The following is a 115,343-nucleotide window of genomic DNA, read 5'->3' on the forward strand; positions in this document are numbered from 1 at the left end:
TATGGATGCAGAACCTTCGTTATTTGCTGATTGAGCTGCTCTAACTCGGCCGATAAATCGGTTTCCAATATTACCGGTGCCGGTTTTTTATGCTCTTCCCCCAGTTGTTCCACCATCATGGTGAGCGCTGTCATTGCCAGGTAATCCTGTTTGTCGCTACCTGCATGCTGCATCTGGAGGTCTTTTATTTTTTCAGCTATTAATCTGGCTGCTTTTCTCACAATTTCTTCTTCCTCAGGCTTTACCTTAAGCCTGTAGGGCCTGTCGCAAATCGTAACATGAATATTTAACAATTTGCTTTCTTCAGTATCCATTGGTTTTTATGGTATTCAGTTTGTCCAATTGGGACTAAAGTTAAGTAAAGATTACGAAAAAGCTAATTGAGGTAAGATTACTTTTGACTCAGTCGTTGAGCATTGCAATGCAATTGTCCACTTCTTTAATCAGTTCGTTGATGCGCTTTTTAACTTCAGCCTTGTCCTCCGGCTGATTGTCGCCACTACCCGCAGCTACTATGGTTTGGGCTGTTTTAACTATTTCAAACTGCTTTTCCAGCTCTTCAATTTTTTTGTTTTTATCGGCCAAACCCCTGCGTTGGGCATCCACCTGCTGTTTCAGGATGTCGTTTTCGCTTATAACAGCCTGATGGCTCCTCAGCAAACGGTCCAAATTGGAGCGCAAAACCTGCAGTTGTTCTTGTGTAGCGTTCATTGTTAGGCTAAAAGTAAGTATTTTTTTATTTCCTGATTACAGCACCAAGCTCTGTTTCACATCGTTGCATCAGTTTTTTCATAACACCGTCCACATCTGCATCAGTTAAAGTGCGCTCATCAGTGCTGAAGGTCAAACCAATGGCATAACTTTTTTTACCGGCCAGTTTTTCGCCTTCATAAACATCAAACAAAATAACATCCTTCAAATAAGGTTTGCCTTCTTTTTTTGCAATTGCTTCTATACGGTTATAAGTAATCTGTTTGTCAATCACCAAAGCAAGGTCGCGACGAACCTCCGGAAATTTTGAAATTTCTTTAAAGGTTGTTTTGCGGGCAGACATATTTTCCAACAAAATTTTCCAGTCTATCTCTGCAAAAAATACCGGCTGCTTAATATCAAATACCGATAAAATATTTTTGCGAATACTACCGCAAATGCCAACAACCAGATTACCCGATTTAATTAAATTCCCTGATTCAAAAATGGGTGCTAAATAATGTGTATTACTATCATCCAACAACTGCCATTCTGTTTTGCTCGACATTTTATTCAGCAAACGGTCAACTGATTCTTTAATATCATAAAAATCTGTTTTCCGGTTTGCTATTCGCCAACTTTCAGCATATTTATTACCGGTGATAAATAAACCAATTTTTTCCGATTCAGAATAATTATCTGCATTTTTAGCATACACTCTTCCAAATTCAAATAATTTTAAATCAGTTTGTTTGTGATTGCTGTTGTATCCAATTACTTCTAAACCGGTAAATGCCATACTAATGCGCATGCTGTCCAGTTCGGCATTTAATGAATTCAATAAATTCACCTGCTTTTCTGCCATCTCCGGTAAAAATTGTTGTGCATACTTTGAACGTGAAATAGCATTCGTAAATATTTCATAAAAACCATTACTCACTAAATAATTAATGGTTTCCAGTTTTACTTTTTCGTTGTCGGGTTTCGGACTTACCAAATACGGCGTGCGAATTGTTGATGGCACCGTAATATTATTAAAACCATGCATCCGCAAAATTTCTTCTATAATATCAATTTCACGTAATACATCATTTTTATAAGCAGGTACTTTTAATTGTAACGTATCATTGGTTTCCGATACTATCTCAATATGTAAGGCGGTTAATATGTTTTTAATTGTTGCAACCGGTAATTGTAAGGTACTTATTTTTTCTAACCTGCTCAATCGCAGTGTAATGTCAGTTAATATTGTTTTGTTTGGGTAGATATCAATAATGTCGCCAACAATTTCCCCGCCGCATAATGTTTCAATTAATGTCATAGCATGTTGCAGCGCAGTTGTAGTAATTTCAATATCAGTACCTTTTGCAAAACGGGCAGAAGCATCAGTTTTTAATCCGTGTGCCGATTCAGTTCTTCTGATATACGAAGGATTAAAATAAGCGCTTTCTAAAAAAATATGTGTTGTTGTTTCGGTTACTCCGGAATTTAATCCGCCATAAACACCTGCAATACACAAACCTCCTTTATTATCACAAATCATTAAATCTGTGGATAATAATTTGCGTTCTTTTCCATCGAGTGTAACAAATGGTGTATTATTTTCCAATGTTTTTACCACAATGTTGTTGCCTGAAATTTTATCCGCATCAAATGCATGTAATGGTTGTCCGTAATAATGCAAAATATAATTCGTGATATCCACTACATTATTTATTGGACGCATGCCGATTGCCATTAATTTATGCTGCAGCCATGCAGGTGAGGTGCCTACTTTTACATTTTTTATTTGAATACCTGAATATCGCGGACAAGCATTGGTATCTTCAACTGAAACTTTTATTTCAGGTGCTGCGGAATTAATGGTAATATTTTTTTTGTGGGCAGATGTTAATTCCGGGTTGCTGATATTTCTTGATATTAAAGCAGCACGTAATTCTCTGGCAGTACCTAAATGTGAATTTGCATCTGCATGATTGGCAGTTAATCCTATTTCGATAATGGTATCTGTATAAATATCAAACAGCGATTTTACCGGAATACCAACTGCTGTATTTTCAGGTAACAATAATAAACCGTCATGGCCTTCACCTAAACCAATTTCATCTTCGGCACATAACATACCATTACTTTCAACACCTCGAATTTTTGCTTTTTTAATGGTGAACGGTTCACCTTTTACAGGATGAACTGTTGTGCCCGCAGTAGCAACAATTACTTTTTGTCCGGCTGCAACATTCGGAGCTCCACAAACAATATTTAGCAACTCTCCACTGCCAATATTTACTTGTGTAACTTTTAATTTATCTGCATCAGGATGTTTTTCGCATGAAATTACTTCACCAACTATTAAGCCTTCCATACCACCCTCAACATTTGAATAGGGATAAACCCCCTCAACCTCCAACCCGATATCGGTTAATAAAATTGCAGCTTCATCTGCCGTCATATTCAACGGTAGTAACTCATTCAGCCAGTTCCATGAAATTTTCATAAGACAAAAATAGACCAATTTAATCAATAGCCCCAAAAAATGGAGGCATAACTAATTCTGAATTCAAACTTAGTATGCTAATAAAAAAATCAAACCTGATATAATATGAAACCTGGTATAGTCCCCTCAAGCCCACTTCTTCGCAAAATAGGGTATTTCCTCGTGGGAAACACTGTCTTTTTGTTGCCAATAAGCCATGGTTACTACTTTACCATCTTTCGTTTTTAGCAATCGGCCAAAAACAGCATTAATTGCATTAAAAGTTGAATCGGTAACACCCACAGTCCATGAAGTTGGCGGAGGCGCTACTTCACCCTCTGCTAAAGCAGGCGCTCCTTTTGCAGGTGGAGTTGGAACCACCACAACAGTAAATCCATTATGGGTTAACAGCGCTTTAAGAAAATCAACACGTTGCTGAGCGACATTTTTTTCTACAATTGCACATTTAATGCCATCCAGATCGTCGAAAGTATGATTTTGATTAATAGCCATTTATTGTAATTTATAAATGAATGAGGGAATAAATATATTCATAACAACCGCCAATTAAACCGGTCAATAAAACGCCAACAATACAAATAATAAATGCCAGCCCTGCCTGAAAACCGGTGCTTAATTTTTGAATCGGATTTTCATTGCTATCCATAAACATGGCTTTTACTACTTTTAAATAATAATACAATGAAATAATCATATTTAAAGCTGCAATTACAATTAGTGGTGTATTGTTTTGTCCTGCACCACTCATCAGCAAAAAGAATTTTCCGAAAAATCCTGCAGTAGGCGGAATTCCTGCCAGTGAAAATAAACTCAAGGCCAATACCCAAGCTAACAGCGGATTGGTTTTATAAAATCCTTTATAGTCGCTTATACTTTCTTTCCCCGTTTTTGCACTTACCAGCGATATTACGCCAAATGCACCCAGGTTGGAAAATAAATAAATCACGATAAAAAATACTGAAGCCGCTGCGCCTTCTGCCGAATTGCCTGAAATGCCAATTAAAATAAATCCCACCTGTGCAATTGAAGAAAATGCAAGGAATCGTTTTAAATTGGTTTGTCGAATGGCAAATAAATTACCGGTTATCATGGTAAGTACACTTATCAGGAAAATAAAATTATACCATGAAATAAAAATATTTTCAAAAGCGGTAAACAATACAGAAAAGAAAACAAAAATAATTGCACCTTTCGAAACAACACTTAAATAAGCAGTAACTGCAACCGGTGCACCTTCATAAACATCTGCTGTCCATAAATGAAATGGCACAGCACTCATTTTAAATGCAAAACCTGCAAACAACATCACAAATCCTAAAATGAGCAGTGGCTGACTATTCATGGTTATTGATATCTGTTCAAAGCTTAAAGTGCCTAAAGCGCCATAGAGCAATGAAATGCCAAACAACAATATACCGGATGAAAATGCCGATGAAATAATAAATTTCATTGCAGCTTCTCCTGATTTACGTTTTAATAAATCGAAATTAGCTAATGCGGCAAGTGGTATCGTTGATAATTCAAGCCCAAGGTAAAACATGAATAAATTTTGAGCTGAAATCATAAAAAACATACCGGAAAGTGATGCCAGTAAAATGATATAAAATTCAGGAACATGTTTATGTGTGCTCAGCCACTCCCTTGATTGTAATGAAATAATTAAAATGGCAAGATTTAATATGTTTTTTTCGAGATGCATCAGCGGTGTGCTTAAAAACATATCGCCAAAAGCACTTCCGGTTGTATTAAAGAAAAATCCAACAATAAAATTTACGCCCAGCAATATATTTACCAGATTGAGTAAATTGCCTGTGCTCATCTTATTTTTTCCCAGCTTAAGGAGCAATAAAATGAACAGGATGATGGTTACCATCAGCTCAAATTTCATTAGCATTAATATATCGCCGTTCATAATATCTACTTTAAAACAAAATTGTTGTTTTGTTTATCTGTTTACTTATTTATTTGACACAATATGCTGCATCATTACTTCAGTTCCGGGATAAATAATATCGGTAACTAAAAATGGTGCAATTCCCATTATTAATATTGCTGCCATTAATACAAATGCAGCCAAACGTTCATTCCATCTTGCGTCGGTTAATGTTAGGTGTTCATTATTTACAATGGGCCCCAGCATTGTTTTACCTGACGCTCTTAATATATATACTGCGGTTACAACAATACTTGCACAGGCAAGAATAGTTGCAAAACGATACATGGTTGTCGGATTTTGCCAGCTTCCCATAAATACAGTCATCTCAGCAACAAAACCACTTAAACCCGGTAAACCCAGTGAACATAAACCCGCTAAAATAAATACCGTAGCTATAAATGGCATTACTTTTAATAATCCGCCAATTTCTTTTACCATGCGTGTATGTGTTCTGTCGTAAACCATACCGATTGCAGCAAAGAAAAGGGCTGTCATTAATCCGTGTGATACCATTTGTAATACCGCCCCATTAATTGCAGTTTCATTTAACATGCCAATTCCAAGTAATACAAAACCGCAGTGTGATACTGAGGAATAGGCATTAATATATTTTAAATCGGTTTGCATTAATGTTGCAAATGCGCCATAAATAATTGCGATAGTTGAAAGTGTAATAATCACCGGCTGGTAATAGGCTGCTGCTTCAGGCATTAAATAAACTGCAGCACGTAAACATCCGTAACCACCTAATTTCATTGAAATACCTGCTAAAAACATTGACGCTGCAGTAGGAGCGGAGCTGTGTCCGTCGGGTACCCATGTATGAAAAGGAAATAATGCAGTAAAAATACCGAACCCTACAAAAAGGAATGGAAAAAATATCCGCTGTGTAGATTCATCTATGTATGACTGTGAATTTGTAATTAAATCTAAACTGTGACTGCCTGAAAAATAAACGCCAATCATACCAACAAAAACCAATGCACTGCCACCCATTAACATTAATGCTAATTTCATTGCAGAATATTCTTTTTTGCCACTGCCCCAAATACCAATCAGTAAAAATTTAGGAATTACCGCAACTTCTAAGAAGAAGAAGAGTGTAAATAAGTCAAGCGCAATAAAATATCCATAAGCACCGGCACTCAGCAAGGTTAGAAGCAGGAAAAATTCTTTGTTCATTTTTTCCATTTTCCATGATACCAATACTCCTGCCAGTACAACAAAAGCAGTAAGTAATATCATAGCCACAGAAATTCCATCTACCCCAATATGATAGTTAATATTTAACGAAGGGAACCAGTTATATACAGCCTGAAAAATAAATTGTTCGTTATTTCCCGAATTCCGCTCTTGCGTAAAAAGAAACAGCAACGTAAAACTCAGCACCAACTGTATCAGGGCTCCGGCAAATGCTACAAAACGCACTTGTTTCAGTCCCTTTGCGAACACGATACCTAAAGCGGTAACTGCGGGTATTACTATGAGTAAATTTAAATTCATATTACTTCATCTTAAAATTATAATTAACCGGTTCTTTTACGGTTAATTACATCCATAAATAAATACCTAACATGCTTAAACCAATAACACCTGCAATAAAATATAATGCATATTCCTGCACTTTACCCGATTGAAGGTCTTTCATGGAAGCTGAAAAGGTAATTGTTGTATTGCCAATGGCATTCATCAACCCGTCGACAATATTTCTATCGATCCAGGCTGCCGGTTTGCCAATTAAATTAAAAATAATTTTTTTGGTGACGAAGGTGTAAACTTCATCAATATAAAACCTGTGATAAGCACTGCGGTATAATCCGCCTGCACTTTTTGCAAATGCTGCTGCTCTTCCGTTTGTTGTTTTATAAAATATGGTTGCTATAATAATTCCCGTAACACCAATCAATACCGGTGCTATAGAAAATAATATTTCAAAATGTGATTCCTGTGGTGTATTTGTTGGGGAGATATAATGCGCAAACGGAATAAACCCTGCCACTGCCGATAACGCACCGAGTATGAGCAGCGGAATTTTCATAGTCAATGGTCCTTCGCCATGAAAATCGTGTAAATGTGTTTCACTTTTATTCCAAAATATTGAATAGTATAAACGAAACATATAGAATGCTGTGATGCCTGATGTAATTAAAGCAACAAAATATATTCCAGGATGTGTTTCGTAAGCGGCATGTAAAATACCTTCTTTACTAAAAAATCCTGCAAATGGAGGAATACCTGCAATTGCGAGACAAGCTATTAAAAAGGTGATATGAGTAATTGGGAGATATTTTTTTAACCCGCCCATATCTTTCATTTCGTTGCTGTGCACAGCATGTATTACAGAACCGGCGCCAAGAAATAATAATGATTTGAAAAAGGCATGAGTAAATAAATGAAACATACTGGAAGTATATCCTGCACCATGTTCATAATCGCTAACACCTAAGGCAAACATCATATAACCTATCTGACTCATGGTTGAATAAGCCAGCACACGTTTTATATCTGTTTGTGTGCATGCAATAACAGCCGCAAACAACGCAGAAAAAATGCCCACATAGGCAACAATTTCCAAAGCACCCGAATCGGTTACAGAAAATACCGGAAATAAACGTGCTACTAAAAATACGCCTGCAACAACCATTGTAGCAGCGTGAATTAATGCAGAAACAGGTGTTGGACCTTCCATGGCATCCGGTAACCAGATATGTAAAGGAAACATGGCCGATTTACCTGCTCCACCTATAAATATTAATGTAAGTGCCCAGGTTAATACACTAAAACCAAGAAAAGTAGCAGCGTAATTTTCCTGGAATGCTGAGGATGTTAATGTTGCAATTATCGAATTAAAATCAAACGAATCGGCAGTAACACCCATAATTAAAATGCCAATCAGAAAAAATAAATCGGCAAAACGGGTAACGATAAATGCTTTTTTACTTGCTGCAACTGCTGATGGTTTATCGTAATAATATCCAATCAATAAAAATGATGATACCCCAACCAATTCCCAAAACATGTATATCTGGAATAAATTGCCTGACAACACTAAACCAAGCATGCTGAAAGTAAATAATTGTAAATGCGAATAATAAGTAGCAAATCGTTTTTCACCGTGCATATAGCCCAAACTGAACAGATGCACCATGAGTGAAATAAATGTAACTACTACAAGCATCATTACTGAAATAGGATCCAGCATAATGCCCATATCAATTGATAAGGTTGAAGTAAACTGTAACCAGGTAAATTTAATTGGTTCAAGTGTTGGATAGATGCCGTTAATTACACCGTCAGTAATAAAATACTGATAAGCAGTTGTTAAAGAAAGAACTGCTGCAATACCAATGAACAATACGCCTATTAATCCGGAAATTTTTTCGGGTAATCTTTTTCCGAATAATCCCAGCAGTAAAAATCCTGCAAATGGCAAAATCGGAATTAATGCTATATAGTTGTAGCTGTTCATGATAATCAATATTTCATTTCTTCGTTATCTTCCACATCTATGGAACGGTGATTTCTGTATATATTAATAATTATGGCAATGGCAACAGCAGCTTCTGCCGCAGCAATGGCAATAATAAATATGGTAAAAAATAAACCGTCGAGATTTTCGGGATATAAATATTTGTTAAACGCAACAAAGTTGATATTAACACTATTCAGAATTAATTCTATTGCCATTAACATGGTTATCATGTTTCGGCGTGTAAGTAACCCGTAAACACCAATAAAAAATAAGGCAGTGCTTAAAAATAGAATTTGTGTTATGGTAATATGATTCATGATTCTTCGGCATTTGATTTTAAGGCGATTACAATTGCACCAATCATGGCCGCCAGTAAAAGAATACTAATTACTTCAAACGGTAATGCAAATCCCGCATCCTGATAATCCAACATTTGAGTTCCGATATTTTGAACGGAATCATCCATTGTATCTGCCGCGTTATCCGGAAAAGTATGCTGACAAATTAATAATCCCGTAAGTCCGGCTCCGCACAAAACAGCAATCAAGGAAAATATGCGTCGCTGCATAGTAGGTTTTGCCATTTCTGTTCCCGATTGCTGAGTGAGGAATATGGAGAAAATAATCAACACCACAATACCACCAACATATACGATAATTTGAACGGCAGCCACAAATTCTACCTGCATCCAAAAATATAATCCGGCAACACCAATAAGTGTAAATAATAAAAAGATTGCTGCCCTGAATATTTTAGTGGTGCTCATGGCCAGTATTCCGTTACCCAGAATAAAAGCTGCTAAAATGTAAAATATAATATCGTAAGCGTTCAAAATCGTGACTTAATTTATTTTAAGTAATATTTTTAATCTGTTTTTAATTATTCAACATCATCCCGCACTTTACTACCCGGTTTGTTCAGCACCTTTGTTAAATCGGCTCTGTTAAATACACTATGTTCAAAGTTTTGACCCATTTTAATTGCTCCCGTAGGGCAGGCTTCAATACATAAGTTGCAAAGTGTACATAATTCAAGGTGGTAAACAAATTTATCTATTGCTTTTTTCTTTTTGCCTTCTGGGGTAATATCAAATTTGGTAACAATTTTAATGGTAGCGTTCGGACAAGCCAGTTCGCAGGCAGTACAACCGGTGCAGGCATGTTCATTATTTTCATCGTGGAGCATTGTCACCTCACCCTTAAATCGTTCCGCCATTACCGGAATTTCTGTAGGGTATTGCTGGGTGATAATTTCCTTGTGATGTGTGAAATAATATCCTGTTCTACGCATTCCCGTAAGCAAGGATTTTACACCACTGAAAACTTCTTTTATATAATTTGTAATAAACATATTTTTCTTTCTTTGAACAGCTGAATATTTATTTAATATCCTGCCACAAACTTTTTCTTTTTAAAAATACCAACCCTGAATGGCAATTAATGTTGCCAATAATAAATTGAACATCGATATCGGCAATAAATATTTCCATTCCAGATTCAACAACTGGTCAATTCGCAAACGCGGAAAAGTCCAGCGAAACCACATTATAACAAATATGAGGAAAAATGTTTTCCCGATAAACCACAACGATGACGGAATCCAGTCCATAATCCTGTTAAAAGCTTCCCAGTTACCGATATGGAATGGCATCCATCCACCCAAAAACAACGTTGCACCAATTGCACACACAATAAAAATATTTACATATTCTGCCAAAAAGAATAAAGCAAATTTCATCCCTGAATATTCCGTGTGAAATCCTGCTGTTAATTCCGATTCTGCTTCAGCTAAATCGAAAGGTGCACGGTTGGTTTCTGCAGTAACCGCAATGATAAAAATGACAAATGCAATTAATACCGGAATATGGCCTCTAAAAATCCACCAGCCTGTTTGTTGCGATTCAATAATTTTTGAAATGGATAAATCACCTGTAAAAATTACGATTACCAAAATGGATAATCCTGCACTCAATTCATAACTAACAATTTGAGCACCACTACGCATGGCACCTAATAATGAATATTTATTATTACTCGCCCATCCAGCCATTAAAATTCCGATAACGCCAATGGATGAAACAGCACTCACATATAGTACACCGATATTAATATCCCAAATCTGGAAATTTTTTGCAAAGGCAATCGGCGCCAGTATCAGCATCGCCGCAATCATTACAACAAATGGAGCGAGGTTAAATAAAAATTTATCAGCACCGGTAGGTGTTAGTCCTTCTTTAACCAATAATTTTAAAGTATCGGCAACAGTTTGAAACATCCCCTTCGGTCCAACTCGATTCGGCCCCAAACGCACCTGCATATAAGCCGAAACTTTTCGTTCCATCATAATGAGCACCAATCCCAAAACGGCAAACAAGCCAATACATAAAACCCCAACTATTAAAAATTCAATAGTCAATGCTAACCCCGAATTTAAATTTTCATTCAACCAGGTGTCAACACTATTTGCTATATATTCAAAACTTATCAAAACGAATGCTATTTTATTTTTCTATACTATTATAATCCTCAACCAAATCAACAAATTTTATTCAATAAACAAATCGGTTACAACTTTACAATCAAAAAACCATCTTTCCCTCTTTGCTCTGAATCCAAATTTTGTTCAATTCCCAAATTTTCCTCAATCAAAAAATCCTTCCTCCCTTCTCTTCTCTAAATCCCAATTTTGTTCAATTCCACAATTTTGCTCTATCCAAAAATCCCTTCCCCTCTATTCAATCCAAAATTCCGTCCTTCCTTCCGTCCTCTAAATCCCAATTTTGATCAATCAACAAATTTTGCTCAATCCAAAAATCCCTCCCCCTCTGTTCAATCCAAAAATCCTTCCTTCCTTCCGTCCTCTAAATCCCAATTTTGATCAATCAACAAATTTTGCTCAATTAAAAAATTTTTCCCTCTGTTCAATCCCCAAATTTTGTTCAATCAACAAATTCTGCTCAATCAAAAAATCCCTCCCCTCACCTATCAATATCCGGAATCACCAAATCCAAAGTCGCCATAATAGCAACCATATCTCCAATTTTTTGACCTCTTGCCATATGATTAAGTGCACTCAAATTTGAAAATCCCGGCGAACGAAACTTGATACGGTATGGTGTTAATCCACCTTCACTTACTATATACACGCCCAACTCACCACGGGCAGTTTCAACGCGCGAATAAAATTCTCCTTTTGGTAATTTAATTACTGCTTTTGTTTTAGCCTGAAAATCACCTTCAGGAATATTGTCAATTAATTGTTCAATAATGCTGATGGACTGACGCATTTCTTCCATGCGTACCAAATATCTTCCATAACTGTCGCAGCTGGTTTGAATGCTTTCAGTAAAATTTACCTTGTCATAAATTGAATAAGGATGAATTTTCCTGATATCGCAACTAACCCCACTCGCTCTGGCAGTTGGTCCTGAACAACCGTATGAGATAGCATCTTCTTTAGTTATCAGGCCAATGTTCTTCATTCTGTTTTGAAAGATGATATTGCCCGTAACCATTTCATCGTATTCAGGCAGTTTTGTTTTGAAGAATTTTAAAAACTCCTTCGTTTTGCGCTGAAAATCAGGATGTATATCTGCCATTACACCACCCGGAACATTATAATTCATGGTTAACCTTGCGCCACAGGTTTCTTCCATTATTTCATTAATCATTTCACGTTCGCGAAAAGCATGAAAAAATGGTGTCAAAGCTCCTACATCCATAGCCGCTGCTCCCCACCAAAGTTGGTGTGAGGCCAAACGTGTTAACTCATCCATAATTACGCGGATATATTGAGCACGTTCCGGTATTTCAATTTGTAAACCCTTTTCAACTGTTAATGCGCAAGCATGGTTATTTATGTGAGATGATAAATAATCCATACGGGAAGTAACATATATAAACTGCCTGTAACTCAGGCTCTCACACATTTTTTCGATGGAGCGATGGATATACCCCAGATTAGGGTCTATATTTTTAATTGTTTCCCCATTCAAAGTAATAATCAAATGGAGGACACCATGCGTGGATGGATGTTGTGGTCCGACATTGATTATCAGATCACCGGTATCATTTACTGCAACTTCTTCTAACATGGTTTCTAACCGGGTAATTTATGGTTTAACTGAAATGGATATTTACAATTTTATCATGTTAATCGGGTCTTCGTAATCTTTGCGCAATGGCCATCCTTCCCATTCATCTGAAAGCAATAATTTTCTCAAATCGGGATGATTGATAAAACGAACACCAAATAACTCATACACCTCGCGTTCCAGCAATTCTGCTGTGCGCCAAATGTCACTCATTGTATCTATTTCAGGGTTTTCTCTGTCTAATTTCGATTTTATAACAACAATATGTCTGTGTTTTGTCGATTCCAAGTGGTAAACCATGGTTAAATGGGTTTTCCAGTCTACACAGGTCAGGCAAAACATATAATCAAATGCCAAATCGTCCATATTGTGCAGGGTTTGCAGCAAATCGCGACATTCGGTCGGTTCAACAAAGGCATTGAGCATTTCACCACCTTCTTCGAAGGTAACTGCTGCGTTTATGGCGCTGATTCTTGCCTGTAATGCTTCGCGTTCCATTATTTTGTTGCTTTATCGTAAAAATGTTCAATTACCATTTTTTCAGGCCTTCCACCGGCTTTGATTTTCGCCTGCAAGCTAATAAGGGCGTGCATTAGCGCTTCCGGTCTTGGGGGACATCCTGCCACATATACGTCTACCGGAATAATATGGTCGGCTCCTTTTACTACACTATAAGTATTATAGAAAAACGGTCCGCCGCTGGTTGCACAAGCGCCCATAGCTATCACATATTTCGGATCAGGCATCTGGTCGTAAAGCCTTTTGAGCACCGGAGCCATCTTATTTACTATTGTCCCTGCAATTATTATCACATCAGCCTGACGGGGCGTGGCGCGGGCAACTTCAAAGCCAAATCGGCTCCAGTCGTATTTCGCACTGGCAGCACTCATCATTTCTATAGCACAACAACTTGTTCCGAAAACCAATGGCCATAAGGAGTTTGACCGAGCCCAGTTAATTACATCGTCTAATTTGGTAACTACTATACCGCCGGAGGCAGTTGGATGTACATCGCCCGGAAACGGCTCCTGGTTTGGGTTTTTATTGTTTACATCCATTTTAAGGCACCTTTTTTATGAGCATATAAAAAGCCCGTAAATAATATAAAGAGGAAAATAACTGCCTCAAAAAAGGCAAACATGCCCAGTTTTTGAACCGTTACGGCCCAAGGGTATAAAAAAATCAATTCTACATCAAAAACGAGGAAAATAAGGGCAAAAAGGTAATAACCTACGTTAAATTGCACCCAACTATTGCCGGTTGTCGGCACACCACATTCATATGCCTCTCCCTTAACTACGTTTTTAGATGCTTTATGAATGATTTTGGATAACAAAATTCCACCCGCCGAAAATGCGGCTGCGGCTAAAATTAATACGATTAAAGAGGCTGGACCCATAATGCGCGGCTAAAATAGGGCTTAACACGTGATATGCCAAATTGTAACTCAAAGTTTTTGCACAACTTTTATTGGGGGTGATGTAAAGCAGTAACCCAATCTTGATTTATATTCTTTTTACTGTCAAAAACACTTGTTTACCTGCCATTTTAGGACTGGTTTGAACCCTATAATAACCAGTTTTTCAATAATTGTTAGGTTATGGTATCCTTAACAATCTATACATAAATTTTTATTGTATAATATATATTAATGTAACAATATGATTGCATTCAGGTAACATGACTGCCTTTGTTAAACCCACATAAATAATATGAGAACTTATCATAAACACAAAATAAACTTAACATTGAATTAATACACATGCTAAACCATATAAATATCTTTGACCCACTAAATCTTACAATATGCAATTAAAACAATTAGGGCTTTTGTGTTTGGGTTTTTGCCTAACCACAGGTTTATCTGCTCAAACTACTGCTCCGGCAGAAACGTTTTCACCAACCATAAAGGTTAAAGCGTTAGTGCACTCACGTTTCGAAGCATCATTAACTGATAGTATTGATGTTCAGAATAAATTCAGTGAAAATCCGGTATCCGCTAACTTCAGAATGCGTCGTATCGAGATTCGCACCGATATAAAACTGAACGATAAATTCAGCGGTGTTGTGCGGGTGCAACTACCTGAATTAAAAGGAAACAATATTGGCAGAACCATCGAGTTAGCCTATATGGAATATAAATGCAGCGATTATTTTTTAGTTCGTGCAGGCCAGTTTAAAATGCCTTATGAATTAGATGAGTTAACCAGTCATGAAGACTTACGTATGATTGACCGTGGTACTACAAGCGTTTTATTTGTGAATAACAGTTTATCATCATACCAACCCGGTGTTATGGTTTTTGGAACATTTATGAAAGATAAAATGCCTTTAAACTATTACCTCGCTGTTGGTAATGGTAGTAACCGAGGCGTGAATTATGATGATAACTCACAAAAAAATATTGTGGGCAGATTAGAATTTAGTCCAGTTAAAGCCATTCGCATCGGTGCAAATGCACAGAATATTTATGTAAAAGATACTAGCGGATTATCTTATGGTGCAGATTTAAGTATTCAGCAAAAATTTGGTGAAAAATCGAAATTAATTGTTGAGGGTGAATACATTCAGGGAATTAATACAACAACATTTGTTGCTGATACTACTGGTTTATTAATTGAAGACTTTAATATGACAGGTTATTTCGCACAGGCGTTATTAAAAGTTGACATCAATAAATCATGGTGTAAAACATTAGAGTTTGGAGGAAAATTTGAAAATACCGATCCGAATATTTCTATCGACGATAATGATTATACAACTATTACCGGTAATATCGGATTTACCTTTTTACCGGATAATGCAGCACGTTTGCAATTTAACGTAATCAATACCAGTTGGGCATCTCCTGTTTCAAAAGGAGGAATTGATGCATCAAATATGTTTGTCGCACAGTTTCAATTAAAAATTTAATGCTGACAATTAAATAATAAAAAAGGCTCCAATTTGGAGCCTTTTTTTATGTCGATTATTTTATATTTATTCCACTACCTCACCTTCCACAGCCTGTAATACTTCTTTATTATCTGTTTCATAATTATGCACGAATGCCACAACATTCATATTTTCAGCATTCCATGTTTCAGGTATAGTATACGTATATTCAAATTCATAAACCCTGCCCGCAATATTTTCTTCAGGCAATGCATCACCGGTGTAATAAGTCAGCATTTTTCTTAATACATGATTATGAATATAATCTTCAACCTCACCGCCAACATTATCATCTATTTGAGCAGCAACTATTGCGCTTTCGGTTAAGGAAATACTCAAATTATTTACTGTAGTAACTGCTGACGTGTATTTTATTTTTACACGTACTGTCAATAATCTGCTCGCTGCATCATAAACATTTTCTACATATAAATTAACAGGTGTAGATGCTGCAGTTTGATCAGCTGTAAATGTACCTACGTTCTCAGGAAGTTCAGCAAGATAGTCATCTCCGCCAAAATCTTTTCTGTCAATAAAAATAGCAGGCCATCCTGTAACCGGACCTAAATAGCCATTCATATTTAATGCCTCATCAGTTAAAAAATTTTGTTCAATATAAAGTGGATCTGCAAAATAATTATACTCGGCAATTGCAATCGCTTTTCCCGGATTTGCCGTTAGGGCATCGGTAATTGCGATGTGCCCATCAGGACAATTTGGGCAAGCTGCTCCGGTAAAATCTTCAATCAATACAATTTTATCCTGCGGCGCTTCCGGTGTTTCAATATATGTTACATAATCTGTTTCTGTAAGATTGATTTCAGGACCCACTTCTTTACACGCAGTTATGGCACTAAAAAATAATACGCCTGCCGACAATCCAACCAAATGTGATACTTTAATTCTTTTCATTGTATAGTAATTTAACAATTTAAAATGTTGTGGTAAATCCTGCTTTTAATCCACTGAAGGCAGGTTCGTAACGACAAACACCGCCGGTGCAAACGATACCTGCAATTTGTTTTACATAATTTAACGTTAAACGCGACGATTTATGCGTATAACCTGCAAAAACCGAATAATAATGTAACGCTTCTTCCGTGCGTAAAGGTTCATAATTCCACATGTCACTTACCGCAAAACTCCATTTTGGTGCAATATTATATTCTAATAATCCATAAACCCAGCTTCCATAATCCTGCTTGCAGTTTTGATACTGTAATTCAACACGCATCGATTTTTTTCTGTCGAATTTGTAGGTCAGCTCCGCAAATGGTGTTATTGTTTGTACCATCGGACGATCAGGTTCATTTTCAAATACTTCCTGATTATAATTAATCATTTGACCACCTAACAATAATTTATATTTCGTTTTGCGCATTTCAAAATCAACAAAAATTTCCTGAAACAAATCTAAACTATCGTTAGTTACTTTCGAATAATTTGCATTAAAAGTATAACCCTTTTTTGGTGTAAATGTTCCGTTTATTTGATAAGCTAATTCCCCCAATTCCTGTGCAACTGCCTGATAACGTGCTGTTAAACGCAATGAATTTTGTTTTGTCAGCGATGGTAAATAATCCATAATACCATCCAATAAAGTTTCATTTGGCGATGTACGCATTACCCAATTATCTACAATACGCAATTGGCCTGTTACGCCAAATCCATTGCCTATTTTACTTGTTGAATACGCTAATGAAGTATATAACACACTTCCATCCTGATCAACTAATTGTCCGGTAATATCATTTATAGCTTCATTCGATTTTTTGGCATATTCAACATACCAGCTTACATCTTTAACTGTCAGCGTATTAAAAATCGAACCGGCATACATATTATATTTTGGCACAAAACGATCATCTAAATCATAACTGTTGATCTGCCCAACTATAATATCCATATTATCCTGGTCTAATGTCCTGTTTAAAAACGAAGCACCCGGTGCAATCACAATTGCCTGGTTTTTGGTTGGAATCATACCCTCAATAGTTGCACCTTTAATAACAGGGTCAAAACGACTGAATAAATCTTTCATTTGACCGCCCAAAACCTTAGCGGTCCAGTTTTCATTAATCGCATATTTCAGTTCCAAACCAAAAAGTGCATTGTCAATTCCAAGCGGTCGCTCCTCATAAGCACGATAAACAATCCCGCTTCCAAACTGCTCATAAATATGTCCTCCTGTTATGGTTAATGCATCCAGTTTTTTTGAAATATACCACCTGCCAATGCCTGCATCGGTATAAGGTATGCCCGGATTGTGCAAATTGGCATTATTAAACATATCCAACCGAACTCCAACCTCAAGGCCAATCGGTTCGTTTCTGTAATAAGTGCTTAACCAGCCATAAGCACCACTCAGTAAATTATCATAATGTGGTGTACCCGTGGCTCCAATGGCCGAATCGCTTTGATAAAACTCCGTATTCAATTGTAGATCGCCCGAAAAACTGCCCTGGCTGAATGCCCGGCTCATAACCATTGTAAAAAACAAAACACTTAGTAATTTTCTCATACAGATTGGATTTCCGCCGCTAAGTTAACACTTGTGCCGAAATGCTTTATTGCCCTCAGCTACAAGCCTCAAATTCGTTATAAAACAAACATTTAGTCAACTGCATTTTCAGCGCAAAATCAGGTATATCAGGCAACTATAACCAAATCGACTTTTTTGCCATTTTTTTGTCAAAAAGGAACCGTGTTACCCTTTAGCAACGTTTAAACTGCAGTTTTATGGCATAAATATTGACTCCAAAGCATATCTTTGAACCTCTAAACCGTTAAAAAATGAAAAAATTCGGGTTTTTGATTTTAACCTTATTAATTGGCTTCAGTGCAGTTAAAGCGCAGGACGCATTGCCGGAAATTACCCTTTATGATATTAATGGCAACAAAGTAAATATTGCAGACTATGGAAAAGACAGCACCATTCAGATATTCAGCTTTTGGGCTACCTGGTGTGTTCCTTGTAAAGAAGAATTGAACAATATCAACGAAATATATGCCGACTGGCAAAAAGATTATAATGTAGAAATTATTGCGGTTTCTATCGATGATGCTAAAACAAAAGCAAACGTAAAATCTTATGCTGAAGGTCAGGGTTGGACTTATACCGTATTATTAGATACAAATAAAGAGTTACAACGCTTATTGGGCGGACAATCGGTTCCATTTACCGTAATTACAAATAAAGCAGGCGTAATTACCGATAAACATACCGGTTATATTGAAGGTGATGAATATGAGCTGGAAGATAAAATCATCGTATTATCCAAAGAGTAAGCTTTTGTTAAAAATAATTTGAAGGAAACCATTTGGTTTCCTTTTTTTGTGCCTGAAAATGCCAATTACTATCATATAAGATGTTAAACACTGTTAATGGTTGTTCATTTTTGGAATGTTATAACATCTATATGTTGTTATTCAAGGTAAATTTGTTTGCTTATGATTCGTTTTGGGAGTAAAAAGTTATTGAGTTTTGGTTTATTTATTGTGTTGATCATTGCCGGAAGTATATCGGTTTTGTCAATTGCAAGATGTTCTCCCGATGAACCACATCAGGTTATAAACGACTCGATTGAAATTAATCGTTTAATTACACTCGATAAAGGAAAAATTCCTGTTGAATCATTTTTTAAAAATCCTGAGAAAACAAATTTCACCATTTCTCCGAGTGGCGAATATATCGCTTATCTCGGCCCGTTTGAATCGCGTTTAAATATTTTTGTTCAGCGCGCAGATATTGCAGAACCACCGGTTCGAATTACTACTGATACCGAACGGGATATCACTAATTATTTCTGGAAAAACGATAATACCTTATTATATATAAAGGATGCCGACGGGGATGAAAATTATAAATTATATGCCATTGACCGCGATGGAAAAAATAAACGTGACCTTACACCGGAACAAAATGTGCGCATAGAAGTTATTGATGAACTACATGATTTTCCTGATGAGGTTATTATTGCCATGAATAAAAATAATCCTGCGCTTTTTGAACCTTATCGTTTAAACATTAAAACCGGAGAAAAAACTCAACTCGCTTCCAATAAAGATATGTCTAATCCAATAACCATCTGGAAGGCAGACAACAACGGCAAGTTACGTATGGCGGTGAGCGTGGAAAAAGGAACTAAAACACATTTATTATATCGCGATAACGAATCAGAACCATTTCGCTCATTACTTGTCAGCGATTGGAAAGATATGGTTGAGCCATTATTTTTTGATGAAAACAATAAATTTATTTACGCTCTCTCAAATTTAAACCGCGATAAAACAGCATTGGTAAAAATTGATCCAGCTCATCCTGAAAATCCAGAAATAATTCTGGAGCATCCCGATGTTGATATTATTTATGCTGAACGCAGTCCGAAAAATCATAATTTGGTTTCTGCTTATTATGCTACCGATAAAAAACATCTGGTATTTTTTGATAACGACCTGAAAAAAATTTATCAGGAGCTGGAACAAAAATTCCCCGGAGATGATATTTATTTTAATAGTTTTGATGACAATGAAAACCATTTTATTGTAAGAACATATAATGATAAAACGCCGGGCGATTTTTATTTATATCATGCTGATGAAAATTTAATTACACATTTAGCAACAGTAAATCCCAATATACAACGTGAGCAAATGAGCGATATGGAACCGGCAGGATTTGTAGCCCGCGACGGATTGCCAATTACCGGTTATCTCACAATTCCTAAAGGAAGTAAAGGCAAAGATTTACCTACCGTAATTTTAGTACACGGCGGCCCCACAGCGCGCGATTATTGGGGTTATCGGGCTGATGTGCAATTGTTGGCCAGTAGAGGATATGCGGTATTACAAATTAATTTTCGCGGCAGTTATGGGTATGGAAAAAATTTCACCACTGCAGGATTTAAAGAATGGGGAAAAAAAATGCAGGATGATATTACCGACGGCGCCAACTGGTTAATTAAAGAAGGTATTGCCGATAAAAATAAAATTGCCATTTTCGGTTCTTCCTATGGCGGATATGCTGCATTGGCAGGAGCAACTTTTACACCTGATATTTATAACTGCGCCATTTCATATGTTGGGCCATCTAATTTATTTACTTTACTTAATAATTTGCCTTCCTATTGGGAGCCTGAAAAAGAAATGTTATACGAAATGATCGGCCACCCGTTGAAAGATAGTTTATTATTATACAATGCATCTCCTGTTTTTCACGTTGAAAATATTAAGGTGCCGTTATTTATAGCACAAGGTGGTAACGACCCGCGCGTAAATAAAGGCGAATCAGAACAAATGGTTGATGCATTGCGCAACCGTGATGTTAATGTGGTTTATATGCTAAAAGAAAATGAAGGTCATGGGTTTAAATTGGAAGAAAATCGACTTGCATTTTACAAAACGCTTATTGGATTTTTGACTGAAAATATGCCTGCTGAAGGTACAAATGCCAAACCTTAATTTTTTTGGGGGGAGATAACATTAATCGTTATCATCAAAAAATAAATTACTGATGATACCATCTGCAAGAAATTTGCCGCGTTCAGTAATAATTACATGTGTGTTTTTAATTTCCAACAACGCTTCCTGAATTAACTTAGGAAATTGTTTTTCAAGAATGAGCGCATTTTTTTCTCCAAATCGTTCGCGAAACAATGCTACATCTAAACCCCACATTGTTCTCAGTGAAGTTAATAGCATTTCATTCATTTGTTGAACAGGCGTTAATATTTCTATTTCGTTAAAAGAAATTCCGCCCAAAATATTTTTGACATAATGTGCATTGTTACTGATATTCCATGCTCTTTCAATACCATTGTAAGAATGTGCTGAAGGTCCTATTCCTAAATAATGATTGCCCATCCAATAAGCAGTATTATGCAGCGCATAAGCGCCATTTTTTGCAAAATTGCTTATTTCGTAATGTTCAAATCCGGCAGATTTTAATGTTGCAGTTAAAATTTCAAATTGTTCTGCAGTATGATTTTCATCAACCGGCAACGATTTACCTTTCGTTATTAAATGTTGCAATACTGTTTTAGGCTCCACTGTTAAAGCATAACAGGAAATATGATTTACGTAAGGAATCACCTTTTCAATATGTTTTCGCCAGGCCTCATGTGTAGAACCGGGAATGCCATATATTAAATCAGCAGTTACCTTTTTAAATCCTGCCGCTGCAATTAATTTCAAACTGTTTTCAGCCTGCATAGCATCATGCGAACGATTCATCCATTCTAAATCATTATTATCAAAAGATTGAATTCCGATACTGATGCGATTTACACCTGCTGCCAAAATTGTTTGAAGATATCCCTCATGAATATCATCCGGATTTGCTTCTAAAGTAATTTCCGCATCCGGCTCAACAATAAATTCCTGCTGTATTAAATCGATAATGGTTTGCACCTCATTTCCACTTAATAATGAGGTGTACCTCCGCCAAAATAAATACTTTGAATTTTTTTGTTGGGGAGATAGTGTTTACGTTCAATAATTTCCTGTTGAATAGCCTTGAGCATTTCAGGCTTCAGCAGCAATGATGTCGAAAAGTGAAAGTTGCAATACACACAAGCCTTTTTGCAGAAAGGAATATGGATATAAATACCTGCTTTATTTTCGTTGTATAACATGCTGTGCAAATGTATCTGTAAATTTGCAATCATCACGATGAAGTTGAAATTACTTTTCGCCTGTATAATTATTATCCTCGCCGGCAATTTGCCGGCTCAGGATACTTCGTGGCTCATTATTGAACATCCCCAACTCGAGAAACAAAAAGCCCATACTGACGAAGCGATTGCATTTTATTCCCTTCCCGAACAAAATAATTATATTAATACAATATTAGTCCGCTATTATCAAGCCGGTTATATCACTGCGACAGCTAATACAATTCATGCTTCCGGTGATACTATCACCATGCAGGTTGTTCCCGGGAAGCAAGTTTTCTGGACTACACTAAATGTGACCGAAACGGATGCGTTTATACTCAGCGGTGCAGGTTATCGCAAAAAAGATATTGATGGTAAATTGTTCAATTATACCACTTTGGTGAAATTGATGCGCAGTATGTTAAACTTCGCTGAACAAAATGGATTTCCCTTTGCAACGGTTAATTTAGATAGTATACAATGGAATGATACAACTATTGCCGCAACCCTTCAATTCAAAAAAAATCAATTTATCGAATTTGATACACTGCGTATTGTCGGCAATCTTGTGCTGAGTCCTAATTACTTAAAACAATACACCGGAATCGAATCAGGAGGTGTTTATAATCAACAATTATTAAATGATTTAGACAATAGATTAAAAGAAATTCCCTTTGCTGTAAGAACAAAAAAAACACGTATCGAATTTTCCGGCAACAGGGCAACAGTAATTGTTTATCTCGATGAAAAACAATCAAGTACATTCGATTTTTTAATTGGTGTTTTACCAAATAATGAAATTACCGGACGGTTAATTATAACAGGAGAGGGGCGATTACAATTACAAAATATTTTTAATGCTGGTGAACTATTTAATTTTCATTTTTCGAAGTTGGAAAGTACTTCCAAAGAATTACAAACTGCCCTAACTTATCCCTACTTACCCGGGTTGCCACTCGGGCTGGAAGGCGCATTCAGCCTGTATCTCAAAGACTCAACATTTTTAGAACGCACTACTACCGCAGGCATCTTATATCAGTTAATCGGAAATAATCATTTAAAAGCGGTTGCGTCATTTTATAGCTCTGCGGTTTTATCTCCGGATACGGCTTTTGTTTTAGCCAATTTACAATTACCGGCATCACTCGACTTAAATGAACGTGCTTATGGCTTAACCTGGAATTTTGAAAAACTAAATTATCGTTTTAATCCTTACAAAGGATTTGCATTTAATATTGGCGCTACTGTCGGCACAAAAACAATTCTTGAAAATGCAACCATTACAGGATTATCCAACCCCTTTGATCCAACATATGATTTTGCATCATTATATGATTCCGTCGATTTAAAAACATTATCCATAAAATATCATTACACAGTTAGCTGTTATATTCCACTCATTACAAGAACAACTTTATTGCTTAAAACACAAGGAGCAGCTATAATTAATGATTACTTATTACAAAATGAACTTTATCGCATTGGTGGTAATGCCATTATGCGCGGTTTTGATGAACAAAGTATTACAGCATCTCAGTATCACATCGCCACTGCAGAACTGCGCTATTTATTATCGCAAAATGCCTTCGCCGCTTTATTTGTTGATGCCGCTTACACCGAAAACGCAGCAGGAACCACGCTTAGCAGAGATACCCCAATTGGCTTCGGCGCAGCAGTAAACTTTGAAACAAAGGCCGGTATTTTTGGACTTACCTATGCATTGGGAAGTCAGCAAAACAACCCGGTAAGTTTACGTAACACAAAAATCCATTTCGGATATGTAAATTATTTCTAAAATAACCTTTGTTATAGGCCACGCATAATCACCATATTTCCACGGCCTAATTAAAAAAAATGTCACAAAAGCAGGTATCTTTGAACATAATAGCCGAAAATGCTGTGCAACAGGCAGCATAAAATTGATTCAATAAAATTTTACACGCGGAAACAGTTTATACAACAGTGAAATTTCGTTTACCTGCCATATTGTTGATTTTTTACTTTACAGCTGCATTATCAGGGCAATCTGTCGATACTTTGTCTAATGCGGGGATAACCAACAACATGCAAATCCCAACCCTTGCACCGTTAAAACCCGCAAAAGTTTACCCTGTTGATACGCAGGCAGTATTGCGCATGCTGGAATTTGATAAAATCGGCTACGACAGCATATTCAGCATAAACACGGGGCCTCCTGTTATTGACCAGCCTGCAATTAAGCATGTTACGGTAAAGGATTTTATTTTACCGGTTTTGTTATTAATCATGCTTGGTTACGTAACCTGGCTGCGATACGTATTTGCGAAAGAATTATCAGAAAATATTACCGTTATTGTTAATTCAAATCTGGGTCAGCAAATTTATCGCGACCGTGAATTTTCGGCTAACATTTTTAAACTGCTCACCTTTTTTAATTTTGCCTGTAGTGCAGGTATTTTTATTTTCCTGCTAGCCAGATATTATGAGGTTCCACTACCTTTTGATGTTGCATTCTACAATATCATCCTATGTATTGGCGGAGTAGGGGTGCTGTATCTCATCAAAGGATTAAGCTATAGAATTTTAGGTTCTACATTCAAGATTTCCAACGCGTTACAATTTTTCAGGTTTAATGCACTTGTTATTTACCATTTGCTGGGAATCGGTATGCTCCCATTCATAATTCTGGCCGCTTTTGCCGATCCTCCGGTTAGCGATTGGGCAATTGCCGGAACACTTATACTCATCGGAATTGCACTGCTGATAAGGTTTGTAAAGGGTTTTACTGCGCTGCGGCTTACAGGGCGGTTTCATTTCGTGTATTTTTTGCTGTATATTTGCGCCCTCGAAATAGCCCCATTGTTGATAGCCATAAAGGTTTTCACTCAATTGGGCTTAGGTGAAGCAAAAAAATTTGCCGATGAACAACAGCCAACAACCTGTAATTAAACCAGTTAAGTCAATATTAATTTCACAGCCGAAACCCCCGGAGATACCTAAATCCCCTTATCAGGATCTGGCGGAGAAGTATAAAATTAAAATTGATTTCCGTCAATTTATTCAGGTAAGAGGTTTATCGGCTAAGGAATTCAGAAAACAGCGCATCAATATTCTAGATTATACTGCAGTTATCTTCACCAGCCGCAATGCCATCGACCATTTTTTCAGAGTATGTGAGGAGCTGCGTATTCGAATGCCTGAAATGACCAAATATTTTTGTGTTACCGAGGCTATAGCAGTTTATCTTCAAAAATATATCCAGTATCGTAAACGTAAAGTGTTTTATGGTTCAGGAAAAGAAAGTGAACTCTTCGATTTGTTGAAAAAACATATCTCCGAAAAATTTATTTTCCCCTGCACTGTTAATCACAAAGATATTTATACCGAATACCTTAAAAATAATAATGCCGATTTTGTTGAGGCTATGATTTACGAAACAGTACCGGCCGATCTTACCGACATGAAAGGTAAAATTGGTTACGATATGATTGTACTGTTTACCCCAACCGGTGTTACCAGCTTATTCCAAAATTTCCCTGATTTTGAACAAGGCGATTTACGTATAGGATGTATGGGTGCCGCTACTTTCAAGGCAATGGAAGAACAAAATCTGCGCATCGATCTCAGTGCTCCTTCGCCATCTTCACCTTCTATTATTATGGCAATCGACAATTATTTGGCGTCTGCAAATAAAAAGAAATAATTTTTTCTTCACCCCAAAAGGCCGTTTCAATTTTTACTTATTAATTGATTGTGAATTAATTGTCACAAGCAAAGGCATTTTTATTCAATATTTCACTTGCGTCATGTTCATTTATGCAACATGCGGTTGTAACTTCGTAATATTATTCAAACCATTATGGACAAACAATTTTCAAATCACCTCATACACGAAACTTCGCCTTATCTTTTGCAGCATGCACATAATCCTGTTGAGTGGTTTCCATGGGGTGATGCTGCTTTTAAAAAAGCTAAAGATGAAGACAAACCCATTTTGGTTTCAATCGGCTATGTAGCATGTCATTGGTGTCACGTAATGGAACACGAAAGTTTTGAAAACCCTGCCACTGCTGAGTTTATGAATACCTATTTTGTAAATATCAAGGTAGACAGGGAAGAAAGACCCGATGTTGACCATATTTACATGAATGCCTGTCAGCTGTTAACCGGCGCCGGCGGCTGGCCGCTGAATGTATTTCTAACCCCTGAAAAATTACCTTTTAGCGGTGGCACTTACTTTCCTCCAAAACCGGCTTATGGAAAACCGTCGTGGTTGGATGTACTGATGTACATGAAAAATATTTTCGCCAACGAAAGAGATAAAGTTGAAGAACAAGCGCAATTGTTGAAAGAACATCTGTTAAAAATGGACAATGCTTTTATTGACCAAACATCAATTGCCATTACCGAAAAAATATTTACAAAAGAAGAAATAAATACTGCCGTAAAAAGTATCGAACAACAATTTGATTTAATCAATGGTGGTTTTGGAAATGCACCTAAATTTCCGGGTGCTATGACATTACTATTTTTGGTCAGATATAATTTTTTCGAACCGAATGAACAAATCGAAAAACAAATACATTTATCGTTGCGCAAAATGATGTTGGGCGGAATTTATGATCATCTTGCAGGAGGGTTTGCACGTTATACCGTTGACAGCAAATGGATGATTCCGCATTTTGAAAAAATGTTATACGATAATGCATTACTGGTGAGTTTATATAGTGAAGCTTATCGAGCAAGCAGCAATGCAGATTACGCGCATGTAGTAACCCAAACATTACATTTTATAGAAACAGAATTGATGAGCAGCGAATATGGATTTTATGCTTCATATGATGCAGATTCAGAAGGAGAGGAGGGTAAGTTTTATACCTTCACACAAGATGAATTATTTGAAGTTTTAAAAGATGATTTTGAATTTGCAAAAACCGTTTTTAATTGCACACCTACAGGTAATTGGGAACACACAAATATTTTATTCAGAACACAAACAGATGCTGAAATTGCAGCAGCGCAACAAATTGATACAGAAGCAGTTCGAACTAAACTTAATTCTATTGAACAACGCTTGTTGAAATACCGTAATCAGCGTATTAAGCCGGGTTTGGATGATAAAATTATTTTATCCTGGAATGCCATGATGTGCGCTGCATTTGTTCAGGCTTATAAGGCATTAGGGAACGAACATTACCGAAATGTAGCAGTGCAAAATATTGAATTTATTTTGAAAGCGTTTACCAATAAAAATAAGCCGGGAAGTTTATTACACACCTATAAAAACGGCACTGCAAAATATCCTGCGTTTATTGAAGATTATGCAACCTGTATTCAAGCGTTGTTAGATGTTTATGGAATTACAGGAAACGATAATTATCTGGAACAGGCGGTTCAATTTACTGATTATGTAAAAACACATTTTGCAGGTGGTGATGGACTGTATTTTTATACAGAAAAAAATCAGGCAGATGTACCTTATCGCAGCAAAGATTTTTATGATAATGCAACACCAAGTGGTAATTCGGTAATGGTAAATAATTTGTTGCAGCTGGCAATTTTAACCGGCAATCAAAATTATTATGCCGATGCTGAAAAAATGGTTGCGCAATTAAAAATAAATATGCTGAAACATGGTACTTCATTTGGGAATTGGCTTACCTCAGCTTTAACATTTATTTATCCATTTGCCGAAACAGCAATAACCGGATTGGATGCTGAAAAAAATCGCGATGTGATTTACCATTATTATTATCCGCACCTAATTATTCAAACTGATACAACAGGTGAAAAAAAATACCCATTATTGCAAAGCAGGTTTGTAAAAGGTGAAAATAAAATATACCTCTGCCAAAATCAAACCTGTAAGTTGCCTGTCAGCAATGTGCAAGATTTTATTGAACTGTTAAATAAATTTTGAACAGACCAATTGTTGGATTAACTTTATCTCCCATACGAAAAAACATTCGTAGGCGTTTATGTAAAATATCGGGTAACAAAAAGATGCGCATCAGTTTATTTAGTCTCCTCTCTATATGTTGTTTTGGCTTAGCGGCTCAAAACAGTCAGCTATATAGTTACGGGCAGCGCGATCCGCAGTTTACCCAGTTTATGTTTAATCCAACCTATTTTAACCCTGCAGCGGCCGGAGAAGAGGATGCATGGATTTCCACACTCGATGTGCGTAATCAATGGGTCAATTTGCCGGGTGCTCCTGTGTCACAAATTATCACTTCTCACTTACCAATCTATAAAATTTCAAGTGGAGCCGGTTTAGTAGTGAGTAACGATTTAGCAGGGCAGCAGCGTAATACGGGTGTTTCAGCAATGTATGCCTACCATAAGCGTTTCAGAACTTCAACTTTGAGTATCGGCGTAAGTGGTGGTATTATTCAACAGCAACTGAGAGGCGATAAACTAACCACTCCAACTGGTAATTACGAGGGTATTATCGACCATAATGACCCTAATTTGCCTGTCACACTTCGAACCGAGGTGTTACCCGATGCCTCCTTAGGCCTCTATTTCTTTGGAAAAAGTTTGAAAATCGGTGTTTCGGCGAGTCATTTATTACTTCCGTTGCAGGCAAGTAAGGAAACCGCGGTTACCGACGTACAATATAATCCCAATGGATACGTTTATGTGGGATATGACATTAACATGACAAGCAGGTTAATGTTAACACCGAGTGTTCTTTATAAAACTGACCTTCAATCGTCGATAGTAGATGTGAATACGATATTTACTTTCAACGATAATATTTTAGCCGGGGCATCGTTTAGAGGTTACACAAATGGCCGCTACGATGCAGTGTCGCTGATTGGTGGGCTAAATTTTTCAGGAAACTGGAGGGTGAGTTATTCATACGACATTACGTTATCGGAGTTAAATTCGGTGAGTTCGGGGTCGCATGAAGTTGTGTTGAGATACAGGTTACCGGTGGCTCGTCCACGGGCGGGAAAAATGATAAATAACCCGCGTTATCTGTATCATTAAGGGCTGATTTTTTGCGATTTTGCAAAAAGTTGGTAATTTCAGCCCACTTTTGAAGTAAAATGTGTGTATAAACTGTGGTAAAATATTATTGATTTTGAAGAAAAAACCTATTTTTACACGGATTTAATTGTACAAATCATATCAAGTATGAAAAGAAACCTGCCATTGTTAACTTTTGCATGCGTAGCCATTATTGTTGGAAGCGGTTGTAGTTCCTCAGGATGGAGCGATTACCGGGGCCAATTGTTAGGTATGCAAGATCGTCCGGAATGGGAGCCGGTAAACCCTTTTGGAATGGTTTACATCCCTTCAGGAACATTACACATCGGTCCCAGCGACCAGGATGTGAACAATTCTCTCTGGCAACGAACGAAGTCCATTTCAATTCAAGGGTTTTACATGGATGATGCGGAGATTACCAATAACGAATACAGACAATTCGTTTATTGGGTAAAAGATTCCATCTCTCACGTATTACTCGATCACTACAAAGAAGAAGAGGAAGGTCAGGAAACTGAAGTACCACTTATCGACTGGGATCAGGAAATTGACTGGGACGATGAAGAAACGCGTTCACGCCTCGAAGAATTGTATCTGCCAGCCAGCGAAACTTATTACGGAATTAAGTCGCTCGACACACGTCAGCTGATTTATAACTACCGTTGGGTGAAATGGAAAGAAGCTGCCAGCAAATCTAACCGCGATAAAAATATTGCCGACTTCATTGTTGAAGAACCGGTAACTATTTATCCCGATACATTGGTTTGGGTACACGATTATACCTATTCATTTAATGAACCAATGACCCGTCAGTATTTTTCACATCCTGCATTTGATGATTATCCTGTAGTTGGGGTATCATGGAAACAGGCTAACGCTTTTGCAACATGGCGTTCTGATTTCTGGAACGACTGGAGAAGAAACCATGAAGAAGTTCAGGTTGACGACTTCCGTTTACCTACAGAACACGAATGGGAATATGCAGCACGCGGTGGAAGAGACCAGGCTCCTTATCCTTGGGGTGGTCCGTATGTTAGAAATACCAAAGGTTGTTACTTAGCAAACTTTAAACCCGGCCGTGGTAACTATCCTGAAGATGGTGGTTATTATACCGTTAAGGTATATTCTTATGCACCAAACGATTTCGGTGTATATAATATGGCAGGTAACGTTTCAGAATGGACATCTACAGCATTTTCAGAAAATAGTTACTCATTTATACATGATGAAAACCCTGATTATCGTTATGATGCAGAGGAGAGCGATCCACCGGCATTAAAACGTAAAGTAATCAGAGGCGGATCATGGAAAGATATTAGTTATTATATCCAGACAGGTTCTCGTCACTGGGAATTTCAGGATACAGCTAAATGTTATGTTGGATTCCGTTGTTGCATGACCTTCCTCGGTCGTTCAATGAGCGATTTCTAATAAATTTCCTAACCAAGCATAGAGAACACAATTATTGTATTTGTTAACAATCATTTAAAAACTTAAAATTTAAAACAAAATGTCAGCATTTTTCGAATCCGATCGTTTTAAACGAATTAAAAACCTAATCATTGGTTGCGGTGCTTCTGTCGTACTCGTTGGAGCGCTTTTCAAAATCATGCACTGGGAAGGCGCCGATTTCATGTTAATGGTTGGTATGCTTACAGAAGCAGTACTCTTCTTAATGCTCGGTATTCTCCCTCCTCACAAAGATTACTATTGGGAAAAAATCTATCCGGATCTGGATGTAGCTCCTGAAGTTGAAGAAGCTAAATCAGGTAAAAAAGCAGTTCATAAAATGGAACCACGCGAAAGCGTTACCCGTCAGTTGGACAAAATGTTAGAAGACAGCAAAGTTGAGCCTGTTATGATTGAACGTTTAGGTGAAAACTTAAAACGTTTAGGCGAAAACATTGAAAAACTATCAGATGTTCAAGATGCTGCTGTTAATACAAATGAGTATTCAACAAAAATTAAAGACGCTTCAATGGCTGTTGCTGAAATGCGCGATGCTTATTCTAATGCTGCAAAAGCAATGGAACAAATCACTGCATCTTCAGTTGACACAACTAAGTACCATGAACAAGTTCAAATGGTAACTAAAAACTTAGGTCAGTTGAATGCTATTTATGAATTAGAGTTACAAGACACGAACAATCACTTAAAAGCAATGAACAAATTCTATGGCAGCCTTAACAGTGCTATGGATAACCTTCAGGATTCAGTTACTGACACTGCTAAATACCGTGAAGAAATTGCTCAGTTGTCAAATAACTTATCAGCATTGAACCGTGTATATGGTAACATGTTGAGTGCAATGAGCATGGGTGCTACCCGTTCATAAATAAAAATTAATTGAATAAACATTTACTTAACTAATAAAATTTAAAAACTAATGTCAATACCTAAGGAACCACGCCAGCTCATGATTAACCTCATGTACCTGGTGCTTACAGCCCTTCTGGCATTGAACGTATCTGCGGAAATTTTGAATGCCTTTAATACCGTTAACAAGGGTATTAGCGACAGTAACGGTTTGCTTGATAGCAAAAACCAACTGATGATGGGCATGATTACTAAAGCTGCTTCTAAAGACGGCCGTGCTGAAACTCAGGCAATCTTAAAGCAAGCTGAAGAAGCAACAAAACTGAGCAACGATTTTGTTGCCTACGTTGAAGCGTTGAAGGAAGAAGTGAAAGCTGCTGCAGGCGGTCCAAATCCTGAAAATCCTGAAAAATTAAAAACTGAAGGTGAAATGGAAAAAACCAGTAACCTGTTTTTAAATAAAGGAAAAGGTAAGGAACTGCATAATAAAATTGAAGAAACAAGAGCAAAGTTTGTTAATATTTTAGGTAAAGATTCAGGAATTGATATTCCAATCAAAATTACTGAAGTGCCTAAAGGTGAAAAACACGCTACCAGTTGGGAAACTTACAATTTTGACCGCGTACCGGCTGTTGCTGTTATGACAATTTTGACAAAATTCCAACAGGATGCTAAAAGCTCTGAAAGTACAATCCTCGATTTCTTAAGAAGAAAAATCAATGCTGAAGATATTCAGGTTGATAAAATGGCAGCTCAGGTTGTAGCTCCTTCCGCTTATGTGCGTAAAGGTGCTGAATACACAGCTGACATTTTTATCGGTGCAACTTCAGAAGCTATCAAACCTAAAGTGTTTATCGGATCATTTACCGGCGCTGTTAAAAAAGACGCTAGCGATCCAAATGGTAAAGCTTTTGAAATGGTAGAAAGTGAAACTATGCCATTAAGCGGCGCTCGTGAAATCGAAGTTGCAGGTGGTATGGGTAAAATTAAAGAAACTGCATCCGGTGAACGTAAGTTCCAGGGTGTAATCCAAATTCCTTCTCCAAGTAAGGAAGGTATGTTCCGTTTTTATCCTTTCGAATTCGGTTACGAAACTTTCGAAGTGGGTAAAGCCGTGGTTTCTCCTACAGCAATGAACGTATTATATATCGGCGTTGATAACCCAATCAAAATTTCTGTTCCGGGTTATGCTTCTGATAAAGTAAGCGCTTCAGGTTGTGGTATCGTTAAAGTTAAAGGTGAAGAATACAATGCAAAACCAACTACAGCAGGTGAAGCTGACATTACCGTAACTGTGAAAACAGCAAAAGGTAGCGAAACATCCGCTGAAAAGTTCCGTGTGCGTCGTATCCCGGATCCATACGCATATATCTTAAACACTAAAGGTGGTCCACTTAAAATAGGTGAATTTAAAGCCGCTGAAGGTCTTATTGTTAAAAATCCGGATTTCGTATTCCAGATTCCTTATACAGTAACAAGTTTTGAGATGATTTATGCACCTAAAGTAGGTAACGTTGTTTCCGACGTGTCAAACAGCAGCAAATTTTCCAGTATCATGAAAGATATTCAGAAAAAAGCTAAACCTGGTGATACTATCGTATTACAAAACGTTACAGTTAAAATGCCTGACGGCAGAAGCGTACCGGTAAATACATCATTTAAATTAATCGGTGGTTAATTATAAATTCAAGTAGTATGAAAAGATTATTTGTTTTATTATTTGTTATGTTCTCGGTTGCAACAGCAATGTTTGCTCAACCTACAACGCCAAGTGCTGCAAGGCAGGATGGTATCTATAAAAGAACATTACTCGGAACAAGGGAAATAATTCCTTACGATGATATTCGTGAAGCGGATATCTATTGGGAAAAACGCGTATGGCGCAATATCGACTTCAGGGAAAAAATCAATTTGCCATTTACCTGGCCGGTTGACCCTTTCGTTCAAATTGTATACGATGCCGTTATTTCCGGTGAATTAAAGGCTTATAGCCCCCTTTATGATGATTTCAGCGAAGGAACAGAACTTCCGCTCGAACAAATTATAATCAAATTTAATCGTACCGATACTACATGGATTCTTGACGAAGAAACCTACGAAGAAAAACCGGTTATCATTAAAACTGAATTCGACTACCAAACGGTACAAAAAATTCAAATTAAAGAAGACTGGGTGTTCGACGAAGAAACTTCTACTATGGTTGTTCGTATCATAGGGCTGACAATGATTCGCGATCGTATCGACCCTACAACGGGTGAAACTTTAGGTTCTGAACCAATGTTTTGGATTTATTATCCCGATTTAAGAAGTATTATTATTCGTCACGAAATATTCAATGAGAAAAACAGCGCTCGCTATTTAACGTTTGAAGATATTTTCGAAATGCGTTTATTCAGCAGTTATATCGTAAAAGAAGATAACGTGTATGACCGCTTCATCGAAAACTATTCATCCGGTATTGATCAGGTGCTGGAAAGTGAACGTATCAAACAACAAATATTTGATTTCGAACACAATCTCTGGGAGTTTTAATTATCTTTCTTTTCTATTCATACTTGAACCGAAGGCCGGCATTTTTTGCCGGTCTTCACTTTTATGGAAAGTCCTGAATTAATTTAATCCGCAATTATATCCGAAGCAGTAGTATCAATTGCTTCTTTTTCGTTGGTGTTATTTAAAAAATAATCGGTAACTATTTTTGTTTTAGCAACACCAATTACTTTTTCTAAATCTTCAGCAGTAGCAGCTTTTACATTTTTTACCGATTTAAAAGCTTTCATCAGCTCCTTTACTGTATTGTCACCTATTCCTTTTATCTTATGTAATTCTGAACCTAATGCACCTTTGCTGCGCTTTAAACGATGAAAGGTAATTGCAAAACGATGCGCTTCATCCCGCAACTGTTGTATTACTTTCAGACTTTCACTCTTTTTGTTGATGTATAAAGGAAATGGGTCTTCCGGAAAATAAATTTCTTCCAATTTTTTTGCAATGGAACAAATGGCAATTTTGCCATATAAATCTAATTCTTTTAATGCTTCAACTGCTGCACCAAGCTGACCCTTGCCACCGTCGATTACTATTAATTGCGGCAACTCCTCAGCTTCTTCCAGTAAACGTTTATAACGGCGATAAACAATTTCGTGCATACTCGCAAAATCATCAGGGCCTACAACAGTTTTAATATTAAAATGCCGATAATCTTTTTTACTCGGTTTCGCATTTTTAAAACATACCATACTCGCAACCGGATTTGTTCCCTGTATGTTCGAGTTATCAAAACATTCAATGTGATAAGGCAGTGTTTGTAATTTAAAATCCGATTTTATTGTTTCCAGTATTCTGGTATTATTATTTCGTGCATCACGTTTTTCTTTGCCTGCAGTTTTTTCTTCACGAACATATAATGCATTTTTATAAGCTAACTCTAGAATCTTTTTCTTTTCACCTGCTAAAGGAACTGTTTGTGTTAAAGTATCATCACTCAACTCAACTTTAAAAGGTAAAATAACTTCCCTTGCGTCGGTATCAAATTGTAATCTAAGTTCGGTGATGGCAATCTGTAATAATTCTTCGGGCGATTCATCTAGTTTTTTGGTAAGCACTAAAGTGGTGGCTTGCGTTATCATGCCCTGCATTATTTTTAAATAACCAATAACACAAAATCCTTCGGCATCGGTAAAGGCAAAAACATCTACATTATCAATATTCGTATTCACTACGGTGCTGCGACCCTGGTAACTTTCTATGTTTTCTAACTTAATACGCATGGCTTCCGCCTCCTCAAATTTCAACTGTTCTGCGTATTCCTGAATTTTTTGTTTGAAAGCATTTTTCACAAAACTTAAATTCCCTTTTAAAATGTAAACGATGTTCTGAACATTTTCCATGTATTCAGCCTCAGTCATTAATCCCTCACATGGTCCTTTACAATTGCCCAGATGATATTCAAGGCAAATTTTAAATTTCTGATTAGTGATATTATTTTCAGACAATAAATAATTACAGGTTCTGATTGGGAAAACAGATTTAATAAAATCGAAAATGGATTTAACTTTTCCTACAGATGTAAATGGACCTAAATATTGTGACCCATCATTTATTTTTTTTCGCGTAAAAAATATTCTTGGAAAACGTTCATTTTTTACTACAATATATGGATAGGTTTTACCATCCTTTAAATTTACGTTATACCTGGGTTGGAATTTTTTTATAAGTGTATTTTCCAGTAAAAACGCATCTGATTCTGAATTTACGATGGTAAACTCAATGGCATCTATTTTTTTAACCATGAGTTTAATGCGTGCACTATGGTCAGTTTTCTGGAAATAGGATGCTACTCTTTTTTTTAAATTTTTGGCTTTGCCTACATATAAGATAGTTTTATCCTTATCGAAATAACGATAAACACCCGGTTTGTTCGGTAAAGTAATTTCTATATTTTTAAATGCCTCCGCATCCATGGTACAAATTTAAAACTCTGGTATTAAAAAAGGGCAGATGAAATATTTCGTCTGCCCTTTATCAATATGTTTAATTAACGATCAATTATAACCTTCCATCAAATCCTGATAATCGTTGTTTTGCATTTCAATGTATTTTCCGCAATCCAGTTCAATTGTTGGTGTTCCTTCAAAATCGGGGAATTTTGCTGCCGGATCAATACCAAGTGTTTTATCGGCATACACGCGTTTCATGAAGAAACCATAAATTGGTAATGCCATATTTGCACCTTGACCAAGAGCGGTAGAACGGAAATGGATAACAGGGTCATCAGCACCAACCCACACACCACAAACTAATTGAGGCACCATACCCATAAACCAGCCATCGGTGTTTTCCTGAGTAGTTCCGGTTTTACCTGCAACCTGACTGGTAATTCCTCCATATTCAGGGCGACGCAAACGTTGACCGGTTCCATAATCCATTACATATTGCATCATGTCCACCATCACAGCAGAAATTTCTTCACGCATCACTTCAACACGTTTAGCCGGAAATTCTGCGATGATATTTCCATTTTTATCTTCTATTCTGGTAACAAACACCGGACGAACGGCAATGCCTTTATTTGCAAATGCTGAATAAGCCGCGGTCATCTCAAAAACAGTCACTTCAGGTGTGCCTAAACAAATGGATGGTTGAAACGGGATTTCTGATTCTACTCCCATATTATGCGCTAAATCTATTACCGGTTGAATACCAACTTCCCGCAGTAAATATGCGGTAACAGTATTTACAGATTTCCCCAAACCTTGCGATAAGGTTAACATACCGCCGTAGGAGCCATCAGAGTTTTTTGGTGTCCAATCGCTGTTCAAACTCCATTTTTTACCTTTTTCGAAAGTTACTGGCAAATTAGGGATCTGATAACAGGGAGAAAAGCCCTTATCTGCAATTGCAGCCGTATATACGAATGGTTTAAATGTAGAACCTACCTGTCGACCCTGAGCCGGTTTAACGTGATCTAACTGGAAGTAACGCATATCTACGCCACCAACCCATGCTTTTATTTCACCGGTATGCGGATCCATTGCCATAAACCCGGGATTCAAGGTCTTTTTCACATATTTAATGCTATCGTAAGGCGTCATTAAGGTATCTAAATCATATCCTTTTTTATACCATGAAAAAACCGTCATCGAATCAGCCGTATGAAAAGCTTTATCAATTTCAGCTTCACTGGCACCCGCTTTTTTCATTTTGCGATAACGTTCGGTTTGTTTTATTGACTTATCAATTAATTCCGGATTTGTTCTGCCGCTGTAAGGATAAGCCCATGGTTCATATTTATTGCCTTTCCAGTGATCGTCGAATTGTTTTTGCAACTTAGTTAACCATTGTGCAGTTGCCGCTTCAGCATAAGTTTGCATGCGGCTGTCGATGGTGGTGTAAACTTTTAAACCATCTTTATAAATATCCCATTTCGTGCCGTCAGGTTTTTCATTTTCTTTAACCCATTCAGCCAACCATTGTCTTAAATATTCTCTGAAATAAGTTCCGTTTCCGGATTTATGATCCTGACGTTTAAAATCTAATACAATTGGTTTTTCTTTTGTTTTGGTATAATCTTCATCACTTAATTTTCCCGCTTCATTCATTTCATGCAATACAATATTGCGACGTGTTAATGTACGTTCAGGAAAGCGAACAGGATTATAATAAGCAGGATTTTGCACCATGCCAACCAATACTGCTGATTCTTCAACCGTTAAATCTGAAACAGCTTTGTTAAAAAAAGTTTTTGAAGCCGTTTTAATACCACTTGCATCGTATATGTACGGAATGGTATTTAAATACATTACAATAATTTCTTCTTTGGTATACCTGCGTTCTAGTTTTGCAGCTGTCACCCATTCTTTTAATTTGGTTATTGCCAGTTCGAATTTACTGCTTACAGTTGGGCGACCATATAAATTTTTTGCTAACTGTTGTGTAATGGTACTTCCACCACCGGATTCAGATTGTTGTAATATCAGCGTTTTAAATATTACACGCATTACACCCTTTGCATCGATACCACTATGATCATAATATCGGCGATCTTCAGTTGATACTAAAGCATCAATTAAATGCGGAGGTATTTCCTGAAAAGTTGCATTTGTTCTGTTTTCCCTATAAAAACGACCTAACAATTCACCATCAGAAGAAATAATTTGTGTAGATAAACTGCTTTGCGGATTTTCTAATTCTTCAAAAGAAGGCAGAGAACCAAAAACACCTACCGACAATAATATAATAAAAAGGGTAACCATACCGGCACCGATAAAAAATATTCGCCAAAACCATTTTATCTGTTTTTTATAAACAGAAAATTGCTCTTTAATCGACATGGTATTGTATTTATTCCTTTAAGTAATTATCTTGAAAATAAACTAGGTATCCCTCAACATCTTTCACTTTGAAGAATTGAACGTAATTCGATTTTGAAATCAGCATTGGCGTAAATGCTTCCTGTGTTAATTCATTATAAACTGCGGTATTATCTTTTATTGCGTTATAATAAATCATTGCTTTTTCAATTGTAGGAAACGATTTTACTAAGATTATGCTATTGTCTTTACCTAATAGTAATGAGCTGATTTTTAAATTATCGGTGCTGAAATTACTGCCGTTAAATGTGGCAATATTATTTTTCATGGTAGTCGCATTTTTGCCTGTTGAATTCATCACAAACATAAAATACTGTTCCTCAGCAGGGTTCAGCGTATAATTTGCTACAGGTGCTACCTTACCTGCGTCTTCCATTACACTGCCACGGCGCATATAATCCAGCATTTCCTGAGCCCGAATCCCAACTTCATGTTCAGGATATTTTAACGCAACTTTTTGTAAGCTGTTTTTAAACACTTCTACACTATCGGCATCAGCCAACGCATCCAGCATCTCAAATTTTGGTTTAAGCGGATTTATTTTAAATAATGTATCAGCTGCAACAACACGCGATTTAACTGTCGGGTAATCTTTTAACTGCAGCGCATCATACGTTGCGGCATAATATATTTCCAATGCATGTTTTTTCTCTTCCTCTCGTTTAAAATAATCAGGGTCGCTAATTATTTTGGCATAATCTGTTTCAGGATATTTTGATAATAACAAATTTTTATATTTATCCTGCTGCGGATTGGCAGTAAGCCTGTATAATTGATAAAGCGATTGCACTTCAAATGCGTTTGCGGGATAATTATTTACATTATCCTCAAACATTTCGATTGCTTTCGGTTTAATTTTAAAATTTTCTTTATAAATAATACCTGCTTTATATAAAGCTCCGGCAATTTTCGCATTGGATGCTGCCAATTGTTCCGGTGATTTTGGTAGACTTTGAATAATTTTTTCTGTGGTTACATTTTTGGCATTGAGGTCAATGGTTTTTTCTTCTGTAACTGCAACGTCTGCATTGCCATCATCACCAAAAGAACCTTTTTCACTTCTTCTCCAGTTGTCCTCTAGTTTTCGGGTGCCCCAGGTTTTTTTAAATTCAGAAAAACCGCGACTGCGCAAATTAGTATTGTAAAAATAAAAATTACCTTCGGCAGGATTAGCAGCTAATGTATTTACGTTGGTTGGATTTGTAATATCTGCAGTAGCAGAATCTACTTCCTCTTTTTCCGGAATTAGTTTAGCTAATTCTTTTTCTAAATCTTTATCGGATAATCCGGCCCAGTATTGTAATTTTTTTTCTGTTTCAATAATGGTTAATTCATCTACTAACAGTTTGAGATTATCTCGTAAACTTTTTACTTCATTATATCTTTCGTGCTGGCGTTCGAGTTGGTTGATGGTACTGTCGTAATACGCATAAGCCATTTTGTAATCTACATCTTCATAATATAAATCGGCTAAACGCAAATAACTCAAACCTTTTTGTTTGCTGTCAACGGTATTTCTCAACGATTTATTTAAATAATCGATACCGGTATTTTCATCTTTATTAGCTAAAGCAATATCAGCTAATGTGTAATAAATCAAACCGTAAAAATCTTTGTACTTTTCATCTTTCAGCAACGACATTAATTCATCCTTCGATTCGCCACCGGTGATACCAAAATTTGCCAGACTTAATTTTGCGATATTTAATTGCGCGTAAAACTCCATATCGTAATCGGGTTTACTATCTAACACAATTTTATAAGTTTCTAAAGCTTTATCAATATTTTTTTCGTTTGCATATAATTGGGCAAGAATAAAATTATAACGTGCAATCAGCTTTTTATCTTCTGTGTTTTTAAGTGCGTTCATTAATGGTTCTACAGCATTTGCCGCTTGGCCTTCTTTAATGTAACAATCTGCTTCAACCGCGTACAATTCGCCAATTAACCATTTCGGAAAATTTTCACGGCTTTTTAATACGCTGATTACAGTATGCGCATCACTAAATTGTTTTTTTTCAACTAAAGTCCTTGCAACCCATATACCTGCTTCAGAAGAAACGGGTTGGTGTTTCAATTTTTCAAAAAATGTTAATTCGCCATCTTCATCTTCAGTAATCCGTTTTGTTTTCGATTGCTTTTCTATGAGGTTGGAGTATTCGGAAATAATATATTGGAAAGAGGTTAATGCTTCATCATAATTGCGTTTGTAAAACTGCGATTTGCCGATAAGGAAATAGGAATCATCTACCCACTTACTTTTTTTGTGCATTTGAATCACAAAAGAGGTTTTTTTGATTACTTCATCCATAGCAGGTTGAACACCGGTTGCTTGTTCCTGGGTGCCATATTTGAAAACCGGTAGCAGTTCATCAAAATTTTCCGTCTGATCGGTCCAGAGGCTGGCTTCAGTTTCCTGCATGATGAGCCGGGCGTTGAAATACCCGTTATCACGCGCTATCAGGTCATCTACACTGCGTGTAATGATGTTTTGAGCATTGGTTTTGACAGGGAATATCGCTAAACCAAAAAAAAGAACTAAAATTGTAAGTATAAATATGACAGAATTTCGTTTCAAGGTAGTTAGTTTTATGCCGGATATATAACAGCTTTTCAGCAAAAATATTTTAAATAAAGCAAAAAATTTAGTGATTTAAGCAGTAATGGCGAAAGGTAACAAAAAAACAAGAAAATGGCTCGAAAGGTTGCGCACCAAATACAAGCTGGTGTTGATGCACGATAAAACTTTTGAGGTTCAGGCCTCATTGCGCCTGAGTCCGTTGAATGTGATCATTTTATCGAGCACTTTGTTCGTTGTGATTGGCTTTCTGGTATACCTCATCATTGTGTTTACGCCGCTAAAAAACCTGGTTGTGGGATTCAGTGAGGTTACTACCACCCGCCAGATAGCTGAAAACAACAAAATAACCGACAGCATGCTCACTGCCCTGCGGAGTTATGATATTTATTTCAATAACCTGCAAAAGCGCCTCAATGGCGAGATTGACACCCTTCCGCCAATCGACAGCCTAAGTAAAATTGATTACAGCCAGATTAAGGTAGGGGAAGCTTCAGAAGTGGATAAAGCCATGCGCGAGCAAATTGCCCGTGAAGACCTGTTTAACCTGACGGATGCTGATCCACGGGAAGCAACCGGTGAACAGAATCTGGAGTCGCTGCACTTTTTTCCTCCGCTCAAAGGCACCGTTACATCAGGGTTTCAACCGCGTGAAGGGCACTATGGTATCGACATCGTTGCTCCTGAAAATACGCCAATTAAAGCCTGCCTAGATGGTGTGGTTATCGATTCTTATTGGAATCTTGAAAGTGGTAACGTTATCATCATTAGGCATGACCATGGTTTAATAAGCCTCTATAAGCATAATAGTCAGTTATTAAAAAGGCCGGGTAGCAGCATCAGAGCCGGTGACGTAATTGCCATTATTGGAAACACGGGTGAAATGAGCACCGGTCCACATCTCCATTTTGAGCTTTGGCACGACAAAACGCCACTCAATCCAAAAGATTTCATTAACTTCAACTAAAATTTGATAAAACATGTTCGGCAATAAACAATCAAGCCCCCAGTCAGCACCTAATTCCTTCATTTCCAACAGGATAAATCACGGAACAACGTTCGAAGGCAGTATTATGAGCGATGGAGATTTGCGTATTGAAGGTATTATACGAGGAACCATTCATACCAAGGCAAAAGTTGCGATTGGCCCAACCGGACTAATTGAAGGAGATGTTCATTGCAAAAGTGCGGACATTGAAGGGAGAATTGTGGGGGATTTAGAAGTTAGTGAAGTTTTAACCCTTAAGTCGACCGCAATTGTTGAAGGAAACATTTATACTGCAAAAATTGTTATAGAAAACGGAGCGCATTTTGATGGTATTTGCAACATGGGCACCAAAGAAAGAAAACTAACCAATGCCTCAGCGCAATACGAAGAAGCCACAGTTTGACAGTTATTTCAAATATACCGGAATGGCATTTCAGTTGTTTGCCGGTATTTTTTTAGGTGTTTGGGGTGGAATGCGCATGGATGCCTGGCTTGGCACGAAACCATGGTTTACCGTAATTTTGTCTTTATTTGGAATTACTGCCGGTATGTATGCCGTGCTTAAAGATTTTATTCGGCCGGGGAAAAAAAATAAACCCAAACCGTAATTTTTTATCATTTGTAATTAAACAACATGTTAGGATTTTTAAAAAAATTTATACCCTTTGCATTTATCATTGCCTTGGTTTTGTATTTATTGAGTTTTGTTAACGGATTTGAAGAAGTGATGCCTTTTGCATGGATTTGTTTTGGATTATTTTTTGTTTTGGCAATAGTTACCTTTTATTTTTCCGCTAAAACCATGGCCCAAAAATTCAGCAATTTTATGGGTGTATTTTTTGTAAGTATATTCGCAAAATTAATTTTATCGGCAATTGTTGTTATGGTATATAAATCAGATCATGATACAACCGACGTTAATTTTATTATTCCATTTGCCATAATTTATTTTTCATTCTTGTTTTTCGAAACACTCGAACTGGTTAAACTCAGCCGTAAAATCGGTAATAACAACCCTCCTAAAAACGAACCGGCTAAGTAATGAAAAATGTATTATTGTTGATACTTTGTATTTGTTTAATCGGATTTACATCTGCGCAGCAAATTAATTTAGAAAGTTTTAACAATGATGTAATTAAATTTGAGGCTAAAAACATTGCGCTAAAAACAACTGTATTTGATGCTGCACCAACTCAAAATTATGATATAAAATATCATAGTTGTTTCTGGAATATTAATCCGGATACATTAATGATAAGTGGTAATGTATTTACAGCATTTGAATTAACAGAAAATACAGATGGTATTTATTTTGATGCCGGATTTAATTTAATAATTGATTCTGTTTTGGTAAATGAGTTACCCGCTACATTTGTTCGTGATTCTAACGCTGTAAAAATAAATTTTGGTTCTACCCTGGTAAGTGGCAGTATGTTGAGCACCCGCGTTTATTATCACGGAAATCCAGCTTCATCAGGTTTTGGCTCGTTTGTTAAAGGCGTAAATTCCGGTGGTAATATTATCTGGACATTATCCGAACCTTATGGCGCAAGCGATTGGTGGCCATGCAAACAAACGTTAAACGATAAAATTGATTCTGTAGATATTTTTGTTAATGCACCTACGCCCTTTAAAGCTGCAGGTCCGGGTTTATTGATAGATAGCATTCCGAATGATTCAGGTAAGATATGGCATTGGAAAAGTACATATCCGGTAGTTACTTATTTAATTGGAATTGCGGTAAGTACATTTGAAACATTTCAAGTGTATGCACCACATCACGAAGATTCCGTTTTATTTTATAATATGGTTTATCCCGAAAGTTTAGCCGATGCAATTTTTGGTGTGAATGCCATTATTCCTTCATTTGAATTATTTTCCGATATATATGGTGATTATCCTTTTGCAGAAGAAAAATACGGGCATATGCAATTTGGATGGGGTGGGGGAATGGAACATCAAACGATGAGTTCTGTTACACATTTTGGATACGACTTATTAGTGCATGAAATGGCACATCAATGGTTTGGCGATAAAATTACCTGCGCAAGCTGGAGCGATATCTGGTTGAATGAAGGATTTGCAACTTATAGCACCTGGCTGAGTTATGATTTTTCTGAGGACCCGAATCATTATTTTGAAGCTTGGTTAAGTGGAACAAGAAATACAATTGTTTCTAAACCTGATGGTTCTGTATGGATTGCAGATACTACATTAGTCAGCCGTATTTTCGACGGACGATTAACATATTATAAAGGCGGCTGGTTATTGCACATGTTGCGCAGTCAGCTTGGTGATGAGGATTTTTTTGCCGGTATAAAAAATTATATTACAGACCCGGATTTAATTTATGGCTTTGTGACAACAACCGATTTAATCTCACATCTCGAAGCCGCTGCAGATACATCACTCGCTGAATTTTTTTCTGATTGGTTTTATGGTGAAGGATTTCCAACATATCATATTTTGTGGGACCAAGATGAAAATGGATTTGTAACAATTGCCTTGGACCAGAAAACATCGAGCAATAAAGTTGATTTTTTTGAAATGGATGTGCCAATTCGTTTAAAAAGTGCAACGGATTCAATTGATGTTAAATTGAAACATGAAAAAAACGGACAGTTATTTTCTGTTCCTGTTGGATTTACTGTTGATGAAATTATATTAGATCCTAATATTCAATTATTGCATGCCAACGATTTAGTGGCACAAACGGATTTATCAAATGCACCCGTGCAACTCGTTATATACCCTTCACCGGTTTCAGATATTTTAACAATACAGTTGTTTTCAATGCAAGCAGATAATTATACGGTTACTGTTTATAATAATGCTGCTGAAAGTGTATTAATAACTAATATTTCAGGTGATGCAAATCAGGCCCAATTTACAATAGATGTAAAAACATGGCCTTCCGGTTTATATGTTATTGTTGTTACAAATAGTACAACAGACATCGTTCAAAAAATAATTGTTAATTAATAGTTTAACTCCGAATTGTAGTTTATGAAAAAGATTATGCTGCTTGGCAGTGGTGAATTAGGAAAAGAATTTGTAATTGCGTGTAAACGATTAGGTCAATATGTAATTGCAGTGGATAGTTATAATGACGCACCGGCACAACAAGTTGCCGATGAGCGTGAAGTAATTTCGATGTTAGACGGAGATGCGCTTGATTTAATTGTTAAAAAACATCAGCCAGATATAATTGTTCCGGAAATTGAAGCAATAAGAACAGAACGATTTTACGATTATGAAAAATGGGGCATACAAGTTGTGCCGAGTGCAAGGGCCGCAAACTTTACCATGAATAGAAAAGCCATTCGTGATCTTGCTGCAAAAGAACTAGGCTTGCGGACTGCAAATTATGCTTACGCCAATAGTTTTGAAGAATTAGTTGAGGCCGTTAAATCGATTGGGTTGCCATGTGTTGTGAAACCATTAATGAGTTCAAGTGGTAAGGGTCAATCAGTAATTAAAACGGAATCTGATATTATTAAATCATGGGAATATGCACAAAGCGGAAAACGTGGAGATATTGCAGAAGTAATTGTTGAAGCATTTGTTCGTTTTGATTCAGAAATAACTTTATTAACGGTAACACAACAAAACGGACCAACGTTATTTTGTCCGCCAATTGGTCACCGGCAAGAGCGTGGCGATTACCAGGAAAGCTGGCAACCTGCTTACATTAAACCGGAACATTTAGCAGAAGCACAAAATATTGCCGATAAAGTTACAGCAGCGTTAACCGGTGCCGGAATTTGGGGTGTAGAATTTTTTCTTGCACCTGAAGGTGTATATTTTTCAGAATTAAGTCCCCGACCACACGACACCGGAATGGTAACATTAGCGGGAACACAAAATCTCAATGAGTTTGAATTACATGCGCGTGCAGTGCTGGGTTTACCAATTCCGGAAATTGAATTATTAAAATGTGGAGCAAGTGCAGTTATTTTAGCTGAAGAAGAAAGTAATAACTTTATTTTTTCGGGTATTGAATCTGCAATAAAAGACACTAAAACAGATATTAAAATATTTGGTAAACCAACTACAAGAAAATACCGTCGCATGGGTGTTACTTTAGCATATGATAATCTGGATGCAGATGTAAATCTTGTAAAACAAAAAGCGATGGATAATGCAGCAAAGGTGCGTGTAGTAGCAAAAAAATAATTACTTCAAATAATTACATTTAATAAAAAAGGCAAGTCTTTTGAACTTGCCTTTTATTTTGGTTTTATGATTGTATTAATCGCCTAAATCGCTTAAATCGAAAGTATTCATAAATGATGTATCAAATACACCGGCTCTGAAACGTTCGTCTTTCATTAATTTTTTATGAAAAGGAATTGTTGTTTTAATTCCTTCAACAATAAATTCATCTAAAGCGCGTTGCATTTTTAAAATAACTTCTTCGCGTGTTCTTGCTTTGCAAATTAATTTCGCAATCATACTATCGTAATATTGCGGAATAGTATAACCGGCATAAACAGCAGTATCTACGCGCACGCCATGACCTTTTGGTGAATGGAAGCTGGTAATTTTTCCCGGACTAGGTGCGAAATTACGTTTTGGATCCTCGGCATTAATACGACATTCCATTGCGTGTAATTCCGGGAAATAATTTTTTCCTGAAATTTTTTCGCCCATTGCTATTTTAATTTGTTCTTTTATCAAATCAAAATCTACAACTTCTTCCGTAACAGGATGTTCAACCTGAATACGGGTATTCATTTCCATGAAATAAAAGTTGCGGTTTTTATCTGTTAAAAATTCTATTGTTCCTACACCTTCATACGCAATAGATTCAGCAGCTTTTACGGCAGCATCACCCATTTTTTTTCGCAGTTTTTCATCTAAAAAAGGAGAAGGACTTTCTTCCACTAATTTTTGGTGACGTCGTTGAATTGAGCAATCGCGTTCACTTAAGTGACAAGCTTTTCCATAACGGTCGCCTGCAACCTGAATTTCAATATGGCGTGGTTCTTCAATATATTTTTCCATGTACAAGCCATCATTATTAAATGATGCTTTGGCTTCCATACTTGCAGTTGAAAATGCGCTTTCCATTTCTGATTCATTCCACACTATACGCATTCCTTTTCCACCACCACCGGCGGTAGCTTTGACAATTACAGGGAAGCCAATTTTTTTAGCTTGTTTTTTCGCATCTGCAACATCTTTAAGCAAACCTTCACTACCCGGAATTACAGGAACACCGGCTTTTTTCATGGTTTCTTTTGCAGTTATTTTATCGCCCATTTTACGGATTTGATCCGGCGTTGGTCCGATAAATTTGATGCCGTATTTTGCACAAATTTCAGAGAACATATCGTTCTCACTTAAAAATCCATATCCCGGATGTATGGCATCGGCATTGGTAATTTCTGCTGCGGCCATAATTCTTGGAATACTTAAATAAGATTCTTTTGAAGAAGGTGGACCGATACATACCGCCTCATCTGCGAATCGAACAGGTAAACTATCTTTATCTGCTGTAGAATAAACTGCAACGGTTTTTATACCCATTTCTTTTGCAGTACGAATAATCCGCAGGGCAATCTCACCACGGTTGGCTATGAGTATCTTTTTAAACATTTGTCGTTTTATGAATTAACTAAATAGCTGAAAATAAATAGCTCCCGAACAGATGGGGAGCTAATTGCTAATTATTTAGGCTCAATAAGAAACAATGGCTGATCATATTCAACCGGACTTGCATCATCAACTAAAATTTTAACGATGCGTCCTGAGTGTTCACTTTCTATTTCGTTGAATAATTTCATTGCTTCGATGATACATAATTTGGAACCAACACTTATTTCGTCGCCTACTTTTACGAATACATCTTTATCCGGTCCGGGAGAGCGGTAAAATGTTCCAACAATAGGTGATTTAATCGTAATGGTATTTCCTGCTGCAGCTTCTTCTGATTTAGTAGTTTCTGCACCGGATTGTGATTTTTCCGTATTCGACGCCTGCTGAATTTGAGGCATAGCAACTTGTTGTTGCTGTTGCATCGGTTGCATCATAACCGGAACCTGATTGCTGTAAGTAGCAGCCAAAGCCGTTTTGATTTTTATACGAAAATCCTGATTTTCAATAGTGAGTTCAGCGATGTTGTTTTTGTTCACCATCCTGATTAACTCCTGAATTTCTTTAAAGTCCATAGTAAGGTTATTTTACACGTTCAACATATTCGAATGAGCGGGTGTCAATTTTAATAACATCCCCTTCTTCAACAAACAAAGGTACTTGAATATTTGCACCTGTTTCTACTGTTGCATTTTTATATGCATTGGTAGCAGTATTTCCTTTTACACCGGGTTCTGCATAAGTTACCTGCAAAATAATATGTGCCGGTAATTCACAAAACAACGGTTTTTCAGTGTCGGCATGAAACAGAATATCTATTTCCTGACCTTCTTTATAAAACTCTTTACCTTCCACCATTTCAGCATCTAATGTAACCTGGTCAAACGTTTCATTATTCATGAAGGTATAACCGGTTTCATCGTTGTAAAGATATTGAAATGTACGGCGTTCTACACGTACTATATTAAGATTTGCACCTGAAGGGAAGGTATTTTCAAGTGTTCTGCCGGTAGTAAGGCTTTTAATTTTAGTTCTTACAAAGGCATTTCCCTTGCCCGGTTTAACGTGCTGGAAATCCATAATTTGCCATACATCGTTATTTAAATCGATACAAAGGCCTTTTCTGATATCTGCTGTAGTAGACATAATTTGTTGAATGCAATATTTAGCGAAAATCACCTATGGAGTCGGTCCGACAATTTAGCAAACGGTGTATTTCTTGCTAATCCTTATATAATCAGCCTTAATAGGCCCATTTTATCAATGTTGAACCCCAGGTAAATCCTCCCCCAAAAGCGGCCAAAACAACGTTATCGCCTTTTTTGAGTAGTGGTTCCCATTCCCATAAGCATAAAGGAAGGGTACCTGCGGTAGTATTGCCAAATTTTTCGATGTTAATCATCACTTTTTCTTTTGGCAATCCCATTCTTTCTGCGGTTGCATCAATAATACGCAAATTCGCCTGATGCGGAACAAGCCAGGCAATGTCCTCACTTTTCAAGTTATTGCGTTTCATGATATCTTCAGCAACATCAGCCATGTTTTTAACTGCAAATTTGAATACAGTTTTACCTTCCTGGTAAACGGTATGTTCGTTAGCATCTACTGTATCGCGAGAGGCTGGTTTTAATGACCCGCCTGCTTTTTGATGTAAAAAATGACGACCTGAGCCATCTGTTTTTAATACAGAATCAACAATGCCGTTTCCATCAGTACTTGGTTCCAGTAATACAGCTCCGGCACCATCACCAAAAATCACACAGGTTGTGCGATCGGTATAGTTGATGATAGACGACATTTTATCTGCCCCAACAATTACTACTTTTTTATAAGTACCGGTTTCAATAAACTTGGCACCTGTAGTAAGGGCATACAAAAAGCCGCTACATGCAGCGCTGATATCGAAACTTAAAATATGATTACAACCTAATTTATCGCAAGCGATATTAGCTGTTGCCGGAAATGGCATGTCAGGCGTAGTAGTAGCTACCAGTAACATATCAATGTCGGTAGCCTTATTGCCGGTTTTTTCGAGCAAACCTTTAACTGCTTCCACAACCATATCGGAAGTGGCTAAACCTTCACCCTTAAGTATCCGGCGTTCTTTAATGCCGGTTCGTGTCATAATCCACTCGTCGGAGGTGTCTACCATTTTCTCGAGTTCGGCGTTGGTGAGCCTATATTCGGGAACATAACCGTAAACACCGGTAATTGCTGCGAGCGGTTTATTCATACTTTGGGTATTAATTAACTGAAAGTCCGTTTAGCGGATTAAGCTTTTTTCTCGATAGCAATTTTTCCTCTGTAGTTTCCACAATCAGAGCAAACACGATGACGTAACACCGGTGCGCCACAGTTTGGACAATTAGAAACGTTTGGCATATCTGCTCCGTGATGGTTGCGGCGCGTCAAAGTTCTTTGTTTCGAATGGCGTCGTTTTGGATTTGGCATTTTATTTAGTTTTTAATTTGTATTCAAATTATTTAAAATATCCCAGCGTGGGTCATTATTCTCATTGTTGTTATCTGTTTCATCAGGCATAGAACCCAACAATTTCAATATTTCAGGATCACAGCCGGGTTCACCATTGCGTAAATCAGGGTGAAGGCGTTTTATCGGCAGACTCAAATGCACAAATTCATAAATGATTTCTGCTAAGTCAAGCACCGACTCACTTTCGGGTATCCAGATTACCTCCTCATTGTCTACATCCTCTTCCCGTTTGTCACCCAGTTTAACATACAGTATATGATTACCATGTATCGGCATATCAAACGGCTGACCACAGCGGTCGCAATCGGTGGAAATTGTTCCTGAAACATCAAACTTAAGAACAAATAAACGCTCCTTTTTATCAAACTCAAGGTCGATGAAAACCTTGCCCTTGCTTACTTCGCTGCCTTCAAAATGGCTGAAAAATTGCTCCTCCAGTTCGAAGTTGAAGTGGTGCAATCCCAGCTTCATGCCCACAAAGGGGATTTGATATTCCCTCAACTCATTCACAGCAAGTGTTTTTTAAAAAGGCTGACAAAGGTAAGGAATGATAACTAATTATGGTAGTGTACAGTAAGAATAGATAGCAAAAACGGCTTTTTAGGGCAGTTTTTCTGTTAATTCCAATATTTGTTACATCACTTTGCCACGTTCGGCTTCAACATAAGTGCGTTTTAACGGATTTTTAGTGCTTTCAAGGTAAGCTTTTCGGTTATTGCAGATGTCGATTGCAGCGTAAATAGCATGCAGCATACTATCCGATGAAGCCGTATTTTTTCCGGCCAAATCATATGCCGTGCCATGGTCGGGTGAAGTGCGGACAAATGGCAACCCGGCCGTAAAATTGATTCCGCTGCCAAAACTCAGGCTTTTAAATCCAACCAATCCCTGATCGTGATACATCGCCAAAATGGCATCAAATTGCTGATAATTGCCGCTGCCAAAAAAACCGTCGGCACTAAATGGCCCTACTGCAAGTATCTTTTTATCCTGTGCTTCTTTAATAGCAGGGATAATAATATTTTTTTCTTCTGACCCTAATAATCCGTTATCACCGGAATGCGGATTTAGCCCTAAAACCGCAATTGTCGGGTTAAAAATGGCAAAATCCTGTTTTAGGGTTTGATATATAATCTGAATTTTCTGCAATATAAGTTCCTTGGTTATTGCACCGGCAACGTCTTTTAGGGGGAGATGATTAGTAACTAAACCAACGCGCAGGTTTTCATTCATGAGCATCATCACACTTTCTTTATTATTGGCTCTTGCATTAAAATATTCTGTATGTCCGGGATATTGAAAACCAACCGTATGCAAATTATTTTTATTAATCGGTGCAGTTACTAAAGCATCAATTTTACCGTTTATCAAGTCATCAGAAGCTGCTACCAGACTGGTTAAGGCCGCTTTAGCACCCACTTCAGTTTCCTGGCCGGGCGTTAAAATGATTTCTTCGGTAATACAATTTATGATGTTTACAGCCTTTGAGTTTGCCTGTTCCGGGGTATTACAGGTTGTATAGCTAAAAGCTTCCAGATTCATCATTTTTTTGTAAAAAGAAATGATGCGATTGGAACCATAAATCACCGGCGTGCAAATGCCCAGCATACGTTTATCTTCCAAAGCTTTTATCAATACCTCAGGCCCGATGCCATTTACATCACCCATCGTAAACCCAATTTTCAATTTATTATCCATCAACCCGAGTTAATTTGTAAGTGCGAAGTTAAACAATTGATTTGAACATGTTTTACCCGAAATTAAACCTGTACAGTAAATTTAAGGCACATGAAACATCTGTTTAAATTATTTATGTGTCTTGTGGTCTTGTGCTTAGCTTGCAATGTTTATAAAACACCTCCGCCACCACCATTGGATAGAAACTTCGATTACGATCCAAACTGTTCATTCAATGGCAATCTGAATAGCAAACAACGCTCCCGTATTTTCCCATTTAATAAATCCGAAAAAATTGTAATTGTTTCATTTGATGTGCATTTGGGAAAGCTTCCCGTTGTAAACAACATAATTGATACCGGTAAAATATCAGAGTATATTATTTTAAATAATGCACAAAACGATTCTTTAACGAATATTCTTTTAAATTATAATTACCCGAAAACAAATACAATTTCCGTTATATCAGAATCCTGTTATGATCCCCGTCATGCAATTTTATTTTATAATAAACACAACGATTTAATTGCTTATCTTGAATTGTGTTTTAGTTGTGGAGATTTTGAAAGCAACTTTGAAGCGGATTGGTTGGAACAGTTTTGCAGCGGTAAATATGATTTATTGGAAAGTTTTTTTGTTGAAGCAGGAATAACATATTTTGGCAATGCACATGAACTTGATATTATTATTAAAGAAAAAAAATAAAATCCTGCGAATGCAACTTTGTTTTAAATAATAAACTAAGCATTTATGCTTGCAAAGTTATAACTGATAAAATGCATTAACTTACCTAAAAACAAAAAGCACCTATTCTAAAACAGGTGCTTTTTCTTAAATCTAAAAATAGTTTATTCAATTATTAAAACCTCCGTTGCAAAGGCACCCGGTTTGCCTGCTTTTACAAAATAAATTCCGGCAGCAACATTAAGTTCAACTGCAATGGTATTATTTGCAGCAGAAAGTTTTTTAGTTTGTGTGGCTATTAATTGTCCGGTAATATCAGTAATTACAACATTAATTTCTCCACTTATTCCATCTAACTGAATGGTGAAATTGCCATTTCCCGGATTAGGATAAATGAATATTTCCGGTGTATTAATATTTTGAATGGCGATGTCCTGACAATCTACCGAAGTGCTTGCTGAAGTTGCTGTGCAGCCTTCCGCTGTTTCAATAGTTACCGAATAATTTCCATCTTCGGTAACTGAAATGGTATTATCACTTACGCCTGCAATTTCAACACCATCCAGAAACCAGGTATAAGTTGCACCGGCTATAAATGATACACTTAAATTACAATTCGAATTTGTTATAACAGGCACTGCAGGAGCAGGACTAATACCAATTGTTTTGGAAACACAAGTTGTGGTATTACATTCGCCAACAGCATTTAAATAATAGGTTGTTGTCGCAGCAGGATTAACCGTAATTGATTCACCTGTTCCAACTAAAGTTCCACCACAACTTCCACTATACCAATTCCAAACACCACCTGTTCCTAAGGCTCCACCACTCACACTTAATGTTGTTGATTCACCTGCACAAATTAAATCATCAGTTGCAATAATTGCATCTGCAGCAGAAGAAGCAGCGCAATCGGTATAAGCACAAATTGAAAATGAACCAAAATCATCATTACCCACTTCCCATAAACGTAATAAATAAGTTGTGCCTGGAGTACCTGTAATTGTAATTCCTGGCATCAAAGGCGCATAAGTACTTCCATCACTTACACAACCATCAGGATAACCACCCAATGCAGTGCAAATACCTGAATAAACTTTCATACCCATATTATTTACAACAGGTCCATTATCAGTATCAATAATAACATATCCTTCCGCAGGAATTGTCACACTAAACCAAATATCACCTTCACTTGGTCCATCGCATCCAACAGGTGCAATTACTGAATTAATAGCACCAACATTTGTTCCTGTAATAAAAATACAATCTTCATTTACCGGTAAAGTTGTAGCGGCACATGGCCAGTCGTTTACAGGAGGTAAATCGCACGCGCCTAAACAACCTGCATCATTTACTTCATCAAATATTAAAGCACCCGGCAAAGGTCCAAAACCTAATGCAAAATTTTTACCGTAACCGGTTAAATGACAATAACTCATTATTGTTCCGCCATCAGTTGGTTCAGGACCCGGATCACAACCACCTTCCGGTGTGTAACAATTATCAATAGCACCACCCGGCCACGAACAACTATGTGTATGCGGTGAACCTAAATTATGTCCCATTTCATGTGTAAATACATCAACGGTCCATGAGTAAGTTGGAAAATCTGAATAAAAATTATAAATATTACTGTAAGCGTAAGTATAATCTGAACACAAAGCCGGAACATATGCAACACCACCTAAATTTTCATCATCGTAAGTTACCAAATGTGCTAAATCGCCATTAAATAGTACACGATAATCTTTAAAATATTCCAGTGCATCTCCTGATGAAGTTGTTGGATATGGATCAGCACTTGTCCATACATATATTTCCGAAATAATATCTGTTATGCCTTCATTAAAATAAATGGTTGAGGAAACATTAAAAAATCCAACAATCTGATCTGCAGCTTGCACTGCACCACCTTCATCTTCATACATTTCAAAATCCGCTTCAATATAAACACGAACACAAGGATCGATAGCAGCCGCTGCAGCAGGGCCTTCCGGCATACTAATAGGTGCATCTGCATCAGGCGTTGCGCAATTTAACGGATTTGCAATTTTTAAATTTTTATCGCGATAAATTACATGTGTTGAAGAATTTTTTAAGTTTGAAAGAACAATATTACCCGCTGTTTTTGTTGAAATAATTCCACTGATATGATTATCAAAAAAACTAAATGCAACAAGTGAAGAATAATCACCTTTAATAATTCCACGATATTGTGCGCCTGCTGAATAATCAATCTGTTCACCTGAAGAGGTTACCACCTGAAAATCAGCAGTAAATAAATTTGAAGGAAATAATTGAACAGTTATTATTGCGCCTTCAAATGGTACATCCATTTCTAAAAATCCAAATTGGTTTGAAATAATTTGATGTAATTGTTCCACATCAACATTTAAATATGTGCGTTCATCAATAATATTATCATGCGCACTACTCATGAATGTGGAAATGCTAAATGGTGCAAAATTCGCCGGGGCAGTGTTTACCTTTTCCAGTTGCAACACCTCTGTTGCCAACGGACTGAAAGCAGTAAACGTTGTTGTTTGCCCTGAAACAATACGCAAGGAAAATAAAACAACTAATAAGCAGGAGTAAAACTTTAACATGGTAACATTTTTTTTGCAAATATAAAAAATATCGCCCTGCCCGTTTTGTTGTGGGCAATTTAAATGCTCATTGTTGATTTTTTGGAGCAGCAACATCCGGGTTCTTTGTTACATCCTTACCGGCTATCCATTCCGGCCGTGGATGAATCGTTAGCAACTAATAAACCATAATAAAATAATTCAATCTTCAATCAACAAATCCCCAAATCCTCCCACGGGCCTCCATTACTATCCGGGCTAGGTCAACTTAATTGCACTATTTTTAACTTTTTTTTAAAATCATTGTAAGCCTCAACGATTATTTAATTTCATCAATTAAATAAAATAAAAAGGTTCTGTTTACAGCCAAACCCGCAAACAAAACCTAACTTGGTGATATGAATAAAAAATTATAATTAATTCGGTTGCGATAAAATTAATCGCCCGAACTTGTACTTATTGATATACTATCTCCTGCTTTTGAATACATAAATTGGAAACTTCTTCCGAATTGATAACAGGAATAATCCAATAATAATTGCGTGTATTTTTTTCTTAAATCATTACTTTGTTTGTTATTACCAACCGAAAAACTCTTATCTGATATTGTATAAACATATCGTTTACCGGATTTAATTAATCCATCAGCAATTAATTCATCTTCAATAACTTTTTGAAAGGTTTCCTGCTTGTCACAATCGTAAGTTGCAAATACCTGTACGCCGTTACTGTCACAAAAAATATTTCCGGCTGTGGATGACGTATTTGAACCGGAATTTGAGCTTGAACTCGAGCTTGAGTTTTTATTTGAATTTTTGCCTGATGTTGTTCCTACACTGCCATTATTACTTGTAGAAAAAGAATAGGTGTTTGTTATCACATCATTACTGTCGCTGGGATTTTCAATTGTAGTTGACGACATAGAATATCCGTTTCCACTGCTAACCGTTACTGTTGTTTTGCGTTTGTTTGTATCTGCCGGCATTGTAGATGGAATAACCGTTTCAGGCAATTCAGGCAATACGTTAATCGCTAAATTGTTATCGTCAAAATTCAACAACGTTAAAGGTTGTTCCGGACGAATTTCTTTTTTTAATACCGGAATGTCCTTATAAGTGGCGGAAGATTTATTATTATCAAGTGAAAACAAAATTACTGCTGTTGTTATGATGGTTGCTATTCCTGTTGTCATAAAAATAATTTTAGTTGTTGAAAAAAGTGTTTTTAATGTAAACACAGTTGCCGGTTGTGCAAGAACAAATTTTTCAATGCCGGAAATATCTATTTCAACAGGCATGTTTTTTATGCTGTTAAATACTTGATTAATGTCCGGTTTATGTTTCATAACTCAAAATAAAAAAGTGAATAATTGTCCTGCTTTTGCATAACTTATTTTATGTTCAGGTTCATCTTCCAATAATGATTTAAGTTTTTGCCTTGCGCGGCTAAGCCGTGTTTTTGTGGCATTTTCGTTCGACGATTGAATAGCGGCAATTTCTTTAATACTATATCCGGTAATTTCAAAAAGAATAATGGCCTCTTTATCCTTTTCCGGTAAAGTATTTAAGGCTTTATACAAATAATGAATATCCATAGCTAGTTCAGGATTATTTGTTGTAGCATTTAATTTACTAAATGCTTTTTCATTGTAAATCCCACTGAATTTTCGCCTGCGTAAAACATTATGCATGATGTTATTCGCAATACTGATCATAAATGGCAACAACTTTTCTTTGTCTTTTAAACTCCCGAAATGTTGCATGGTTTTTAACAGGGTGTCCTGTACTAAATCCTGTGTTTCCATAATGCCATAGGCATGACTACTACAGTATCGCACAAACCGTTCATGAACCGGTTTATACAATGCTAAAAATTCATCATGTGTAGCTACAAGCATCTATTCAATTTATCGGATTGCCACTCTTATAGAAACGTAAAAATGTAAAAGGTTACACGGTGGTAAGTATTAAATCCTTTTCTTTGCAAAAATAATGCGTAATCACTTCCAACATAATAAAGCATTCGGTCAACATTTTTTACGCAGTAATGATACTGCATTGCAGATTGTAGAAGCGTTGCAGCCGCTCCATCTCGCAAAAAATATATTGGAAATCGGCCCCGGTTTGGGCGTATTGACGCAATATTTAAAAAAAATCCCTGAAAAAAAACTGTTTGTCTCGGAAGTCGACCGACGGATTATCGACATGTTAAAAACTGAACAACAGTTTCCTGAGTCTCAGATTTTAGAAGGTGATTTTTTAAAACTCAATTTAAAATCACTCGTTGGCGAACCGTTTTTGCTGATTGGAAATTTTCCATACAATATCAGTTCGCAAATTTTATTTAAAATGCTCGACAACCTTGAACTGGTGCCACTTATGGTGGGGATGTTCCAAAAGGAAATGGCATTGCGTGTTGTCGCAAAACATGGGAATAAAGATTATGGCGTAATCAGCGTGTTGGTCCAGATTTATTACGATTGTGAATATTTATTCGAACTGGAACCAATTGCTTTCGATCCTCCCCCAAAAGTGCATTCAGCAGTAATACGACTGACCAAAAAATCGGATCCCGGTCAGTTTAACCCTGTTTTGCTTAAATCGGTGGTAAAAGCAGGTTTTAACCAGCGAAGAAAAAAATTGTCTAACGCACTATCACCGGTTCATGGCGCTAAAGAAGCAGCAATCCGCCTTAATTTTGCCGATAAACGAGCAGAACAGTTGAGCGTTCAGGATTTTATTCTGTTGAGCAACAGTATCGAAAACTAAAAAACAATGTCGCAAAAGAAAGTAATAGTAACCGATTTTTTGCACCCTTATATGGCCGAATGGCTTATTGGCAGAGGGTTTCATGTAGATATACAACCTGAAATTAGCAATGAAGCCCTTTTTGAAATCATCGATCAATACGAAGGGTTGGTGCTTTCAACTAAAATTTTGGTTACGCCCAAATTGCTTGACAAAGCTGTAAACCTTGAATTTATTGCGCGTGCCGGTAGTGGAATGGAGAATATTGACGTTGCCTATGCCCAATCAAAAAATATCATCGTTGTAAATTCGCCGGAAGGCAATGCCAATGCGGTTGCCGAACATGCTGTGGGTATGTTGCTGGCCTTGATGAACAATATTGTCCGCGCCGACAATCAAATCAGGAATGGTATCTGGCAACGCGAAGAAAACAGGGGAGAAGAAATAGCAGGGAAAACCATCGGTATTATCGGCTACGGCCATACAGGCAGCCGTTTTGCAACTAAGTGGAAAGGTTTCGAAGTAAGCGTTTTGGCACACGATAAGTATAAAACCGGTTTTGGAGATGATTTTGTGAAAGAAGCCGGAATAAACGAAATTCAGCAAAAAGCGGACATTCTATCCTTTCATTTACCACTAAATCAGGAAACCCATCATTATTTTAATTCGGCATTCATCAATGGTTTTGCAAAGCCAATTTGGCTCGTTAATGCTTCCAGAGGAAAAATTGTCAACACGGCTCACCTGATTTCGGCTTTGGACAACAAAAAAGTTATTGGTGCCGCTTTGGATGTGTTTGAAAACGAAAAATTTTATGAACTCTCCGGCTCCGATCTTGCCAACATGCAAAATTTAACTAAACGACACAATATTATTCTTACCCCGCACGTTGCAGGCTGGACGCACACTTCGCACCTGAAGTTGTCGAAAATACTGGCTGAAAAGCTTGATGCACTTGGCATTCAAAGTGTTAATTGACAAAAATATGGCAGTAATCTGACCGGTGCATGACGCACATTTTTATTTACTGTTATACTTTTGTTTTCAATTATTTACATAATTTAGCGACTCTTAACAAAATTTTAAACTTTTGGTCTATGAATAAACTCCTTTACGCACTCGTCGTATTAGTAATGTGTGTGGGTTCTGCAATCGCTCAGTCGGGTGAGATCCAGGGAAAAGTTGTAAACGGCAAAGGCGAAGGAATTCCTTTCGCAAACGTAGTTGTTTACAAAAACGGAGTCCTCGAAACCGGTGCAACCACCGATTTTGACGGAAAATACTCCATTCCTGCCCTCGAACCGGGAACTTACGAAGTAGAAGCTTCCTATGTCGGATTAAAACAAAGACTTACCGGAATTACCGTATCGCAAGGTATTGTATTCCTTCCTGACTTCATCCTGAGTGACCAGGTGCTCGAAACCGTTGTGGTTAAATACGAGGCACCTTTGGTTGATAAAGGAAATACCAGCACCGGAGGTGTGGTAACGAAGGAAGACATTCAAAAAATTGCCACACGTAACGTTACCTCAATTGCGGCAACAAAAGAAGGGGTTTACCAAAGTGATGAAGGTGGTGGATTGAACATCAAAGGTTCTCGTGGTGATGCTACGGAATATATTATTGATGGTGTTCGTGTATCCGGTTCATTAAAATTACCTCAGGATGCCATTGAGCAGTTAGAAGTTATCACCGGTGGTGTTGACCCTAAATACGGTGATGCAACAGGTGGTTTCATTACCATCACTACACGTGGACCTGCAAAAAACTACAATGGTAGCGTTGAGTTGGCAAGTTCTCAATTTCTTGATCCTTATGGATACAATCTGGCTTCTGTGTTTTTATCAGGACCAATTGTTGTAAAAAATAAAGGCACCGATTCTGCTCAAGCTAAATTTGGTTTCTTCCTCGCGGGTGAACTCGAAATGGAAAAAGACCCTGACCCTTCAGCAATCGGCAACTATATTGTTAAAGATGATGTATTAAGCGACCTCGCGGAAAATCCTTTACGCCCTTCAGTAAGTGGTCTCGGATTTAATAAAAATTCCGAATTCCTTACATTGGACGATTTGGAAAAAATCCCTTATCGCGAAAATACTTCTAACTACGGTGCTTCCGTATCTACAAAATTTGATTATAAGTTTACACGCAACACCAACGTGCAATTAGGTTTAAGCTGGAGAAAATTCCATGGCAATACCTATAGCAGAAACTTTGCGTTGATGAATGCTGAAAATAACCCGGTTGATGATCAAAGCACTTACCGCGGATATTTACGTTTTACACAACGTTTTCCGGAAAAACGCGCAGTAGAAGGTGAAGAATCTGTAATCGGTAATGCATACTATTCAATTCAGGTAGATTATACCAAATTTATCTCTACCCGTCAGGATGGTGACCATGGTATGAATCCTTGGGCTTATGGTTATATCGGTTCATACAATACTTACAAAGCACCGGTATATTTTTATACTACTGATGAAACAACCGGTTTAACAGGTTGGACTTTAGTTGGTTACCAGGATACATTGGTTGAATTTACGCCGGGTGCATCTAACCCTGAACTTGCTGAATACACTACAGAATTTTATGAAGGCAGCAGCGTTGCTCCTTCAAGTTTATTCGATATCCAGTTAGGTGGTGGTTTATTAAATGGTGAATCTGCATCATTATTCTTATCTACATATAATATGTGGTATAATAAAGGTGTTCCTTGGTTCAACTATTCAAAAGCTGATCAGGATCAATACAGTTTAAACTTTGCAGCGTCGTTGGATGTTAAAAATCCAAACTCTAAAAAAATCGGAAAACACGCTATCGAATTCGGTTTTGAATTCCAACAGCGTATCGAACGTTTTTATGGTGTAAACCCTATCGGCTTATGGACAATTGCTCGTCAGTTAACTAACAAACACATCTTAACACTTGATACCGACAATCCAATTTTAGTTATTGATGGTGAAGAATATACTTATGATGAATATTTAAGTACACCGGGTTTATATTTCGGTGAATTTGATACCATCACTTACAACCGTTTATTATTAGAAGATGATCAGGCTTATTTTGATCAGCAATTACGTGATAAATTAAATTCATTAGGTTACAATATTGGTGAGTTAGACTATATTAATATAGATAACCTTCCTTTAGATGTTTTCTCAATGGATTTATTCAGCGCAGATGAATTATTAAATCAGGGTAGCTCATTAGTTGGTTACAACGGTTATGATTACCTCGGTAATAAAGTAAATGGTGTTGTTTCTTTTAACGACTTCTTTACACAGGAAGAAAACGGATTTAAAACGCGTCCTATAGATGGTTTCAGACCGGTGTATACTGCAGGTTATATTCAAGACAGGTTTAACTTTAACGATATCGTATTCCGTGTAGGTGTGCGTGTTGACCGTTATGATGCTAACCGTAAAGTATTAAGAGATAAATACTCATTATATGATGTTTATTCAACAGCGGAAGTTGATGGTTCATTTAATCCAAATGGTTCACATCCGGGAAATATTGGTGAAGATTATGTAGTGTATGTTGATGATTTCAACAGCCCTTCACCTACAATTTTAGGTTACCGTAATGAAGATACCTGGTATAATGCAGATGGTCAGGAAGTTGCTGACCCTAACGTTATTGCTGTTACATCTTCAACAGGTACAATTACACCTTTCGTTGTTGATCCTGATGCAAACATTAAGGATGAAAATTATGACCCGAATTCTTCTTTTGAAGATTATACGCCTCAAATTACAATCATGCCTAGGATTGCATTCTCATTCCCTATTTCTAAAGTGGAAGACAGAGAAGCATTATTCTTTGCACATTATGATATCTTAACACAACGTCCTCCAACAGGAACAAGCACAACTCCTGCTGATTATTATTTCTTCCTTGAAAATGCAGGTGCATTATTAGATAACCCGGATTTGAAACCTGAAAAAACAATCGATTATCAGGTTGGTTTCCAACAACAGTTATCCTCATCATCTGTTATCAAAATATCTGCATTCTATAAAGAATTGCGTGATATGATTCAAATTATCAACGTGCCTTACGCTTATCCATTAACGTATACTACCTATGGTAATATCGACTTTGGAACTGTAAAAGGTTTATCGGTATCTTATGATATTGCACGTCGTACTCGTAACCTGAAATTATCAACCAGCTATACTTTACAGTTTGCTGACGGAACAGGTTCAAGTGCAACATCTCAGGTTAACCTTGTTGGTGCCGGTCAACCAAACTTAAGAACAATTATTCCTTTATCATACGACTCACGCCACAGCTTAAAACTCGTTTTAGATTATCGTTTCGAAGATCCGGATGGTTCACAACCGGCTTGGTTAGACAACGTTGGTTTAAACGTAACATTTAACGCTCGTTCAGGTGAACCTTATACTCGTCAGGCTAATGCCATCCCTACAGCGCAGTTCGGTGTTCAAAACCGTTCTACATTAGATGGTGCTATCAACGGTTCCCGTTTACCTTGGCATTATCGTACTGATATTAAATTAGATAAAGCTTTTGAATTTGGTTTAGGAAAAGCTGAACGCCCTGTATCAATGGACGTTTACCTCTGGGTTCAAAACTTATTAGATGCAGAAAACGTAATTGCCGTTTACGGTTACACAGGCAACTCGTTGGATGATGGTTACCTTACATCTGCTGAAGGTGTTGAAGCTATCAGCTCACAGGTTGACCCTGCATCATTTGTTGACTTGTATACTGTTAAAATGATGAACCCTGATAATTATAGTATTCCTAGAAGAATTCGTTTAGGTGTTTCATTTGATTTCTAATAATAAAAGTTAAACTGGTAGATATGTATAAAAATAAATTTAGTTGGATGTTAATTCTGTTCATGTTCATTGGCTTGAATGTTCAAGCTAAGGAGAATATGGGTATAACAGGAAAACGAACCAATGCCTATGCAAAACTGAACGCCGGTTGTGCGGATGCTACAACTCAGGTGGATCTCGACATCAATAACGTAAGATGTCGTTTATTGGGTGCCGGCGATTTTTGGTGGGACCTTGATAATGATGCGAAATACGAAATTCCTAAAGTTGACCCTACAACAGGTGCAATTCCTGTAAGCTCTAGCTTTGCAGGTGCTCTTTGGATTGGTGGTATTGATGCAGGTGGACAGCTTAAAATTGCTGCACAAACCTACCGTCAGAGCGGTAACGACTTCTGGCCTGGACCACTTGATGCTGACGGAACAATTGAAGAAGCTACCTGTAACGCTTATGACCGTCACTGGAAAATTAACAGAACAGATATTGATGATTTCTTTGAAACAATTTTATCTTATGGCGGAAATCCCGGAGTAACTACTACACCGGCATTAATTCCGGAAGGTGAAATTCCATCTATTATTCGCGAATGGCCGGGTGTTGGTAACCAGTACGCAACCGGAAAAGCTGGCGAATTATTAGATGTTCAAAAAGATTTAGCTCCGTTTGTTGACGTAAATTTTGATGGTCTATATTCTCCTGAATTAGGTGAATATCCTGATATTGATGGTGACCAGGCAATTTTCTGGGTGTATAACGATAAAGGTAATATCCATACCGAATCAGGTGGAGATGCTATCGGTATTGAAATCCAGGCTTTAGCTTTCGGTTTCCAAACTAACGATGAAATCAACGACATGACGTTCTATCGTTATAAAGTAACCAACTACGCAACTACAACACTCGACTCAACTTATTTTGGTCAGTGGGTTGACTCCGACTTAGGTGCTTTTGATGATGACTGGGTTGGTTGCGATACTGTATTGTCGTTAGGTATGTGTTATAATGGTGACTTAAATGATGGTCCAACTTCTCCAAATTATGGTGCTAATCCACCTATTTTTGGAACTGACTTTTTCCAGGGCCCTATCAAATATATTTTAGATGACGGTGTTATTGTTGATAGCGTTCGTCTCGGAATGTCAGCATTCTTATATTATAATAATGACTTCTCCGTAATCGGTAACCCTGAGGTTGCTGCACATTATTACGGTTATATGTCAGGAACATGGAAAGACGGTTCTCCTTTCACAAAAGGTGGAAACGGATACGGTGGAACTGAATTATCAAATTATATATTCCCAAGTGATCCTTCTGACCCTACAGGTTGGAGTGAATGTACTGAAAGCAACCCTGCGGCTGACCGTCGTTATTTGCAATCATCAGGTCCTTTCAAATTATTGCCTGGTGCAAAAAATGAAATTGTAATGGGTGCTATCTGGGTTCGCCCTCCGGTATCGGGTGGTTGTCAAACTTCATTTGATTTAGCACGTTTAGCTGACCAGAAAGCACAGGCTTTATTTGATGCAGACTTCCAGTTAATTGGTGGTCCTGATGCTCCGGATATGGACTTGCGTGAATTAGATCAGCAGGTTGTTATTTCACTTACAAACGGCCCAACTTCAAATAATATCGGTGAAAGTTACCAGGAAACAGACCCACTTATTGTGAGTATTGTAAGCCAGTTACCTGACAGCGTTATTGAAGCAAATCCGGGATTAAATGATACTACCTATAATTTCCAGGGATATAAAATTTATCAGTTGGAAAATTCACAGGTATCACCTTCTGAATATACTGATGTAACAAAAGCAAAATTGATTTATCAGTGCGATTTAAAAGATGATGTAATTAAAATTGTTAACTACAGTTTTGATGTAACCATCGGAAGTGATGTTCCTGAATTAATGGTTGAAGGAAACAATGAAGGTGTTAAACATACTTTCCTTGTAACTGACGATGCATTTGCTGAAGGTTCAACTAAACTAATCAACTTCAAAACTTATTACTTCTCAGTTGTATCTTATTCTTACAACAACTTCAGTGATTATGAACCAACTGATCCTAACTCTCAGAAACGTCCGTATCTTGAAGGAAGAAAAAATATTAAAATTTATACAGCAATTCCACACAAACCGGATCCGGAAAATGGTGGTATGGTGTTAAATGCTGAATATGGTGATGGTCCGGATATTACTAAAATTGAAGGTATCGGTAATGGTGGTAATTTCCAGATATTAACTGAAGAAACTGTTAATTCGTTAATTACTACTGCTCCAACAATTAAAGAGCCAATTTATAAAGGCAGAAATGCACCAATCGACGTAATGGTTTACGATCCGGTTCGTTTACCTGCTGCTGATTTTGAATTGAAATTAATTGACTCAACAAATTCAAGCCCGATTAATCCTGATAGTACCTGGTGGGTTTTAACTAACCTTACTGATGGTAATATTGTAGTATCAGATTTCCCTATAAATATTGTCAACGAACAGGTTATTCCTGAATGGGGACTTTCAGTTACGGTAAAAAATGTATTTGATCCGGGTGGACAAACCGTTAGTGGAACCTTTATTGAAAAGGAAGAAAATAACGGATTTATTGATGCAACATTAACCTATGAAGATCCAAATAAACAATGGTTATTAGGTGTGCCTGATAATGATGGTACCATTTTAGACTGGATTCGTTCAGGTATTGCAGTGGATGGTGCTTTTGCCGATGTATTACCTAACCCTGACGAAAATCAGGTGTTTGAAGGTGTGCTTGGCGGAACTTGGGCGCCTACAGAAATTGTAGCATTCAATACCGGTGATGTACCTTATATGCCATTGCGTTCAATCACAGGTTTAAGACCTCAGATTCCACTTGAAGAAACAATAGGTGTAGATGTGGTATTTACATCAGATGTAAGCAAATGGTCTCGTTGTATTGTTGTGGAAAGTGGTGAATGTACTACCGTTCGCGATGAAGATAAACTGGATTTACGCCAATTACCTGCTGTTGATGCAACAGGTGCTGTAGAACCGGGAACAGAAAAAGGTTTCTCTTATTTCCCAGGTTATGCAATTGATGTTGAAACAGGTCGCCGCGTAAACATTTTCTTTGGTGAAGATGGTTGTTCAGGTCAGCCTGACGGTCGCGGAAAAGATATGGTATGGAATCCTTCTTCTACTTTCTTTGACGAAACATTTAATCCTGTTTATGGTGGTAAACACTATTTATATGTAACTAAATCAACATATGATGGTTGTGCTGCTATCCATGATTCATTAGAATGGATAGGTGGAGTTAAACCTGAAACATCTGTTTACAAAGACATCTTTAAAAATGTGGTTTGGATTTCAATGCCTTTCCTTGCAGAAGGTTACTCTTCTGAAGTAGGTAAACCTTTTAACATACCAACTAAAACAACAGTAAGTTTAAGGGTTACTAAACCATACTTGTCGTATTTTGTAACAGGCGAAAACTTAGGTTCACCTTTATATCGTTTCAGCACTGCAAATCTTGCAGCCACTGTAAATGATGAGGCAACAGCAAGTAGTGCGCTTGATTTAATCAGAGTAGTTCCTAACCCTTATTATGCATATTCTGCATATGAAACAAGTTCACTCGACAACAATGTGAAAATCACTAACCTGCCTGCACAATGTACGGTTTCGATATTTACATTAGATGGAACTTTGATTCGCCGTTTTGAACGTGATGTAACAACTGATAATACATCAGGTGGTTCATTGAACTCTAAATCAAATAACCTCGATTCATCAATTGACTGGGATCTTAAAAACGAGAAAAATGTACCTGTAGCAAGTGGTATGTATATTATACATATCGATGCCGGTTCACTCGGAGAAACCACTGTTAAATGGTTCGGCGTTATGAGACCTATTGACCTGGATACATTCTAAAACCTGAAACACTAGACCAAAATGAGAAAACTTTTAATAGCTTTTACGATAATGATGCCTGCTGCATTGATAGCAGGAAATCCCGACCGTTCGGGTGAAGCAGGTGCTTCAGAATTATTGATCGATCCATGGGCACAAAGCAGTGGTTGGTATGGCTTAAATATTTCTTCCGTTCAGGGAGTGGAAGCACCAAATATCAACGTTGCCGGTATGTCGTTCCTTGATGGCTCCCAATTGGAGTTTTCAAGAACAGAATGGCTTGTTGGTACCGATATCAGCCTCAACACTTTTGGGTTTGCCCAAAAAATTGGTGATGGCGCAATCGGTTTAACACTTACTTCTATGGACCTCGGTGAAATTGAAGTAACTACTACCGATAACCCTGATGGAACAGGTGCTTTTTATAAGCCACGTTTCAGTAATCTTGGTTTATCGTACTCTAAAAAATTCGCCGATTACCTGAGTGGCGGTCTTACCGTTCGTGTAATTACCGAAAGTATTTCCGACGTTAAGGCAATTGGTGTTGCCATGGATGTAGGAATTCAATATATCACAGGTAGTGAAGCCCACCCTGAACAAATTAAAATGGGTATCGCCCTCAGAAACGTTGGAACTCCAATGAAATTCAGTGGCGATGGTCTTAGCTTCAGAGGAAATGTTCCGGATGGCGATTATTCAATGACCCAGGATTTCCGTTCAGAAAGCTTCGAATTGCCTTCTTTACTCGCAATTGGCGCTTCTTACGATTTCTATTTTGGTCAAACTAACCGCCTTACTTTGGTTGGTAACTTCACATCTAACTCGTTTTATAAAGATCAGTTCGGTGCAGGTATGGAATATGCACTGAAAGTGAAAAATACTGAAATGTTTATGTTGCGCGCCGCTTACCGCTATGAAAATGGTATCACCAGCGACATTGACCGCACCAGTGCCAACACAGGTATTGCTGCCGGTATCACTTTCCAGTATCCAATCGACGATTTAGGCCAAAACCTCGTAGCATTAAATTATTCTTACAGAACATCATATCAGTATGAAGGCTCACATTGCTTTGGCCTTCGTTTGAGCTTCTGATAAAATTCTTTTATAACTTTGCGGAAACGTTTCTGAACAAGGAACGTTTCTTTTTTTTTATTTTAAACTTGACCATATGGCTGATACTATCTATTTGAGTAAAGAGGGAATGGAAAACCTAAAAGTGGAAATCCAGGAATTGAAAACGAAGGGTCGCGCTGAAATGTCACGACAAATTAAAGAAGCCCGTGAAAAAGGTGACTTGTCGGAAAACGCTGAATATGACGCTGCGAAAGAAGCTCAGGGCTTAATGGAAATGAAAATTGCCAAGCTGGAAGAACTGCTCATGAACGCGCGTTTATTAGATGAGTCTAAAATTGATACCTCAAAAGTATCTGTATTTACCACTGTTAAACTGCATGATACCAAGTTTAAAAAAGATATTAAATACACCTTGGTATCTGAAAAAGAAGCCGATATTAAAACAGGCAAAATATCAGTAACTTCTCCAATTGGAAAAGGATTATTGGGCAAAACAGTCGGTGAAACAGTCAAAATTACTGTTCCTGCCGGCGAAATTGAATTTAAAATTTTAGAAATTACGATCTAATTATGCCTACTATTTTCAGCAGAATTATAAGCGGAGAAATACCTTGTCATAAAATTGATGAAAACGAACGCTATTTCGCTTTTCTTGATATCATGCCATTAGCTCCCGGTCACGTATTGGTAGTTCCTAAAGTTCCTGTTGATTATATTTTTGATTTGGATGATGATTTACTCGCAGGCATGTTGCCCTTCGCAAAACGCATTGCACATGCCATGGAAAAAGTAATTTCCTGCGAACGTATCGGTATTTCTGTAATCGGGCTCGAAGTTCCGCATGCACATATTCATCTGATTCCTTTGCGCACAATGGATGATATTAATTTCAGCAGACCAAAATTGAAAATGAGTAGTGCCGAACTTGCCCAAATAGCCGCAAAAATTATCAGCAACCTCGAATAAATTATTTTACTTTATTCGGATTAGCCTGGATAAAATCATTCCAGTTTTTAAATTGTTTGCCGGTAACCGCAATTTTTTTAGAAGCATTGTAGTGACAAACTGCAACGGCAAGTGCATCGGTTTCATCAAAATATTTTGGCAATTCCGTAAGGTTTAGTGTCGACATTAACATTTTAGCCACCTGCTCTTTGCTGGCATTTCCGCGACCGGTTATACTTTGTTTTATGCGGCGCGGACTATATTCCGTTACATCCAGCGATTTACTTGCTCCTGCAACAATAGCGGCGCCTTGAGCCCTGCCGAGTTTGAGCATCGATTGCACATTTTTTCCAAAAAACGGGGCTTCAATTGCCATCGAAAGTGGCTGGTAAGTATCAATCAGCGAACATAATTTTGTATAAATAATGCCTAACCGTACAAAATGATCATCGGTTTTTTTTAGCATAATTACCCCGTTAATCAATATTTTGATAGTATTTTTATCGGCACAAATTACACTGTAACCCAATATATTTGTTCCGGGGTCGACCCCCATAATGATTTGTTGTTTAGAATTTACCGACATTCGCCTTCGAATTGAAAAATAAAAGCAATAAAACGATTTTCTGGTCCGTTGCCATAAAAGTAACGGTTTTTGCACTATTGCTGTTTGCGCTTTATAAACAACTATATCTCAATAAAGAAGCAAAAACAATCCCGCAACAATTATCAAATATCGATACCGGCAAACTGTTTTTTTATTTAATCATTCTTTTTTTCCTCATGTTGCTCAACTGGGGAATAGAAGCGTATAAATGGAAATTTCTTGTCCAAAAAATAAATCCCATCAAATTACAACGCACTTTCAAAGCAGTTTGGACAGGCGTAACACTCGGATTATTTACCCCAAACCGGGTTGGTGAATTTGGTGGCCGTATTTTATATGTTCCACGTAAATTCCGAATTAAAGCCGTAATTGTTTCTCTCATCGGTAGTTTTAGTCAGAACATTGCTACCATATTTTTTGGTGTGATCGGACTTATCATTTATCTCCACCAGATAGAACAAATCACTTTATCCGTAACCTTTGCTGTAGGGCTTGTAAGTGCCATTACAATTGTACTGTTGCTCATGGCTTATTACAATCTCGACGTGGTAGTTCAGCTTTTTAAGCGAAACAAGTTTTTAAAACGGATTTATCCTTATACATCTATATTAGGAGAATATCATTCACGAGAGCTTACAATCATACTGCTGCTTGCGTTTTGGCGTTATTCTGTATATACGGCACAGTATTTGATTTTTCTTAGATTGTTTGGGGCAGAAATAAATTTATTGAACGGAATTGCAGCAATCGGTGTAATCTATCTGGCCCAAACGGTGATACCAAGTTTTGCAGTGGTTGAGTTGTTAACCAGATTACCGGTAGCCACATTGATATTTTACAATTATGGCATACCAATTGGAATAACACTGGCAGCAACAACAAGTATTTGGATTTTAAACCTGATATTACCGGCAGTTTTAGGATATGTTTTTATTATCAGATATAATTTTTTTAAAAACAGACAATCATGATTAAACCAATTTTAATTACAGCACTTTCGTTCGGAACTTTATTATCCGGAGATGTGGATGAAACTATGCCATCACGAATTATGCCTGCAAGTGAAACATGCGAAATTCCGCATATGGCTTTTCAGGCCGGTGAATCACTTACATATAAAGTTTATTATAACTGGGGTAGCGTTTGGCTAAGCGGTGGAGAAGTATATTTTAAATTAACAAAAGAAGATTATAAAGGCAAACCTGTTTTACATGCATCAGGGGAAGCTGTTAGTTATAAATCTTTCGACTGGTTATTTAAAGTGCGCGATAAAGTGGATACCTATATGAATGAAGAAACTTTACAATCGTATAAGTTCAGTCGCGATGTATATGAAGGTGGATATACTTTTTATCGCTCTTATGATTGGGACAGAGAAAAAAATATTATTTACTCTTATCAGGATAACCGCAAAGGCAAAAAAACGTCTAAAACAATTACTAATGTTGATCCATGCGGTTTAGATTTAATGACTACCTTTTACTGGATGCGTACGTTGGATATAGCCAATGCAAAAAAAGGTGATAAAATTCCGGTGAAAATGGCAATTGATGATGAAGAATATGATATGTATGTTCGTTATGAAGGTAAAGAAGTTTATGAAACCAAACTCGGTAAATTTAATTGTATCAAATTAAAACCGTTATTACAGGAAGGTGAAATATTTAAAGAAGGAGAGGGGATGACACTCTGGTTAACAGATGATGATAACAGAATTCCTGTGCGTATTGAATCAGAATTGCGCGTCGGTAGAATCACCTGCGATTTAAAATCATACGGCGGAAATAAATATCCCTTTACTTCAAAAGTGAATTAAGTAAGTCGTGATTATATGTATAGGCCTCTCAGCAATGAGGGGCCTTTTTTTATAAATAACTCAGTGTGGTTTCTGTATTGGTAACGGATAATTTTACTGTAGTGCCAAAAATCATTGCACGGTTATCCGGTATATGTCCTGATGGAAATCCATAACAAACCGGAATGTCATATTTGGAAACATGATTGGCAATTATTTCTTCTGCACTAATTCCGAATTTAACTTTATTATCTTTCATGTCTGTCATTCCGCCAACAATAATTCCTTTTACGAATTCTAATTTTCCGGCAAGTTTTAAGCTCATCAGCATACGGTCAATGTGATAAAGGTATTCATCAATATCTTCAATAAATAAAATTTTATGTCCGGTAGAAAATCCGAATTTTGTTCCAAGTAAAGAATATAAAATGGATAAATTTCCGCCTATTAAAACTCCCTCAGCTGTACCCTGTTTATTTAAAGGATGATGTGCACAGGAAATACTTAATGGATTTCCAAATAAAGCTGCATTTAATGTCGACAAAGCCGCCGCTGAATTATTGGCAAATGAAAATGGCATGGTGCAATGTAAAGATGGAATACCGAGTTTATCATTAATATGTGCATGTAATACCGTAATGTCAGAAAAACCGCAAATCCAGTTTGGGTTTTCCATAAACCCGGTAAAATCTAATGCTTCCATGATACGAATAGTGCCATATCCACCACGTGCACAAACAATGGCTTTTATTTCAGGATTATCCATAAAATGCTGCAGGTCATTTGCGCGAACACTGTCTTCTCCGGCAAACTGGTTAAATCTTGCAGATATCGTTTCGCCTAACACCGGATTTAAACCCCAGGATTTAAATATTTCAAGCGCATTTTGAAGCTCGCTTTCATCAATCCACCTTGCTGTTGAGAGTATCCCGATTGAATCTCCCTGTTTAAGTGCCAAACGATTGAACATATTATGATTATTTTTGCGCATAAAATTGAGAAAATCTTGCAAGTACCTGAAAGATATTTAATAACATCTGCGCTTCCTTATGCAAACGGACCATTGCATGTGGGTCATATTGCCGGCGCTTATTTACCGGCAGATATTTATGTTCGTTACCTGCGTAAACAAAAAAGAGATGTAGTTTTTATTTGTGGAAGCGATGAACACGGGGCTGCGATAACCATTCAGGCTAAAAAAGAAAATACTACGCCAAAGCAGATTATCGATAAATACCATACCATTATTCAGGATGCGTTTAAAGGCTTAGGTATCAGCTTCGACATATATCATCGCACTTCATCTCCAATACATCATGAAACTTCACAAGAATTTTTTCTGAAATTATATGAGCAGCATGTTTTTGAGGAAAAGGAGAGTGAACAATATTACGATGAGGCTTTTAATCAGTTTTTAGCCGACAGATACATTATGGGAACTTGCCCGGTTTGTGCAAATCCTAATGCCTATGGCGACCAGTGTGAGAAATGTGGTACATCCTTATCCCCAACCGATTTAATAAACCCCGTTTCCACCTTAAGTAACCAGCCTCCGGTAAAAAGAAAAACTACCCACTGGTATTTACCACTCAATAAATTTCAAAATTGGCTGAGCGACTGGATCATAAAAGGGGAAGGCCGCACAGAAGAATGGAAAAAAAATGTGCTTGGTCAGTGCGCAAGTTGGATTAACGAAGGTTTACATCCCCGCGCAATAACACGCGACCTCGACTGGGGCGTGAAGGTTCCGCTTCCTAATGCCGAGGGGAAAGTGTTATACGTATGGCTCGATGCGCCCATCGGTTATATCAGTGCAACCAAACAATGGGCGCTTAACACAGGTAATAACTGGGAACCCTACTGGAAATCTGATACAACAAAACTGGTCCACTTTATAGGTAAAGACAATATTGTGTTCCATTGCCTCATTTTCCCATGCATATTAAAAAGTCATGGCGATTACATTTTACCTACTAATGTACCCGCTAATGAGTTTATGAATATGGAAGGTGATAAAATGTCAACTTCCCGCAACTGGAGCGTTCAGTTGCATACTTATTTGAGTGAATTTCCGGGCAAAGAAGACGTTTTGCGCTATGTTTTATGCGCTAATATGCCTGAAACAAAGGACAGTGAATTTACCTGGAAGGATTTTCAAGCCCGCAATAATAACGAGCTGGTTGCCATTTTAGGTAATTATGCCAATCGGGTAATGGTGCTTACTTCTAAGTACAACGATAACAAGGTGCCTGAAAACCACGCCGGTTTACTTTCAGAAGATTATATCGCAGAATACAACCGCCAGATTAAAGACCTGGTAGAAAATACATACATGCCAGCAATTGAAAACTACCGGTTCAGGGATGCTTTAGGCGCGATGTTGGATGTGGTGCGACTGGGAAATAAGTTGCTCACCGACTATGAACCATGGAAGCTGGTTAAAACCGATCCGGCTAAAACTGCAGGTGTACTCAGGGTTTGTCTCGAAAGTTTGGTAGATATTGGCATTCTTGCTGAGCCGTTTTTACCTTTTACATCAACCAAAATTTTCGAATACTTTAGTATAAGTGAGCCCGGATTCAACTATTTACAGCCAAAATTGCAAACAGGCGCCGCAGTTGGCAATCCGTTTTACCTTTTTGAAAAGATTGAAGATGAGGTAATTGACAAAAAATTAGCCGAACTCGAAATAATTAGAAAAGAGCGTCAAGATAAATTGCAACCTGTTGATAATCAGCCAGTTAAACAAAATACCCCTATAAAACCAATAGTTACTTTCGACGATTTTTCTAAACTGGATATGCGCACCGGTAAAATTACGGCTGCAGAAAAGATTCAGGGTGCGGATAAACTGCTGAAACTCAATGTGGACTTAGGTTTTGAGCAGCGAACCATTATTTCAGGAATCGCTTTACATTTTCAACCGGAGCAATTAATCGGTCAGCAGGTTACTGTTTTAGTAAACCTGGCACCCCGTAAAATGCGCGGTGTGGAAAGTAATGGAATGATTTTGATGTCTGAAGATGCTGAAGGGAAGCTGTATTTCGTTCAAACCCCCGGCACTGAGGGATTGGGATTAACTATAAGTTAATCATATTAAATATTTTTTACACGCAACTCAGGTAACATTTACTGCGTCTTTCGAGGGTTGCCTTGCCGCGAATGCCTGCTATTTATAGTAAAATTTGTTTTATGTAAGGTACCAAATCATTGCTTTATTAATCATATCTTTGCACGAAATTTTAAAAAAGTTATGAAGAACCTTTCTTCGTTGATATTGTTTGTATTCGCTTTAGGCGTTGCCACTACCTTAACAGCACAAACACCCCCGGTAGTTCCACCTGTTTCATCAGGTACTTTAGAGTCGTTAGGTTTCGATACTGAAGAAATCGATGCTATTATGGGTGCTACAGGTCAGTCAACATCCACTGCAATCGAATCTGCAACTCAAATTCAGGATGCTCAGCAAACTGCTGTTCAAAATGCTATGAACCAGGAAGCTACCCTGGCGCCAAATACAAACACAATACCTCCGGCAATTGTTCAGGAAGTTATTGCAGAGGCAACTGACGGCAATCAGCCACCTGCTTCTACCATTTGGGGTCACGATTTTTTCCAAAATGGATCTGTGGACTTGTTTGACAAAGTTCCCAACCAAAAAGTAAGTGATAATTATATTATTGGCGAGGGTGACCAGCTTACCATTGCCATTTGGGGTTATGCTTATTATAACTACAACTTTACGGTAAACGAAGATGGTTATATCACTACCGTTGAAGTTGGCCGTATTTATTTAAAGGGGTTAACTTTTAGCGCTGCAAAACAATTATTGCGTCAGCGTTTTGCTTCTGCATTCGACTTAACGAACTCAAAATTTGATGTTAGTTTAAGTTATTCTAAAAGTATAAAAGTTAATATCGTAGGTGAAGTTGTTAATCCGGGTTCATATAATATTTCATCGCTCAATACAGCATTTAATGCTTTAGTTGCTGCAGGTGGGGTTACAGATATCGGTTCTGTTCGTAATATTCAGGTTAGACGCAACGGAAAAATTATTAAAACACTTGACGTTTATCAGTTTTTATTAAATCCGGGTTCTACCGATGATACTTACCTTGAAGCAAATGATTATATTATTGTAAGTGGAATTGGTCGTGTTGTTGAAGTGCAGGGTGAAGTTAACAGACCATTTAAATATGAATTAATTAAAGGTGAAAATCTGAACGAATTGCTTGCTTATGCAGGTGGTCCACGTTCAACTGCTTATAAACGTAATGTTACCATTTTCAGATATTTCGAAAATGAAAACATTGTAATGGATATCAATTTAGATAGCCTTGAGCGTGAAAGAATTAATTATCCGTTATTAGATGGTGATAAAATTGTATTCGCAAGAATTCCTGAAGTAATTGAAAATATCGTTACCATTCAGGGCGCTTGTCGTTTCCCTGGTAATTATCAGTTAACTGCTGATATGCGCATTTCTGATTTAATTATCAAAGCAAAAGGATTAAATTATGATGCATATACCGATCGCGCTTATCTCATCAGAAAAGACGATAAATTAAATGATGTATATGTACCATTTGATTTAGCTGAAGTTATGGAAAATCCTAATTCTCCATTTAACTTTAAATTAAACAGATTTGATGTAATCGACATCTTTTCTAAACAAGAATTTAAAGAAACATTTAACGTAGCAATTAATGGTGCTGTAAAAGTACCGGGAACATTCCCATATTATGAGCGCATGACGTTAAAAGATTTATTATATTATTCAGGTGGATTAAAAGTGGAAGCTGCAAACAGCAAAATTGAAATTTCACGTATCGTAAATTTTAACGAAGCAAGTAATTTAAATGAACCAACACGTGTAATTGTTCAATCAGTTTCTATTGGTAAAGATTTAAATGTGGAAGATGCAGCAAATACTTTCCAATTACAACCTTATGATCAAGTATTTGTAAGAAATACACCTGAGTTTGAATATCAGAAAAATATCACCATCCTTGGTGAGGTAAAATACCCTGGGGTTTATACATTAACATCACGAACTGAAACATTAGCCGATATCGTTGAACGTGCTGGTGGATTAACACAATGGGCTTATGCCGAAGGTGCTACCATGAATCGTCAGGATGTTTCTTCTACGCTTGTGTTTTTAGGTAAAGCTTTAGAAAACCCTGAATCAAAATATAACTATGTAATGCGTGAAGGTGATATTGTAACTGTTCCAAAAGCAGGCGACCTTGTTGCATTAAAAGGTGAAATTAAATATCCGTTTGTTGGTGATCCGGGAACTGTTGTTGTTCCTTTTGAAAAAGGCAGAAGTGCGCGTCACTTTATCAGAAAATATGGTAAAAACTTCGACGATGATGCTAAACGCAGTGAAACTTACATTGTTGAACCAAACGGTTATGTTCGTCGTACACATAATTTCTTATTTATACATTTTTATCCGCGTGTAAAAGTGAAAGGTTGTCAAATTGTGGTTCCGCAGAAACCGGAAGAAAAACCGGAGATTGAAACACAGGAGGCCCCTAAAGCACCATTCGACTGGAATACTTTTGCTACCACACTTAGTGCAGGTATCCTCAGCTTTGCTACAATTTATGTATTGTTACAACGAGGTAATTAATCAATTAAGTTAAACGGGAGCAACTAAAAAATTATGCAATACGATCGTCCTTATAATGATGAAATAAATATTGGTGATTTATTTACCAAATTTGGTGAGTATCGCAGATATGTATTAAAAAAATGGTGGGTAGTGCTCATCTTCGCTATCTTGTTAGCGTTTTTATTACGTTTTTACTCTGTTTGGAAAAAGGAGCAATATATATCGCATGCCGACTTTGCTGTTAAGGGAACAGAAGGTTCATCTACATCTTCGTTGGCTTCACTAGCAAGTTCATTTGGTATTGGTATCACAACCGGTACTGAATTTACCAATGAATTATTCCTTGGTATTTTACAGTCACGCACATTAATGAAAGAAGCATTAATGCAAAAGCGTACAATGAGTGTAAAAAAAGGTGTTGCGCCAAGAGAAGATTATTTGGCGAACTTTTATGTGGAGATGTACCCTAAATGGGCGAAAAAGAAAAAGGTTAAAAATTTCAAACTGGAGCACGGTTCACTCGATTCGATCACGGTTTATGAAGATAGCTGTCTGACAGTGATTTATGATGAGATGATTTCTAATGATATTACAACCGAATTTAGTGATGAGCTCGGTATGAATCAAATGGAAGTATCATCGTTAAGTCGTGACTTTTCTTATTACATGGCAGACTATCTGACATTTGCCGGTTCTGATTATTATATTAATGCACAGGTAATTAATGAGGCCAAAACGGTTGATTTAATGGAAAGCAAAGCCGATTCATTGCGTTCATTGCTTGAAGGCAAAGAAGAGTTATTGGCAAAAGTTCAGGATGGTTCCAGTTATCAGGTAAAATTTGCGGGATATGTTTCTCAAAACAGATTGTTGCGAGAAATTGGATTAATAACCACAGAATATTCAACTACATTCGCTCAATTACAACTTGCACGTTTCGACTTGCAGAATAAGACGCCTTTGGTGGATATTATTGATCAGCCAAAATTTTCTACCATAAAAGAAAAGGAACAAACCACCATGTTTATGATTATTGGTTTGATTCTGGGTGTTATATTTTCATCTATCGGGTTGAGCGTTAGAAAATATATCAGGGATAGTGTTGAAGAGGCGAAACAAAAACAACTGGTGATTGAAAAATATAATAAGGAAAAAGACAATCAGTCATTAATAGATACAGATAGTAATAAAATCTGATTTGTTGAACTAAAGCTTACAACCACCAGGAATGATTTTCAACTCATTACATTTTCTAATATTTTTACCGGTTGTAATTTTCCTGTATTACGCGTTGCCATATAAATGGCGATGGTTAATGCTCTTGTTTGCCAGTTATTATTTTTACATGTGTTGGAAGGCAGAATATGCATTCCTTATTGTATTTTCAACTACTGTAGATTATTATACTGCGAATAAAATGTCGCGGCTAAAGGATAAAAAGGCCCGACTGCCGTATTTGATGATTAGTTTGATATCAAATCTCGGTTTATTATTTTCATTTAAATATTTCAATTTCTTCAACGACTCAGCGCGAGCTGTGTTCGACCAGTTTAATATATTTTATAATGTTCCTGAGTTTAATTTGTTTTTACCGGTTGGTATTTCATTTTACACTTTCCAGGCATTAAGCTATAGTATTGATGTTTACCGGGGTGATTTTAAAGCGGAAAAGAATTTCGGGTATTTCGCTTTGTTTATTTCTTATTGGCCCCAACTGGTTGCCGGTCCTATTGAACGACCGGGTGATTTACAACCGCAATTAAAGCAAAATCACGACTTTGATTATGAACGTGTAAAACAAGGGTTGATCCGCATTTTGTATGGTTTTTTCAAGAAGGTGGTAATTGCCGACAGACTTGGATTATTCGTACAGCAGGTATATGGTAATGGGGGCGGGCATGGCGGATGGGTTGATCCAACATATGAACACGGAGGCTTTGCAATTATATTGGTAACATGGATGTTTGCAATTAAAGTGTATTGTGATTTCGGTGGGTACTGTGATATTGCAATCGGTAGTGCTAAAATAATGGGGCATAACCTGACAGATAACTTTAAAACGCCATATTTTTCGAAATCAATACGAGAGTTCTGGGAGCGATGGCATATTACACTTACGGTCTGGGTGCGGGATTATTTATATATTCCGCTCGGTGGAAGCAGGGTTTCGTTCGGAAGAATGTTATTTAATAACTGGTTTACCTTAACCATTATGGGATTTTGGCATGGCGCAAACTGGACCTACGTTATGTTCGGTTTTATACATGGATTTTTTATAGTCATGAGCCGGATTTGGGACCGGTATTTCCCAAAATTAAATTTACCGACTTTAATGCCACGCATGAAGGCACTTACCGGTGCATTACTTGCGTTCTGGATATTTAATTTAACTTGTATTCCGGATATATTTTTCCGCTCAAATACAATTGGTGATGCATGGAATGTTATTCTAAATATTTTTTCAACAGATACTACCTCTTATTTAATTCATAATAGTGCCGCAAAAGGTGCTGTGCCAAGTGTAATTGAATTTTGGGTGAGTGTTGTTTGTATAGTATTATTATTAATTACAGATTATAAGTTATATGTAAATAAAAGTATCGGTATTGAAACAATGGTTGCAGCGAAACCATTTTATGCACGCTGGAGCTTTTACGTTTCATTCCTCGTTATCGTAACTTTATTTGCCTATACATCTAAATCAGTATTTATCTATTTTGCTTTTTAAACTATGAAAAAACTGTTTATTAAATCCGGCATTTTAATTCTGATTGTATTTGCAGTCTGCCAGATTGCTATATACAGCATGCCATTTTCATGGGGTAATACACGTTTAAATACAAAATTTCAAACCTATAAAGAAATCCATGAGCAATACAATACGTTGCTTATTGGTGCAAGTACAACTTACCGTCATATTAATTCCAGAGCTTTCGATTCAATTGTAAATTCACAATACCCTGAATTACATATTAAATCATTCAACTTTGGAATTCCGGCGAACCGCACACCACAATCGCTTACCATGTTAGATGCGCTGATGGATTACGACATGAAAAATATTAAACATGTAGTAATAGATATGTCGGAGCTTACCAAAATGGGTGCTGATAATCTGCACAAAAAAGAAATGTTGTATTGGTACAACTGGAACAATATCGGTGATGTAATGAAGGCTTCCTACGAATCTGAAAAAGGTATGAATCGTTATGGTGTTCCTTTATTACATGCATTTTCGTTTGGTGAAAAATCATTTTTATTCGGAAATGGACCAAGTGTAATTATGCAGCATGCCGGATTAAATATTGAACCATTTTCAGTAGGACCGGATAAAAACGGATTTTATTCATTAGACCAGGAAATGTATGATGACCCGGAAGGCGATCTTGCAATCCGTTATAATGAACTTCGTACGCCTGATACCATCGCTTATAGAACTAAACGTTGTCAGGAACTGGTTGACCATTATAAAACGGTTACCAAAAACCCGAATAAAACAATTGAGGAAAATTTAAAGGATGTAATTACTTATTGTGAAGCACAGGGAATTACGGTAACTATAATGTTATCGCAACGATTAGGTGAACGATATGAATATTTAATTCCACTTTATAATAACTTACCTGAACAAAATAGAATTGGATTTCAAGACCCTAGTGCATACCCTGCATTAAATCTTAGAGATAATTTATTCGACCTTGCACATTTAAATGAAAACGGCTCAAAAATTTTCACACAAATATTTGCTGCAGAGTGGTTGAAACGTTTAGAAATGCAAAAAGTAATTGTTGCTAAACCGGCTCCTATAATGCAACAAGATACAATAACCCTGAATGCTAATGTTGATGGAGGTGGAATATGATTTCCAAACTCACCAGGAAGTTCACGCGGAAATTTAAAGACGAAGACTTTTCCGAAATCTTCAAAAAAGGATTTACCGGAACAATAATTAGTTTAATAGGAAGGTTTTCCGGTTACTTGCTCATTATGGTTATTACCTGGTTGTACGGACAGGAAGCCATGGGTGTTTATACCGTAGGACTTAGTATTCTTAGTATAGTTGGTATATTCGGACGATTTGGCGTTGATATGGCCATGTCGCGTTTCGTTGCACAATATGGAGCAATTGGGCGCTGGGATCTTGTTACACATACCTATAAAACAGCACTCAAAATTATTGTCCCCTTAGGTGTTTTTTTATCTGCTGCAACCTATTTTGTATTGCCTTATCTCACCGATAATTTATTTGATGATAATGGAGGTGCCGATTACGAACGGTACACCTTATTTATGCAAATATTTGCTGTGTCTATTTTGTTTTATACACTTGGCGGATTAAGTGAAGAATGTATAAAAGGACTTAAAAAAACACGTCAGTATAACTGGATTTCTCAGGTAGTAAACCAATTAGCTGCAATTGTTTTTTTATTGATTTTCGGTTTGTTTTCAAAAGACCAGTTGTGGGTTAATTTATCATATTGCCTGGGCGTGTTTATCGCATTTATCGTCGCACAGTTTGTTTGGATTTATTATTTAAGAAATCCAGAAAAAGCGGGCACCGAATTTTTAGGCAGAAAAGAAAAGAAAAAGAAAAAAGAAGGTGTAGAAAATCAACAAGTTGCCGTAGTTACACAATTAGCTAATTCGCATGAACCAATTGAAACCGTTGAATTATTAAAAGTTTCTGCGCCAATGATGTCGGCAAAATATCTCACCATGATTTATACCTGGGTAGATATTTTGATTTTGGCATGGTATGCATCCGAAGCAAAAGTGGCTATTTATCGAGTAGCAACACGTTTAACCTCATTGGCTACTATTCCTTTAATATCCATTAATGCTATTGCAGGACCAAAGTTTGCAGAAGCACATGGAAATAATGACCAAAAACGATTAAAAAATAGTGTTCGTCAGGCAACCAGATTAATATTCTGGTCATGTATTCCGATATTATTATTGTTCCTTGTGTTTCCGAAATTTTGCATGTGGACATTCGGGAAAGATTTTACCGGAACGGAAGCAGTATTGGTTTTTTTAATTGTTACCATTGGTCAGGCGGCAAATATACTTACAGGCCCGGTTACCGTATTATTAAATATGACCGGGAAACAAAAAGTTACCATGTATTACGCATTGGCAACTGTTGTAATTGATATTAGTTTGAATTTAATATTAATTCCCAAATATGGTATTGTTGGTGCGGCTATTGCCACATCAATTTCACGAACTGTATTAAATTTGGGTTGTGCATTGCAGATTTATTTTACCATGGGTATCAGCACAATTTATAATCCATTTGCCGATATTCGTGATATGCTGGTAAAAAAACCTAAAAAGTCTAAAAATAATAATGATGAAAAGGTGGCCTAATTTTTTAATCGTAGGAACGGCACGCGCCGGAACAACTTCCCTTCATGAATTTTTGGGCGGCCATCCCGACATTTATATGCCTTTACAAAAGGAGCCTTGTTTTTTCACTTTTTATAATCAACATCCTGAATTTAAAGATTCAAAACATCGCTACACAACCACTGTTGAAAGTTACGCTGAATTGTTCGACGGACATGATGAAAAAATAATGGGTGAATCATCAACACCTTATATGTATTTTCATCAACAGTCGATTGAAAATATTAAAAAGCTGGTACCGGATTACAGGAAAATGAAAATCCTGATAGTTTTACGCGACCCGGCTGAGCGCGCATATTCGCAATATATGCATAACCGACGCGACCTGCGCGAACCCCTTTCTTTTGAAGAAAGTATTGCTCAGGAAAAACAGCGTATGACAGATAACTGGCATTTTGATTTCTTTTATGTAGATAAAGGATTTTATTATGAACAGGTGAAAAGTTATATGGATAATTTCGACAAGGTAAAAGTGGTGTTTTATGATACACTCGAAAAAAATCCTGATAAATTATTAGGCGATATATATGATTTTCTGGAAGTGCCAAACCAAGGTGCCAAAGAAATGGTAAAACGTAATCAGAGTGGTGAGATGAAAGTGAAGTGGTTTAAACAAATTATCACCACACGTAAAAATCCTGTGCTTAATTTTTTAGAAAATTAATGGGCAGAGATACCAAGAAAAAATTGCGCAATTGGGTAAAAGATAAGTTGTTAAGATACAATCTTAAAAAAACTGAAATGAACCCTGCAACAAGAAAACAATTAATTGAATTATATAAACCGGATATCATCAAATTGCAATCATTGGTTGATCGCGACTTGAGTGATTGGATGCGGGTATAATGATTATGAAACAGAATTTTGTTTGTATAGGTGCGCAAAAAGCAGGTACTACTACCTTAGCTGATATACTCAGCGGGCATAGTGATATTTGTATACCGCCAATTAAAGAAACAAAGTATTTTTTATTTGATGAAGATTACGCAAAAGGCAAATCTTTTTACGATAGTTATTTTTCAAATTATACCGGGCAAAAAGCGATTGGCGAATTTGACCCCGATTATTTGTTGTACCCCTTTACTGCTCAACGGATAAAAGAAACCCTTGGTGCTGATGTGAAAATAATTGTGGTTTTACGTAACCCTGCCGACCGGGCTTTTTCACATTACTTAATGACGAAAAGGAAAGGTTTGGAGCAAAATGATTTTGAAAATGCATTGAAGGCAGAAGCCGGCAGAAAAACCGACATCAAAATGCGAAAAATATATGCCTATGGTGAACGTGGCATGTATGGTAAACAAATTGAAGCCTTCATGGAAGTATTTCCGGCAAAAAATTTCCTCTTTTTAGTGTTTGAGGAAGATTTTTTAAAAAATCGTAGCCAAACTATTGAGCGGGTGCAGCAATTTTTGGAAGTACCGGTTACCTCCTTAAATGTTGATATACATAGTAATGAAGCCGGCGAGGCGAAAAACGAAGCGCTGAATGAGTTGGTAAGAAAGCCTAACTTTGCAAAAAAATTACTTAAAGCGATACTGCCTTCCAAAGCGTTTAGAAAAAACGTCAGGAAGTTTTTTATCAAACAAAATATGCAAAAAGTGAGCACACCGAAATTGAGTGATGCTCAACGCAGTGAATTAATCAATAGCTATTTTATTGAGGATATTCATTTAACAGAAAAATTAATCAACCGGAGTTTAGCAGTCTGGTATAAGTGATATGGGAATTTTAGAACAGGAAAAGGGGTATTTTAAAGAGCCGATGTCGGTTTTCGGGAAAACGATGATATTAGTCGTTTTTATCCTGTTTACTACCCGTATCTTAACCAGAACACCCTTAGTGGATTATTACATGCCATTCGAAATCTTATGGTATACTTTTATCATTTCCTTCACTTTTTTATATGCGATGTATCTCTTTTTGGTGAAGAAAAAAGTAGATGAAATCCATTACTATTATGTTTTGATTATAATGATGCCGGCATGGGCCGGTTTTTTTGCCGTGCTCAGCGAAGGACAGCCATTTATGCAGGGGCTTTCTTCTCAAAGGCACTGGTATGGGATTAGCGGGATATTTGTCATCATTTATATGTTGCAAACCAGGTTTATTACCATTGGCGACCTGTTTCGTTCGCTGAAATGGCTTGGTTGGGGTTCCATGTTTTATTTTATTTTATGCTACATGTTTCTTGACCCTAAACAATACCTCGATTACTCATTTGTTGGATACAGTGACATTAAGGGTGGCTACCGATTTAAATTTGGTATCGACTTTATTGCGTTTTTATCTGTTTATTACACCGTAAAATACATTAAACAAAAGGATAGCACCAGCTTATTTTTATCCGGAATAAATTTATCCTACTTATTTTTCCTTCATCAGGGCCGGTCTGTAATGCTATCGGTTGTAGCTACACTTGCCGTGTTTTATATGTTTGAAGTAAACTGGCAACGTGCTATAAGGGTATTTATGACAATTGGTGTTGTATTTATGCTCGTCATGGGGATTTTGTTCGCTATTATACCCGATCGTGTTGGCGATTATATTGAACAATATACCAGTTTGGCAACTGTAGTATTTACCGGAAATGCCTCAGGAGAGAGTTCTGTGGATGCCCGTTTAGAGGAAATAGCCATTTTACTGCTTTATTTACAGGATTATTCCATCGGCTGGTGGGTAGGTGTTGGAAAATTGGGTGCGGAAACACAAACAGTTGGTATCGAAAACAATATTACGACGGTTCCGCCGGGTGATATCGGGATTTTAGGTTCAATTATGACCTATGGCATTATCGGTTCGATATTTATTTATTTACAGTTTTTAATCGCTTTCAGAAGCGGAAAATTCATCAGACGGTATAAAAATGAACCGTTTATGATGGCTTCTAAATATTTTTTAATATTTTGTTTTTTATCTTCGCTTGCAAAAGGTTATTTGTTTATGCAACCGGGCTCCACTGCAATTTTTATCATGATAATTTATGCCTATAAATTGCTTGAGGTTCAGATGGATAAGCAAGGATTGCCGGAAACTGTAGCTTTGAAGAACTCATTTTAATATAACATTTTGAAAACCATGGAATTGATTAGTGCAGATAAACGAATTCTGGTAATCGGGTCATTGAATGCAAACCCGGCAGATAGGGCTATTAGTCGCGATAATATCCGCAGCATGCAGATTATTGATGAAAAGCAGCAGATTTCACCTTTAAATTATTTTAATAGCTGGGGAGAGCTCGGTATGAGCAGCCTTTGCTGGCATGAATCTGACCCCTATACCATTTACCTGGCATCAAGTAGCGAACTCTTTAAATTTATATTAAAAGAAAACCGCTACGAAAAATTAGATATCCCGAATCTTACCGATATCCACGAAATTACTATGATTGGCAATAAGGTATGGATTTCGAATACCAAACATGATGAAATTGTTAGCTACGACATCGTTGAAAATAAAATTGGTGAGCGAATTAACCTCACCGACTTCAAATCAAACTCACCTGAAGAAGGTGAAGGTGAGGAAGATGTAGAAGTGGTAGATAAATTCCATTGCAATCTTGTTTTTGATGGTTATGAAGGCGATTTGTATATTTTAGTACATCATACTTCAGGCAGACAATTAATGAAACGTATTGCTCAGAAATTTATTAAAAGTCAGGGCAACGGCGGTGTAGTTAATATTATTAAAAGAAAACGCCATCCGCTTAATTTTAAGGCTCCACATAGTGTTAGAAAAATTAATAATCAATATTGGGTTTTCGACAGCGGACATTTTGAATTAAAAATATTCGATAAAAACTGGAATTACCTCCGCACAATGGATACAAAAGGTTTTGGTCGCGGTGGAGATTTGGATACTACACGTAATATTTATTATGCAGGTGTTAGTGAAACCCGCAAACGTTACCTGGGTTTATTTCCGGGTGGTGAAGCGGTTCCAAATATGGTGCAGGTATTTAATGTTGCAGATTACAAATTAATGGGCTCAATAAAAATTCCGAATATTGAACAAATTAATAACGTTTATTGCATGCAAAAAGATGTTGTTGATTTATTAATCAATTTTAAAGGGTAATGCCTGTAACTACATCAATATTACCCAATTTTATTGTTGTTGGTGCAAATAAAGGTGGCACAACCTCTATTTATCATTATTTGCGCCAGCATCCGGAAGTGTATTTATCTCCTGTAAAAGAGCCACACTTTTTTTCAAAAGATATCGATATCAATTTATTTAAACGGGAATTCGCCCAAAATAAATTACAGGATATCGAAAAATATGTAAATGGCGATATGCATGAAGAATATCATGCTGCATTTATTCGCGATGAAACACAGTATCGCAAATTGTTTAAAAATGTAAAAAACGAAAAGGCAATTGGAGAGTTGAGTACATCCTATTTGTATTCATCTGTTGCTGCCAACGAAATACATAAATTAATTCCGGATTGTAAAATTATTATCTGTCTGCGCAATCCAATTGACCGCGCCTATTCGCATTACCGAATGAATTTGTGGACAGGAAACAGTAATGAATTTGATTTTCACAAAGCGTTACTGGATGATTTTAATCACGACCCTAAAGTTTGGGGCAATGCACATTTATACACCGAAATCGGCATGTATTATGAGCAGGTTAAACGTTATATTGATGTTTTTGGGAAAAATAATGTAAAAATTATTTTTACTGAAGACATGAAAAAAAATGCATCAGCAGTAATTCGCGAAGTATATGAATTTATTGGTGTTGATGCTGCATTTGTTGCAGATACATCAAAACAATACAACGAAGTTTATACACCAAAGTATAAAAACCTCACCTGGTTCCTTAACAAAACCGGTATTCGTCCTATCATGAAAAAGTTTTCTCCAAGAGTGGTGAAAAACATGATTGTAAAAATGTTGTACAAAGGCAAATCCGATAAAGGAGAAATACCTGTGGAGGCTAAAACCTTTTTGAAAGAAAAATTAAGTGGTGATATTCAGCAACTCAGTATTTTATTAAATAAAGATCTTTCCAACTGGCTAAAATAATTGTTCCATGAATCCAAAGGTTTGCATCGTATTGGTAAATTATAAAACCTGGCAGGACACTGTTGAGTGTATGGAAAGTATTTTGCGCAGCGATTATAAAAATTTCCAGATTGTTGTAGTTGAAAATGGCAGTGAAGATGATAGCTGGGAACACTTGCTGAAATGGACACGCGGAGAAAGTGTATTTACTGTTGAGCCTACTAATAAACTTGCAGCATTAACCACACCACCGGTTGCCAAACCATTATTGTATTTCAGGGCAGATGTGGGTGAATCGGATACCTTACGATTAGGGCCTTTAGATGGCATTATGCCAATATTGTATATTAAAAGCAAAATTAATCTCGGTTTTGCAGGTGGCAATAATGTTGGTATTCGTTACGCGTTAAATAGTGATTTCGATTACGTATGGCTGTTGAATAATGATACTGTAATTGAACCGGATGCCATTTCGGAGTTAGTGCGATTTTGTGAAAATAAATCGAAGAAAAAAGAAAAGGTTGGTATTATTGGCAGTAAATTAATGGTATATCATCAACCAAATAAAATGCAGGGTGTTGGTGCCATATTTAATAAATATTCAGGCAAATCGAAAATTATTGGTGCTCAGGAAATTGACAAACACCAATATGACAGAACAGATATTGTATGCAATTATGTAATAGGTGCATCCATGTTTGTAACAAGACCTTTTTTACTGGAGGTTGGGTTAATGAGTGAAGAATACTTTTTATACAACGAAGAAAACGACTGGAGTGCAAGAGCAAAGCTGAAGGGCTGGAATGTAGGTGTGGCTATTAAAAGTAAAGTTTATCACAAACAAGGGGCTTCTACAGGAAACTCTCCGAAAAAAAGTAAATGGCAAATCAAAGCCTTAAACTATAAATATCGCGGTAAAATAAAATTATATAAAAAATATTACCGCTTACAATTACCATTTTTATATTTCCATTTAATTACGCGTAGTATTAAATACATTGCTAAAGGAAATTTTTCGGAAGCAAAAGTAATTTATGCTGCCATTTTTAACACAAAATTCGGGTCATGATAATTAGTCATAAACACAAATACATTTTTGTTGAATTGCCACAAACCGCAAGTAGTGCAATTGCCAAAGAATTAAAAGCCAATTATGATGGGCATGAAATTTTATTTAAACATGCCTTGTACAGCACCGATTTTTTAAAACAAGCCAAGCCTGAAGAAAAGGCATTTAAGGTTATCAGTGGTATGCGTAATCCAATGGATATTTGTGTAAGTAATTACTTTAAATTTAAAACTGATCACGAAAATCGGTATTCCAATCCGCGTTTAATGCAACATGGATTTTTGCGAAAATACATTATGCGTTGGTGGAATGTAAGGCAGTATAAAAACATCATTGGCAAAGGCGAAACTTTTGAACAATTTTTTACCCGCGCCTACAGCGTGCCTTATGCAAGCTGGAGTATTATTGAACATAAGCGAATGGATTTTATTATCCGTTTCGAAAATTTGAATGATGATTTTGCTGAAGCACTTAAAGTAATTGGTGTTGACAAAGTGCGCGATATTCCTGTTGCCAATAAAACGGCTGAAAAAACAAAAACTTTTTGGGAATATTATGAAACAGATAAAGCAAAACGCAGGGCTAAATATATTTTCGGACCGTATTTAAAACGCTGGGATTACGATTTTCCTGAAAGCTGGAATCATATTAAAGTGCCATGGTATTCGTTTGCCATGTATCATACCGTAAATGCAGCACGTATTATTTTCTGGAAATTTTTACGCTGACCGGCATGTCCAAATTACCTACATTCCTTATTGTTGGAGCTGTTAAGGCAGGAACTACTTCACTGCATGAATATTTACAAATGCATCCGGAAGTGTTTATGTCACCCGTTAAAGAAACCAATTTTTTTAGCGATGCCGATATGCTGTTCGAACACTTTAATGTAGATTATCGTCAGGATGTAAATGTGAATCTGGATAAATATCTTGACGGGCCAATGGATAAAAAAATCCATATAGCCCATGTCCGCACACCCGATCAATATCAAAAATTATATCGCGATGTAAAAAATGAAAAAGCGATAGGCGAAGTAAGTAATTCTTATCTCTATTTGCCATCTACCCCAAAGCAATTAAAAATATGTTGCCCGATGTTCAAATTGTTATGATATTGCGCAATCCGGTAGAACGATTATTCTCCCAATACCTTATGAATTTGAAATTGGGAAAAATTACAGAAAAAGATTTACTGAAAGAGATAGCTGCCGACCAGAAAAAAGCAATAAAAGGATGGGGTGTAAGTCATTTATATTTGGAAGTGGGTAGTTATTTCGAACAGGTTAAACGTTATTACGACACATTTTCACCGGAACAGATAAAAGTAATTTTATTTGACGATTTTAAAAAAGATGCAAAAAGCACTATGGCCGATTTGTTTTCTTTTTTACATGTAGATGCGAATTACCAATTAGACATGTCGCAACGTTTTAATGAAGCAGGAATGCCACGATTTGGAAAATTGAATTACTGGTTAACACAAATTGGTGTTTATGGTTTGGTGAAAAAAATATTTTCGCCTGAGTTAAAAGAAAAAATTAAAGGATTAATCTACACAAAAAATAATATCCCAACCATTACCGAAGCTGAAAAAACTTATCTGATTAATTATTATCGGGAAGATATTACAGCATTATCGAAATTAATTAACCGCGATTTATCTGCTTGGTTAAAATAATTACTCCGGTTTTTGTTCCATGAGTTTGCGCAGTTTCACACCATCGAGCGAATATTCAAATAAGTTTTTTGAGATGGCAAAACTCAGCGCCGATACTATCATGAGCGGAACAATTAAATCGTAACCTCCTGTAATTTCTGCAATTAAAAATATAGCGGTAAGTGGTGCATGAAAGATGCCGCTTAAAATTCCGGCCATGGCTACGATGGTAAAATTGGCGACCGGCACATTAAATAAGCCGGTGAGGTTTAATATGGAAGCAAATGTATATCCCAAATAAGCACCGGTAAATAAAGACGGAGCAAAATTTCCGCCATTGCCACCACTACCTAATGTAATTCCTGTCGCCACTACTTTAAGTAATAATATAATAAGCGAAAATAATATCAGTACCCATGGGTCGTGAAAATTGCTGTCTAAAATACTTCCTGCCAATGATGAACCCGGGTCTAAATCGGAAATGTTTTTTATTGAAATATATCCTTCTCCAAAAAGTGGCGGAAATAATAAAATTAAACCGCCTAATAACAATCCACCGAAAATGGCTTTCTGGATATAATATTTTTGTTTCACGCGCTTCAGCCACGATTCAATTAGCATAAATGTGCGGATGTAATAAACAGAAACAACGCCTGCAATTAATCCGAGTAAAACATAAAACGGAACATTTTTATAATTAAACGGCTCCAATAAATCGAAACTTAAAAGTACCTGTTCATTTAAAATGATATCACTCAAAATAGCACCGGATGCTGCTGCAATTAAAATGGGAATAAATGCGACAACTGTAATTTCACTGATTAGTACTTCTACCGCAAATAAAACACCTGCAATGGGTGCATTAAATGTTGCAGCTATACCGGCAGCAACCCCACAGGCAACCATAATTGTTCTTTCTTCGGGCGTTACTTTATAGGTTTTGCCATAATTGGAACCTATTGCGGCACCTGTAGTAACAATTGGTGTTTCTAATCCTGTTGATCCACCGGTGCCCACCGTAATAGCACTGGTTAAAATATGCGAATACATGAGGTGAAAAGGCAATTTGCTTTCTTTTCGTTTAATGGAATAAATGATGGCACTGTTGCCGCCGCCAATATTTCCCTTAAACCGATAGTGTACAATCATGGCTGTTGCCAGCAACCCTGCCAAAGGGAAAAGCGCATACACATAGCCTGAAATATAACCCGCACTTACTTCTGAAAACAAAAAAGCATTGATGTAAAACACCATTGCTTTGAGCAAAATAGCAGCTAAGCCTGAGGTTATCCCAATCAACACCCCCGAAATAATGACAAATTGCTTGTCGTTGAGGTATTTTTGGAAATAACTGATCAGCTTTTCGTGCATTTTTAGCAGCCGGATAGCGTTTTCAGATATTTGTTGACCGGAATTTTTCATTGCCTGTAAGGGGCTAAAGTAAGCATTCGTTATGAAAAATGTACCAAAATCCTTATCTTTGCACCCCAATCTCAAACCTCCCGTTTATCGGGATTGATTCTGAGACATTTTTTTAACTAAAAAAACATGTTTTAACATGGCAACTAAAATCAGATTACAACGTCACGGTAGAAAAAAAGCGCCTTTCTACCATATTGTGGTAGCAAATGTGACTTCACCACGCGACGGTAAATTTATTGAGCGCCTTGGAACCTACAATCCAACAACAGTTCCTGCACAAATCACTATTGATGTAAACAAAACAGTAGAATGGCTCCAGAAAGGTGCTCAACCTACTACTACGGCTACAGCAATTTTGCGTTACAAAGGTGTTTTATACAAAAAACACTTGTTACGTGGTGTTAGCAAAGGTTCATTCACAATGGAAGTTGCTGAAGAAAAATTTGTAGAATGGCAAAAAACACACGAAGGTTCAGTAATGGATCACGTGAAAAAAGTTGAAGCCGGTGAAGCTGCTAAAAAAGCTGCTGAAATTGCACGTATCAACAACAAACGCCTAGAAGAAGCATCTAAAAAAGCCGCTGCTGAAAAAGAAGCTGCCGATGCTGCCGAAGCTGCTGCTAAAGCTGCCGAAGTTACTACTGAAGAAGCAACTGCTGAAGTAGAAAACGTAGCAGAAAATACAGAAGCTACAACTGAGGAAACAACTAACGAATAATTCATCCGTGGCCAACGAACTGGTTGAAATCGGTTACGTTATTAAAACGCACGGCGTTCAGGGACATCTCAGAATCGCGTTTTCTGAAAATATTAAAGAGCTTTCTGCACAGGAAGCTCTTTACTTTTTTATAAAAGGCAACCAAATACCTTACTTTATTGCAGATATCACTTATTTCAAAAACGGGGATGCCCTGGTTTTGCTGGAAGAACTATCGAATAAAGAAGAGGCGGACCGGTTTACCAAAAAACCCGTTTTTGGGCCGGAAACTTATATCGATTCAGAAGAAGAAGAGGACGACGACCCATGGATTGGATTTGTGGTGACCGATGTAAACTATGGTTTACTTGGACCTGTTACCGGTTCCATTGATATGGGTGAATATTTTTTGCTGGAGATAAATTTGCGGGAAAAACAGCTCATGATTCCGCTGCATGATGATATGATTGTACTTTTGGATGAAGATAAACGTACTATCGAAACCCGTTTGCCTGAAGGCTTAATTGAATTATAATACCAAAATTGGACAACTATGCGCATAGATATCATTACGGTATTACCCGAGTTGCTGGTGTCACCATTTGAACACAGCATTCTGAAACGCGCCCGCGAAAAGGGTTTGCTGGAAGTAAATGTGGTGAATTTGCGCGATTATTCTACCTTCAATCATAAGCAGGTAGATGATTATCAGTTTGGTGGCGGTGCAGGAATGGTTATGATGGTTGAACCCATTTTTAACTGTATCAATGCTTTGAAAAAAGATAGGGTTATTGATGAAGTTATTTACCTGACGCCTGATGGTGCAACCTTTAATCAGAAAATGGCGAATCAGTTATCGATGAAAAACAATATCATTCTGCTTTGCGGTCATTATAAGGGGGTAGATGAACGTGTGCGTGAACACCTCATTACCCGCGAAATTTCCATTGGCGATTATGTGTTGAGCGGAGGTGAATTAGCCGCAGCAGTAATGGTTGATGCCCTTGGCAGATTATTGCCGGGTGTTTTGAACGATGAAACTTCGGCTCTTTTTGACAGTTTTCAGGACGATTTGCTGGCACCGCCTGTATACACCAGACCGGCATCATTTAACGGCTGGGAGGTTCCTGAGGTGCTTTTAAGCGGTCACAATGCCAAAATTGAGGATTGGCGGCATGAAAAAGCCCTCGAAAAAACCCGGGAACGCCGCCCCGATTTGCTACATGAAAACTAATGCAGAAAGTTGGTAATACCACGAAATCGACTTATCTTTGCAGTCCACTTTAAAAAAATAAGGTTATGGACTTTATAAAATCGCTCGAATTAGACCTCATTGCCGGAAAAGAAATTCCGCAATTTAAAGCAGGTGATACCGTTACAGTAAATTACAAAATCATCGAAGGTGATAAATCGAGGATACAGGCGTTCAAAGGCGATGTATTACAACGTAAAGGTCAGGGTAGAACCCAAACTTTTACCGTTCGTAAAATTTCTAACGGCGTTGGCGTAGAAAGAATTTTCCCTTTATTTTCACCAAATATCGAAAGTATTGAAGTGAACAAAATCGGTAAAGTTAGAAGAGCTAAAATTTTCTACTTACGTGGTTTAAAAGGAAAATCTGCAAGAATTAAAGAAGCAAAATCTGCAGTTACTCAATAAGATAATCTGTCGTGATTATATGTATATCAGAAGTCCCGGTTCGAAAGAACTGGGATTTTTTCATGTACCGAAATCAATAAATTCCACTCAGGTCTTTTATGCCTAAAATTCTGCTGCTGATAAATCCTTCACCGTAGGCAAATTGCGCAGAGCGGCCCATTTCGCGGGAACGTGCTTCAATACCATCAAAAAAGTTTTTAGAGGCAATATACGTTGCAGGCTCATTGCTGTTGGGGTCAAAAAATTGCGATTTATGTGCTTTGATACTTTCCATCCGTGTTTCCCAAAACGGTGTAATATCTATAATAATATCAGGCGTTAACCAACGGTCCTGAATGTATTTTAAAACTACACGCGGACGCCATGCTTTTTGTGCCACGCCATCAATTGTTGTTTCAATTTTAATGAGTCCCGATAAAAACGCAGCTTCTTCTACCAGCTTACTTGCTTTGCCATGGTCGGGGTGACGATCCTCAGGTGCATTACAAAAAATGATATCTGGTTGATATTTGCGAATCATGGTAACAATCTGCATAATCGAAGCTGTATTGTGTTCAAACAAGCCATCTGCAAGTCCTAAGTTTTCGCGAATGGAGCAGCCTAAAATTTCGCGTGCAGCTTCGGCTTCAGCAGCACGAATGGCAACAGTGCCACGCGAACCCATTTCGCCGCGGGTGAGGTCAATAATACCTGCCGTTTTTCCGGTTGTGGTATATGATAAAATAGCACCGCTGCAACTCAATTCCACATCGTCGGGATGAGCGCCAAAGGCAAGCATGTCTAACTTCATGCCGCAAAAATAAGTTTAATTATGCGATTACGGGAATAGCGGCAACAGGCTTTTCGGCAAGTGCTTTTTCAATTGCACGGATAATTTTTTTGTTGTCCGGTTTTCTATAGGTCCAGAAGTAATCAATTACTTTTCCGTCGCGACCAATTAAATATTTATAGAAATTCCATTTTGGGGTAGAAGCTATTTTGCCATTTTTTTTCTCATCAGCAAAAAAAGTAAATACCGGATGTGCATGTTCTCCGCGCACCGGCGTTTTTTGCAACATCGGAAAAGTTACACCGTAATTAATGCTACAATATTCTGAAATATTTTCACCTTCCAGTGGTTCCTGTGCAAACTGATCGGAAGGAACACCTAAAATAAGTAGACCACTTTCTTTATATTTTAGATATAATGCTTCTAACGTTTCTAATTGTGGTGTATGACCACATTTAGTTGCAGTATTAACAATTAAAACTACTTTCCCACTTAATTCTGGTGTAGTAATTTCTTTACCTGAAGTAGTAATAAATTTGAATTGATATATTGTATTGTCCACTATTATTGAATTATATCTATTCAAACAAAATTGTAGAATAAAAGTTTATAAAAAATAATTGCTCTCAAATTCAGCATTAATAAATTAATCGCATTAATCAATTCCTTTTTCGGTCAGATAACGTTCTGCGTCTAAAGCAGCCATACAGCCTGATCCTGCAGCTGTAATCGCCTGACGATAATGACGGTCTTGAACATCGCCCGCAGCAAAAACACCAGGAATATTTGTTTTTGCAGAACCACTTTTTGTAACAATGTATTCCTGTTCATCCATATCTATCTGACCTTTAAAAATTCCGGTGTTCGGTTGATGTCCAATTGCAACAAAAAATCCGGTAATGGCAATTTCTTTCATCTCACCACTTAAAATATTTTTAATTTTTACACCGGTAACTACCTGGTCGCCAAGTACTTCCACTGTTTCGGTATTCCAGTTAATATGAATATTCGGCGTATTTAAAACCCTTTCCTGCATTATTTTACTTGCTCTGAAATGGTCTTTACGCACTAACATATGTACGTTTGCACATAATTTTGAAAGATACATGGCCTCTTCACAGGCAGTATCACCTCCACCCACTAATGCTACATTTTGATTGCGGAAGAAAAATCCGTCACAAACTGCGCATGCACTTACACCATTTCCATTTAATTTTTTTTCTGAATCCAGACCCAGCCATTTTGCGCTGGCTCCTGTTGCAATAATTACGGTATAAGCTTCAACTGAAGAATTATCATCAAAGGTTACCACTTTTACATCACCTTTCAACTCCACCTTTGTGGCGATGCCGAATCGGATATCAGTACCAAAACGTTCAGCCTGCTTTTTAAAATCTTCCATCATTTCAGGCCCCATAATACCTGTAGGGTAACCCGGAAAGTTCTCTACATCGGTAGTTTGCATGAGCTGACCACCAGGTTCAATTCCGGTGTACATTACCGGTTTCAGGTTTGCACGTGAAGCATAAATTGCGGCAGTATAACCGGCTGGTCCTGAGCCGATAATGAGACATTTAATTCTTTCCATAACTAATTATTGATAAATATAAGGGTGTGCAAAGTTATACAAGATGAGCAGAAATTTTAACGAAATTGTCATTATTCACCAAGTAAAAATAACGGTGCAAAACTTTCATTTGTGATGTCACATATTTATAAAAAATTAACATAATTTTATCTTTCTAATTTAACCCAAAAAATCAACAATTATGAACAAGCGTTACTCCCTTTTAATTGTCCTGCTGCTGGGATTCACAGCCTTACGGGCACAAAATGCTGATCACCCGTTTAAATTTGGTTTTGGCACCAACATCGTTGACTACAATGCTGAAGCTGAATCATATTTTAAAGATTTATTTGATACTGCAGACATTGAAACCGGCTGGGTGGTTAGTCGTTACACCTTTGGCGGAACACTCAACAAGTCATTTTCACTTGGTGCAGCATTAGCTATAAATTCTATATCTGTAAACCCAAGAACAGGTGCTTCCGGTTCCGCATTATTTCTGGATGGTGAATTAAATTTAAATTACCAGCTTGCCAACGGTTATATATTAAAAGAAAACAGTTGCTTTGCGCCGTACATTTTTGGCGCTGTTGGCGGAAATTATCTTGAAAACGATGAACCTGATGCGGTTACATTTTTTCCGGAAGGAAAATTGGGTATCGGTGCCGATTTATGGGTAACTCCATTGTTCGGATTTAACTTCCAATCGGCTTATGTACGCCAGTTTAACGACAATGGAATTGATTATGCCCATCACTCCATCGGAATGGTAATTCGTTTCGGTAAAGGAGCAGATAATGATGGTGATGGCATTCCAAACTGGGAAGATAATTGCCCTGATAAGGCCGGTATTCCGTTATTCCAGGGTTGCCCTGATACTGATAACGACGGTATTACAGATGCACTGGATGCTTGCCCTACTGATGCCGGTTTGCCATTGTTTAATGGTTGCCCCGATTCAGATAGTGACGGCCTTGCCGATAAAGACGACAGTTGCCCTACAGAAAAAGGTTTAGTGGCATTTAATGGTTGTCCCGATACAGATGCCGATGGTATTGCCGATAAAGATGACCGCTGCCCTCAGGATAAAGGTGCTGCAGAATTTAAAGGATGCCCTGATACCGATGGCGATGGAATTGCTGATTTGGATGATGCCTGTAAAAATGAAAAAGGTCTTGCCAAATTTGGTGGTTGTCCTGATTCAGATGGTGATGGCATAGCTGATAAAGATGACCGTTGTCCTAAAGAAAGGGGAGAAGTTGCTTTAAAAGGTTGCCCCGACAGTGATGGTGATGGTGTTGCCAATATTGACGATCGTTGCCCGGATAAAATGGGATTAAAAGTAAATGGTGGTTGTCCGGTAATTGATGAAACCGAAAAGAAAAAAATTATTGAAAAAATTAATTACGCTGCGAAATCAATTCAGTTTGAAACAGGCAGTGATGTAATTAAACCATCATCGTATGCAACATTAGATAATATTGTTAGCATTATGACATTATATCCTTCCACTTCATGGTCAATTGAAGGACATACTGATGATCAGGGTGAAGATAAAATGAATCAGGAATTATCTGATAAACGTGCAGCAGCAGTACGCAAATATTTTGTTTCTAAAGGTATTGCTGAATCCAGATTAACATCTATCGGTTATGGTGAATCAAAACCAATTGCTGATAATAAAACTTCAGCCGGCCGCGCACAAAACCGCCGCGTTGAAATTAAACTGGTAGAACAACAATAAATTTATTTTCATTAAATAAAAAAGGTAATGTTATCGAACGATGACATTACCTTTTTTTTTATTGCGATATTTTTAGGAATTAATTATAACCAAAATATTTTAATGTACGGTCTTCATTTTTCCAGTTTTCTTTTACTTTAACAAATAATTCTAAAAATATTTTTCTTTCGGTAAAAGCCTCAATGTCAATACGGGCTTCGGTTCCAACCTTTTTAATTGCCGCGCCGCCTTTGCCGATAATAATCGATTTATGTGTATCGCGTCCAACATAAATTACTGCTCGGATGGCAATTAAATGACCCTTGTCTTTATATTCTTCAACATTAACTTCAGCGTTGTAAGGAATTTCCTGCTGATAATTCATAAATATTTTTTCGCGAATTATTTCTGCAGCAATAAATCGTTCAGTTTGGTCGGTAATTTCATCTTTATCAAAATAGGCCGGATGTTCAGGTAATAATTTTGTGATGCTGTTAAATAATACATCTGTATTTTTCTTTTCCAATGCAGAAATCGGAATTACTTCTTTGCCCGGTAAAATGGTATTCCATTTATGCAAAAATTCGCCTAATCGCGCTGTAGTAATGGTATCAATTTTATTAATAACAATTAAAACAGGAGTGGTGAGTTTTTTTGTTTGTTCAATTATTTTGTGTTGCTCATCGAGTTTATCCCAAGGGTCGGTCATTAAAATAAGAATATCGGCATCGGTGAGCGCAGTTTCCACCTGACCGTTCATCCATTCATGTAATTTATATTCAGGACTGTCGATAATTCCGGGTGTGTCAGAAAATACAATCTGACAATCATCGTTAGAAACAATACCTAAAATGCGTTTACGGGTAGTTTGTGCTTTTGGTGTAATAATCGACAACTTTTCGCCCACCAAAACGTTCATCAAAGTAGATTTTCCTACATTGGGTTTACCTATAATATTTACAAAGCCTGCTTTAAATGCCATGGGTCAAAATTACGGTATTATCCTACTTAGTTTGACAAATACTATGTAAAGTCGGTATTTAGCTGTATCTTTGCACCTCGTTCTGAAATAGATTATTATTAATAAAAGATATATCGCGGGGTGGAGCAGTTGGTAGCTCGTCGGGCTCATAACCCGAAGGCCACAGGTTCGAGTCCTGTCCCCGCTACAACGAAAGGCTGGAAATTTCCGGCCTTTTTAATTTAATTGAAAGATGAGTTTTACTGTTGCCATTATCGGAAGACCTAACGTAGGTAAATCAACCCTGTTCAACAGGCTTACAGGCGAACGCCAGGCCATTGTTGATGATATAAGCGGGGTTACCCGTGATCGCCATTATGGCATTGTAGACTGGAATGGTAAAGTTTTCGATATTATTGATACCGGTGGGTTTGTTGCCCGCAGTTCAGATGTATTTGAGCGGGAAATTCGCCGCCAGGTGCAAATTGCCATCGATGAGGCTTCATTACTCATTTTTATGATGGATGTTACTACCGGAATTACCGATTTTGACGATGATGTAATTAAAATGCTACGCAGAACCGATAAAAAGGTTTTTGTTGTAGTGAATAAGGTGGACAATAGCACCAGACAGCTTACTGCAACCGAGTTTTATGCTGCAGGGTTTGAAGATATCTTTTTTGTTTCCTCTATCACCGGAAGCGGAACGGGTGAAATTCTGGATGCCATTACAGCTGAAATTAAGGATGAAGACTCGAGTTTGTTATCTGCACAAAGAGGTTTACCCCGTTTTGCAATTGTTGGTCAGCCGAATGTTGGCAAATCAACGCTGCTGAATGCCTTAACCAACCAGGAACGCACTTTAGTTACAGATATTGCCGGAACTACACGTGATGCCATTCACACGCATTACAAGATGTTTGAAAAGGAATTTATTCTGATTGATACAGCCGGTATCCGTAAAAAGGCATCGGTAAAAGAAGATTTGGAATTTTATACGGTAATCAGGGCAATTAAAGCAGTAGATGAAAGTGATGTTTGTTTATTGCTGGTAGATGCCAATACCGGCATAGAAAGTCAGGATATGGCTATTCTGCAAATGATTGAAAAGAAGAAAAAGGGATTAGTGATATTGGTGAATAAGTGGGATATGATTGAAAAGGAAACCAATACCCTGTTGCGTTTTGAAGAAGTAATCCGCGAAAAAATTGCACCATTTCGCGATGTGCCAATCATATTTATCTCTGCAAAAGAAAAAACACGCATTTTTAAAGCAATGGAACTGGCTTTACAGGTGTATGAAAATAAACACCTCAAAATTTCCACTTCCAAACTGAACGAGGTGATGCAGCTTGCTTTAGAAAATTATCACCCGCCAGCAGTAAGGGGTAATTACATCAAAATCAAGTATGTAACCCAAATGCCTGCGCAGGTGCCTACTTTCGTGTTTTTTACCAATTTTCCGAACGATATTCGTGAACCATACAGAAATTACCTCGAAAATCAGTTGAGAGAACATTTTTCGCTGACCGGAACACCGGTAAACATTTTCTTCAGAAAGAAGTAAGCGTTGTAATTTTTTATAATTTTGCATAATACCACTAAACAAAATCAAAACAAAATGAAAAAAGTATCTTATTTCGCTATCGCCCTCGTAATCATGGGTTTTGTTGCCTGTAAATCAAACAAAGCTGATGGTGGCGAAGGAACTGATGTAGATACCTTAACTACCCAGGTAGAAACAGGTGCATCAGAATCTATCGACAATGCAGCTAAAGTTGACGAAGTTTTAAATCAGGAATCGGATGATGAATTATTCGGAACTGATGTTGATGATGCTGAGGTTGAAAGTGCTACAAAAAAATAATTAAGACCTAAAAAACAAAACCCCGACTTGATTAAAGTCGGGGTTTTTTATTGTCGTTAAACAAAATTATTTCACTTCCTGAACTGCTTTTATAAACGCATCATCCAGTTTATTCATGTTGGCATAAAAACCATTGTCGCCCCATTTTTGTCGGGCAATATATGCCTTCATGGCAATTTCTATTTTTTCGCGTGCTGCATTTACTTCAGCAGTTGTTACAGCTTTATCAGTATCATGCACACCTACATATTGAACAAATTTTTGAAATAAAGCATCACTCACTTTATAATTATTTGTAAAATCATTTACATCGATAAAATCAGAAAATGTTTTACTGTTAGCAGCATAATTAGAATAACTGAATTGCTGAATTAATGAGCGGTTCAATAAATAATTTAATGTTTGATTTACCGGTGATGTATCCAATGGAACATAAACATCAGGATGAATACCCCAGTCTATTTTTTTATTTTCTTTTAAACTGTCCGGCAATTCACCACCGTTCATCATAATAGTTAAATATTGCTCGTAATAAGCATCAACACCTTCATCGTAAGGGCGTTGAATACTCTTGCCTGATGGTGTGTAATAACGTGCAATGGTAAGGCGAATGGCAGAACTGTCGTTCAGGTCGTAAACCTGTTGTACCAAACCTTTTCCGAAACTGCGGCGCCCTACTATTTTAGCGCGTTTATTATCTTGTAAAGCACCTGCTAATATTTCACTTGCAGATGCGGAATATTCATTAATGAGTACTACAACATTTCCACTTTCAAATAAACCATTTTTACCGGCGTTGTAATCACTTCTTCCAACTGCTCTTCCTTCAGTATAAACAATTAGTGGTGTGCCTGCTAAAAATTCATCTGCTAAAGCAACAGCACCGGTTAAGTAACCGCCGGGATTAAATCGTAAATCCAAAATCAGGTTTTTCATTCCTGAACTTTTCAGAGTCATTAATGCATCGTCGAATTCGATTGGTGTTTTCTCTGAAAATTTATTTACTTTAATATATCCGATTTTATCATCCACCATATACGCAGCATCAATACTCGTAATTGGAATTACATCACGAACAATAGTAAATGGCAACAGGTTTTTTTCGCCGCCGCGTTTTATCATCACCTTAACTTCGGTGCCTTTTTTTCCACGCAATTTTTTAATGACATTTTCGCTGATGATTTTTATTCCGGCAACAGTACTGTCATCTATCTTAATAATTTTATCGCCGGCAAGTATACCTAACTTTGCAGAAGGTCCACCACTCAATACAGCAACCACCAAAATGGTATCGTCTACGATATTAAATTCAATTCCGACACCATCAAAATTGCCATCTAGTTCTTCATTAAATCCTACCAGGTCTTCTTTGTGGATATAACTGGAATGCGGGTCGAGTTTTTTGAATAACTCATCAATTGTTTCCGGTTTATTCAGATAATCGGCAACAAAACTATCCATCAGTGAATCAACGTTTAGTGAATCAACATAGCGCTGACTGATAAAATTTAGAATATCGTTGATTCGCTGGTTGGAGGTACTTTCTGTGGCATATGTTGGTCTGCCTGAGGCAAAAGGGCTTATTTTAACCCCAATGAGCACTCCAAATGCCAAAACTGCAGCAAATCCGAGTGGTAATAAATATCTGTTGTTCACCTGAAAAGTTTAAATTTTTATGCAAAATAACTACATCTGAGCCACATTGTATGTGCATACCTATTTTACGGTATTATGTGTGGAACAGACTTTAACGCTTTTTCCAACAAAGGTAGTGTAGTAAGTTTGCACCAGTTTAGAATTGTTCTAAATAATTAACAATAATTAATACTTATGAATGAATTCATCATCGCGTTTCGCGAATGTCTTGAAGCAGCTCTGATAGTTGGTATCATTTACGTTGTAATTATCCGCAATGGTTATCAGAGTCAGGTAAAAATGTTATGGTTGAGTGTGTTTTCAGCAGTAGCGGCATCAGCAATAATTGGTGTTGGGTTGTATGAAGTGCTGGAACAGGCCGGTGATGCATTTAAAGAGTTATTGGAAGGTATTTTTATGTATATCACAGCAGCACTACTTTTTTATGTGATATTCTGGATGAGTAAAAATTTAGCCAGCCGCGATGCGATTACAAAACAAACTACAAGTACATTATCGGAAGGTAGTAAATGGGGGATTTTCTTTTTAGTATTTTTTTCCATTTTGCGTGAAGGATTTGAAACTGCTTTATTTTTAGTAGCCAGTACCGGCATTGATAAAAGTTTTTCTTACATCGGATTTTTTGGTGGCGTTCTTCTTGCCATATTAATCGGCTACATGATTGTTGTGCAGGGCAAGAAAGTGCAACTGCGTCCGTTTTTTAAATGGACATCATTATTACTCGTATTTTTTGCTGCGGGGATGATTGCTTATGGCACTCATGAAATTCATGAATATATGGAATATCGTGAACATGAAGAACATGAAACTGCTGCTGCGTCTACTGAAGAAATGGAAGGTAAAGAAGATTGTCACGAATTGCTGGAACACGCTGTACCACTTAATACCAGCGCCGTTTCAACTGAAGCGGAAGAAGAGGAAGAACACGAATATGCTTTCGATATATTTAAAAATAAAATTAGTAATGCACCTTTAGGAGGTATGTATATTTACGATGAAGATTGTGGTGTAAATATTCACATGTTAAATGCCAGCGGATTAATCGGTTCGTTTTTAAAAGGATTACTTGGATATAATTCCAGCCCTACCTGGATGGAAATTATTTTATGGTTAATCAGTTTAAGTTTCGGAATTTATATCTGGCGAAAAGCATATAAATAAAATATTTTCAGGCATAAAAAAACGCTGCAGAATAATTTTTGCAGCGTTTTTTATTTGTTGTAAATCTTTAAATTATCTTTCTACAATTGTAAATGTAAAATTGGGCCCTTTACCTAATTTATAAGCCATGGTTACCCATAATTTAGCGAGGTTTTCTAATAACACAGCATTTTCTGAACCACCTACATCAACAACACGAAATCCTAAATCCATTGCAAGCTGTGTAACTACTTTTTTAGATTCAATTTCATCTCCACAAATAAATGTTTCAATTGCTTTTCCATCATATTCAGGATTCATCATATTGCCAACGCCGGTTGTATTAAAAGCCTTTACAACATCTGCACTACCGGTCCATGCACCTATTGCTTCCAATGCGGATTCAAACGGCTCTGTGCTCACCGAAATCGGATTGGTGGCATCTATTATGATTTTTCCTTCCCATTCAACATCGATGCTTTTAAGCACTTCATCGGCCACGCCAAAAGGGATGGCCACTAAAACTACTTCAGCATCAACCATTGATTCCTGAAAGGTGGTTACTTTGGCGCCAATACTAATGGCATTCCATGCTTTCTGACTTTGAGGGTCGCGCACGCCAAAGGTTATATCGTGACCTTTCGCTTTCCATTTGGTTCCTGCTGCCAGACCGATATTTCCGGCTCCTAAAATTGTAATTCGCATAAATTGGGTTTGGGATAATTGAATTTAAAATTGAATTGTCGAAAATTATGCCAACAACGTTGCCGTCATGGTAATTTCTGTATTTAACAATTTAGATATCGGACAGTTCAATTTTGCTTCTTCTGCAGCTTCGGTAAACGATTCCACATTTGCTCCCGGTACTTTTGCAGATACTTCAAGATGTGCATTAGTAATGGCACCGTTGTCGAGGGTGATGGTACAAGTTGTATTAATGGCTTCCGGAGTTAAATTTTTAGTTCCGAGCACAAAACTCAATTTCATGCTAAAACATCCTGCATGTGCAGCAGCAACCAATTCTTCAGGGTTTGTTCCGATGCCATCAGCAAAACGGGTGCTCCATGAATATTGGTTCTGATTTAATACTCCCGATTGTGTTGAAAGATGTCCTGATCCTTCTTTTCCTGTGCCGTTCCAAACGGCTGTAGCGTTACGTTTCATTTTATATTTTTTTTTAATTAGTTATGAATATGCCCTGCAAAGGTAGTGGTTGCAAGCTGAAACTTGAAAGAATCAGCCTTCAGTGTTATTTAAGCGAAAATCAAATAAAATTAGTTCCCTCGTTTTCAATAAACCCTTCATTTTCAAAACGCATTAAACAGCCGAAACCGCAAAGTCGCTAAGGCCACTAAGTAACGCTAAGAAAATTGTATAATAATCTTCGTGCATCTTCGCGGCCTTTGTTCCTTCGTGGTTATGGCTGTTATAAAAATGTACAATTTTAGTTTAATGGAAATTAAATAAACTTAATTGCCTAGGTTATCCCAAACCACTCATTATTCATCGTTCATCACTCATTAAAATAAACTTTAATCGCTAACAATAAATTGTTTAATCACCATATTGTTTTCAATTTGCACTTTACAATAATAAATGCCATTAGCTATGTTGGCAAGATGTACATTTAATACCGGCATTTCAGTTACCGTATTATTGTAAATAATACTACCCATGTTATTAGTTATGGTAATTACGATTTTACTTTCCGATTCAGGTAATTCTAAAGAAAAAATACCATTATTAATGGTTGGATATAAATTAACCGCATCATTATTTTCTGCAGCAGGCGAATAAATATTTCCATCAGCATAACGGCCATCACCACAACTTACCCATTTGGGTCCATCGTTATACCAAATTTCTGATAAGGTATCAGTTTTAAAAAAATCGTTTAATATATCTGCTAATTTATCTTTGCCTGCTCCATTTAAATGAAAGCCACCACCATCAACACGAAAATCATCTTCACAATCCCAAAACAAGCCATCGTAATCACGTGGTATATTTCCATCCGTCCATAAATACGGCCCCCATGTCATATATGGAACAACTTTTCCCGGATCAGTATATTTATACATTGGATTTCCCATTATTTGTTTTTCTACTGCCGCTTTAAATCCAAAACCACAGCGGTAAGAACCGGGCTCATGTATGGAAGTATACATTTCATAGGTAGGATCTGCATAACCGGCGTAATAAGGACTGCCAACATAAACCAATTTTAAATTCGGATATTCAATTAACATCGCTGCAAGTGCAAGCTGAACTTTTTTTTCAATGCTGTCGCGATAAGCAGGCATATCAAAAATGGTATCTGCGCGTGAACCATTAAATAACCAGGCAATTTGAATTTGTTCAGGTGTAATGCCTTTTGGTGTTAATCGGTTATCTTCAATATAATCCCAATAATCCGGGTGATCAACATTCATACTTTCCATACCTTCACCGCTGTTGGTTGCGTTAACCAATTTTAAGCATGGATTTAAAGTAATATCTCCATTAACAATTTCAATTAAGTGATTAAATGGCTCACCTGTGGTTGAACCGCCAAATCCTGCCAATACAATTTTTCCGTTGGCATAATCTACATTACCTAATGTATCTAAAGGTTTAATTGATTTTGCAATTTTTAACCCTTTTTTCAAATGTGCATTTGGAGGAACATTTTTCCCATTCGGATATAATCCGCCCTGATAAACGCCTAAATAATATCCCGTTTTTAAATCAACAAGCGGAATGAGCCCGGTTGAATCGTTTGCACATTGAATTTGTGCGAATATAGACGTGCTGCATAACAGGTAAAAACAAAGTAGTGTGATGTAACGCATGGTTCGTTATTTTAATCAAATATACACGAAGTGGTTTAAATAAAAAAACCGGCTCGAGGCCGGTTTTTATTAAATTAGGTTATTAAGATTATCGCACAATTTTAAGTTCGTTAATCAGGTTGCTTGCGCCGGCAAATTTATCGATGATAAATAATACATAGCGAATATCAACTGAAATAGTACGATTTAAATCCGGGTCGACAATATAATCGCCAGGTGTTCCTTCAAAATTGCCGTCGAATGCAAGGCCGATTAATTCGCCTTTACCATTCATAATCGGGCTACCGCTGTTACCGCCTGTAATATCGAGGTTCGAAAGAAAACATACCGGAACAGTTCCGCTTTTATCGGCATAACGACCGAAATCGCGGGCAACATATAAATCGTATAATTTTTGCGGAACAACAAATTCTGCATTTTTATTATCACGTTTTTCCATTACACCATCAATGGTAGTTTGCCAGTGATAATGCACAGCATCACGTGCTTCGTAATCCTGTACGGTTCCGTAAGTTAAACGCAGTGTTGAATTTGCATCAGGATAAAACAATTTTTTTGGATCTTTTTGCATTAATGCTGCTGTGTATTCTCTTTCCAGTTTACTTATTTCAGCATTTGTAGCTCTGAATGTACCAAGCACTGTTTGCGCCTCTCCGTATAATGCAATATAATAATTGTATAAAGGGTCTTTTTTTAATTTTTTCTCACTTGGTTTATTTAAATAGGCATCCAGTTTTTCTTTAGAGGTAAACACTGATTTTGCAAATGCATTTTTTGCCCATGTATCAAATTTTTCTTCAGGTGTTGCACCTTTAGTATTGGCAAGAATGTCTTTTAAAATTTGCGGTTGTTTTTCAGCCGGCAGATTTTTATGCATTAAGTTTAATAAGGCAATGGTTTTATTTAATTCGGTATTGTAATTAAAACTTTCCCACATACCATCTGCAGCTTCTTTAACACCATCTATTACTTGTGTTTTAGCATCACCTGTAACAGCTTCATCACCAAATAAAGATTCAATATCATTTAACGCAACGGCAAAATTTCCGGTAGGTAATAAAACAACTGAATAATATTTATAATATAGTTCAGTACTAACTGTGCTTAAAGTCTGATAATTCGTTTCGAAATTTTTAAACATCGTTTCGTACTGTTCCTGTGTTTTGGTGCCTTGCGATTTAGCCCATTTCATAAATTCTGTTTCCTGTGTTTTTTTAATAGCAACAGCATCCATTCTATTCATTCCGGTTACTTGTGTTTTATACAATTTTAATCCGTTCATTAATTGCGCGTAATCAGCAGCTAATTGAATACGAACAACTTCATCTTTATCCATTTCACGTTTCATAACATCAGTAACAGCCTGAAATACATCAACCTGAGCAGGGTTGCTGCGGTTCATAATTTCATCCATACCATAGCTGGTCAAATAACGTTGTGTTGTTCCCGGAAAACCCATGATCATGGTGAAATCACCTTCTTTATATCCTTCCAATGAAATTTTGAGGAAATTTTTTGGTTTGTAAGGCACGTTATCTGTGCTATATTCTGCAGGATTATTAGACTGGTCAGCATAAATACGGAAAATACTAAAGTCGCCGGTATGACGTGGCCACATCCAGTTGTCGGTGTCACCACCGTAATTTCCGATTGATGATGGTGGTGCACCTGCTAAACGCACATCATTATACACTTTATATAAATACACATAAAACTGATTGCCGTAAAACATGGCTTTAACTTCTGCAGAATAACCTTGATCAGTGTAACGCGCAATAATGCGGTTTTGAATTTCGGTAATTTTTGCGCGGCGTTGTGCCATATCCAAACCTTCCACTTGCGGAACAATTGAATCGGTAATATTCAGTGCATCCTGTAAAATGCGAATAGCTAAGCCCGGAATTGGTAATTCTTCAGCATAACTTTTTGCCCAAAAACCATCATCAATATAATTATGTTCAGGTGTAGATTGAGAAACAATAGCTTCAAAACCACAGTGATGGTTGGTAAACATTAAACCGTTTGGTGATACTAATTCACCGGTACAAAATCCACCTCCGCCTTCATATAATTGTACAACAGCATCTTTTAAACTTACTTTTTCGGTGCTGTAAATATCATCGGCAGAAATTTCGAGTCCGAGTTGTTTTAAATAATCGTAATTGAGCTGGCGAACGAGGTTTGCGAGCCACATACCTTCATCAGGTGTAACGCCTGCTTGCACAGGTTTTATGGCAGTAGCAAAAAATAATACTACGGCCATGGCATAAAAACTTAATTTACGTTGTATCATGATATTAGTAATTTAATTAAAGAAATCGAGCGCGAAGTTAGCAAACAATTGCCTCAAAGCATTGCAGTACATAAAAAAAGGCAGCCAAAGCTGCCTGATATTTTATTGTAGAAATTCGTTTATTCTTCTTTCAGAAATTTTTTGGTAATGAGCGTATTTCCCTGGTAGTAAGCAGCTAAAAAGTAGACACCAGGCTGTAAATCAACCAGACTCACTTTAATTTCCTGCTTGCCGGCTTCAGGTGTTACGGTTTTGATTTCGCGGCCTACAATATTCAAAATGCTGATTTTGTCGACATTTTCGTAGGTAAAGCTGATAGTAGCGAAACTTTTAACCGGGTTTGGGAAAATGCTAACTGTGCCTTCACCTGATTCAAAACCCATGGAGAATACCACGGTTTCAGCAGGATCGGCAACACACGCTTCACTGGACAGGCTGTCTGCGCCGTTGTTGGCGTAGAGGCTTGTGGTTATCGCAGAGACCAGTAGTAATGTGTAGAGTTTACGCATAGGCTTTTTTGCTAATGGTAAAGATATAGTATTGTTTTTGGTATTTCAAATTCATTAAAATGTTAATATCCTGTTTTAACCGGCTTTAACATTTTAACATGCCTGAATTGTGTGTTACTACGTAAAATCGCCAAAAAAGTTTCAAACCTAGATGGTATAGTCATCTTCCTCTTCCAAACCAGCCAGCGGATTTTCGCTAAACATGCTTGAAAACAGGTCTGTAAACTGCATGCCGGTTTGTAACAAATGCTTACTTAGCAGTGAGTATTCGGCCAAACCATGTAAAACGAACTCCATCAGGAAATACTGCTCATCGGCCGATACTTTAGGGTAGGCTTTTTGAACCAGTTTCTTCAATCCCGGCACTTTTTCGAGGCTTTTGCGGTATTCGGCATTGCTACTTTCGTTCAGCAGGTCAACCGTATTTCCTTCATTGAACCAGTCGATAATCTCCTGATACATATTATTGCGCTTAGGGTCGGCCTGCTCGGCTTTTTTGCCCATGGGCTTTTTAGCCTTTTCAGGAGCTGGGAAATATTGGGTGAATTGGGAGCGAACAGCCTTGCCAATCAGATTAATGGCAACGATATAAGGGCCTTCCTGCTCACCTTCATAAACCAACTCAATTTTCCCGGTAATAGATGGAATTACACTCCAGAAATCACTTACCCGAATAAATGTTTTTTCATCCTTGCTTTTAATACTGCGACGTTCGGCACCGGAAACAAGATTTTCTAATGCCGTAATCGTCATACGTGCACTTACACCACTTTTCTGATCCACAAATTCACTTTTTCTCGCTTCAAATGCAATTTGTTCAATCATATCTTTTGCCAGTTCATTTAACTGCACACGATCTGATTGTTCAGCATTAATATTTGCTTCCTGATGAGTGATAATTTTTGAAATGGCAACATCTTTCGGATAATGCGTTAAAATCTGACTTTCAATTCGGTCTTTTAAAGGTGTTACAATTGAACCACGATTGGTATAATCTTCAGGGTTTGCTGTAAACACAAATTGAATATCGAGCGGTAAACGAATTTTAAATCCGCGAATCTGAATATCACCTTCCTGCAAAATATTAAATAATGCTACTTGAATTCTTGCCTGCAAATCGGGTAGTTCGTTAATTACAAAAATGCATCTGTGTGAACGCGGAATTAAACCAAAGTGAATTACCCGTTCATCGTTATAATTTAATTTTAAATTCGCTGCTTTTATCGGGTCAACATCACCAATTAAATCGGCAATACTCACATCAGGTGTTGCGAGTTTTTCGGTGTAACGCATATCGCGATGTAACCAGGTGATTGGTGTATCATCACCTTTTTCCTGCAGCAAATTTTTTGCATAAAAAGATAAAGGATTTAATGGGTCATCATTTAAATCGCTGCCTGCAACAACAGGAATATATTCGTCGAGCAAAGAAGTTAATAATCGTGCAATACGTGTTTTTGCCTGACCGCGTAAACCCAATAAAATGATATTGTGTCGCGATAAAATTGCGCGTTCCAAATCGGGAATTACAGTATGTTCAAAGCCATGTATACCTTCAAAAAATTGTTCACCCGAACGCAATTTTGCGATAAGATTTTTTCTTAATTCTTCTTTCACGGTTAAACTTTTATAACCGGATTTTTTTAATTCACCAAATGTGTTTATTGATTTAATTTGCATAATTGTATCAGCTAAAAATTTTATTATCGTACGTTTCTTCTTCTGTTGCGTTCGTAATCCTCAAAAATATAATCGCCCAAACCTTTTAATGAAGTATAAAAAGCTTTGCCCTGATTTGTTTGTGTAAATTCCTCTACAAACTGCTGTAAATAGCTATCTCGGGCAATCATGAAGGTGGTAATTTTAATACCGAGTTTACGGCAATGGGCGGCAAGATTTAATGTTTTATTCACTATAATTCTATCTAACCCAAAACTGTTTTTATAATATTTTCCATTACGCACAATACAGGTTGGCTTCCCGTCTGTAATCATAAATATTTGTTTATTCGGATTTTTTCTCCTGCGCAATAAATCCATTGCGAGTTCTAATCCGGCAACGGTGTTGGTATGATAAGGGCCAACCTGTAAATATGGAATATCTTTTATTTCAATTTGCCAGGCATCATTTCCAAAAACAATAACATCTAAAGTATCTTTTGGATATTTTGTTTTAATTAATTCACTTAATGCCATTGCCACTTTTTTAGCAGGGGTAATTCTGTCCTCACCGTATAAAATCATGGAATGGGAAATATCAATCATCAACACGGTAGAAGTTTGTGCTTTAAATTCCTTTCTACCACAACCAAATCATTTTCATCCATACTAAAATCCTGGATGCCGTGATTGATATATGCGTTTTTCAGCGACTCATTATAATCAATTTGTTCATGTGCATCTCCAAAACTAAAACTGCGGTTATCAGTTGAATTTTCATCACCGGTTCCGGTATGAGAAGTTTTGTGTTTTCCCTGTGGCGATTTTTTTAATTTACCGAAAATCTGGTCCAGTGAATTTTTGCGGATGGACTGTTCCATTTTAGCGGTAATTTGCATCACACCACTTTCAGGATCATCTTCCTTTAAAAATCCGCGGTCTTTTAATTCCTGAATAAAATCGCCCATACCATATTCAGGAGTTGTTATTTGATATTGCCTGTCGAGCTGATTTAACCAATCGAGTGCTTCGGTAACATCACCACTGGTATATACCAATAATTCCTGCAACAATTCGAATAAGGTATCGAATATGGATTGCGGCTTTTCCTCAAATTTTGAAAATCGATTTCCCAGCATATTGATTAATAACCTTTACGATGGATTTCCAGTTCACCTAATTTTCCGCCAAATAAAATATCGCGCACACCGTCACCTTTTAAAAAGTCGTGGGGAAACCCTAATTCTATTTTACTAACAGCATCTAACCGCTCCAGATGCGCACTGCTTAATTCAATATTCGCAGCACCAAGGCTGTCGTTGAGCTGTTGAATATTTCTTGCACCCACAATTGGTATAATTTGCTGATGTTGCTGCATAACCCAGCGAATAGCAATTTGTGCTGCTGAAAATCCTGTTTCAGCGGCAATATTTACCACTTCCTGAGCGATAATGCGGTTTTTCTCATTTAATCGCACACTATTTGGCTGCAACCTTTTAGCATCCTCATTTTGGTTCAGATATTTTCCGGTTAATGCACCACCTGCAATAGGTGCCCAGGCTATAATGCCCATGTCCATAGCATTTGCCATTGGTATCAAGTCGCGCTCAACGCTGCGTTGAATCAGTGAATACTCAATCTGCAAGCCAATAAATGCATTCCATCCGCGTAATTCGGCAATGGTGTTGGCTCGGGAAACAATCCAGGCAGGTGTGTCGGATATGGCTATATAAAATACTTTGCCCTGATGTATTAAATCGTTTAAGCCGCGTAAAACTTCTTCGCTATAAGTAGTAAAATCCCATGCATGGAGATAAAGCACATCAATATAATCGGTTTTTAACCTTTTGAGGCTGCCTTCTACACTTTGAATCATATTTTTGCGATGATTGCCTGCAAGATTTAACCCACGTTCATGGGTAACTAAGGCATATTTTGTTGCTAAAACGATATCTTCACGACGGCCACTTTCTGTTATCATGTCGCCCAAAAAACGTTCGGAAGTGCCTTCTGTGTAGCGGTTTGCGGTATCTATAAAATTTCCGCCGGCCTCTAAAAATCCGAAAAACTGCTTGCGGCTTTCTTCATAATTTGCACCCCAGCCCCATTCTTCGCCAAAAGTCATGGTGCCGAGACAAATTTCTGAAACACGTAATCCGCTTTTTCCTAAAAGTTTATATTTCATATTTGAAAGTTAAAGGTTAAAGTTAAGGTTTTGCTGATTTGCGGGTAAAATGTAATTACACATCGGTTGTAAAAGTAAAAGCCATGTGTTTTAGTTCAGTATTAATATTAAGTGTGTATTACGTTGCTAACAAAATTGTTCTATTAAAACTGAAATGAACTGAATAGGTTCATTATTTTAGTGCAAAATTCAAATTTACCGGAATGGTTAAACAATTTTTAACAGCATGTTTAATTTCAGCATCTGCACTTTTACATGCACAACAGTCGGACGAAGCAGTTTTCCGCAGCATTTTTGATGAAACAATGTTACATGGCGAGGCTTATGATAATTTACACGATTTGTGTAAAAATATCGGGCACCGCTTGGCAGGTTCACCACAGGCCGATATGGCAGTGCGCTGGAGTTATGCCTTAATGCAGGAATATGATTTCGATTCTGTTTGGTTACAGGAAGTAATGGTGCCGCATTGGGTGCGTGGTGCAAAAGAATACGGTGAAATAATAAATCATGGTCAGGTAAATATGCTCGCACTTGGTGGCAGTATTGCAACACCTATTGATGGTATCACTGAACAGGTAATTGAAGTGTCCGATTTTGAAGAATTAAAAGCATTAGGTGCAGAAAAAGTAAAAGGTAAAATTGTTTTTTATAATCATATTTTTCCGCAAAATGTAGTTAACTCGTTTGATGGTTATGGTGAGGCAGGTCCTTATCGTTGGCGCGGTGCAAGTGAAGCAAGTAAATTAGGAGCTAAAGCAGTTATCATTCGCAGTGTTGGTTCAGCGCACGACGATTTTGCACATACCGGAAGCACCGGTTTTGCCGATGGTGTTAAAAAAATTCCATGCGCAGCATTAAGTGCAGTAGATGCCGATTTTTTACACGATGCATTAATTAAAGATGCCGGTTTAAAATTTAAAATGATTATGCATTGTCAGATGCTGGATTCTGTGAAATCATATAATGTAATTGCACAAATTACCGGCACTCAATTCCCCGACGAAATTATTGTAGTGGGTGGTCACCTCGATAGTTGGGATGTTGGAGAAGGTGCGCATGACGATGGCGCAGGATGTACACAAAGTTTGGAAGTATTACGCACATTAAAAGCAATTAATTTACAACCTAAACGCACCATCCGTTGTATTTTTTATATGAATGAAGAAAATGGAAATATGGGTGGAAAAACTTATGGGGCATATGCAAAAAATACATCCAAAGAAAAACATATCGCAGCACTCGAAAGTGATGCCGGTGGATTTTCTCCAAGAGGATTTAATGTAGACACTACCTTTTTATCTCATCCTAAATTTGATGAACTGGTAGCATTAATGTCGTTTTATGGCGCGTATAAATTTGAGGTAGGCCATGGTGGAACAGATATCGGTCCACTGGAAGATGCGGGCACTAAATTATTTGGCTTATCGCCCGATTCACAGCGTTATATGGATTTACATCATACCGAAAATGATACATTCGATAAAGTGAATAAACGCGAATTACATATGGGTGCATCGGTAATGGGGATGTTGTGTTGGTGGCTGAGCGAATATGGCGTGCAATAGTTTTGACGTTTGTGTTATTTAATTTTACCTTTAAGTTAGGCATACATATATGAAAGTTATTACCCGCTTAATTATTTTTATTAATGTCGTATTTTTTTCAAATACGGTATTTGGCCAAAGTGTAACGGGTGTAATAATTGATAATCAGACAAAACAACCACTGCCCGGGGTAACAATAATTGCAGAAAATAATGTAGGTACTATTTCCGATGTTAATGGTAAATATAATTTAGTATTGGAATCCGGTGCGCATGAAATAAATTTTACATTTATCGGATATGAAAAAGAACAATTTGACATTACTGTTGAAAATGGTAAATCCGTTGTTTTAAATGTTACACTTACTTCTGCCTTTGCTGCTTTAGATGTGGTAGTGGTAAGTGGCAGTTTATATGCAAAAAAGTTATCGGAAGAAACACAAAGTATTGAAGTAATAAAATCGGATTTAATTTCCGCTACCAATTCTACGAATTTATCGGATGCCATTACAAAAGCACCCGGTGTTTATATGATGGATGAACAAGCGAATATTCGTGGTGGCACCGGATTTACTTATGGTGCAGGAAGTAGAATTATGCTTGTTGTAGATGATCAGATTATGTTAGCTGCCGACCGCGGTGATGCGAAATGGAATTTTGTTCCGATGGAAAATGTGGAGCAGATTGAAATAATAAAAGGTGCATCCTCAGTATTATATGGCAGCAGTGCATTAAATGGTGTAATTGCGGTGAGAACTGCGTGGCCTAAAGAGCAACCTGAAAGTAATATTACCGTTTATCATGGTATTATCGATAAACCATCGCTAGAGGAAGCTGCATGGTGGGATCATGCTCCAACCAATACCGGAATTAACTTCAGTCACCGCCAAAAGTTTGATAAAATGGATTTGGTTTTGGGTGGACATATTTCTCAAAATAATTCGCATTTATTGGGACAATATTCTGATCGTGCGCGATTAAATTGGAAAACCAGATTTCATCCTGAAAATAACGACCGATTATACTGGGGTGTAAATGGAAATGTAATGAGCGATAGGGAAGGGATTTTCTTTTTATGGGAAGATTATGATACCAGTGGATTTTTACCGTTTCAGGGATATTTAGATACGAGTACAACTACCTTGTTGAACTGGCAATTTAAATGGGTGAGTATTGAT

The 115,343-nt window shown here is 37.2% G+C and carries 101 protein-coding genes, 1 tRNA gene and 1 pseudogene (2 of these 103 running past the window's edge); 55 read left to right on the forward strand and 48 right to left on the reverse strand.

Annotation, left to right across the window (positions count from 1 at the left end; translation table 11 throughout):
- From IPI65_12110 to IPI65_12180, 15 genes are all read right to left on the reverse strand, one after another.
- Positions 1-314 carry the 5' portion of a cell division protein ZapA gene (locus IPI65_12110; GenBank protein MBK7442257.1) on the reverse strand. 1 nt of this gene lie to the left of the window's left edge, so 314 of the gene's 315 nt are visible here — the first part of the coding sequence; it begins with the start codon at positions 312-314; only part of the stop codon is in view: it crosses the left edge, with 2 bases visible at positions 1-2.
- 88 nt (positions 315-402) lie between these two features.
- Positions 403-711: a hypothetical protein gene (locus IPI65_12115; protein ID MBK7442258.1), complete on the reverse strand. Its 309-nt coding sequence runs from the start codon at positions 709-711 to the stop codon at positions 403-405.
- 25 nt (positions 712-736) lie between these two features.
- Positions 737-3,184, reverse strand: coding sequence for a phenylalanine--tRNA ligase subunit beta (locus IPI65_12120; protein MBK7442259.1), 2,448 nt, complete (start codon positions 3,182-3,184; stop codon positions 737-739).
- A gap of 126 nt (positions 3,185-3,310) precedes the next feature.
- A complete protein-coding gene (locus tag IPI65_12125; GenBank protein MBK7442260.1) occupies positions 3,311-3,676 on the reverse strand; it encodes a hypothetical protein in 366 nt (121 codons plus the stop codon).
- Positions 3,677-3,686: 10 nt separating this feature from the next.
- A complete protein-coding gene (locus tag IPI65_12130; protein ID MBK7442261.1) occupies positions 3,687-5,078 on the reverse strand; it encodes an NADH-quinone oxidoreductase subunit N in 1,392 nt (463 codons plus the stop codon).
- 63 nt (positions 5,079-5,141) lie between these two features.
- Complete coding sequence (locus tag IPI65_12135; GenBank protein ID MBK7442262.1) at positions 5,142-6,623, reverse strand: NADH-quinone oxidoreductase subunit M; 1,482 nt, start codon at positions 6,621-6,623, stop codon at positions 5,142-5,144.
- 46 nt (positions 6,624-6,669) lie between these two features.
- Positions 6,670-8,589, reverse strand: coding sequence for an NADH-quinone oxidoreductase subunit L (gene nuoL / locus IPI65_12140; GenBank protein MBK7442263.1), 1,920 nt, complete (start codon positions 8,587-8,589; stop codon positions 6,670-6,672).
- 5 nt (positions 8,590-8,594) lie between these two features.
- Positions 8,595-8,900, reverse strand: coding sequence for an NADH-quinone oxidoreductase subunit NuoK (gene nuoK / locus IPI65_12145; protein ID MBK7442264.1), 306 nt, complete (start codon positions 8,898-8,900; stop codon positions 8,595-8,597).
- 5 nt (positions 8,901-8,905) lie between these two features.
- Positions 8,906-9,424 (reverse strand): NADH-quinone oxidoreductase subunit J, encoded by a 519-nt coding sequence (locus IPI65_12150; GenBank protein MBK7442265.1) that lies wholly within the window; start codon positions 9,422-9,424, stop codon positions 8,906-8,908.
- Positions 9,425-9,471: 47 nt separating this feature from the next.
- Entirely contained in the window at positions 9,472-9,942 is a 471-nt protein-coding gene (locus IPI65_12155; GenBank protein MBK7442266.1) for a 4Fe-4S binding protein, read from the reverse strand.
- Positions 9,943-10,002: 60 nt separating this feature from the next.
- Positions 10,003-11,079, reverse strand: a complete 1,077-nt coding sequence (gene nuoH, locus IPI65_12160) for an NADH-quinone oxidoreductase subunit NuoH (GenBank protein MBK7442267.1) — start codon at positions 11,077-11,079, stop codon at positions 10,003-10,005.
- 490 nt (positions 11,080-11,569) lie between these two features.
- The gene (locus IPI65_12165; protein MBK7442268.1) at positions 11,570-12,685 is read right to left on the reverse strand and encodes an NADH-quinone oxidoreductase subunit D; all 1,116 of its coding nucleotides are present in this window, start codon (positions 12,683-12,685) and stop codon (positions 11,570-11,572) included.
- 42 nt (positions 12,686-12,727) lie between these two features.
- Positions 12,728-13,183 (reverse strand): NADH-quinone oxidoreductase subunit C, encoded by a 456-nt coding sequence (locus IPI65_12170; protein ID MBK7442269.1) that lies wholly within the window; start codon positions 13,181-13,183, stop codon positions 12,728-12,730.
- Entirely contained in the window at positions 13,183-13,743 is a 561-nt protein-coding gene (locus IPI65_12175; GenBank protein MBK7442270.1) for an NADH-quinone oxidoreductase subunit B, read from the reverse strand. Before IPI65_12175 ends, IPI65_12170 begins: the two co-directional genes overlap by 1 nt.
- The gene (locus IPI65_12180; protein ID MBK7442271.1) at positions 13,734-14,084 is read right to left on the reverse strand and encodes an NADH-quinone oxidoreductase subunit A; all 351 of its coding nucleotides are present in this window, start codon (positions 14,082-14,084) and stop codon (positions 13,734-13,736) included. Before IPI65_12180 ends, IPI65_12175 begins: the two co-directional genes overlap by 10 nt.
- Before the next feature lie 407 nt (positions 14,085-14,491).
- Between IPI65_12180 and IPI65_12185 the strand changes: the two genes are divergently transcribed.
- Positions 14,492-15,598 (forward strand): hypothetical protein, encoded by a 1,107-nt coding sequence (locus IPI65_12185; GenBank protein MBK7442272.1) that lies wholly within the window; start codon positions 14,492-14,494, stop codon positions 15,596-15,598.
- A 66-nt stretch (positions 15,599-15,664) separates the two neighbouring features.
- On the opposite strand, the gene IPI65_12190 is transcribed toward IPI65_12185, so the two are convergent.
- Positions 15,665-16,531: an Omp28-related outer membrane protein gene (locus IPI65_12190; GenBank protein ID MBK7442273.1), complete on the reverse strand. Its 867-nt coding sequence runs from the start codon at positions 16,529-16,531 to the stop codon at positions 15,665-15,667.
- Between the two features lie 19 nt (positions 16,532-16,550).
- Positions 16,551-18,140, reverse strand: coding sequence for a hypothetical protein (locus IPI65_12195; GenBank protein ID MBK7442274.1), 1,590 nt, complete (start codon positions 18,138-18,140; stop codon positions 16,551-16,553).
- Positions 18,141-18,412: 272 nt separating this feature from the next.
- Between IPI65_12195 and IPI65_12200 the strand changes: the two genes are divergently transcribed.
- Both IPI65_12200 and IPI65_12205 read left to right on the forward strand, forming a co-directional pair.
- The gene (locus tag IPI65_12200; protein ID MBK7442275.1) at positions 18,413-18,907 is read left to right on the forward strand and encodes a TlpA family protein disulfide reductase; all 495 of its coding nucleotides are present in this window, start codon (positions 18,413-18,415) and stop codon (positions 18,905-18,907) included.
- 162 nt (positions 18,908-19,069) lie between these two features.
- Positions 19,070-21,079 (forward strand): S9 family peptidase, encoded by a 2,010-nt coding sequence (locus tag IPI65_12205; GenBank protein MBK7442276.1) that lies wholly within the window; start codon positions 19,070-19,072, stop codon positions 21,077-21,079.
- 21 nt (positions 21,080-21,100) lie between these two features.
- Here the strand turns inward: IPI65_12205 and hemW are convergent, their stop codons facing one another.
- Together hemW and IPI65_12215 are read right to left on the reverse strand one after the other, a co-directional pair.
- A complete protein-coding gene (gene hemW, locus IPI65_12210) occupies positions 21,101-22,027 on the reverse strand; it encodes a radical SAM family heme chaperone HemW (GenBank protein MBK7442277.1) in 927 nt (308 codons plus the stop codon).
- Between the two features lie 11 nt (positions 22,028-22,038).
- Complete coding sequence (locus IPI65_12215; GenBank protein MBK7442278.1) at positions 22,039-22,284, reverse strand: hypothetical protein; 246 nt, start codon at positions 22,282-22,284, stop codon at positions 22,039-22,041.
- A gap of 4 nt (positions 22,285-22,288) precedes the next feature.
- Here IPI65_12215 and IPI65_12220 point away from each other — a divergent pair, with 4 nt between their 5' ends.
- From IPI65_12220 to gldN, 9 genes are all read left to right on the forward strand, one after another.
- Positions 22,289-24,067: a BamA/TamA family outer membrane protein gene (locus IPI65_12220; GenBank protein MBK7442279.1), complete on the forward strand. Its 1,779-nt coding sequence runs from the start codon at positions 22,289-22,291 to the stop codon at positions 24,065-24,067.
- 269 nt (positions 24,068-24,336) lie between these two features.
- Positions 24,337-25,200 (forward strand): DUF4271 domain-containing protein, encoded by an 864-nt coding sequence (locus IPI65_12225; GenBank protein MBK7442280.1) that lies wholly within the window; start codon positions 24,337-24,339, stop codon positions 25,198-25,200.
- On the forward strand, positions 25,172-25,954 hold the full coding sequence (locus IPI65_12230; GenBank protein MBK7442281.1) for a uroporphyrinogen-III synthase: 783 nt from the start codon (positions 25,172-25,174) through the stop codon (positions 25,952-25,954). Before IPI65_12225 ends, IPI65_12230 begins: the two co-directional genes overlap by 29 nt.
- Before the next feature lie 156 nt (positions 25,955-26,110).
- A complete protein-coding gene (locus IPI65_12235; protein ID MBK7442282.1) occupies positions 26,111-28,171 on the forward strand; it encodes a thioredoxin domain-containing protein in 2,061 nt (686 codons plus the stop codon).
- An 83-nt stretch (positions 28,172-28,254) separates the two neighbouring features.
- Positions 28,255-29,247 (forward strand): type IX secretion system membrane protein PorP/SprF, encoded by a 993-nt coding sequence (locus tag IPI65_12240; GenBank protein ID MBK7442283.1) that lies wholly within the window; start codon positions 28,255-28,257, stop codon positions 29,245-29,247.
- A gap of 147 nt (positions 29,248-29,394) precedes the next feature.
- The gene (locus IPI65_12245; GenBank protein ID MBK7442284.1) at positions 29,395-30,678 is read left to right on the forward strand and encodes an SUMF1/EgtB/PvdO family nonheme iron enzyme; all 1,284 of its coding nucleotides are present in this window, start codon (positions 29,395-29,397) and stop codon (positions 30,676-30,678) included.
- A 79-nt stretch (positions 30,679-30,757) separates the two neighbouring features.
- Positions 30,758-31,582 carry a gliding motility protein GldL gene (gene gldL, locus IPI65_12250; GenBank protein MBK7442285.1) on the forward strand — a complete coding sequence of 275 codons (825 nt, stop codon included), beginning with the start codon at positions 30,758-30,760 and terminating at the stop codon, positions 31,580-31,582.
- A gap of 51 nt (positions 31,583-31,633) precedes the next feature.
- A complete protein-coding gene (gene gldM / locus IPI65_12255; protein ID MBK7442286.1) occupies positions 31,634-33,241 on the forward strand; it encodes a gliding motility protein GldM in 1,608 nt (535 codons plus the stop codon).
- Positions 33,242-33,258: 17 nt separating this feature from the next.
- Positions 33,259-34,095, forward strand: a complete 837-nt coding sequence (gene gldN / locus IPI65_12260; protein MBK7442287.1) for a gliding motility protein GldN — start codon at positions 33,259-33,261, stop codon at positions 34,093-34,095.
- Positions 34,096-34,178: 83 nt separating this feature from the next.
- On the opposite strand, the gene IPI65_12265 is transcribed toward gldN, so the two are convergent.
- The 3 genes from IPI65_12265 to IPI65_12275 all read right to left on the reverse strand — a co-directional run bounded on the left by IPI65_12265 (position 34,179) and on the right by IPI65_12275 (position 41,013).
- A complete protein-coding gene (locus tag IPI65_12265; protein MBK7442288.1) occupies positions 34,179-36,026 on the reverse strand; it encodes an excinuclease ABC subunit C in 1,848 nt (615 codons plus the stop codon).
- Positions 36,027-36,107: 81 nt separating this feature from the next.
- Complete coding sequence (locus tag IPI65_12270; GenBank protein MBK7442289.1) at positions 36,108-38,396, reverse strand: transglycosylase domain-containing protein; 2,289 nt, start codon at positions 38,394-38,396, stop codon at positions 36,108-36,110.
- A gap of 10 nt (positions 38,397-38,406) precedes the next feature.
- Positions 38,407-41,013, reverse strand: coding sequence for a tetratricopeptide repeat protein (locus IPI65_12275; protein ID MBK7442290.1), 2,607 nt, complete (start codon positions 41,011-41,013; stop codon positions 38,407-38,409).
- Between the two features lie 85 nt (positions 41,014-41,098).
- On the opposite strand from IPI65_12275, the gene IPI65_12280 reads away from it, so the two are divergent.
- From IPI65_12280 to purT, 6 genes are read left to right on the forward strand one after another with little or no spacing between them, the layout of a single operon-like run.
- Entirely contained in the window at positions 41,099-41,980 is an 882-nt protein-coding gene (locus IPI65_12280; GenBank protein MBK7442291.1) for a M23 family metallopeptidase, read from the forward strand.
- A gap of 13 nt (positions 41,981-41,993) precedes the next feature.
- Positions 41,994-42,404: a polymer-forming cytoskeletal protein gene (locus IPI65_12285; GenBank protein MBK7442292.1), complete on the forward strand. Its 411-nt coding sequence runs from the start codon at positions 41,994-41,996 to the stop codon at positions 42,402-42,404.
- Between the two features lie 22 nt (positions 42,405-42,426).
- On the forward strand, positions 42,427-42,609 hold the full coding sequence (locus IPI65_12290) for an AtpZ/AtpI family protein (protein ID MBK7442293.1): 183 nt from the start codon (positions 42,427-42,429) through the stop codon (positions 42,607-42,609).
- A gap of 26 nt (positions 42,610-42,635) precedes the next feature.
- Positions 42,636-43,043 carry a hypothetical protein gene (locus tag IPI65_12295; GenBank protein ID MBK7442294.1) on the forward strand — a complete coding sequence of 136 codons (408 nt, stop codon included), beginning with the start codon at positions 42,636-42,638 and terminating at the stop codon, positions 43,041-43,043.
- A complete protein-coding gene (locus IPI65_12300; GenBank protein MBK7442295.1) occupies positions 43,043-44,983 on the forward strand; it encodes a T9SS type A sorting domain-containing protein in 1,941 nt (646 codons plus the stop codon). The genes IPI65_12295 and IPI65_12300 overlap by 1 nt, the downstream gene beginning before the upstream one ends.
- A gap of 36 nt (positions 44,984-45,019) precedes the next feature.
- On the forward strand, positions 45,020-46,177 hold the full coding sequence (gene purT, locus IPI65_12305; protein MBK7442296.1) for a formate-dependent phosphoribosylglycinamide formyltransferase: 1,158 nt from the start codon (positions 45,020-45,022) through the stop codon (positions 46,175-46,177).
- A gap of 75 nt (positions 46,178-46,252) precedes the next feature.
- Here the strand turns inward: purT and accC are convergent, their stop codons facing one another.
- The 7 genes from accC to pdxA all read right to left on the reverse strand — a co-directional run bounded on the left by accC (position 46,253) and on the right by pdxA (position 51,790).
- Entirely contained in the window at positions 46,253-47,602 is a 1,350-nt protein-coding gene (gene accC, locus IPI65_12310) for an acetyl-CoA carboxylase biotin carboxylase subunit (GenBank protein MBK7442297.1), read from the reverse strand.
- A 71-nt stretch (positions 47,603-47,673) separates the two neighbouring features.
- Positions 47,674-48,174, reverse strand: coding sequence for an acetyl-CoA carboxylase biotin carboxyl carrier protein (accB, locus tag IPI65_12315; GenBank protein ID MBK7442298.1), 501 nt, complete (start codon positions 48,172-48,174; stop codon positions 47,674-47,676).
- Between the two features lie 7 nt (positions 48,175-48,181).
- Positions 48,182-48,745, reverse strand: a complete 564-nt coding sequence (gene efp / locus IPI65_12320) for an elongation factor P (GenBank protein ID MBK7442299.1) — start codon at positions 48,743-48,745, stop codon at positions 48,182-48,184.
- Between the two features lie 97 nt (positions 48,746-48,842).
- Positions 48,843-49,832: a ketoacyl-ACP synthase III gene (locus IPI65_12325; protein ID MBK7442300.1), complete on the reverse strand. Its 990-nt coding sequence runs from the start codon at positions 49,830-49,832 to the stop codon at positions 48,843-48,845.
- Positions 49,833-49,870: 38 nt separating this feature from the next.
- Positions 49,871-50,050 (reverse strand): 50S ribosomal protein L32, encoded by a 180-nt coding sequence (gene rpmF, locus IPI65_12330; protein ID MBK7442301.1) that lies wholly within the window; start codon positions 50,048-50,050, stop codon positions 49,871-49,873.
- Between the two features lie 12 nt (positions 50,051-50,062).
- A complete protein-coding gene (locus tag IPI65_12335; protein ID MBK7442302.1) occupies positions 50,063-50,563 on the reverse strand; it encodes a DUF177 domain-containing protein in 501 nt (166 codons plus the stop codon).
- Between the two features lie 162 nt (positions 50,564-50,725).
- Positions 50,726-51,790 (reverse strand): 4-hydroxythreonine-4-phosphate dehydrogenase PdxA, encoded by a 1,065-nt coding sequence (gene pdxA / locus IPI65_12340; GenBank protein MBK7442303.1) that lies wholly within the window; start codon positions 51,788-51,790, stop codon positions 50,726-50,728.
- Between the two features lie 90 nt (positions 51,791-51,880).
- Between pdxA and IPI65_12345 the strand changes: the two genes are divergently transcribed.
- A complete protein-coding gene (locus IPI65_12345; GenBank protein MBK7442304.1) occupies positions 51,881-52,474 on the forward strand; it encodes a hypothetical protein in 594 nt (197 codons plus the stop codon).
- Positions 52,475-52,617: 143 nt separating this feature from the next.
- Here the strand turns inward: IPI65_12345 and IPI65_12350 are convergent, their stop codons facing one another.
- The 3 genes from IPI65_12350 to IPI65_12360 all read right to left on the reverse strand — a co-directional run bounded on the left by IPI65_12350 (position 52,618) and on the right by IPI65_12360 (position 56,938).
- On the reverse strand, positions 52,618-55,062 hold the full coding sequence (locus IPI65_12350) for a T9SS type A sorting domain-containing protein (protein ID MBK7442305.1): 2,445 nt from the start codon (positions 55,060-55,062) through the stop codon (positions 52,618-52,620).
- Positions 55,063-55,477: 415 nt separating this feature from the next.
- Entirely contained in the window at positions 55,478-56,386 is a 909-nt protein-coding gene (locus IPI65_12355) for a hypothetical protein (GenBank protein MBK7442306.1), read from the reverse strand.
- A 3-nt stretch (positions 56,387-56,389) separates the two neighbouring features.
- Positions 56,390-56,938: an RNA polymerase sigma factor gene (locus IPI65_12360; GenBank protein MBK7442307.1), complete on the reverse strand. Its 549-nt coding sequence runs from the start codon at positions 56,936-56,938 to the stop codon at positions 56,390-56,392.
- 94 nt (positions 56,939-57,032) lie between these two features.
- Here IPI65_12360 and rsmA point away from each other — a divergent pair, with 94 nt between their 5' ends.
- From rsmA to IPI65_12395, 7 genes are all read left to right on the forward strand, one after another.
- The gene (gene rsmA / locus IPI65_12365) at positions 57,033-57,809 is read left to right on the forward strand and encodes a ribosomal RNA small subunit methyltransferase A (protein ID MBK7442308.1); all 777 of its coding nucleotides are present in this window, start codon (positions 57,033-57,035) and stop codon (positions 57,807-57,809) included.
- A gap of 6 nt (positions 57,810-57,815) precedes the next feature.
- Positions 57,816-58,766 (forward strand): hypothetical protein, encoded by a 951-nt coding sequence (locus tag IPI65_12370; protein MBK7442309.1) that lies wholly within the window; start codon positions 57,816-57,818, stop codon positions 58,764-58,766.
- A gap of 119 nt (positions 58,767-58,885) precedes the next feature.
- A complete protein-coding gene (locus IPI65_12375) occupies positions 58,886-62,599 on the forward strand; it encodes a carboxypeptidase regulatory-like domain-containing protein (GenBank protein MBK7442310.1) in 3,714 nt (1,237 codons plus the stop codon).
- A gap of 23 nt (positions 62,600-62,622) precedes the next feature.
- Complete coding sequence (locus IPI65_12380; protein MBK7442311.1) at positions 62,623-66,507, forward strand: hypothetical protein; 3,885 nt, start codon at positions 62,623-62,625, stop codon at positions 66,505-66,507.
- A gap of 21 nt (positions 66,508-66,528) precedes the next feature.
- Entirely contained in the window at positions 66,529-67,581 is a 1,053-nt protein-coding gene (locus IPI65_12385) for a PorV/PorQ family protein (protein ID MBK7442312.1), read from the forward strand.
- Positions 67,582-67,657: 76 nt separating this feature from the next.
- Positions 67,658-68,131, forward strand: a complete 474-nt coding sequence (greA, locus tag IPI65_12390) for a transcription elongation factor GreA (protein ID MBK7442313.1) — start codon at positions 67,658-67,660, stop codon at positions 68,129-68,131.
- A gap of 2 nt (positions 68,132-68,133) precedes the next feature.
- Positions 68,134-68,529 carry an HIT family protein gene (locus IPI65_12395; GenBank protein MBK7442314.1) on the forward strand — a complete coding sequence of 132 codons (396 nt, stop codon included), beginning with the start codon at positions 68,134-68,136 and terminating at the stop codon, positions 68,527-68,529.
- A 1-nt stretch (position 68,530) separates the two neighbouring features.
- Here IPI65_12395 and ruvC read toward each other — a convergent pair whose 3' ends face one another.
- A complete protein-coding gene (gene ruvC, locus IPI65_12400) occupies positions 68,531-69,094 on the reverse strand; it encodes a crossover junction endodeoxyribonuclease RuvC (GenBank protein MBK7442315.1) in 564 nt (187 codons plus the stop codon).
- A gap of 11 nt (positions 69,095-69,105) precedes the next feature.
- On the opposite strand from ruvC, the gene IPI65_12405 reads away from it, so the two are divergent.
- Complete coding sequence (locus tag IPI65_12405) at positions 69,106-70,086, forward strand: flippase-like domain-containing protein (GenBank protein MBK7442316.1); 981 nt, start codon at positions 69,106-69,108, stop codon at positions 70,084-70,086.
- Positions 70,083-70,931, forward strand: a complete 849-nt coding sequence (locus IPI65_12410) for a DUF3108 domain-containing protein (protein ID MBK7442317.1) — start codon at positions 70,083-70,085, stop codon at positions 70,929-70,931. Before IPI65_12405 ends, IPI65_12410 begins: the two co-directional genes overlap by 4 nt.
- 49 nt (positions 70,932-70,980) lie before the next feature.
- On the opposite strand, the gene IPI65_12415 is transcribed toward IPI65_12410, so the two are convergent.
- The gene (locus IPI65_12415) at positions 70,981-71,880 is read right to left on the reverse strand and encodes an LD-carboxypeptidase (protein MBK7442318.1); all 900 of its coding nucleotides are present in this window, start codon (positions 71,878-71,880) and stop codon (positions 70,981-70,983) included.
- A gap of 3 nt (positions 71,881-71,883) precedes the next feature.
- Here IPI65_12415 and metG point away from each other — a divergent pair, with 3 nt between their 5' ends.
- The 16 genes from metG (at position 71,884) to IPI65_12495 (ending at position 89,703) form a co-directional block, all read left to right on the forward strand.
- Complete coding sequence (gene metG, locus IPI65_12420) at positions 71,884-74,001, forward strand: methionine--tRNA ligase (GenBank protein ID MBK7442319.1); 2,118 nt, start codon at positions 71,884-71,886, stop codon at positions 73,999-74,001.
- 162 nt (positions 74,002-74,163) lie between these two features.
- A complete protein-coding gene (locus IPI65_12425; protein MBK7442320.1) occupies positions 74,164-76,548 on the forward strand; it encodes an SLBB domain-containing protein in 2,385 nt (794 codons plus the stop codon).
- Between the two features lie 33 nt (positions 76,549-76,581).
- The gene (locus tag IPI65_12430) at positions 76,582-77,727 is read left to right on the forward strand and encodes a hypothetical protein (protein ID MBK7442321.1); all 1,146 of its coding nucleotides are present in this window, start codon (positions 76,582-76,584) and stop codon (positions 77,725-77,727) included.
- Positions 77,728-77,758: 31 nt separating this feature from the next.
- Positions 77,759-79,258 (forward strand): MBOAT family protein, encoded by a 1,500-nt coding sequence (locus tag IPI65_12435; GenBank protein MBK7442322.1) that lies wholly within the window; start codon positions 77,759-77,761, stop codon positions 79,256-79,258.
- Between the two features lie 3 nt (positions 79,259-79,261).
- Positions 79,262-80,392, forward strand: a complete 1,131-nt coding sequence (locus IPI65_12440; GenBank protein MBK7442323.1) for a hypothetical protein — start codon at positions 79,262-79,264, stop codon at positions 80,390-80,392.
- Positions 80,389-81,900, forward strand: a complete 1,512-nt coding sequence (locus tag IPI65_12445) for a flippase (GenBank protein MBK7442324.1) — start codon at positions 80,389-80,391, stop codon at positions 81,898-81,900. Before IPI65_12440 ends, IPI65_12445 begins: the two co-directional genes overlap by 4 nt.
- Positions 81,881-82,603, forward strand: coding sequence for a sulfotransferase (locus IPI65_12450; protein MBK7442325.1), 723 nt, complete (start codon positions 81,881-81,883; stop codon positions 82,601-82,603). Before IPI65_12445 ends, IPI65_12450 begins: the two co-directional genes overlap by 20 nt.
- Positions 82,603-82,785 carry a hypothetical protein gene (locus IPI65_12455; protein MBK7442326.1) on the forward strand — a complete coding sequence of 61 codons (183 nt, stop codon included), beginning with the start codon at positions 82,603-82,605 and terminating at the stop codon, positions 82,783-82,785. Before IPI65_12450 ends, IPI65_12455 begins: the two co-directional genes overlap by 1 nt.
- 5 nt (positions 82,786-82,790) lie before the next feature.
- Complete coding sequence (locus tag IPI65_12460) at positions 82,791-83,660, forward strand: sulfotransferase domain-containing protein (GenBank protein MBK7442327.1); 870 nt, start codon at positions 82,791-82,793, stop codon at positions 83,658-83,660.
- Between the two features lies 1 nt (position 83,661).
- Complete coding sequence (locus IPI65_12465; GenBank protein ID MBK7442328.1) at positions 83,662-84,999, forward strand: hypothetical protein; 1,338 nt, start codon at positions 83,662-83,664, stop codon at positions 84,997-84,999.
- Positions 85,000-85,017: 18 nt separating this feature from the next.
- Positions 85,018-86,016 (forward strand): hypothetical protein, encoded by a 999-nt coding sequence (locus tag IPI65_12470; GenBank protein ID MBK7442329.1) that lies wholly within the window; start codon positions 85,018-85,020, stop codon positions 86,014-86,016.
- A complete protein-coding gene (locus tag IPI65_12475) occupies positions 86,016-86,975 on the forward strand; it encodes a sulfotransferase domain-containing protein (protein ID MBK7442330.1) in 960 nt (319 codons plus the stop codon). Before IPI65_12470 ends, IPI65_12475 begins: the two co-directional genes overlap by 1 nt.
- Positions 86,976-86,982: 7 nt before the next feature.
- Positions 86,983-88,023 (forward strand): glycosyltransferase family 2 protein, encoded by a 1,041-nt coding sequence (locus IPI65_12480; protein ID MBK7442331.1) that lies wholly within the window; start codon positions 86,983-86,985, stop codon positions 88,021-88,023.
- The gene (locus tag IPI65_12485; GenBank protein MBK7442332.1) at positions 88,020-88,751 is read left to right on the forward strand and encodes a hypothetical protein; all 732 of its coding nucleotides are present in this window, start codon (positions 88,020-88,022) and stop codon (positions 88,749-88,751) included. Before IPI65_12480 ends, IPI65_12485 begins: the two co-directional genes overlap by 4 nt.
- A 5-nt stretch (positions 88,752-88,756) precedes the next feature.
- Positions 88,757-89,137 (forward strand): hypothetical protein, encoded by a 381-nt coding sequence (locus IPI65_12490; protein MBK7442333.1) that lies wholly within the window; start codon positions 88,757-88,759, stop codon positions 89,135-89,137.
- Complete coding sequence (locus IPI65_12495) at positions 89,110-89,703, forward strand: sulfotransferase domain-containing protein (protein MBK7442334.1); 594 nt, start codon at positions 89,110-89,112, stop codon at positions 89,701-89,703. Before IPI65_12490 ends, IPI65_12495 begins: the two co-directional genes overlap by 28 nt.
- Here IPI65_12495 and IPI65_12500 read toward each other — a convergent pair whose 3' ends face one another.
- Positions 89,704-91,053 (reverse strand): chloride channel protein, encoded by a 1,350-nt coding sequence (locus IPI65_12500; protein ID MBK7442335.1) that lies wholly within the window; start codon positions 91,051-91,053, stop codon positions 89,704-89,706.
- 187 nt (positions 91,054-91,240) lie between these two features.
- Here IPI65_12500 and rpsP point away from each other — a divergent pair, with 187 nt between their 5' ends.
- The 4 genes from rpsP (at position 91,241) to rplS (ending at position 93,460) form a co-directional block, all read left to right on the forward strand.
- Positions 91,241-91,822 carry a 30S ribosomal protein S16 gene (gene rpsP, locus IPI65_12505; protein MBK7442336.1) on the forward strand — a complete coding sequence of 194 codons (582 nt, stop codon included), beginning with the start codon at positions 91,241-91,243 and terminating at the stop codon, positions 91,820-91,822.
- A 7-nt stretch (positions 91,823-91,829) separates the two neighbouring features.
- Positions 91,830-92,336, forward strand: a complete 507-nt coding sequence (locus tag IPI65_12510; protein ID MBK7442337.1) for a hypothetical protein — start codon at positions 91,830-91,832, stop codon at positions 92,334-92,336.
- Between the two features lie 18 nt (positions 92,337-92,354).
- Positions 92,355-93,035: a tRNA (guanosine(37)-N1)-methyltransferase TrmD gene (gene trmD, locus IPI65_12515; protein MBK7442338.1), complete on the forward strand. Its 681-nt coding sequence runs from the start codon at positions 92,355-92,357 to the stop codon at positions 93,033-93,035.
- Positions 93,036-93,100: 65 nt separating this feature from the next.
- Positions 93,101-93,460, forward strand: coding sequence for a 50S ribosomal protein L19 (gene rplS / locus IPI65_12520; protein MBK7442339.1), 360 nt, complete (start codon positions 93,101-93,103; stop codon positions 93,458-93,460).
- A 73-nt stretch (positions 93,461-93,533) separates the two neighbouring features.
- Here rplS and bshB1 read toward each other — a convergent pair whose 3' ends face one another.
- The 3 genes from bshB1 to trxB all read right to left on the reverse strand — a co-directional run bounded on the left by bshB1 (position 93,534) and on the right by trxB (position 95,817).
- Positions 93,534-94,250: a bacillithiol biosynthesis deacetylase BshB1 gene (gene bshB1 / locus IPI65_12525; GenBank protein ID MBK7442340.1), complete on the reverse strand. Its 717-nt coding sequence runs from the start codon at positions 94,248-94,250 to the stop codon at positions 93,534-93,536.
- Between the two features lie 19 nt (positions 94,251-94,269).
- Positions 94,270-94,791 carry a glutathione peroxidase gene (locus tag IPI65_12530; GenBank protein MBK7442341.1) on the reverse strand — a complete coding sequence of 174 codons (522 nt, stop codon included), beginning with the start codon at positions 94,789-94,791 and terminating at the stop codon, positions 94,270-94,272.
- A gap of 93 nt (positions 94,792-94,884) precedes the next feature.
- Entirely contained in the window at positions 94,885-95,817 is a 933-nt protein-coding gene (trxB, locus tag IPI65_12535; GenBank protein ID MBK7442342.1) for a thioredoxin-disulfide reductase, read from the reverse strand.
- A gap of 181 nt (positions 95,818-95,998) precedes the next feature.
- Here trxB and IPI65_12540 point away from each other — a divergent pair, with 181 nt between their 5' ends.
- Entirely contained in the window at positions 95,999-97,540 is a 1,542-nt protein-coding gene (locus IPI65_12540; GenBank protein MBK7442343.1) for an OmpA family protein, read from the forward strand.
- A 79-nt stretch (positions 97,541-97,619) separates the two neighbouring features.
- On the opposite strand, the gene era is transcribed toward IPI65_12540, so the two are convergent.
- Positions 97,620-98,501: a GTPase Era gene (gene era / locus IPI65_12545; GenBank protein ID MBK7442344.1), complete on the reverse strand. Its 882-nt coding sequence runs from the start codon at positions 98,499-98,501 to the stop codon at positions 97,620-97,622.
- Between the two features lie 114 nt (positions 98,502-98,615).
- Between era and IPI65_12550 the strand changes: the two genes are divergently transcribed.
- The 3 genes from IPI65_12550 (at position 98,616) to IPI65_12560 (ending at position 100,347) form a co-directional block, all read left to right on the forward strand.
- Positions 98,616-98,688, forward strand: a tRNA-Met gene (locus tag IPI65_12550).
- Positions 98,689-98,733: 45 nt separating this feature from the next.
- Positions 98,734-100,047, forward strand: coding sequence for a ribosome biogenesis GTPase Der (gene der, locus IPI65_12555; protein ID MBK7442345.1), 1,314 nt, complete (start codon positions 98,734-98,736; stop codon positions 100,045-100,047).
- A gap of 54 nt (positions 100,048-100,101) precedes the next feature.
- Positions 100,102-100,347 (forward strand): hypothetical protein, encoded by a 246-nt coding sequence (locus IPI65_12560; GenBank protein ID MBK7442346.1) that lies wholly within the window; start codon positions 100,102-100,104, stop codon positions 100,345-100,347.
- A 66-nt stretch (positions 100,348-100,413) separates the two neighbouring features.
- Here the strand turns inward: IPI65_12560 and IPI65_12565 are convergent, their stop codons facing one another.
- The gene (locus tag IPI65_12565) at positions 100,414-102,003 is read right to left on the reverse strand and encodes a S41 family peptidase (protein MBK7442347.1); all 1,590 of its coding nucleotides are present in this window, start codon (positions 102,001-102,003) and stop codon (positions 100,414-100,416) included.
- A 174-nt stretch (positions 102,004-102,177) separates the two neighbouring features.
- Between IPI65_12565 and IPI65_12570 the strand changes: the two genes are divergently transcribed.
- Positions 102,178-103,164: an FTR1 family protein gene (locus tag IPI65_12570; protein MBK7442348.1), complete on the forward strand. Its 987-nt coding sequence runs from the start codon at positions 102,178-102,180 to the stop codon at positions 103,162-103,164.
- A 72-nt stretch (positions 103,165-103,236) separates the two neighbouring features.
- On the opposite strand, the gene IPI65_12575 is transcribed toward IPI65_12570, so the two are convergent.
- The 8 genes and pseudogenes from IPI65_12575 to IPI65_12610 all read right to left on the reverse strand — a co-directional run bounded on the left by IPI65_12575 (position 103,237) and on the right by IPI65_12610 (position 112,619).
- Entirely contained in the window at positions 103,237-103,848 is a 612-nt protein-coding gene (locus IPI65_12575; GenBank protein MBK7442349.1) for an NAD(P)-binding domain-containing protein, read from the reverse strand.
- Between the two features lie 45 nt (positions 103,849-103,893).
- A complete protein-coding gene (locus IPI65_12580) occupies positions 103,894-104,307 on the reverse strand; it encodes an OsmC family protein (GenBank protein MBK7442350.1) in 414 nt (137 codons plus the stop codon).
- A 368-nt stretch (positions 104,308-104,675) separates the two neighbouring features.
- Positions 104,676-105,974, reverse strand: coding sequence for a T9SS type A sorting domain-containing protein (locus tag IPI65_12585; GenBank protein MBK7442351.1), 1,299 nt, complete (start codon positions 105,972-105,974; stop codon positions 104,676-104,678).
- A gap of 88 nt (positions 105,975-106,062) precedes the next feature.
- A complete protein-coding gene (locus IPI65_12590; GenBank protein ID MBK7442352.1) occupies positions 106,063-108,267 on the reverse strand; it encodes a S46 family peptidase in 2,205 nt (734 codons plus the stop codon).
- Positions 108,268-108,386: 119 nt separating this feature from the next.
- The gene (locus IPI65_12595; GenBank protein ID MBK7442353.1) at positions 108,387-108,776 is read right to left on the reverse strand and encodes a T9SS type A sorting domain-containing protein; all 390 of its coding nucleotides are present in this window, start codon (positions 108,774-108,776) and stop codon (positions 108,387-108,389) included.
- Positions 108,777-108,923: 147 nt separating this feature from the next.
- Positions 108,924-110,456 (reverse strand): magnesium chelatase, encoded by a 1,533-nt coding sequence (locus tag IPI65_12600; protein MBK7442354.1) that lies wholly within the window; start codon positions 110,454-110,456, stop codon positions 108,924-108,926.
- A gap of 23 nt (positions 110,457-110,479) precedes the next feature.
- A pseudogene (locus IPI65_12605) lies at positions 110,480-111,573 on the reverse strand (VWA domain-containing protein).
- 5 nt (positions 111,574-111,578) lie between these two features.
- Entirely contained in the window at positions 111,579-112,619 is a 1,041-nt protein-coding gene (locus IPI65_12610) for an aldo/keto reductase (protein MBK7442355.1), read from the reverse strand.
- Positions 112,620-112,822: 203 nt separating this feature from the next.
- On the opposite strand from IPI65_12610, the gene IPI65_12615 reads away from it, so the two are divergent.
- Both IPI65_12615 and IPI65_12620 read left to right on the forward strand, forming a co-directional pair.
- On the forward strand, positions 112,823-114,187 hold the full coding sequence (locus tag IPI65_12615; protein ID MBK7442356.1) for a M20/M25/M40 family metallo-hydrolase: 1,365 nt from the start codon (positions 112,823-112,825) through the stop codon (positions 114,185-114,187).
- Positions 114,188-114,236: 49 nt separating this feature from the next.
- Positions 114,237-115,343, forward strand: the 5' end (the start) of a protein-coding gene (locus IPI65_12620) for a TonB-dependent receptor (GenBank protein MBK7442357.1). It continues 1,191 nt past the right edge of the window; 1,107 of the gene's 2,298 nt are visible here — the first part of the coding sequence; its start codon is at positions 114,237-114,239; its stop codon lies beyond the right edge, outside the window.

This window comes from Bacteroidota bacterium (genome assembly GCA_016706255.1).
In the GTDB taxonomy this organism is placed as follows: Bacteria; Bacteroidota; Bacteroidia; order Chitinophagales; family BACL12; genus UBA7236.

Excerpts from the sequence above, each read along its gene's own strand:
- IPI65_12115 (MBK7442258.1), bottom strand. The coding sequence starts at position 711 with ATGAACGCTACACAAGAACAACTGCAGGTTTTGCGCTCCAATTTGGAC.
- IPI65_12120 (MBK7442259.1), bottom strand. The coding sequence starts at position 3,184 with ATGAAAATTTCATGGAACTGGCTGAATGAGTTACTACCGTTGAATATG.
- IPI65_12125 (MBK7442260.1), bottom strand. The coding sequence starts at position 3,676 with ATGGCTATTAATCAAAATCATACTTTCGACGATCTGGATGGCATTAAA.
- IPI65_12130 (MBK7442261.1), bottom strand. The coding sequence starts at position 5,078 with ATGCTAATGAAATTTGAGCTGATGGTAACCATCATCCTGTTCATTTTA.
- IPI65_12135 (MBK7442262.1), bottom strand. The coding sequence starts at position 6,623 with ATGAATTTAAATTTACTCATAGTAATACCCGCAGTTACCGCTTTAGGT.
- nuoL (MBK7442263.1), bottom strand. The coding sequence starts at position 8,589 with ATGAACAGCTACAACTATATAGCATTAATTCCGATTTTGCCATTTGCA.
- IPI65_12155 (MBK7442266.1), bottom strand. The coding sequence starts at position 9,942 with ATGTTTATTACAAATTATATAAAAGAAGTTTTCAGTGGTGTAAAATCC.
- IPI65_12165 (MBK7442268.1), bottom strand. The coding sequence starts at position 12,685 with ATGTTAGAAGAAGTTGCAGTAAATGATACCGGTGATCTGATAATCAAT.
- IPI65_12170 (MBK7442269.1), bottom strand. The coding sequence starts at position 13,183 with ATGGAACGCGAAGCATTACAGGCAAGAATCAGCGCCATAAACGCAGCA.
- IPI65_12175 (MBK7442270.1), bottom strand. The coding sequence starts at position 13,743 with ATGGATGTAAACAATAAAAACCCAAACCAGGAGCCGTTTCCGGGCGAT.
- IPI65_12180 (MBK7442271.1), bottom strand. The coding sequence starts at position 14,084 with ATGGGTCCAGCCTCTTTAATCGTATTAATTTTAGCCGCAGCCGCATTT.
- IPI65_12185 (MBK7442272.1), top strand. The coding sequence starts at position 14,492 with ATGCAATTAAAACAATTAGGGCTTTTGTGTTTGGGTTTTTGCCTAACC.
- IPI65_12190 (MBK7442273.1), bottom strand. The coding sequence starts at position 16,531 with ATGAAAAGAATTAAAGTATCACATTTGGTTGGATTGTCGGCAGGCGTA.
- IPI65_12195 (MBK7442274.1), bottom strand. The coding sequence starts at position 18,140 with ATGAGAAAATTACTAAGTGTTTTGTTTTTTACAATGGTTATGAGCCGG.
- IPI65_12200 (MBK7442275.1), top strand. The coding sequence starts at position 18,413 with ATGAAAAAATTCGGGTTTTTGATTTTAACCTTATTAATTGGCTTCAGT.
- IPI65_12205 (MBK7442276.1), top strand. The coding sequence starts at position 19,070 with ATGATTCGTTTTGGGAGTAAAAAGTTATTGAGTTTTGGTTTATTTATT.
- IPI65_12215 (MBK7442278.1), bottom strand. The coding sequence starts at position 22,284 with ATGATTGCAAATTTACAGATACATTTGCACAGCATGTTATACAACGAA.
- IPI65_12220 (MBK7442279.1), top strand. The coding sequence starts at position 22,289 with ATGAAGTTGAAATTACTTTTCGCCTGTATAATTATTATCCTCGCCGGC.
- IPI65_12225 (MBK7442280.1), top strand. The coding sequence starts at position 24,337 with ATGCAAATCCCAACCCTTGCACCGTTAAAACCCGCAAAAGTTTACCCT.
- IPI65_12230 (MBK7442281.1), top strand. The coding sequence starts at position 25,172 with ATGAACAACAGCCAACAACCTGTAATTAAACCAGTTAAGTCAATATTA.
- IPI65_12235 (MBK7442282.1), top strand. The coding sequence starts at position 26,111 with ATGGACAAACAATTTTCAAATCACCTCATACACGAAACTTCGCCTTAT.
- IPI65_12240 (MBK7442283.1), top strand. The coding sequence starts at position 28,255 with ATGCGCATCAGTTTATTTAGTCTCCTCTCTATATGTTGTTTTGGCTTA.
- IPI65_12245 (MBK7442284.1), top strand. The coding sequence starts at position 29,395 with ATGAAAAGAAACCTGCCATTGTTAACTTTTGCATGCGTAGCCATTATT.
- gldL (MBK7442285.1), top strand. The coding sequence starts at position 30,758 with ATGTCAGCATTTTTCGAATCCGATCGTTTTAAACGAATTAAAAACCTA.
- gldM (MBK7442286.1), top strand. The coding sequence starts at position 31,634 with ATGTCAATACCTAAGGAACCACGCCAGCTCATGATTAACCTCATGTAC.
- gldN (MBK7442287.1), top strand. The coding sequence starts at position 33,259 with ATGAAAAGATTATTTGTTTTATTATTTGTTATGTTCTCGGTTGCAACA.
- IPI65_12265 (MBK7442288.1), bottom strand. The coding sequence starts at position 36,026 with ATGGATGCGGAGGCATTTAAAAATATAGAAATTACTTTACCGAACAAA.
- IPI65_12270 (MBK7442289.1), bottom strand. The coding sequence starts at position 38,396 with ATGTCGATTAAAGAGCAATTTTCTGTTTATAAAAAACAGATAAAATGG.
- IPI65_12280 (MBK7442291.1), top strand. The coding sequence starts at position 41,099 with ATGGCGAAAGGTAACAAAAAAACAAGAAAATGGCTCGAAAGGTTGCGC.
- IPI65_12285 (MBK7442292.1), top strand. The coding sequence starts at position 41,994 with ATGTTCGGCAATAAACAATCAAGCCCCCAGTCAGCACCTAATTCCTTC.
- IPI65_12290 (MBK7442293.1), top strand. The coding sequence starts at position 42,427 with ATGGCATTTCAGTTGTTTGCCGGTATTTTTTTAGGTGTTTGGGGTGGA.
- IPI65_12295 (MBK7442294.1), top strand. The coding sequence starts at position 42,636 with ATGTTAGGATTTTTAAAAAAATTTATACCCTTTGCATTTATCATTGCC.
- IPI65_12300 (MBK7442295.1), top strand. The coding sequence starts at position 43,043 with ATGAAAAATGTATTATTGTTGATACTTTGTATTTGTTTAATCGGATTT.
- purT (MBK7442296.1), top strand. The coding sequence starts at position 45,020 with ATGCTGCTTGGCAGTGGTGAATTAGGAAAAGAATTTGTAATTGCGTGT.
- accC (MBK7442297.1), bottom strand. The coding sequence starts at position 47,602 with ATGTTTAAAAAGATACTCATAGCCAACCGTGGTGAGATTGCCCTGCGG.
- accB (MBK7442298.1), bottom strand. The coding sequence starts at position 48,174 with ATGGACTTTAAAGAAATTCAGGAGTTAATCAGGATGGTGAACAAAAAC.
- efp (MBK7442299.1), bottom strand. The coding sequence starts at position 48,745 with ATGTCTACTACAGCAGATATCAGAAAAGGCCTTTGTATCGATTTAAAT.
- IPI65_12325 (MBK7442300.1), bottom strand. The coding sequence starts at position 49,832 with ATGAATAAACCGCTCGCAGCAATTACCGGTGTTTACGGTTATGTTCCC.
- rpmF (MBK7442301.1), bottom strand. The coding sequence starts at position 50,050 with ATGCCAAATCCAAAACGACGCCATTCGAAACAAAGAACTTTGACGCGC.
- IPI65_12335 (MBK7442302.1), bottom strand. The coding sequence starts at position 50,563 with ATGAAGCTGGGATTGCACCACTTCAACTTCGAACTGGAGGAGCAATTT.
- pdxA (MBK7442303.1), bottom strand. The coding sequence starts at position 51,790 with ATGGATAATAAATTGAAAATTGGGTTTACGATGGGTGATGTAAATGGC.
- IPI65_12345 (MBK7442304.1), top strand. The coding sequence starts at position 51,881 with ATGAAACATCTGTTTAAATTATTTATGTGTCTTGTGGTCTTGTGCTTA.
- IPI65_12350 (MBK7442305.1), bottom strand. The coding sequence starts at position 55,062 with ATGTTAAAGTTTTACTCCTGCTTATTAGTTGTTTTATTTTCCTTGCGT.
- IPI65_12355 (MBK7442306.1), bottom strand. The coding sequence starts at position 56,386 with ATGAAACATAAACCGGACATTAATCAAGTATTTAACAGCATAAAAAAC.
- IPI65_12360 (MBK7442307.1), bottom strand. The coding sequence starts at position 56,938 with ATGCTTGTAGCTACACATGATGAATTTTTAGCATTGTATAAACCGGTT.
- rsmA (MBK7442308.1), top strand. The coding sequence starts at position 57,033 with ATGCGTAATCACTTCCAACATAATAAAGCATTCGGTCAACATTTTTTA.
- IPI65_12370 (MBK7442309.1), top strand. The coding sequence starts at position 57,816 with ATGTCGCAAAAGAAAGTAATAGTAACCGATTTTTTGCACCCTTATATG.
- IPI65_12375 (MBK7442310.1), top strand. The coding sequence starts at position 58,886 with ATGAATAAACTCCTTTACGCACTCGTCGTATTAGTAATGTGTGTGGGT.
- IPI65_12380 (MBK7442311.1), top strand. The coding sequence starts at position 62,623 with ATGTATAAAAATAAATTTAGTTGGATGTTAATTCTGTTCATGTTCATT.
- IPI65_12385 (MBK7442312.1), top strand. The coding sequence starts at position 66,529 with ATGAGAAAACTTTTAATAGCTTTTACGATAATGATGCCTGCTGCATTG.
- greA (MBK7442313.1), top strand. The coding sequence starts at position 67,658 with ATGGCTGATACTATCTATTTGAGTAAAGAGGGAATGGAAAACCTAAAA.
- IPI65_12395 (MBK7442314.1), top strand. The coding sequence starts at position 68,134 with ATGCCTACTATTTTCAGCAGAATTATAAGCGGAGAAATACCTTGTCAT.
- ruvC (MBK7442315.1), bottom strand. The coding sequence starts at position 69,094 with ATGTCGGTAAATTCTAAACAACAAATCATTATGGGGGTCGACCCCGGA.
- IPI65_12410 (MBK7442317.1), top strand. The coding sequence starts at position 70,083 with ATGATTAAACCAATTTTAATTACAGCACTTTCGTTCGGAACTTTATTA.
- IPI65_12415 (MBK7442318.1), bottom strand. The coding sequence starts at position 71,880 with ATGTTCAATCGTTTGGCACTTAAACAGGGAGATTCAATCGGGATACTC.
- metG (MBK7442319.1), top strand. The coding sequence starts at position 71,884 with ATGATTATTTTTGCGCATAAAATTGAGAAAATCTTGCAAGTACCTGAA.
- IPI65_12425 (MBK7442320.1), top strand. The coding sequence starts at position 74,164 with ATGAAGAACCTTTCTTCGTTGATATTGTTTGTATTCGCTTTAGGCGTT.
- IPI65_12430 (MBK7442321.1), top strand. The coding sequence starts at position 76,582 with ATGCAATACGATCGTCCTTATAATGATGAAATAAATATTGGTGATTTA.
- IPI65_12435 (MBK7442322.1), top strand. The coding sequence starts at position 77,759 with ATGATTTTCAACTCATTACATTTTCTAATATTTTTACCGGTTGTAATT.
- IPI65_12440 (MBK7442323.1), top strand. The coding sequence starts at position 79,262 with ATGAAAAAACTGTTTATTAAATCCGGCATTTTAATTCTGATTGTATTT.
- IPI65_12445 (MBK7442324.1), top strand. The coding sequence starts at position 80,389 with ATGATTTCCAAACTCACCAGGAAGTTCACGCGGAAATTTAAAGACGAA.
- IPI65_12450 (MBK7442325.1), top strand. The coding sequence starts at position 81,881 with ATGATGAAAAGGTGGCCTAATTTTTTAATCGTAGGAACGGCACGCGCC.
- IPI65_12455 (MBK7442326.1), top strand. The coding sequence starts at position 82,603 with ATGGGCAGAGATACCAAGAAAAAATTGCGCAATTGGGTAAAAGATAAG.
- IPI65_12460 (MBK7442327.1), top strand. The coding sequence starts at position 82,791 with ATGAAACAGAATTTTGTTTGTATAGGTGCGCAAAAAGCAGGTACTACT.
- IPI65_12465 (MBK7442328.1), top strand. The coding sequence starts at position 83,662 with ATGGGAATTTTAGAACAGGAAAAGGGGTATTTTAAAGAGCCGATGTCG.
- IPI65_12470 (MBK7442329.1), top strand. The coding sequence starts at position 85,018 with ATGGAATTGATTAGTGCAGATAAACGAATTCTGGTAATCGGGTCATTG.
- IPI65_12475 (MBK7442330.1), top strand. The coding sequence starts at position 86,016 with ATGCCTGTAACTACATCAATATTACCCAATTTTATTGTTGTTGGTGCA.
- IPI65_12480 (MBK7442331.1), top strand. The coding sequence starts at position 86,983 with ATGAATCCAAAGGTTTGCATCGTATTGGTAAATTATAAAACCTGGCAG.
- IPI65_12485 (MBK7442332.1), top strand. The coding sequence starts at position 88,020 with ATGATAATTAGTCATAAACACAAATACATTTTTGTTGAATTGCCACAA.
- IPI65_12490 (MBK7442333.1), top strand. The coding sequence starts at position 88,757 with ATGTCCAAATTACCTACATTCCTTATTGTTGGAGCTGTTAAGGCAGGA.
- IPI65_12495 (MBK7442334.1), top strand. The coding sequence starts at position 89,110 with ATGTTGCCCGATGTTCAAATTGTTATGATATTGCGCAATCCGGTAGAA.
- IPI65_12500 (MBK7442335.1), bottom strand. The coding sequence starts at position 91,053 with ATGCACGAAAAGCTGATCAGTTATTTCCAAAAATACCTCAACGACAAG.
- rpsP (MBK7442336.1), top strand. The coding sequence starts at position 91,241 with ATGGCAACTAAAATCAGATTACAACGTCACGGTAGAAAAAAAGCGCCT.
- trmD (MBK7442338.1), top strand. The coding sequence starts at position 92,355 with ATGCGCATAGATATCATTACGGTATTACCCGAGTTGCTGGTGTCACCA.
- rplS (MBK7442339.1), top strand. The coding sequence starts at position 93,101 with ATGGACTTTATAAAATCGCTCGAATTAGACCTCATTGCCGGAAAAGAA.
- bshB1 (MBK7442340.1), bottom strand. The coding sequence starts at position 94,250 with ATGAAGTTAGACATGCTTGCCTTTGGCGCTCATCCCGACGATGTGGAA.
- trxB (MBK7442342.1), bottom strand. The coding sequence starts at position 95,817 with ATGGAAAGAATTAAATGTCTCATTATCGGCTCAGGACCAGCCGGTTAT.
- IPI65_12540 (MBK7442343.1), top strand. The coding sequence starts at position 95,999 with ATGAACAAGCGTTACTCCCTTTTAATTGTCCTGCTGCTGGGATTCACA.
- era (MBK7442344.1), bottom strand. The coding sequence starts at position 98,501 with ATGGCATTTAAAGCAGGCTTTGTAAATATTATAGGTAAACCCAATGTA.
- der (MBK7442345.1), top strand. The coding sequence starts at position 98,734 with ATGAGTTTTACTGTTGCCATTATCGGAAGACCTAACGTAGGTAAATCA.
- IPI65_12560 (MBK7442346.1), top strand. The coding sequence starts at position 100,102 with ATGAAAAAAGTATCTTATTTCGCTATCGCCCTCGTAATCATGGGTTTT.
- IPI65_12570 (MBK7442348.1), top strand. The coding sequence starts at position 102,178 with ATGAATGAATTCATCATCGCGTTTCGCGAATGTCTTGAAGCAGCTCTG.
- IPI65_12575 (MBK7442349.1), bottom strand. The coding sequence starts at position 103,848 with ATGCGAATTACAATTTTAGGAGCCGGAAATATCGGTCTGGCAGCAGGA.
- IPI65_12580 (MBK7442350.1), bottom strand. The coding sequence starts at position 104,307 with ATGAAACGTAACGCTACAGCCGTTTGGAACGGCACAGGAAAAGAAGGA.
- IPI65_12585 (MBK7442351.1), bottom strand. The coding sequence starts at position 105,974 with ATGCGTTACATCACACTACTTTGTTTTTACCTGTTATGCAGCACGTCT.
- IPI65_12590 (MBK7442352.1), bottom strand. The coding sequence starts at position 108,267 with ATGATACAACGTAAATTAAGTTTTTATGCCATGGCCGTAGTATTATTT.
- IPI65_12595 (MBK7442353.1), bottom strand. The coding sequence starts at position 108,776 with ATGCGTAAACTCTACACATTACTACTGGTCTCTGCGATAACCACAAGC.
- IPI65_12600 (MBK7442354.1), bottom strand. The coding sequence starts at position 110,456 with ATGCAAATTAAATCAATAAACACATTTGGTGAATTAAAAAAATCCGGT.
- IPI65_12610 (MBK7442355.1), bottom strand. The coding sequence starts at position 112,619 with ATGAAATATAAACTTTTAGGAAAAAGCGGATTACGTGTTTCAGAAATT.
- IPI65_12615 (MBK7442356.1), top strand. The coding sequence starts at position 112,823 with ATGGTTAAACAATTTTTAACAGCATGTTTAATTTCAGCATCTGCACTT.